We start from the raw sequence: 115,343 nt of genomic DNA, 5'->3' as shown, positions 1-115,343 counted from the left end.
AGGTGAAATACACCCAAATAAGGTGGTTCGATTTAACTCTGTATCAGACCATTAATATCTATTTTTGTTCGCATTGTTTTTACTAATTTTTGCTATTAGTAATCACCTTAGGAACAGGGGAATATAAGGGAGGATAAGTGTATGGAAGTTGGCAAATAAAGAAAACACTATTACCCAGTAGCAGATGGATAATAGTGCTTATAGATCAGTTATTTATTCTTGTTTACTTTGCCACTCTTTGGCTTTGTTAATCAGTGGCACGATACTAGAGCCTTGAATTAAGATTGAAAACAGTACAACACCGTAAGTCATTACTAGGATAATCTCACGAACATCGATATTCTTTTCAGGGATCACCCAAATACCAGCAGGCACAGCCATTGCCATAGCTAGGGCTAAACCACCACGTAACCCACCCCAAGTTAAAATACGCACAGAGTAGGGGTTATAATGACGGAAACGGTTAAAGCCAACATAAGATAAGCGAATACTCAGATAGCGTGCCAACAATACAACCGGAATAGCGATTAACATGATGATCCAGTCTTCTTGATAGAAGCTGAATTGCAGCATGCTTAAACCGATTAACAGGAAGAGTAGACCATTTAAAAATTCATCCACCAGTTCCCAGAAATGATCTAGTTGCGCCTTGCTCTCCTCTGAGAATCCGGTTTTTCTGGTCCAGTTACCAATCATGATACCTGCTACAACCATTGCTAAAGGAGCTGAAACGCCAATTAATTCACCGAATACATAACCAGCTGTTGGTACGCCAATAGTAAATAATAGTTCCATTGCATGGTCGTTGGTTGCACTTATTAAGTAGTGGAACAATAGCCCTAATGCAAAGCCATATACAATACCGCCAATCGCTTCATGCAAGAACAACATAGAGACATTGCCTACCGTCAATGGCTCACCAGAGAAAGCGATATTGAATATAGTGACAAAAATGACCAGACCAAAACCATCATTAAACAGTGACTCGCCCTCTATTTGAGTAGAAATACGTTTAGGAGCATTTAACTTTTTAACAATAGCAAGTACGGCGATGGGATCTGTAGGTGAAATCAGGGCGCCAAACAATAAACAGTATATAAGGTCAAGAGGTAGTCCAATTAACTGGCAAATATAGTAGAGCACAAAACCTACAAAGAAAGTGGAGAATAGTGTAGCGCCTAAAGCGAGCACAGTAATCTCCCATTTTTGATCTTTTAAGCTTTCTAATTTAATGCCTAAACCGCCAGCAAATAATAGAAAACCTAATAAACCATTTAATAGAAAGTGTTCAAAATCTATCTCTGTTAATTGAGTAACGGCAACTTCTCTTAATTGAGTAAAACCATTTTTACCCGCGATGATAATAATCAGAGATAACAACAAGGATCCTGCTGTAATGGCAATGGTACTTTGCCATTTTCCTAACTTACTATTAATTAGAGTGATCAGCATTGCAGCTGCAGCGAGGAAGCATAAAGTGGCGTAAACGGACATAGTGATAACCTGAGGTGTAAAGGAAATGTAAATATAATGCTAATTAGTCGTAAATACTATGGCTTGTTGATTATTACACTGCTTGTTTGACTGTTTTTTAAACAAAAAGAGTGTGAATAATGAATATAAATCATTTCATTATTAATTGTAGATAGAGAGTTAAATGTGATCATGGTCACTAAATATATTGAACTTATCTTGAAACGATCCTACGTGCCGTTTTTTGCTTGTGAGAGATCGACCATTGCCTACGTGCTAGATCCTTACTTTAAATAAAGATTTTTAGGTGTTACATAAATGTAATTTAAGTATAACTTATTGAAAATAAAGTGTTAGTTTTTTTCGTTCAATGAGTTATGTATTTATTTTATTTCGGATTGGTCTTATTCACTCAATGCATCGTACTATTTCTCCCGCAAACAAGGACGTAGACGATTAACAGGATGTTAATCAGCAACGGAAAGCAGGAAACAACAGGATGTTGTTACTTAGGTAAATAAGGATTATTTATCTAGTCAGGATGACCAAAGGACACTTCAGGATGAAGTTAGATAAGCAGGAAGTTTATCGTTAAGGAAAAGCAAGGACGAATTACAGGATGTAAAAGGACACCTTCCAAGGATAGGGAGCAGTTAATAAGCAGGATGTTTATTAAATAAGGATGTGTCACGGAAGAAACCAGCAGGATGTTGGCTTGATAAGCAGGATGTTTATCGTATAAGGATGTAAACAGGGAAGACGCCCAAAGGATTTGGGAAGGGGATGCCTAGTATGGCAATAGTCAAAAGGATGTTTTGCATGGAGCAACTTCTATCACGGACTTGATAGTGAGACTAAATTAGGGCAGCTTCGGCTGCCCTTTCCTGTTTCTGGGCTTAAATATTTTAAATACCTATCATTTCAATAATACCAATTGCTACTTTCAACATTGATTATTGTTCAGTCAAAACGTACCCTAAACTCTTTTTTATAGGTGTATCAATATGGCTACTTTCTATGCAGTCGAAATTCCTTTCAATTATCGTAGCACCTGTTGGTTTTGTGGTGAACCTAGTGATAAGAAAATAAAATTTCCTCAGTATGATTACGAAATCAATATTTTAGATCATTTACCCCTCACTATACCTAGCTGTAAAGAGTGCTCAAGTATTGTTAAGCGCTCAGCGTTTACGTCTATTTATCATTACCGTGATGCGATTAAAAAAGCATTAACCAAAAAGCATCAAAAAGTATTAAGTATCGGATCTCATTGGACTAAAAAAGAGTTAGAAGAGTCTGAGTTAGAGGGAAGTGCTTTTGAAGGATTTAAACGCAGTGCTTGGCCTATGTTCGAAATGATGCAAGGTCGTATCAATTATCAAGGGTGGCCTTTAGTGGTTAACAATCAGTTATTGGTTGTTGATAGTGATAATGATAGTTTTGAGTTTGATGGTGTTATCTATGTCTCATTGGATGATGCTGTTACGCATGCGGTAAAAACCTTTTTCCTAGATGAAGCCTTATTTACTAGGGTGTTGAGTGTGTTAGGTAAAAATAAATTTAGCCAGGCGATACGTTTATGTCGTTTATACCCTAACTTAACAGCAAGCAACCGAGAAGATGTGTTTTTAGAGATTCTAGATAGTATTGGATTGTAATCTCAATTATTCTTATTAAGAGCTCTATTTTTACGAAAAGTCGGATCCGTTATTTAATATACTTGGCATAAGCTGGTTGGTAGATATTAAGGAAATTACATGAGTACAACTAAAGATAAACAAGACCCAACGAAAAAAGAGTCCGAAGAAGAGTTACAGGCTTGGTTAGATGTTGTGCATTTTGGTAGTTGTTGTAGTGACCCTTTACCAAGTAATGAAGAGTCTAAGCAAACTAAGACCTGTTCTACAAATGCTAAGAAAAATGAACAAGATAATGATTAAATTTTATTGTATTAAAAAGCCTAATAATGCGGTGATTATTAGGCTTTAACTGACTTTTTAATCGAATTATTATTTAACTTGCTTATTACGACGAGCCAACCCAAAACCTAACAGACATAAGCCTAATAACGCGGCTCCTGCTGGTGCTGGAACTGATGATAATGCTGTTGAAGAGAACGAAACATATGTCTCTGATCCATTTGCAGTGATTATCCATTCAGCAGCTGTATCATCAAACCCTACTGCACTAATAATACCCGTTCCCATCAATGTTACATCGATGAATGTACCAGCAAGGTCTACAGTATTGAGTAGAACACTTGTAATTTCAAAGGTAAAGTCACCAACTGTCCATAAAACTGTAGGCAAAGCATCAGAAATGTCGAAGTCTGTAAATGCTGCTGTTGTGCCATCTAAACCAGAAAAATCTCCGGTTTGAAGGAACGAATCGTCGCTAACTGTAATCGTATTAAACGTCACGGTTTCAACTGCTAGACCCGAACTGTCTACAGTAACAACACCTCCACCAGTAAAGTTAATTGTACCGTCGATTGATATCGCTGATGCAGTGCTTGTCGCTAATAAAAGTAAAAACAAGCTAGTTATTCGTATTATTATTTTCTTCATGTCTCCCTTCCTTATTTAATGGATTATTCCATGTATAGAAATAAAGCATAATTAGTACCAAAAAGATCAAATTTACTTAAGTTTATTATAATCAATGGTTTGTCGTTGGGTTTATGATCTTTATTTTATTTATATTTTTCATTTTGTAAGGTTTTTCAACATGGCTTATTTTCAGTAAGCCTCATTGAGTATCCAATTTCATCGTTTTGTTATATATAAATAGGGTGTTTATTTGATGTTTAAATGTTTGTTTTTATTAGGTCTAATAGGGATTGTAAAAAGGTGGCTTAGCTACATATTGTTAATTTATAACCAATTGTTTTCATATTGATATAATGTAAACTTTTTCGATATCCCGATAGGGATAAGTGCTTCAGGTTTGTATTGCTATGCTATTGATTTTTTCTGCGGCTAGCACTGTTATTCAGTCAAATAGACCTACGATTGAGTGTGAATATTAAAGGATGTTGATCCCGATTTTATTCAATTGAGTGGGTTTAATTTAACGTACGGAGAATCAGTTAGTTGAATAGGTAACGAGTTGTTCTGTTATACCAATTGTATTAAATAACTGATCTAAATTTTGCGCTGGAAAAATGGCTTAGTTTGAGGCGTAAGTTGATGTAAATGGTTGTTCCCTATACGAAACTTACAACGAAAAAATAAGTTGTTTTAACAAGTAAAATAGATCAGTTACTTACTATGATTGGTATTAATGACAGTACTACGAAGAAATAAGCCATTTTAATAGGTTAATTAGATAAGTTAACTAGTATGCTTGGTATTAGATGCCAACAAAGAGAAGTCTCGGAATAGATAATGCTTAGCAGTCAGTTTAATAAAATAGATAAATATTTAGCACAATTAATGGGGTATTGGCATTACAATGCTTTTTCATTGGATGGTTATCCTGCATTTAATGAGAATAGTGCGTTAATTGAATTTTTAGCATCGATTGATCAAGCAAAGTTATCTCTATATCAAAATAACCCGAGTTTATTACACCCTCTGTTAAAGCAATTTATTCCTGAGTTATTAGATGTGAGTGATCCTTTTTTTGAAGTGAAGGATCTAAGCGATAAGTTAGCAAGTAATATTCCATTTTGGTTTAAAAATGGCATCAAAGGCAGAAAGTTAACACAAATTGAGCAATTTTCTCAGCGTATCAATGATCAACTTCCTATCTTAGAGTGGTGTGCTGGAAAAGGCCATTTAGGACGCCTTATTCACTTTAAAAATAATAACCCTGTGACAGCTGTGGAGTGGAATGATGAGCTTTGTCTGCAGGGGAAAGTACTCGCTGAAAAACATGCCATACCGCAAACATTTTACCAAGCCAATGTATTGTTGAATGAAGCTGATATACATTTAAAACAAGAGCAACATGCGGTTGCTTTACATGCTTGTGGAGATTTGCACAGACACCTCATTAACGCAGCGGGTCAATCTGAAACTGAGAAAGTAACGATTAGTCCCTGCTGTTATCATTTAACTAAAGACCAGTACTACCAGCCACTTTCTAATCATGTTCAACAAACCAGTCAGTTATTGTCAGGACTTACCTTAAGCAAACAGGATTTAAAGCTAGCTGTTTCACAACAGAATACTTTAGGTGATCGTCAAACGGAATTAAATGATCAAGAGGTTTGGTGGCGATTGAGTTTTGATTGTTTACAAAAAGCGATACGTGGTACTAGTACTTATTTAAACGTGCCGAGTTTTCCTAAAACCTTACTTTCAAGTGACTTTAGTGAGTTTGCGCAATGGGTGATTGAGTGTAAAAAGCTATCATTTGAATTGCCAGCTGACCTCAGTGAGTATTTACAGCAAGGTAAAGAGCGCTTTAATCAAGTACGCAGAGCAGAGTTAGTTTCTCAATTTTTTCGTCGACCATTAGAGCTCTGGTTAGTTTATGATAGAGGATTACGTTTGCAAGAATGGGGTTATCAAGTGCAAGTGTCGACGTTTTGTGAATCACAGGTCACACCACGTAACCTGTTAATCCAAGCGAGTCGTTGATGCTATTTCATGGACTTGGTTTTGAGTTGGCTAATGAATAAAACCAATCCGCCACCAATTACTCCCCAAATCACCGAGCTTAATCCCCATAATGCGATTGGAGAAGCTGTGATTAATAGGGTGATCACTGCGGCTTCATTGACATGTTTTGATTCGCTATTAACACTCTGTTGTAAGCTATGTGTGATCGTCCCAAATAAAGCAATACCCGCTAGTGCCAAGATTAAAGAGGAAGGTAAAAGCGCAAACCAAGCCATAATATAAGCGGCTAATAGACCTAGTATTATATAAAAAATACCTGCCCAGATACTTGCCCAATAACGTTTCTTGGGATCTTCATGAACATCCTCAGACATACAAATAGAAGCGCTAATTGCAGCAAGGTTCAGTGCATAACCTCCAAAGGCCGCAGTAAATAAATTAGTGAATCCAGTAATGGATAATACTTTCTTAATCGGTGCGTGGTAGCCAAAACTCTGCAACATGGCGATACCAGGAATATTTTGAGCCGCTGTCGTCACGATAAATAACGGTATGCTAATACCTACTATCACCGACCATGAAAATTCTGGCTGAATAAATTGTAATGTGCTCCATTGCCAATCAATGCTTTTACTTTCAATGAGTTGTAGTTGCCAAGCTAAAGTGGCAGACACTATGATTACAATTAATAATGCCCATTGCGGCGCAAAACGCTTTGCTAATAAATAGCTGATAAACATACTAATGATTAAGATTGGCTGGAGATCCATCTGAGTAAAGACAGAAAAACCAAAGTTTAATAATATGCCAGCTAACATCGCTGATGCTAGTTGTTGAGGTAACCATTTAAACAGTTTATCCAAAGGCATTAATAGCGGGAAAATAAATAACAGAAAAGCACCAACAATAAAACCGCCGGCCGCCTCGTTGAGTGTAAACCCTTGTACGTTTGCCACCATCAATGCAGCACCTGGTGTTGACCAGGCGATGAGAACAGGAATGCGGTAACAGTATGAAAGGGCAATGCTCAATAACCCCATACTAATACCCAATGCTAAAAACCAACTGGCAACCATCTGACTATCACCACCAAGGTTAATCACTAGTTGATAGAGTAGTGCCACTGAACTAGAAAATCCGACAATCACTGCCACTAATCCAGCGCTCATTGCCGCAATAATAAAGTTGACCCGATGCCAAACAGTTTTCATAATACCTTCCGTGCGTTTTAACGTACAATATGCTTAAGCTAACATTGACTGTTATAACGCACAAGGTAAATATGTCAGATTTTATTAATGAAACAGTAGCTACTCAGCTTAAAAAAATCGTACAGGAAAAGGCTGGAGTTTGGATGTTGCGAGTCAGCATTGTGGTGTATCAAAAGCCATGTTAGGGCAGATTGAACGAGGCGAATCTAGCCCAACTATTGCAAAGCTTTGGAAAATAGCGACTGGCTTTAATTTGCCATTGTCTGCTTTTTTAGGTGTGAATAATGAGCAAACTTCTCATATACAGGGCCTTTTAGCGGACAAAAAAGTGAGTATTAATACACTGTTTGAATTTGATAAACACACTGGCATTGAGATGTTTGAGTTGTGTTTTGCCATTGGCCATGAACAATATTCAGAGGCGCATCAAACAGGTGTACTCGAGCATATTGTTGTAACCTGTGGTGAAATGGAATACTTTTGCGGAGATCAGTGGCATAGACTGAATACTGGTGAAAGTGCTAAATTTAATGCTGATCAAGCACATGGATATCGTAATGTAGGTAATGACTTATTGCGCTTCTTCAATATTATCCATTATCCTTAATATGAGTTATTCGAAGGGAAGTATGATGAACATAAGGAAATCACTGTCACTGTTGCTGGTTAGTTTGCTCTTTTATTGTGTATCTTCAGTGGCGGACCAAGCGCAACGTGTGAGTAAAAAAGAAGCAACATTAGCCTTGCAGCTATTACAAAATGAACATATCCAAGTACTCAAAAATATTGTGAAAGCTGCGGGAACACCACACCTGAAAACCTAGTGATTGAAACAAGTAAGATTCAGGATGCACACTATAAGGGTTTATGGGAAGTAGTGGTTAATGGGCAAGCTATTGATTTAGCTTATTATTATCTACCAATCAATGGTCGCTGGAAGAATCTGGCTAGGACGGTAGATATTTACCTTGATGATGTACCTAAATATTTAGATCAAATCTCTTTACAAGAGAAAGTTGAGAATGATAGAGGTTGGTATATCAATGAAAAGCAAAATGTGATTTTGACTAAAGAGGTCAATACAAGACCTATTATTGCTCTGTTAGGCAGAGGCAGTTATCAGAAATTAAGTATATTTTTTCAGACTAAACAAGCACAAGGTTGTGCCGACGGACAAAGTGAACAACCTGAATCAACACCTATGTATGTTAATCAAGAATTGGTGCGCTTTGCGGTGATTTGTAAAGGTGAATTAGTGGTTTTTTATGCAGATACAGAACCGAGTAACGATTTTGTATTGGCACAATTTTTAGCGCAACCTTCTGTTACGTTAAAAGCCTACTCTGGTGGCGAAGACTTCATTTTTAGTACTAAAAATTTCAACGAATTATATGAAAAAGCCACAGGTAAAACTAATTAACATTTTGAAGTAAGGAAGATAATGAGCAACACCACCATTTATTATTTACAGATGCTAGCTGAAACTGAGTTAAAGGCTAAGCCAAGCGTACCTGGTTTAACGATTACCGAAGCAAAAATTAAAGAGTATCGTTTTAACCGTTTCCTCTATTCGTTAATTGGTGAGCAGTGGCAGTGGTTTGATAAATTGAAAGAGTCCGATGAAAGCTGGAAAATCTATGTTGAACGCGATAATTTGCGAACTTGGGTAGCTTATTATGAAGGGGCTATTGCTGGTTACTTTGAGTTAGAGATTGCTGAAGAACAAGCAGTAGAGATTAAGTATTTTGGATTAAGCCCTGCCTTTATTGGTAAAGGTTTTGGTGGTTATTTACTGAGTTATGCCATTCAACAAGCTTGGCAAACTTGTCAAGCTAGGCGTCTTTGGGTTCATACCTGTAGTTTGGATCATCCGAGCGCTTTAGCAAACTATCAAGCGCGTGGTTTTAGCTTATACCATCAAGAAATAGAGTATTAAATTTAAGTAGTAAAAAATATCATTTTTTAAATAACTTATTATGACAAAAGTGCAAAACGGGTGGTAGGATACTGAGATTTTTCAGAGTGAAAAATATGCCAGCTGTATTGTGTTTTTTAATAGCGACTTTTTTATGGGGAAGTTCTTTTATCACCTTAAAAGTGGCTATTGATTTTTACCCGCCTAATTTTGTAATTTTTTTGCGTATGCTGATTACCTTGGTGATTTGCCTCTGTCTTTGGCCTTGGGTAAAACGTTTTAAATATCAACAGGGTGACTGGAAGTGGTTGCTGATCATGTCACTAGCAGAGCCGTGTTTATATTATCTATTTGAAGGACACGCAATGCAGTTTACCTCAGCATCACAGGCTGGGGTCATTGTTTCTTGTTTACCTCTTTTAGTGGCTTTTTTTGCGTACTTTTTACTACAGGAAAAACTCAGTAAAAACATAATAGTGGGGTTTTCCCTGTGTATTACAGGCGGCATTCTACTCAGCGTTGTTTCTCCTCATACTGACCATGCACCTAACCCATTATTAGGAAATAGTTTAGAAGCCTTAGCCATGGTGTGTGCCGCTATCTATGTGGTGGCGATGAAGCATCTGTTAAATCGTTACTCGGCTTTATCACTGATTGCACTACAGGGCTTATCTGGCACACTATTCTTTGCGCCATTTCTTGCGTTTATGGAGTGGCCACAACAACATGACTTTTATGCCTTGATGAACATTGTGTACTTGGGCTCTGCGGTGACATTAGGTGCTTACGGTATGTATAATTATGGCTTGCAACGCTCTTCTGTACTCACTGCCGCTGCTTATTCTAATTTAGTGCCTGTATTTGCCTTGTTATTGTCGGCATTGTTACTGAACGAAGTGTTAACCTTATGGCAATGGTTAAGTATTTTTGTGGTATTTATCGGGATCATGGTCAGTAAGCGCCACGAACAAAGTGCCGTTGAGTCGACATTAAATCAAGCGTAATGTCTGCGAGTTAACCAAGTGAATGCGCTTCAAATATTTGTAATAGATAGCTTTTACCTACATCATGACAGTATTCTCTCGATAAAGGTTAATCAGTAATATGAATTATCTTGCGCATTTACATATTGCCGAGGTTACCAATACCAGCTTTACTGGTAACTTCTTAGGTGACTTTGTTAAAGGCAATCCAGATACACAGTTTCCTGCAACCATTGTTGAAGGGATCCGTTTACATCGCTTTGTGGATAGTTTCACAGATAAACATACACAAGTTCTTGCAGCAAAAAAGCTATTTCCAACGCATCTTCGTCGTTATGCTCCTATTGCGTTAGATATGTTTTGGGACCATTGTTTAGCGGCTAATTGGTCTGATTTTCAAGCGTTAAGTTTACGTGAATTTTGTTGTTTAGCTGAGCGTCAAATTGAGCAGGAAACACTCGCTGAGAATGTGCAATTACCGGAACGGTTTATGCGTATCAATGGCTTAGTATGGCGGGATAAATGGATCGAGTCCTATCAAAAAATCAGTAATATTGAATATGCCTTACAAAGGATGTCATCACATAGCCCAAGAATGGCACCACTTGCGGAAACTGGCGAAGTGTTGGTTGAGCATTATCAGGACTTCGCAGCTATTTTTACTGAACTCTATGCAGATGTGTTAGTAGCTAGTAAACAGTTTGTCAGTGATTAATAAATATAAAAAAGGAGGCATATAGCCTCCTTCAATCACAATATAGCACGGTGAATATTAGTCTTCTTTAGTGAATAAGTGAGCGATGTTTTTAAAGTCACTTTTTCCTTCAGTAATTTCTTCTACTGATAAACCTGATGCTTCATGTGGGAATACTAACCATTCATCTGATTCATGGATGTAGTAATCAGGTACCATATCTACAGCTTTGTTTTTTGGCTTGTAGTATGGTGTCGCAATACGCACGTCACGTGGCATATTTAAACGCATTACTTCAGTTAGCTTTTCAGTTAACGCAACAACACTTCGTCCTGAATCAAATACATCGTCAACAATCAGTAAACCATCGTCTGCATTTGCATTTTCAATGATGTAATGTAAACCATGTACTTTAATGGTTTTGCTTTGTTTACCGATGCCGTAGTAAGAAGAGGTTCGTACTGCGATATGATCTGTTTCTACTTTTTTGTAGTCAAAGAATTCTTGAACTGCAATACCGATTGGTGCACCGCCACGCCAAATACCAACTATAAACTGTGGGCGGAAGCCACTATCGTAAACTTGTGATGCAAGACGAAATGAGTCTTCAAGTAATTGTTGTGCAGTGATAAAGACCTTATCAGACATATCATTTTCCTCTGGAATTAAATTAGTCGCGCAGTTTAAACTAAAAAATAGCATTCTGCACAATTTGTATGCTAAAAAAACAGATAAACAAGCCTTTTATGACGTAAATTATATAATTTTCAGATCTCATTAAGAAATCCCCATCATATTAGGCTACTCGAAAGATCTAAATCTACAGAAATATTGGTTCTATTGTTTGATAAGAGGCAAATTATGTTACGAATTTTAAGATATCCGCCGGTCATCACGCTGTTATATATGTTAATGATGCTGTTAATTAGTTATTTATTGAGTAGTGTGAATGTTCACTTACCTGTTTTGCATTGGTTGGCTTTATTCATTGTCATTATCGCTATGTTGGTGGTTTTATCAGGAGGCTGGGCATTCAAAAAAGCCAATACAACCGTTGACCCAACTACCCCAGAGAAAGCCTCTGTGCTAGTAAATACGGGTATCTATCGTTATTCGCGTAACCCCATGTATTTAGGCTTGCTTGGTTTGTTACTTGCTGAAGCCTGTGTATTAGGGAATTCATTATGCTTATTAGTGATCCCTTTTTATATCTACAGTATGAATAAGCGCTTTATTGAGCCGGAAGAGAAGGCATTAATGCGCATCTTTGGTTCACAGTTTGAAGCCTATAAAAACCAAGTTAGAAGGTGGTTATAAATAAAAGTAAGCTATGCCTTAAGTAATCACTTAAGGTATAGCTTGTTAGTGATTACTCACTTACTTCGTTGTCGCACGTTTTTCCGTCTTGAAGCTGTTGTAAATTATCCAGTGTTGTTTCAGCAATGCTGGTTAATGCTTCTTTAGTTAAGAAAGCTTGATGGCCAGTAAAGATAACGTTATGACAAGCCGATAAGCGTCGGAAGGTATCGTCAGTAATAATTTCACTAGAATGGTCATTAAAAAACAGATGCTCTTCTTCCTCATAAACATCTAAACCTAACCCTCCAATACGCCCTGATTTTAACGCTTCAATGGCATCATGTGCATTCAACAAACCACCGCGACTAGTATTCACAATCACGACGCCTTTTTTCATTAAATCAAAGGTATTTTTATTTAATAGGTGTTTGTTATCGCTAGTTAATGGGCAGTGCAAGCTGATCACATCACTGTTTTTGAATAGGGTTGGGAAATCAACATATTCAGCGCCTAGTGCTTTGGCATGAGCAGAAGGGTAAGGGTCAGCAGCTAGAATTTTACAACCAAAGCCTTTAAAAATAGCCATGGTCGCAATACCAATCTTACCGGTGCCAATAATACCAACAGTTTTACCGTGCAGATTAAACCCAACTAGGCCTTCTAATGAAAAGTTAGCATCACGTGTGCGCTGGTAGGCTTTGTGAGTACGACGGTTTAATGTCATTAATAACGCAATGGTATGCTCTGCCACGGCTTCAGGTGAATAAGCGGGAACACGAACGATGGTTAAACCTAATTTTTTAGCACAATCTAGATCGATATTATTAAAACCAGCACAACGCATCGCGATATATTTGATTCCTAGCTCATGCAGCTGTACTAATACTTGTTCGCTTAAATCATCGTTTACGAAAGCACAAACAGCATCATAGCCCGAAGCTAATGCCGCAGTTTGCTGGTTAAGTTGAGTATCAAAAAAATTAATACTCATGGAAGCTGAAATTAATGGTTCAAAGTGTTGAATATCATAACTACGAGAACTGAACATAGCGACTTTCATAAAAGGTAACTCCATGTTTTAAGATAAAAATACTGTAATTTGAATATTGATTTGGCAAAAATATTGATTGGTTTTTCTGCTTTATCTCGATTGTACACTTTATACGTTATAACTTAACTATAGGGATGACTTTGTTAGCGGATAAATTTGTTTCATAATGAGCTAAATAAGGTGCAATAAATTTAGGACATTGACGGTCAAGTATTTTGGGTAATTAGAACCTTTTGAATCTTATTGAGTCACAGCTATTCTCGCAGTGTTGTATTTATCATATTCATCACTTTATTTTGTATCGGTTTCGGAGTCATCATGTCCAGATTAAGGCAGTTCGGTTTATCATTTTTATTGTTCTTTGGGTTAATCAACAGTGCTTTTGCACAAGCTCCTGAAACAGGTTGGATCACCAATTTTAATCATCTACCGGTAAAAGTGAATTTACAGTTAACCGGCCAAGTTGAAGAAAATGCAGTGAATAGTATTTTAAATGTCAGTTTGGCGTCGGGTTGGAAAACCTATTGGCGCTCACCAGGTGAAGGTGGTGTTGCACCCACATTCGATTGGTCAACACAGTCTGCGAATATTAAGGATGTAGATTGGTCATGGCCAACGCCTAAACGTTATCCTGTGTTAGGGGTTGAAACTGTTGGTTATAAAGATCAAATTCATTTTCCGATGCAAATCACTTTAGATGACCCGAATCAAATGAGTCGTTTAAAAGGTACTTTAACCTTAGCTTCTTGTACAACTATCTGTGTATTAACCGATTATGAGATTAATTTAACCTTTAATCCGCAACAATTAACCATTAACGATGATGTTGCTTTTGCTTACGCTCAGGCTGTGAGTAGTGTGCCCATTTTAGTTGATCAAGCAGCGATTGAAGCGCAAAAAAATAATGCCAATATTACTGAGATAAAGAGTGCATGGGATCAAGCGAATCAACAAGTAGTTGTACAATTATCACATCAACTAGATTGGCAGCAACCAGACCTTTTTATAGATAGTAGTGACTCTGAATTAGAGAATGTCTTTTTCTCAAAACCGGTTCTTGAAGTTGCAGGCAAACAAGTCACGGCTACCTTTGATGCAACCAGCTGGGGAGGTGAAGTCGATTTAAGTAATGCCCTGGTTAATATCACCGTGGTTGATACTGATGTGGCAGTGGAAGTGGCAACTACATTAGGTAGTGACCCTATTTCAAGTGCTGGGCAATCTATTTTTTCAATTTTTCTAATTGCCTTACTGGGTGGTTTAATTCTGAATATTATGCCCTGTGTATTACCCGTTTTAGGGTTGAAATTAAGCTCAGTTTTAGGTGTAGATGGCAGTCAACGCTCGCAAATTCGTAAACAGTTCTTAGCTTCTAGTGTAGGTATTATCAGTTCGTTTTGGTTATTAGCATTATTTCTTTTAATACTAAAATTCTCAGGCGAAGCATTAGGCTGGGGAATTCAGTTCCAGAACCCTTATTTTATTGGCTTTATGGTCGTTGTTACAGCGTTGTTTACCGCCAATATGTTGGGCTTATTTGAAATCCAATTACCTTCTTCGATGCAAACTTGGTTAGCGACTAAAGGTGGACATAGTTATCTTGGCCATTATCTACAAGGTATGTTTGCTACCTTGTTAGCCACACCTTGTAGTGCACCCTTCTTAGGAACTGCTGTCGCTTTTGCTTTAGGTGCATCTCCTTGGCAATTATTTGCTATTTTCACGGCGTTAGGGATAGGCATGGCGCTCCCTTGGTTATTGATCGCTGTGTTCCCAAACATTGCAACATTAATGCCTAAACCAGGTAAATGGATGGGCACAGTCAAACTTATATTTGCGCTGCTTATTCTACTTACTTGTTTATGGCTAATTAGCCTATTAAGTAGTTTTATCGGTGTTACTTATACTGTGATGACTGCTTTGTTAATGGTGTTTATCTTTGCCATTTTAATTTGGAAAAAACACGGGAAACGCGTTTTTCTGATTAGCTTATTAAGTTTGTTCGTGGTGGTTTCCATAGCCTTTTTAGTGAATCATTTAACCGCTAAACATTGGGTTGACCCACTTCACGATGAAACACAGTGGGTGCCTTTGGATACACAAGTAATTCAACAGGAAGTCGCTAAAGGACATGTGGTATTTGTCGATGTGACAGCTAAGTGGTGTGTCACCTGTAAGGCGAATAAAATTGGGGTGTTATTACAAGAACCGGTTTCTAGCGAATTGCAAAAGCAAGATGTGATAGCGATGAGCGGTGATTGGACGGTGCGTGCTGATGATGTGACTGCCTATTTACAATCATTTAATCGTTATGGTGTGCCTTTTAATATTGTTTATGGGCCAGCAGCACCTAATGGTATTGAGTTATCTACTATTTTAAATAGCGATGATGTGATGAAAGCGATCCAACAAGCAAAAGGCCAATAACATGACTGATGAAAATGTTAAAAAGCCTAAAAAAGGCTGGGGTAGTCACCTTAAGTCCGGTGCTATTTATATACTGCTAGCCTTAGCATTAGGTTGGGGTGTTGATTTATGGCGAGCTCAATCAATAGCATCAGGTAAAGCACCTGCATTAGTGGCAACTAGCGTGCAAGGTGAGCAGGTTGATTTGATTGCCATGAGCCAAGAAAAGCCAGTACTAGTCTATTTCTGGGCAACTTGGTGTAGTGTTTGTACGACAGTGTCACCTTCGGTGAACTTTGTTAGCGATGGTATGCAAGTGGTGAGTATTGCTTTGAGTTCAGGAAGTGAAGAGCGTGTACAACAATACCTGAATGCAAAAGATTATGATTTTACGGTACTAAATGATCCTAAAACGGTGATCAGTCGAACTTGGGGCATTAGCTTAACACCCACTTTAATTGTGGTAGATAAAGGTGAAATTACTGCGGTAACCACTGGTTTTACTAGCCCATTTGGCATGTGGGCAAGAATGCTATTAAGTTAAGCGATATCTTTTAAAGTAAGGAAGTTGTTATTAAAAGCACTTCCTTACTTTTTCTTTTTATTGTAATGGTTTAGCAAATACCTGTGTCCAATAATATTGATAGTCTGCATCGCTATTCACTGCGCAAGCTAGACCCATCTCCTGTGCATTTTCACTCATAATATTAATACAATGACCTTCACTTTCCATCCAACCATCTACTGCGTCTTGCACTGACGTTTGACCGGCAGCGATATTCTCAGAAACGTAGCTCCACTCATAACCTTGTGCTGTGACTCTGGTACCAACTGTGCTGTCATCTAAACCGGTATGACTAAAGAAATTATAGTTAGCCATATTTGAAGAATGCTCTTCTGCAGCCAAGGTTAATACTGAACTCCAAGTAACGGCATCTACGGCAGGGTAAGTGGTCGCTCCACAGGTTTGTGACTCGGCTCGTAGTTGATTAATCAGAGTTAACGCTTCAATTAAGTTATCTTCGCAACTCATTGCGCTGTAATCGGTTGAATCTGTGGTTTCGTCAGTACTTGTTTCCGTTGAGTCTGTTTGCACTGTCGTGCTACTTGTATTGCTTGTCGCCTCTGTCTCTACTGTGCCGCTACTATTTGAAGAGCTACTGCCACAAGCCGTTAATGATAAGCCACAGCATAACAATGCTAACCAAGATTTCATGATAATGTCCCTTTTAATATGTTTATGTATATCGCAGCAGTAGACCACAACTGTGAGTTGATAGTTCCATCAAAAAGTGAAATCAAAAGGGGGAAAGAGTTGCGTTGTATGTTAGTAACACACTCATAATAAATACCATGAGTGTGTTACTGGTCAGGTGAGTTAGTCGCTTAACTTAGGTCCTGCTGAAAGTAATATTTTGCCTTCTTCTTTATCCGTGTAACGTGCAAAGTTATCAATAAATAGATGCGCTAATTTTTCAGCTTTATGGCCCCACTCTGCAGTATCTGCATAGGTATCTCGTGGATCTAAGATACTACTGTCTACATTAGGTAGGCTAGTAGGCACTTGTAAATTAAATAAAGGGATAGTCGTCACTTCCGCTTTTTCAATCGACCCATCTAAGATTGCATCAATAATGCCACGTGTATCTTGGATTGAAATACGTTTACCCGAACCATTCCAACCGGTATTTACTAAATAAGCTTCAGCGCCACAAGCTTCCATTCTTTTCACTAACTGTTGTGCGTATTGCGTTGGATGCAGGCTTAAAAAAGCAGCTCCAAAGCAAGCTGAGAATGTAGGTGTTGGTTCAGTAATACCACGCTCAGTACCAGCCAGTTTAGCGGTAAAGCCAGACAGGAAGTGGTATTGTGTTTGTGCTTTGGTTAACTTAGAAACAGGTGGTAATACACCAAATGCATCTGCAGTTAAAAAAATCACTTTTTTAGCGTGGCCACCTTTAGATATCGGTTTAACGATATTTTCAATATGGTCGATCGGGTAAGAAACGCGTCCATTTTCTGTTTTGCTGGCATCGTCATAATCGACTTGGCCTTGATCGTCGATCATGACGTTTTCTAACAAGGCGTTGCGTTTAATCGCACCAAAAATATCTGGCTCCGCCTCTTCGCTCAGACGAATTGTTTTAGCGTAGCAACCCCCTTCAAAGTTGAATACACCTTGGTCGTCCCAGCCATGTTCATCATCACCAATTAATGCGCGTTTTGGATCTGTGGATAAGGTGGTTTTGCCTGTGCCTGATAAACCGAAGAAGATAGCGGTATCTCCTGCCTCCCCGATATTAGCTGAGCAATGCATAGAAGCCATGCCATTTAACGGTAATAGGTAGTTCATCACCGAGAATAAGCCTTTTTTCATCTCTCCACCGTACCAAGTACCACCGATGATTTGTACTTTTTCGGTTAGGTTAAATGCAACAAAGTTTTCAGAGTTAAGCCCTTGTTGTTGCCAATTTGGATTATTCGTTTTAGAGCCATTCATCACTACAAAATCAGGTTCAAAATCTACCAACTCTTCCTCTGTAGGACGAATAAACATGTTTTTTACAAAATGAGCTTGCCATGCAACTTCCATAATAAAGCGAACCTTCAAGCGAGAATTTTCATTCGCACCGCAGTAAGCATCTACTACAAATAGTTTTTTATTAGAGAGTTGCTCTGTGACAATTTGCTTGAGTGCATTCCAAGTACTTTGATCAATAGCTTTATTATCATTCTTACCCTGGTCACTCCACCAAACCGTATCGCGAGTGGTGTCGTCTTTGACAATGTATTTATCTTTAGGTGAACGCCCTGTAAATATGCCCGTATCAACAGCCACAGTTCCATTGCTTGTAATAATGCCTTTTTCATAGCCACTTAAAGACTCCGCAGTTTCTTCCTTAAACAGTGTTTCATAACTCGGGTTGTATAAAATTTCCGAGATATTTGTGATGCCGTATTCTTTCAGTTTTGCAGTCGATAGTGGTGTTTGGGCCATGGTTTTTCCCCTTTATAGCCAATATTAATTTTATGAAAAAAATCTAATGTAACCATTCGGAGAGTAAGGGAATTATGCTGAGATAAGTGGGATCATTGTCTGATTTTTAGGCAAAAAAATGCCACGGAAAAATATCCATGGCAACTTTGTGACATCACACTTTTGTATGATAAATCAATGCTTTTGATTTGTAGAAGTGAAAAGGATTTGTAAATCTTTCTCTTTGAATGAATAGGTTGTTGCACAATACTCACAACGCATATCAATACTGTCTTGTTCTTCTAAAATATCTTTGATCTCTTCTTCATCTAACGAGGCTAATGAAGACAAGCAACGCTCTTTTGAACAACCACACACAAAGTTAATTGGTTGGGTCTCAAATAGGCGAACTTTTTCCTGATGATATAAGCGGAATAATAGATCATCATTTTGCAGTGTGTAGATCTCTTCTGCTTTAATTGTATTGGCTAATGCACATACATGTGCAAAATCTTCTTCATGGGTTTCGCTGTGTGCAGGTAAAGTTTGAATCAATAAACCAGCTGCTTGCACAGGAGTGCTAGCACTATCTGCAAATAGGCTTATTTTAGTCGCAAGCTGTTCAGATTGAACAAAGTAATCTTCTAAACAAGCGGCTAGCGTTGCTTTTTCTAATGCCACAATACCTTGGTAACGTTCGCCATTATCAGGGGTGATGGTGATCATTAGGTTGCCTTTACCAATTAATTCAGAAAAAGATAAACCAGTTGTATCGCCTTGATAACGTGCAGTACCACGGACTTCAAGGTTTTGGTTCGCATTAATAACTGCCATGCTTAATGGACCATCGCCCTGAATTTGAACTGCAATTTTACCTTTAAACTTTAATGTTGCAGTTAGCAGACTGGTTGCGATTAATAACTCTCCAATTGTATTGGCTACTTCTACTGGGTAGTCGTGATTAGTCACACACTCTTCAAAAGCTGCATGTGCCTGTGCGATTTCGCCACGAATCTCGAAGTCATCAAATAGGAAGCGTTGTAGTTGGTCTGTCATAAATTCTCTCAATATTTATAGGTGCAGCATTATTCAAAATTAGCTGTATTGCGTTGTGTTTTTGCCTGTATTAGTTCGCGGCGTTCTTTTTTATTAGGTTTTCGGTCCGGATGTGGTGCATTTTGTAAACTTAATTTGCGTAACATCTGGTGCTGCTCTCGCTTGCCAACACTTTTTTCAGTCTCTTGATAAAGTGTTTGTGCGATCGGCGCGCCTCGTCGCTGCTCTGATAATTGCTCAACGACCACTTCGAATAAAAGTTCACCTTGACGAATCGATAAGATAGCGCCCACTTCAACGTTTTTACTGGCCTTACAGCGTTGCCCATTATAATGGACCTTGCCGCCTTGTACCATATCTCGCGCTAAACTACGGGTTTTATAGAAACGTGCGGCCCATAGCCATTTATCTAGTCTAACAGTCTGTATTGTCATAAATTCTTAACTCAAAAAACGTATTTTAGTATAGTAAAAATGAGTGCATTGCTAAATTACTATTGCTTAGTGAACCATTATTAATATAAGTGTACTCGGTTACTTTTAAAATATTTAGCCTATAAGGTAACTTACCTTGCTGTGCAAAATGGTTAAAAAGTACTAAGTTATTTTAATTACTCACAGGGTATGCTTAATTAATGTGACCAGTGTCACTTAACAAGTGAGGCCAAAACTTGATAATTCAAGGCCAAGCTATGACATAATATTCGTTATAAACTTGTGACATAAAAACTTTTATAAAAGTGTTATCTTATCAACAGCTAAGCTTTTAACTTACAGCCTAAGTCTCATGAATATTGAAATTTTCTGCTAATTGTTATTTTATAAAGCGCTTCATTAGCATTAATATGATATCAATGATGTTTGATACTCAATAATTCAGTAATAGGATGAGAATATAGGCAATGATTTCCATACTACCCCAAATATTATTGGCAGTGATCTGTAGCTCGGTAGCTTACCAGTCTGCATTATTGACCTTATCTATCTATCCAGAGTCAGAAAGTAGCCATAATTGGACGCCAACCACTGAAAGAAAAGTGAATGAGAGTAATAGATTAAGTACCCAAAAATTACAGGAACAAGCTATTTTTGGTCGTTATCAAGGGAAAAGCATCGTTTATCAACAAGAACAGATTGAAGCCCCTAAAACGCGTTTAAAACTTACCTTAGTTGGCATAGTTGCTGCCACCGACCCAAGACTTTCTAGTGTTATCATCGAATATAAGCGTTCTCAAGATAGTTATTTTATTGACTCTGAAATCCCTGGTACAGATGCAGTGGTCACGGAGATCTATCAAGACCGTATTATTATTAATGTGGATGGCGAAGAACAAACTTTGATTCTAGATGGTTTAGAAGAGGAAAACGAACGTTTAGCTAAGCTGGAAAAAGGCGAAGAAGTACGTGCTAAAAGATCCACGAGCAGCAATAAACGTAGTAGCCGCGCTTCAAAAGTAAAAGAGATCCCGTTAGATAGAGATGAGTTAGTCGATGACCCGGTAAGTTGCTTGATTACGTGCGTATTTCGCCAGTAAGAGAAGGTGACCAAATTAAGGGATATCGTGTTAACCCAGGTAAGAATCCGGAGTTATTCGAAGAAGCCGGATTAAAAGCCGGTGATTTAGCGGTTGAATTAAATGGGGTGGATTTAACCGATATCACCCAAGCAGTAGGTTTAATGAAAGAATTTCCAACTATGACTGAGATGAGTTTAACAATTGACCGTGATGGTGAATTGAATGAATTATATTTTAGTATTCCATAATAATAATAAATAAAGTTTTAATCGCTGAACTATTAATTGTCATAATATATTAATAGCGAGATTATAAGCAGAAGTAGCAAGCAATGAGGTTGTAATGATGTTAGGAATAAAGAAAAAGACTGGTTAGCTTTTTGGGGGCTAGTGTTTTTGTTTTGTTTTCACAGTCTGCTGTAGTAGAAGCTGCAGAGTATTCTGCTAGTTTTAAAAATGCTGATTTAAATGAGTTTATTAATATTGTTGGTAAAAACTTAAATAAAACCATCATTTTAGACCCATCAGTACGCGGTAAAATTAATGTACGTAGTTATGACCTACTTAATGAAAGCCAATATTACCAATTCTTCTTAAATGTATTAGAAGTATATGGCTTTGCGATTGTTGAAATGGATAACGGCATCATTAAAGTCATTAAATCCAAAGATGCGAAGGTTGCTGCGATTCCTGTTATCGACGATGACAGTGAGTACAAAGGCGATGAGATGGTTACCCGTGTTGTACCTGTTATCAATGTATCAGTAAGAGAGCTTGCGCCTTTATTACGTCAATTAAATGATAGTGCTGGTGGTGGTAACGTGGTGCATTACGACCCTTCAAACGTTATTATGATCACTGGTCGTGCGGCGGTAGTAAATCGTTTAGTGAAAATTATTCATCGTGTGGATAAAGCCGGTGACCAAGAAGTGGATATTGTTAAGTTGCGATTTGCCAGTGCCCTCGACATGGTTAATATGATCAACTCTATTCAAGAAACCTCAACCAGCTCTAAAAGCAGTTCTACGAGTGTACTTAAACCACGTTTAGTCGCCGATGAAAGAACTAACTCAGTGATTGTGAGTGGTGAGCCAAGTACGCGAAGCCGTGTCATCAAACTGATCAAGTCTTTAGATAGTGAACTGAAAAATAACGGTAACACACGTGTTTTCTACCTTAAATATGCTGATGCAAAAGAAGTCGCTCAGGTATTAACAGGCGTTAGTAAAGGTCTAGAAGACCCTTCTTCGAAGAAATCGAGCAATAGTAGTAACGATTCTAATTTAAATATCCAAGCACATGAACCAACTAACTCGATCATCATTTCCGCACAACCTGCGTTAATGTCGTCATTAACTAGCATTATTCACCAGTTGGATATTCGCCGTGCGCAAGTGTTAGTGGAAGCTATTATTGTAGAAGTGTCTGAAGGTGACGGTGTTCGTTTAAATGTTCAATGGGGTAGTACTTCAGGTTTAGGTACTCAATTTAACGACAACGGTGCATCGTTAACTGATTTAGCGACGGGTGTATATGCCATTGATAATGATGAAGATGACTATGAAGATCTATCAAGTGCGTTATCTTCTATTTCAGGTGGTGTAGCCGGTTATGTTAACAGTGATTGGGCCGTCATTATTCAAGCATTAAGTTCTACCAGTACTTCAAATATCTTGGCAACACCGAGTATTACGACGCTTGATAATCAAGAAGCAAGCTTTATTGTTGGTGACGAAGTACCGGTATTAACAGGCTCTACATCGAGCACTTCTAACGATAATCCATTCCAGACCATTGAACGTAAAGAGGTTGGTATTAAGTTAAAAGTGACACCTCAGATCAATGAAGGTGATTCAGTACAAATGGTTATTGAACAAGAGGTATCAAGTATTCAAGGTCAAACTTCAGTGGATGTGGTGTTTGCTACTCGTTCAGTGAAGACCTCTGTGTTAGCTAAATCAGGTGAAACCATTGTAATTGGTGGTTTAATCGATGAAGAAGTGAATGAGACGGTAGATAAAGTGCCATGGTTAGGTGATATCCCATACCTTGGTGTGTTATTCCGTTCTACTCAAAGTTCTACTGAAAAACGCAACCTAATGGTGTTCTTACGTGCAACGATTATTCGTGACGATGAAACTATGATGCAACTCAGCCAACGTAAGTATGGCTTAATGCGTCAAATACAGCTGAGCCAAGGTGTTGATGGTGTTGCGCTAATGCCTGAAACTGAGGTCCCACTGTTGCCACATTGGGGTGAGTCCGTTGAAATTGATCCAAGAACGTTTTTAAAGTCAGAGCGTGAAAGCAATCACGAGATTGATTTAGAAAAAGCGGATAAAGCGATATGAATAATGTGAGTGATGTCGATAGTGCATTAGATCCGGAGGTTGTAGAGTTTACACCTTCGGGGCAATTGCCTTTTACTTTCTCTAAAAAGCATGAATTGGTGATGTCCCACGACGGTCCGAATAGTACTTTGTGTTTTAAACAACCACCTTCAGTGGAGTTATTAGTCGAGGCAAGACGTGTGATAGGTCATGCTTTTAGTACCCAACAGGTGGACAATGAAACCTTTGATAGGTTAGTTGCGCGTGCTTATCAATCTTCTTCATTGGAAGCGCAGCAACTAATGGAAGATTTGGGGGCTGATGATTTCTTTACCCTAGCTGAAGAATTGCCTGCCGATGATGATTTATTAGAGGCCGAAGATGATGCGCCGATCATTAAGTTGATCAACGCTATGTTAGGAGAAGCGATTAAAGAAGAAGCATCGGATATTCATATTGAAACCTTTGAACAAACCTTGGTTATTCGCTTCCGTATCGATGGTGTTTTACGTGAAATACTAAAACCGCAACGCAAGTTAGCAGCGCTATTAGTCTCTCGTATTAAAGTAATGGCTAAATTGGATATTGCTGAAAAGCGTATTCCGCAGGATGGTCGTATTTCATTACGTATTGGTGGTCGTGCTGTTGATGTACGTGTCTCAACCATGCCTGCGAGCCACGGTGAACGCGTAGTTCTACGTTTATTGGATAAAAATGCCGTTAAGCTGGATTTATCTACACTAGGAATGACGCCTAAAAATCATAAATTACTACAAAATTTAATTCATAAACCACATGGTATTATCTTAGTGACGGGCCCAACGGGTTCAGGTAAAAGTACCACGCTTTATGCAGGTTTATTAGAGATAAACTCGCGCGATAGGAACATTCTTACTGTTGAAGATCCTATTGAGTATGCCATCGATGGCATTGGTCAAACACAAGTTAATACCAAGGTAGATATGACCTTTGCACGTGGTTTACGTGCGATTTTACGTCAAGATCCTGATGTGGTGATGATTGGTGAAATCCGCGACTTAGAAACTGCAGAGATCGCCGTACAAGCTAGTTTAACTGGTCACTTAGTATTATCTACCTTACACACTAATACTGCCGTTGGTGCAGTAACTCGTTTACATGATATGGGTGTAGAGCCTTTCCTTTTATCATCGAGTATTCTAGGTGTGCTTGCGCAACGTTTAGTACGTCGTTTATGTCCACATTGTAAAGTTGCTCATTCTGCTACTGATTCTGAAAAAGTGATTTTAGGGAAAGCGGAAGATGAACAAGCGATTATTTATCGCCCTGACGGCTGTATGCAATGTAATCACACTGGGTATCGTGGACGTACCGGTATTCATGAGCTGTTAGTGGTCAATGAAGTAGTGCGTGAACTTGTCCATACTGGTGCAGGTGAACAGGCTATTGAGCGTGAAATTCGTAAAACCTCAGAAAGCATTCGCGACGATGGTATCCAGAAAGTATTGGCTGGTCTAACAACGTTAGAAGAGATTTTACGTGTAACAAGAGAGGATTAGTGTGGCTACTTTTTCTTATAAAGCGATAGACGCAAAAGGCAAACAGAAAAAAGGCACGCAAGAAGCTGATTCTGCACGTATGCTACGGCAGCAGTTACGTAATGCAGGCATGATGCCGCTAGAAGTGGAGGCGATTGCTGCAAAACGTAAAAAAGCTGGTAAAAGTTTTATTCAAACCAAGATAAAAACCACCGATTTAGCGCTTATTACCCGCCAGCTTTCTACTTTAGTGGCCTCATCGATTCCCATTGAAGAATCGTTACAAGCGGTTGCTGACCAATGCGATAAGCCAAAAATTAAAGATATGATTTCGGCGGTACGTGGTGGTGTTATCGAAGGTTATAGTCTAGCCGATAGTATGCGTAATTACCCGATGATCTTTGATAACCTGTTTTGTGCGATGGTGGCAGCGGGTGAAAAGTCTGGTCATTTAGAAAAAGTATTAGATAGACTCGCAGATTACGAAGAACAGCGCCAAGAGATGAAAAGCAAGATGATGCAGGCGTTGATCTACCCAATCGTATTAACGCTGGTGGCTATTTCAGTGGTGGCGATTCTATTAACTTCAGTGGTGCCACAAGTTGTTGGGCAATTCCAACATATGGGCGCTGACCTACCTGCCTCGACTAAATTTCTCATTGCTACCAGTGATGCACTGAGCGCTTATGGTTTGTATTTTGTTGGCTTGTGTATTATCGCCTTTTTATTATTTAAACATTACTTACGAAAAGCTAAAAATCAGCTACGATTTGATCGTGCTCTGCTTAATTTTCCAGTTGTTGGTAAAGTGGTGAATGAACTTAATACAGCACGTTTTGCCAGAACATTAAGCATTTTAAATAGCAGTTCAGTTCCCTTGCTTGAAGCCATGAGCATTGCTGGTAATGTATTAAGTAATCTACATATACGTTTAAAAGTAGGAGAGGCGGCTGAACGAGTCAGAGAAGGGACAAGTTTAGGGCGAGCATTAGCTAGTACGAAGCTGTTCCCACCTATGATGTTACATATGATTGCCAGTGGTGAGCGTAGCGGCGAGTTAGGTAATATGTTAGAACGTTCAGCAGATAATCAAGATAAACAGTTTTCGGCGCAAGTGACATTAGCATTAGGTTTGTTTGAGCCGGCATTAGTTATTTCCATGGCGGGTGTTGTGTTGTTTATTGTTGCCGCAATTTTACAACCAATATTAGCGCTTAATAATTTGGTCTCAGGATAGCTGAACCATTTCTCAGAAAATAAAAAAGGACAAGAAAGTGAAAAAATCAACTTCAACGCAACAACAAAAAGGTTTTACTTTACTGGAGATCATGGTGGTTATCGTGATCCTAGGTGTATTAGCAGCTATGGTGGTACCTAACCTCATCGGTAACAAAGACAAAGCTGATATCCAAAAGGTGAAATCAGATATCGTTGCTTTAGAGAATTCTCTGGATATGTATAAGTTAGATAACAGCGTTTATCCAACAACAGACCAAGGCTTAGAAGCGTTAGTATCAGAGCCAAGCGTGTCACCAACACCACGTAATTACCGTGAAGATGGTTATATTAAACGTCTTCCACAAGACCCTTGGGGTAATGATTATGTCTTAAATAGCCCAGGTGAAAACGGCAAAATCGACATTCTATCTGTGGGTCTAGATGGTGAAGAGGGTACTGATGATGATATCGGTAACTGGAATTTACTTGATAAATAGTCATTAGGATTAAGTGCGCATGTTGCGACATCGCAATCGAGGTTTCACGCTATTAGAAGTCATGCTGGTACTGTTATTACTCGGTATGGTTTCTGTTAGCGTAGTGATGACTTTACCCAGTAGCGGCAGTACTACTGAAAGCACTGAATGGCATGCCCAACGTTTTAGCACCTTGGTGCAGCTTGCTCAAGATCAGGCTCTTATTTTAAATACAGAGTTTGGTATTCAGTTTAATGAACAGGGTTATACCTTCACATCTTATGATGTAACCACTAAGCAGTGGATACCGATTGTTGATGAGCGTATTAAAGGCGATGTGACATTTCCTGATGATATGCTCGCTGAATTTGATTTATCCGGTAGTGTTTGGGGTGAATTAGAAGCAGTACAAAATAGTGCAACCGATGATTCATTTATTAGTGACTCTGAGCGTGTAAATATTGGTGAGGAAGAGCAGAGCACATTGCAACCTGTGATTTATATTATGGCGAGTGGCGAAGTGACTCCCTTTAGTTATACCTTCTTTAATACTGGTGATACTAGCCATGATGTCACCGTTAAGGTGTCCATGACCGGTGTGATCGATGTGATTAAAGAGTATGACGGTGAATAAAGCTAACGCTAAAAAAGCATTCAACAGCAAGCGGGCATGACCTTATTAGAGGTGATGTTAGCCTTGGTTATTTTAGCGACTGCAGGGTTAGCTGTAATGCAGGCAGCTTCTGAATCCTTACGTAATCAGGACTATTTACAACAAAAAACCTTTGCCACCTGGATTGCTAGTAATCGCCTTGCTGAACTAAAAATAGAGGAAGAGTGGCCTGGTTTAAACTGGGAAGAAGAAGAGGTCGAGTTTGCTGGTGTAACATGGTATTTACGCTACAAAGGTGTGAAAACCAGCAATAATAGTTTTAGAGCATTAGATGTTGAAGTGAGTGATACAAAAGATGGTCAAGCATTGGGGTATATAAGGACTTATGTTGCACAATAAACAAGGTCAGCGTATCTCAAAAAATCAAGGTTTCACCTTAGTTGAAATCCTGGTCGCCATTGCTATTTTTGCCATGCTCAGCTTTGCTGCTTATCAGATATTGCAAGGTGTATTACGTAGCGGTGAAATAAGTCGTGAACATGATCAAAACTTAAAAGAGATCCAACGCGGCATGTTGTTGATAGAGCGGGATTTTGTGCAAATGGTTGCTAGAACATCGCGTACCGAAGGGACTGACGACGAAGATTTACAAGTTTTATATGCTGGAGATGGAATCCTAGATTCTGAATATGAAGGGATTGAGTTTAATCGTTTAGGCTGGTTTAACCCACTTAATTTATTACCTCGATCTCAATGTGTTACGTGTTGGTTATCGTGTTCAAGATGGCCAGTTACAACGTTTATATTATTTACATCCGGATACTATTTCCGGTGAAGAGCCTGAACAACAAGTTATTTTAAATGATGTGGAAGGGTTATCTTTTCGTTTTTGGGATGATACCTGGGTAACAACATGGTCATCCAACTCTGAATTACCAACGGGGATTGAGATCACCATCAACAGTAAACATTATGGCGAGCTAAGACGGGTATTTATCTTAGCGGCTAGTGAGGTCGGAGATTAATGTCAGTGCCGTATAAACAACAGGGCATCGCATTAATCACAGTACTAATGATCTTAGCGATCATGGTGACGGTTGCTTCTACCATGACGGGTAGAATGACCTCTAGTTTATTGCGCACTGAGGAGTTAATTACTCAGACAAAATTTATTGGTACGGGCAAGCTACGGTTGAATTCAGCCGAATGATTTTAGAAGATGATTTTGAAGACAGTGATATTGTGAGCTTAAATCAAACTTGGGCAACGCCAGATTTAGTGTTTCCCGTGGATGAAGGTCAAATCACCGGTAATATGGTGGACTTCAGAAGTTGCTTTAATGTCAATGCATTAGCAACTCAGGAAGACGATGATGAAGATGAAGAACCATTAGCGGTTAGCCAATTAAAACGTTTGTTAGAAGAGTTAGATGTAGAAGAAGGTACCGCAGATACGATTGTTGAATCTGCGCGAGATTGGGTTGATAGCGATGATTCAGCAGATGAATCAGAAGGGGCTGAAGATCGTTATTACGAATCTTTGCAAGTACCACATTTAACCGCAAACAACTTAATGGTCGATATTTCAGAGTTACGTTCTGTGCAAGGTGTCACAGCGGAAATTTACGAAAACATTAAAGATTACTTATGTGCATTACCCACCTCTGAACAGTTGATTAATGTGAATACGGTCAGGCAAGATAAAGCAGCTTTATTATATTCGCTGTTTTCAGAAGATTTAGATTTTAGTGTGGAAGATTTTGAAGAGCTTATTGATGATAGACCTACCAGTGGTTGGGAATCGGTAGAGGAGTTCTTATCTGAAGATTTATTGGATGGAGAGTCAATTTCTGATGAAGAACAAGCGCAATTAAGTGTCACCAGTGATTATTTTCAATTTTATGGTGCAGCAGAATTTGACCAACGTGTAATAGTATTAAAGCTATTATTTAATATAGAGAGTGAAGAAGCCACCGAGATTCGATTCCAATATGCAGGGATAGATGAGTTGGTTGGCGCTGGAGAGGCTCAGTGAGTGAACAATTAATTATTCGCCTAGCAAGTGAAGCACATCAGACAATTCATTGGTTAATATGGTCTGAGAAAGAACAAGAAATTATTGCTTCTGGCGAATTAGATAATGCAGAAGCCTTAACCTTATTAACTGAAAAAGCACAAACACGTAAAGTCATTTGTTTAGCGCCGAGTGTTGATATTACCTTAAAGTCGGTAGCGATTAAGGGCAACTTTACACGTCAACTACAACAAGCCTTACCTTATATGCTTGAGGATGAGTTAGCCAGTGATGTAGATAAATTACATTTTTCTGTGTTGTCTAAAAAAGTCGATCAAATTGAAGTGGCTATCTGTTTTAAATCTAAAGTGCAACTTTGGTTAGATTGGTTAGAGGCCGCTGAAATATTCTGTCAGCGTTTAATTCCTGAAGCGCTAGCATTACCATCCGCAGATGAAACACAATGGCAAGCTTTACAACAAGGCAAGCAATGGTTGATTCGAGAAAGTGCTTTCCGTGCTTGGAGTTGTGAAGATGAAATGCTTGCCGATGTACTTGCCTTACGTTTACAACAAAATACACAACAAGTGATTCAAAGCTATAGCCCTCTGCCTGATATTCCAGTAGGACAATGGGTCGCAGCATCGCCTGTATTGCCTATGCAGCTGTTAAGTGAAGGCGCCATTCATAATCAGTCCAACTTATTAACGGGTGAATTTGCAGTACATAAAGAAAACCACTTACAGCTACATAAATGGAAAGGGGTAGCGGTTGCTGCCGGGATATTATTTGTAGTATTAGTGGTTAATCTATTTGTGAAAATAGAGCAGACTGAACAGCAAACCTTAGTGGTTAAATCACAGGTAGAAGATGTTTACCAAGCTGCTTTCCCTGAACAAGGTCGATTAAGATACAGCCGTATTAAAAAGCGATTAAAAACTCTCTTAGCAAGCACTAATATTGATCAAGAAGAGACAGGCCTATTGATTATTTTAAATGACCTACTGCCTGCTTTAAAAGCGGTACCAAGTATCAATATTTCCAACTTAAAATACACCAGTAGAAATCAAGAGCTGAGCTTAACAATCAGTGCAAATAGTTTCCAAGCCTTTGAGCAATTCGCTGCTAATGTACCATCTCGTTATAATTTTGAGCAGGGAACGTTAGGTAATAATGCAGATCGTATCGCGGGTACAGTGACTGTGAGGGTTAAATAATGTTTGAACAAATTAAAGATTGGTGGGAAAGCATTAGCCAAAGAGAGCAACAACTTACCTTTATTTCTGCGGTTATTCTGTTTATTGCTTTTATCTACTTTATTGTGTGGCAACCCTTAGCGAACAACTTAGCGGCCAGCGAACAACAACTTAAGAACGCACAACAAAGCTTAGAATGGGTGAAAGTGAATGCTAATAAAGTGATCAGTGCTGGTGGAGTTAATCAAGACACAGGTAAAAGACAAACATTGTCACAACTCATCAATAGCAGTGCTAAACGTAACCAAATTAATATAACGCGTATTCAAAGTCGTAACGACACAGTGGATGTCTGGATAAATCAAATTGAATTTAACCAGTTTATTGATTGGATAACTAGCCTACAAAATCAGCATAAAGTGAAAATTAATAGTGCCGATTTAAGCCAAGACAAAGTGCAAGGTTTAGTAAAAATTAACCGTTTAACATTAAGTTATTAATAAAATTAAAGGCAGTCAATGAAAATCAAAATCGCCATTTTAGTCGTCTTAGTTTATCTCGCGACTTTAATTATTAAATTACCTGCTGCTTTAGTAGTGGGTTGGATCCCATTAAATGGCCTTAAGATAAAAAATGTCAGTGGCACGATCTGGCAAGGACAAGCACAAGAAGTAGAAGTAAATCGAAAATTAAGCTTCGATAACGTTAAATGGAACGTTAGTGTAATGGATTTATTAACATTAAATCTAGCTGGTGATGTCTCTTTTTATAACGGCCCTGATGCTATGTCTGGCAAAGGTTTTGTTAGTTATGGTCTATCGGGTACCAAAGCAAGCAATGTCATCTTAGACCTAACTGCAAAAGAGCTGCTGACATTATTGCCGATGCGTTTACCAGTGAAACTTGAAGGTAACTTATCTGCTGTGATTAAAGAAGTTGTGCAAGGTCAGCCTTATTGTCAACAACTGCAAGGTAATGTGTTGTGGCAGAATGCCGTTGTTAATAGCCAGTTAGGCAGAGTAAACCTTGATTCTCCAACAGTTGAGCTAGGTTGTGATGACGGCGATATAACCGCTTTTGTTAATCAACAGTCTGATGAATTAACAACTGCATTAGATATTACCTTAAGCGAGGCAGGTGTTTATAAGCTAAATGGAGAAATTCAGGGAACCGATAAATTAGCGCCTTCGGTAGCTAAGTCTCTTAATTGGATTGGTCCTAAAAATGCCAGTGGTGCAACCACAGTGACTTTTAGTGGCCAACTGTAGTTTGATTTAAGCGTGTTTTTGCAGATAACCTTAGTCGTTGAATAAAAATAACGTGATAGCTGGTATTTAACCATGTATGAATATACACTGTGTATGTTTACAGTTTATTAATGCGTGGAGATCCTAATGAAAGAGCTAACTAAACGCCAAGGCGAAGTTTTAGATGTAATTAAAGATCAAATAGCTAAGACGGGTATGCCACCAACGCGCGTGGAACTGGCAAAGATTCTTGGTTTTAAAAGTGCGAATGCTGCTGAAGAGCATTTAAAAGCACTGGCACGTAAAGGTGCGATTGAAATCTTATCGGGTACTTCTCGTGGTATTCGTGTTGTGACTGAGCACAAAGATAATGAAGTAGTAGTGGAAGGTTTACCATTAATTGGTAAAGTCGCTGCTGGTGAGCCTATATTGGCACAAGAACATGTTGAAACCCATTACGATGTAGATCCTTCATTATTTCACCCAACAGCGGATTTTCTATTACGTGTACAAGGTGAAAGTATGAAAGATATTGGTATTATGGATGGCGATCTATTAGCGGTACATAAAACTCAAAATATCAATAATGGCCAAGTAGTTGTTGCACGCGTTGAAGAAGATGTCACCGTAAAACGTTTTTATCGTGATGGAAAGCAAGTGACCTTAAAAGCAGAAAATAACTTGTTTGACCCGATTAAAGTGGACTTAGAATACCAAGCTTTTGATATTGAAGGTATTGCTGTAGGGGTTATTAGAACTGCAGATTGGATGTAACTATAAAAATCACCTTAAAGTTGGTGGTATAAATTGTTAAAAGAGAGAACAAATGAAACCTTTAATTATTGTATTTACTTGTATCATGATGGGGTTTTGTTTGTTATTCGGAGTGTTACAAGCAAGCGCTTTAAATACAAGTAGTCGCCTACCTTTTGTCACTGACAATAAAGCCTTAGTCTTAAATCAGTCTCACCCTGTTTTACCTGATTTTGCCTTTCAAAAAGCTGGGAAAGTAGCCTTTACAAATGCTTCTTTAAAAGGAAAATGGACGTTGTTTTTTGTTGGTTATACTTTTTGCCCTGATGTTTGCCCAACAACTTTAGCTAACCTAGATCGCGTTTATCCATTGCTACCCAATGATCCAGATAACACTACCCAAGTGGTGTTTGTATCAGTTGATCCCAACCGCGATAAAGCTGAGCAACTAGCCGATTATGTGAATTACTTTAACCCTAATTTTATTGGTGTCACAGGCACACATAAACAGTTATGGCCTTTTGTTACGCAACTTGGATTAATCTACAGTATTGTTGAAGAGAGTGAGCAAGAGCAGTATTACTTAGTTGATCACAGTGCTTCTATTGTGCTGATAAATCCTGAAGGAGAGTTTCACGCTACCTTTAAATCAGTGCGTAATGAGCAGGGGATTAATCAGGTTGATATGGACTTAATGGTGGAAGACATTAAAAAGATTCAAGCGAGTTATCAACAAGGTAAAACAATTTAATAACTGTTTTATAACCAGTAACCAGTAACCAGTAACCAGTAACCATTAACATTCGCTAATGGTTACCTGTCGGGATTTATAGCGATTTTGTCCAAAATAATGCGCTGCCATACTCTGGATCTAATTGGTAATCTGAAAAGCCTAGTGCCTCGTAAGCTTTACAAGCTACTTCATTACCACTTAATACTTCTAAGGTTATTTTACAACACTCACGAAACTTCGCTAACTCTTCAATTCGTTCAAATAAATGTTTGGTTAATCCATTGCCTCTATAATCAGAATGAACCACTACATCATGAATATTAAACAGTGGTTTACAAGCAAAAGTAGAAAAGCCTTCAATAGCTGTTAATAAAGCAGCAGGTGTCTCGCCATCAAAAATCAATACAATAAACACATCTGTACGTTTCATTAAACTAGGCACTAAATTTTGTTTAGCGTAGTCACTAATATCTTTACCGCCACCCATAGGATCACTAGCATAGTGAGACATCAAACTAAGATATGCTTTAGCATGTTGAGGGTTGTTTAAGTCTGCAATAAGCGTTTTAGTTTCTAGCATAGTCATTCCTTTCATATTATTGATTGATGTAGGCAGTCTAACGAAAGCATTAGGTAGATACTAGAATAGTCGATCAATAAAGGGAGGTGATGCGGTGCACATCATACTCATCGCATCGCTTTATACGATTAAAGTTGAAATACTGATGATATGAAATGTTCAGAAACCACAATTAATGATGTTTAAATTTAATTATGATGTTAGACTTCTAGACATCTAAACGTTTATTTGTAGAGGAAACTAATATGCCAATTCGTATTCCAGACGATTTACCTGCATCGAGTATTTTAAAATCTGAGAACATCTTTACGATGTCCGAGACACGCGCAAGTCACCAAAATATCCGTCCGCTACGTGTATTAATTTTGAACTTAATGCCGAAAAAATTGAAACAGAAACACAATTGATGCGTTTGTTGTCTAATACACCTTTGCAAGTTGATATTGAGTTATTGCGTGTAGATGCACGCGCTAGCCGTAATACGCCTCAAAAACATTTAGATAAGTTTTACGGCGACTTTGAGCGCCTTAAAGAACAAAAATGGGATGGTTTTATTATTACTGGCGCACCTCTAGGTACTATCCCCTTTGAAAATGTTTACTACTGGGAAAAGTTTACTGAAATTGTTGAGTGGTCTCGCCACAATGTTACCTCAACATTATTTTTATGTTGGGCGGCACAAGCGGCGTTAAAAATATTTTATGACCTGGATAAAGTGACACGCGATGATAAATTATCAGGCATTTATCCACATAAAACACATCACCATCAACATCCTTTAGTACGTGGTTTTGATGATGAGTTTTGGGCTCCTTTGTCACGTTATGCTGAGTTTGATAGCGCTGAAATTCAAGAAAAAACCGACCTAACGGTTTTTGCAGATGAAAAAGAAGCGGGTGTGTATTTAGCTGCTAGCCCAGATTGTCGTCAAGTGTATATTACGGGTCATCCTGAATATGATGCGAGTACTTTACATAATGAGTACTTGCGAGATTTAGAAGAAGATTTAGAGCCTGAATTGCCGATAAATTATTATCCGCAAGATGATGCAAACCAACCGCCAAGAGCGATTTGGCGTAGTCATGGCAACCTCTTATATAGTAACTGGCTAAACTATTGTGTTTATCAGGTAACGCCATATGACCTAACAGATTTAACGTAGTGATAGGGTTATAAAGCTTACTTAAAAAAATTTTTTAAATTTATTTATTAAAAATACTAGCTAAATTGAAAACCCTTCCTATACTTATTTATGAGTAAGGGAGTTAACAGTTACATTTACTCTTGTGATAACAATCGTTGTTACAAAAACAGGTTCCTAGAGAGAGTTTGTTGTTTGTAATGGACTTTCTAAAGACGTTAATAAAATAAATTTTTATAATTTAATCAAGAGATTATGGAGGTACAGTTATTTTTAATTATTACGCGTACCGGTTTATAAGCAATCAACTATTACTGAGTTGTTAATTTAAGGACTCACTTGCTCAAAGAGCATTCAAGTTGATTTTTATATGATTGATACCGGTTGTACTCATTGACACTGGAGGTTTGATTATTATTAGTTTTTTGGTTTTTTTAAAAGCGAATATCAACACTAGGCGTTTCATTATTTAGCAAACGCATTGCCAACGGGCACCGTTCATATTTGCTTTTAATATAGATTGTGATTGGTAAACTCACAGTCATACACGTTCTTTACTACTTAAAAAAATTATTCAAAAGCGAGCTATCGTAATGGCTCGCTTTTTTTATATTTGCCTTTCCTTATACTAATCATGCTAACTAACTTATCTATTTTACTTGTTAAAATTACATCGAATAACTCAGTTCTTTTCCTGCGTAAAATTTAGAAAACATTATTTAATGTAATTGTTATTACAGCACCATCAAAATGAATATTCTTCACTTTTTATCTGTGTAATTGACCTTTATCAGCAAACAACTATCAAAAAATTCATAATTTATAACAGAATATTTCAAGATAGAAATGCCTTTAAAAGATTATGAGCTCAACTTCTATGCTATTATTTTCACTCATTTTTTATTCAGAATAAAAGAAACAGGGAACTCTATGTCGGTAAGTGATCGTAGTGCGATGATAAAAGCGCAATTAGAAAAACATATTCTTCTGATAGATGGTGGCATGGGCACCATGATCCAGGATCAGAAATTTGAAGAAGCTGATTTTCGCGGCGAACGCTTTAAAGAATGGAGCTGTGACTTAAAAGGTAATAATGATTTATTGGTGATCACACAACCTGAAGTGATTGCTAATATTCATCGTGAGTACTTAGATGCTGGCGCTGATATCCTAGAAACTAATACTTTCAATGCAACGACCATCGCCATGGCAGATTACGATATGCAATCTATCTCTGCTGAAATTAACTATGAAGCTGCGCGTATTGCGCGTCGTGTTGCCGATGAAAAAACCGATGAAACGCCTGACCGTCCACGTTTTGTTGCAGGTGTTTTAGGCCCAACTAACCGTACTTGTTCTATTTCTCCTGATGTGAACGATCCTGCTTTTCGTAACGTTACCTTTGATGAGTTAGTCACAGCTTACATCGAATCTACCAAAGCATTGATTAAAGGCGGAAGTGATTTAATCCTGATTGAAACTATCTTTGATACGTTAAACGCCAAAGCTGCCGTTTTTGCGGTAGAAACCGTATTTGAAGAGCTAGGTTATAAATTGCCAGTGATGATTTCAGGGACTATCACCGATGCATCGGGTCGTACTTTATCGGGCCAAACTACAGAAGCATTTTACAACTCATTACGTCATGCAGAACCATTAACCTTTGGTTTGAACTGTGCTTTAGGTCCTGATGAGTTACGTCAATATGTGCAAGAGATGTCACGTATTTCAGAAACGTATGTGTCTGCTCATCCCAATGCCGGTTTACCTAATGCTTTTGGTGAATATGATTTAGAAGCCGATGAAATGGCGACCTATATAAAAGAGTGGGCTGAAAGTGGTTTCCTTAATTTAGTGGGTGGTTGTTGTGGTACTACGCCTGCACATATTAAAGCGATGGCTGATGCCGTTGCTGGCGTTAAACCACGTGAGTTACCTGAAATAGAAGTAGCCTGTCGTTTAAGTGGTTTAGAAGCATTAACAATACGAGCTGATTCTCTTTTCCAAAACGTTGGTGAACGTACTAACGTAACGGGTTCGGCACGTTTTAAACGTTTAATTAAAGATGAGTTATACGATGAAGCCCTTGAGGTTGCATTGCATCAAGTGGAAGCTGGCGCTGATATTATTGATATCAATATGGATGAAGCGATGCTTGATTCATTATTTGCCATGAAACGTTTCTTAAACCTATGTGCCTCTGAACCTGATATTTCGCGCGTGCCGATTATGGTAGATTCTTCTAAATGGGAAATTTTAGAAGAAGGCCTTAAGTGCGTACAAGGTAAAGGTATTGTTAACTCTATCAGTATGAAAGAGGGGATTGATAATTTTATCCATCAAGCCAAACTAATTCGTCGTTACGGTTTTGCTGTGATTGTCATGGCCTTTGATGAAGTTGGTCAGGCTGATACACGTGAACGTAAATATGAAATATGTGAACGTTCATACGATATTTTGGTTAACCAAGTAGGCTTTCCACCTGAAGATATTATCTTTGACCCTAATATTTTTGCCGTTGCAACTGGTATTGAAGAACATAATAACTATGCCGTTGATTTTATTGACGCGGTAAAAGACATTAAAGATAACCTACCACATGCGATGATTTCTGGTGGTGTTTCTAATGTATCTTTCTCCTTCCGTGGTAATAACCCAGTACGTGAAGCGATCCATGCAGTATTCCTGTATTACTGTTTTCAAAATGGTATGGACATGGGGATTGTTAATGCGGCCCAACTAGCCATTTATGACGATATTCCAAAAGAATTAAAAGATGCAGTGGAAGACGTGGTATTAAATCGTAATCCTAACGCCACTGATGCATTACTGGATATTGCTGAAAAATACCGTGGTGATGGTGCAGTAAAAGTCGATGACGGTAAAGCCCTTGAATGGCGAAACCTGCCAGTGAATGAACGTATTGCCCATGCGTTAGTTAAAGGTATCACTGAGTTTATTGAAGAAGATACCGAATTAGCCCGTCAAGCCGTTGATATGCCTATTGAAGTGATTGAAGGGCCTTTAATGGATGGCATGAATATCGTCGGTGATTTATTCGGCGAAGGTAAAATGTTTTTACCACAAGTGGTTAAATCAGCGCGTGTTATGAAACAAGCGGTTGCTTATTTAAACCCATTTATTGAAGCCACTAAAGCGGTTGGAGCAACCAATGGTAAAGTGGTGATGGCGACTGTAAAAGGTGATGTTCATGATATTGGTAAAAACATTGTAGGGGTTATTTTACAATGTAATAACTATGAGATCGTTGACCTGGGTGTAATGGTACCGACTGAAACTATTATTAAAACCGCGATTGCTGAAAAGGCTGATCTAATTGGTTTGTCTGGTCTTATAACACCGTCTTTAGATGAGATGGTATATGTTGCTAAAGAGATGCAACGTCAAGGCCTTAAATTGCCGTTATTGATTGGTGGTGCAACAACCTCTAAAGCACATACTGCGGTTAAAATAGAACAAAATTACGATGAACCGGTCGTTTATGTCTCTAATGCTTCTCGTGCTGTAGGTGTTTGTCAAAAGCTATTAAGTCCAAAAAATAAACCTGAGTTTGTTGAAAAGTTAAATCAAGATTATCAACGTGTACGAGAACAACATGCGAATAAGCGTCCTCGCAGTGCACCCATTGGATTGGCACAAGCGCGTGCTAATGCAGCTAAACTTGATTGGGTTAATTATCAACCTAAAGTGCCTAATCAGTTAGGCGTGCAAGTGATTAAAAATATGTCGATCAATGTCTTACGCGAATATATTGACTGGACTCCATTCTTTATGACTTGGGGATTAGCAGGTAAATACCCGCGTATATTAAAAGATGAGGTTGTTGGTGAAGAGGCAACACGCTTATTTGCTGATGCATTAAAAATGTTAGATACAGTGGAAGCCGCTGGAGAAATCAGTGCATCAGGTATAGTAGGGATTTTCCTGCGAACAGTGTTGGCGACGATATTGAAATCTACAGTGATGAAACACGTTCAACTGTATTGCAAGTGAGTAATCAATTACGTCAACAAACAGAGAAAAAAGCACCGTTTGTTAACCATTCATTAGCGGATTATGTTGCTCCTAAATCAACGGGTGTGGCTGATTATATTGCAGCCTTTGCGGTAACAGGCGGGATTGGTGAGCGAGAAGTCGCAGATCGTTATAAAGCTGAAAATGATGACTATAATGCCATCTTAGTGCAAGCTGTATGTGATCGTTTAGCAGAAGCTTTTGCTGAGTATCTACACCAAAAAACGCGTAAAGAGTATTGGGGCTTTGCCGCAGATGAAACACTAGATAATGACGATTTAATTCGTGAAAAATATCAAGGTATTCGTCCAGCTCTCGGTTACCCTGCTTGTCCTGAACATAGTGAAAAAGCAGTTATTTGGGATTTGATGAATGTAGAACAAAAGATTGGTATGCAGTTAACATCAAGTTATGCCATGTATCCAGGTGCCGCAGTATCGGGCTGGATTTTCTCTCATCCTGGAAGTCGTTACTTTGCTATTGCTGGTATTCAGCAAGACCAAGTAGAAGATTATGCGCAACGTAAAGGTTGGGATATGCAAACAGCAGAGCGATGGTTAGGACCTAACATCAATTAATAATATGTGATTTAATTCAGAAAAATGGCCTTTGGGTCATTTTTTTGTATTAAAAAATGACTCTAGGAACTAGTCACCTTTCTAAATTTATAATGCTAATTACAACAGTAATATACTTACTTATTGTTGTAATTATGTCTATTTTTTGTCAATTTACTTCACTTTCTATATCACACCAATTAGCTCTGCTTATTGTTGTCTGATGTTGTTAATCAATATATATGAGCGTTTTTGTGTTTAAGTTAAAGATTAACGAATAATCAAATTTACTATTGAAGTATATTTGACTATTGTTATTACTTTAGTGGTGTAAATTTAAAATTTGATTATTGATCCTATTCCTCGGTATGCCGTACATAATCATTAAAGTTTAAAGTGGGAAAATCATAATGGACGAACAAAATAAATCAGTTAATGAAACCGATATTGAGTCAGCTACGGAACAGTCAACTCAAACGGAAGGAAAACTAAACCAATCAGTAGAGGTACTTGATCCACAGTTACCTGAGTTGACAGAAAGTGAACCCTTAGAAGCTGATCTAGAAAATGATGTAACTACTAGTGAAAGTGAAGAGAATATTGAAATTGATATCAATGATCTTGAAACAATACTTGCGCTAGGTGAAGAAGTATTAGATTTAGATGTTGAAACTGCTGCGGGTGAAGAATCTGCTGGCGGTTTTACACTCGTCGATTTTGATCGATACGCCGAAGAGACTATAGCGACGACTGACTTTGAAACTGCAGGTTTTAATGATGATGTAGAGTCGACAATCTTTACCGATGAAAACGCAAATGCGACAGCAATTAACACACCTCCTACTTTAACAGTAACTAGTGTTAATGACTTCACTGAAGATGATGGAAGTGCCGTTACAGGAGCGACCGTTGCTACCTTTGAAACAACTGATGAAGATGGTGACGAGGTAACAGTAGTTTTAAGTGATACTGTTAATTATGAAATTGTGGGTGATACCATTGTATTAACTGAAGCTGGTGCAGCATTAGTTAATAGTGGTGAAGATTTACCTGCATATACTTTAACTCCGACTGATGGTGTAACAGATGGCGAAGCTGTATCTGTTGAGCCAAGTGTAACCGCTGTAAACGATGCTCCTAGTTTAACAATCACAAGTTCAAATGACTTTACCGAAGATGATAGTAGTGTTGTTGAAGGGGCAGTGGTTTCTACATTTGAAACCAGTGATGAAGAAGGCGATACGGTAACAGTGACCTTAAGTGACACTGTTAATTATGAAATTGTTGGTAATACGGTTGTATTGACTGAAGCAGGCGCAGCACTAATTAATAGTGGTGAAGACTTACCCGCTTATACATTAATTCCAAGTGACGGTGTAACAGATGGCGAAGCCGTTAGTGATGACCCTAATGTCACAACTGTTAACGATATTCCTACTCTTACTGTTACAAGCTCAAATGACTTTACCGAAGATGATGGCAGTGCCGTTGAAGGAGCTGTTGTTGCTACGTTCGACACTTTTGATGAAGACGGTGATGATGTCACTGTTACATTAAGCGACACAGTTAATTACGAGATTGTGGATGGCACAGTTGTACTTACAGAAGCGGGTGCCGCACTGGTTAACAGCGGTCAAGAGCTACCTGCCTTCACATTAATTCCAAGTGACGATAGCACAAATGGTGAAGCCGTTTCAGTTGAGCCTAGTGTTACCACGGCAAATGATGCACCAGAGCTAATCATTACTAGTAACAATGACTTTACCGAAGATGATGGCAGTGCCGTTGAAGGTGCTGTGGTTGCTACGTTCGAAACCTCTGATGAAGAAGGTGATGACGTTACTGTTACGTTGAGTGACACAGTCAATTATGAGATTGTGGATGGCACAGTTGTGCTCACAGAAGCGGGCGTAGCACTGGTTAACAGCGGCGAAGATCTCACCTGCTTTTACATTAATTCCAAGTGACGATAGTACAGACGGTGAAGCCGTTTCAGTTGAGCCTGGTGTTACCACGGCAAATGATGCCCCAGAGCTAACCATTACTAGTAACAACGACTTTACTGAAGATGATGGCAGTGCTGCTGAAGGCGCTGTGGTTGCTACGTTCGAAACCTCTGATGAAGAAGGTGATGACGTTACTGTTACGTTAAGTGACACAGTCAATTACGAGATTGTGGATGGTACAGTTGTGCTTACAGAAGCGGGCGCAGCACTGGTTAACAGCGGTCAAGAGCTACCTGCTTTTACATTAATTCCAAGTGACGACAGCACAGATGGTAAAGCCGTTTCAGTTGAGCCTAGTGTTACTACTTCTAATGATGCGCCTGAAATTACTAATCTCGTCATCAATGATTTTGTTGAAGATAATGGCAGTGCCGTTGAAGGCGCTGTGGTTGCTACGTTCGAAACCTCTGATGAAGAAGGTGATGACGTTACTGTTACGTTAAGTGACACAGTCAATTATGAGATTGTGGATGGCACAGTTGTGCTCACAGAAGCGGGCGCAGCACTGGTTAACAGCGGTCAAGAGCTACCTGCCTTCACATTAATTCCAAGTGACGATAGCACAAATGGTGAAGCCGTTTCAGTTGAGCCTAGTGTTACCACTTCTAATGATGCGCCTGAAATTACTAATCTCGTCATCAATGATTTTGTTGAAGATAATGGCAGTGCCGTTGAAGGCGCTGTGGTTGCTACGTTCGAAACCTCTGATGAAGAAGGTGATGACGTTACTGTTACGTTAAGTGACACAGTCAATTACGAGATTGTGGATGGCACGGTTGTGTTAACCCAAGCGGGTGCTGACCTAGTAAATAGCGGTCAAGAGCTACCAGCATTTACACTGATTCCAAATGATGGCACCACCGATGGAGAAACAGTTTCTGTTGACCCAAGTGTTGAGACTGTTAATGATGCCCCAGAAATTATCAACCTAGTGAGCAACGACTTTACCGAAGATGACGGGAGTGCCGTTGAAGGCGCGACTGTTGCTACCTTCGAGACCTTCGATGAAGATGGTGATGAGGTCACCGTGACCTTAAGCGATACGGTGAACTACGCATTGGTTGATGGCTCGGTTGTGTTAACCCAAGCGGGTGCTGACCTAGTGAACAGCGGTCAGGGTTTGCCTGTATTTACCTTGACTCCAAATGATGGCTCCGAGGTCTTAACCAAAGCTGGTGGCGCAGTTAGAGTAGGTCCAAGTGTCACTACAGTAAACGATGCCCCTGAAATCATTAACCTGATAAGCAATGACTTTACCGAAGATGATGGCAGTGCCGTTGAAGGCGCAGAGGTAGCAAGCTTCGACACCTTCGATGAAGATGGTGATGAGGTGACAGTCACCTTAAGCGATACGGTGAACTACGCATTGGTTGATGGCACGGTGGTATTAACCCAAGCCGGTGCTGACCTAGTGAACAGTGGACAAGAGCTACCTGCCTTCACCTTGGTTCCAAACGATGGCTCCACTGATGGCGAAACAGTTTCTGTTGACCCAAGTGTTGAGACTGTTAATGACGCCCCTGAAATCATTAACCTAGTGAGCAACGACTTTACCGAAGATGATGGCAGTGCCGTTGAAGGCGCGACAGTTGCTACCTTCGAGACCTTCGATGAAGATGGCGATGAGGTCACCGTGACCTTAAGCGATACGGTGAACTACGCATTGGTTGATGGCACGGTTGTATTAACCCAAGCCGGTGCAGACCTAGTGAACAGTGGACAAGAGCTACCAGCATTTACATTGGTTCCAAACGATGGCACGGTAGATGGTGAGACGGTGAGCGTTGATCCAAGTGTTGAGACTGTTAACGATGCCCCTGAAATCATTAACCTAGTGAGCAACGACTTTACCGAAGATGACGGCAGTGCCGTTGAAGGCGCGACTGTTGCAACCTTCGAGACCTTCGATGAAGATGGCGATGAGGTGACGGTCACCTTAAGCGATACCGCTAACTATGCATTGGTTGATGGCACGGTTGTGCTCACACAAGCAGGTGCTGACTTGGTCAACAGCGGTCAAGAATTACCTGCATTTACACTTATTCCAAACGATGGCAACACTGATGGTGATACCGTAACGGTTGATCCAAGTGTTGAGACTGTTAACGATGCCCCTGAAATTATTAACCTAGTGAGCAACGACTTTACCGAAGATGACGGGAGTGCCGTTGAAGGTGCGACCGTTGCTACCTTCGAGACCTTCGATGAAGATGGCGATGAGGTCTCGGTGACCTTAAGCGATACGGTGAACTACGCATTGGTTGATGGCACGGTTGTGTTAACCCAAGCCGGTGCAGACCTAGTGAACAGCGGTCAAGAGCTACCAGCATTTACGCTGATTCCGAATGATGGCACCACTGACGGTGACGCGGTGAGCGTTGATCCAAGTGTCACCACAGTAAACGATGCCCCTAAAATTATTAACCTAGTAAGCAACGACTTCACTGAAGATGACGGCAGTGCCGTTGAAGGCGCGACTGTTGCTACCTTCGAGACCTTCGATGAAGATGGTGATGAGGTGACGGTGACCTTAAGCGACACGGTGAACTATGCATTAGTTGATGGCACGGTTGTGTTAACCCAAGCGGGTGCTGACTTGGTGAACAGTGGACAAGAGTTACCTGCCTTCACCTTGGTTCCAAACGATGGCACGGTAAATGGGGAAACAGTTTCTGTTGATCCAAGTGTTGAGACTGTTAATGATGCTCCTGAAATCATTAACCTAGTCAGCAATGACTTTACCGAAGATGACGGCAGTGCCGTTGAAGGCGCGACCGTTGCTACCTTCGCCACCTTCGATGAAGATGGCGATGAGGTGACGGTGACCTTAAGCGACACGGTGAACTATGCATTAGTTGATGGCACGGTTGTGTTAACCCAAGCGGGTGCTGACTTGGTGAACAGTGGACAAGAGTTACCTGCCTTCACCTTGGTTCCAAATGATGGCACGGTAGATGGTGACGCGGTAACGGTTGATCCAAGTGTTGAGACTGTTAACGATGTCCCTGAAATCATTACCCTAGTCAGCAACGACTTTACCGAAGATGATGGCAGTGCCGTTGAAGGCGCGACTGTTGCTACCTTCGAGACCTTCGATGAAGATGGCGATGAGGTGACGGTGACCTTAAGCGACACGGTGAACTATGCATTAGTTGATGGCACGGTGGTGTTAACCCAAGCGGGTGCTGATCTAGTGAACAGTGGTCAAGAGTTACCTGCGTTTACACTGATCCCGAATGATGGTAGCACTGATGGTGAGACGGTGATCGTTGATCCAAGTGTTGAGACTGTTAACGACGCCCCTGAAATTATTAACCTAGTGAGCAACGACTTTATCGAAGATGATGGCAGTGCCGTTGAAGGCGCGACAGTTGCAACCTTCGAAACCTTCGATGAAGATGGCGATGATGTGACGGTGACCTTAAGCGATACCGTGAACTATGCATTAGTTGATGGCACGGTTGTGCTCACACAAGCGGGTGCCGACCTAGTGAACAGCGGTCAAGAGTTACCAGCATTTACATTGATTCCAAACGATGGCTCCACTGATGGTGAGACGGTGATCGTTGATCCAAGTGTCACCACAGCAAACGATGCCCCTGAAATTATTAACCTAGTGAGCAACGACTTTACCGAAGATGACGGCAGTGCCGTTGAAGGCGCGACTGTTGCAACCTTCGACACCTTCGATGAAGATGGCGATGAGGTGACGGCGACCTTAAGCGATACGGTGAACTACGCATTAGTTGATGGCACTGTGGTATTAACCCAAGCCGGTGCAGACTTGGTGAACAGTGGACAAGATCTACCAGCATTTACACTGATCCCAAATGATGGCAACACTGATGGCGATACCGTAACGGTTGATCCAAGTGTTGAGACTGTTAACGACGCCCCTGAAATTATTAACCTAGTCAGCAACGACTTCACCGAAGATGACGGCAGTGCCGTTGAAGGCGCGACTGTTGCTACCTTCGAGACCTTCGATGAAGATGGCGATGAGGTCTCGGTGACCTTAAGCGATACGGTGAACTACGCATTGGTTGATGGCACGGTTGTGTTAACCCAAGCCGGTGCAGACCTAGTGAACAGCGGTCAAGAGCTACCAGCATTTACGCTGATTCCGAATGATGGCACCACTGACGGTGAAGCGGTGAGCGTTGATCCAAGTGTCACCACAGTAAACGATGCCCCTGAAATTATTAACCTAGTAAGCAACGACTTCACTGAAGATGACGGCAGTGCCGTTGAAGGCGCGACTGTTGCTACCTTCGAGACCTTCGATGAAGATGGTGATGAGGTGACGGTGACCTTAAGCGACACGGTGAACTATGCATTAGTTGATGGCACGGTTGTGTTAACCCAAGCGGGTGCTGACTTGGTGAACAGTGGACAAGAGTTACCTGCCTTCACCTTGGTTCCAAACGATGGCACGGTAAATGGGGAAACAGTTTCTGTTGACCCAAGTGTTGAGACTGTTAACGATGCCCCTGAAATTATCAACCTAGTGAGCAACGACTTTACCGAAGATGATGGTAGTGCCGTTGAAGGCGCGACAGTTGCAACCTTCGACACCTTCGATGAAGATGGCGATGAGGTGACGGTCACCTTAAGCGATACGGTGAACTATGCATTAGTTGATGGCACGGTGGTGTTAACCCAAGCCGGTGCTGATCTAGTGAACAGTGGACAAGAGCTACCAGCATTTACATTGGTTCCAAACGATGGCACCACTGACGGTGAGACGGTAAGCGTTGATCCAAGTGTCACTACAGTAAACGATGCCCCTGAAATCATTAACCTAGTCAGCAATGACTTTACCGAAGATGACGGCAGTGCCGTTGAAGGCGCGACTGTTGCTACCTTCGAGACCTTCGATGAAGATGGCGATGAGGTGACGGTCACCTTAAGCGATACGGTGAACTATGCATTAGTTGATGGCACGGTGGTGTTAACCCAAGCCGGTGCTGACCTAGTGAACAGTGGACAAGAGCTACCAGCATTCACCTTGATTCCAAACGATGGCACGGTAGATGGTGACGCGGTAAGTGTTGATCCAAGTGTTGAGACTGTTAACGATACCCCTGAAATCATTAACTTAGTGAGCAACGACTTCACTGAAGATGACGGCAGTGCCGTTGAAGGCGCGACTGTTGCGACCTTCGAGACCTTCGATGAAGATGGCGATGATGTGACGGTGACCTTAAGCGACACGGTGAACTATGCATTAGTTGATGGCACGGTGGTGTTAACCCAAGCCGGTGCTGACCTAGTGAACAGTGGACAAGATCTACCAGCATTTACACTGATTCCGAATGATGGCATCACTGACGGTGACACGGTGAGCGTTGATCCAAGTGTTGAGACTGTTAATGATGCTCCTGAAATCATTAACCTAGTCAGCAACGACTTTACCGAAGATGACGGCAGTGCCGTTGAAGGCGCGACCGTTGCGACCTTCGAGACCTTCGATGAAGATGGCGATGAGGTGACGGTCACCTTAAGCGATACCGTGAACTACGCATTGGTTGATGGCACGGTTGTCCTTACACAAGCCGGTGCTGACCTAGTGAACAGCGGTCAAGAGCTACCAGCATTTACACTGATCCCAAATGATGGCAGCACTGATGGTGATACCGTAACGGTTGATCCAAGTGTCACCACAGCAAACGATGCCCCTGAAATCATTAACCTAGTGAGCAACGACTTTACCGAAGATGACGGTAGTGCCGTTGAAGGCGCGACTGTTGCTACCTTCGAGACCTTCGATGAAGATGGCGATGAGGTCTCGGTGACCTTAAGCGATACGGTGAACTATGCATTGGTTGATGGCACGGTTGTGTTAACCCAAGCCGGTGCTGACCTAGTGAACAGCGGTCAGGAATTACCTGCGTTTACACTGATTCCGAATGATGGCACCACTGACGGTGAGACGGTAAGCGTTGATCCAAGTGTCACCACAGTAAACGACGCCCCAGAAATTATTAACCTAGTGAGCAACGACTTTACCGAAGATGACGGGAGTGCCGTTGAAGGTGCGACCGTTGCTACCTTCGAGACCTTCGATGAAGATGGCGATGAGGTCACGGTGACCTTAAGCGATACGGTGAACTACGCATTAGTTGATGGCACGGTTGTGCTCACACAAGCGGGTGCTGACCTAGTGAACAGCGGTCAAGAATTACCTGCATTTACACTGATTCCAAACGATGGCACCACTGACGGTGAGACGGTAAGCGTTGATCCAAGTGTCACCACAGTAAACGATGCCCCTGAAATCATTAACCTAGTGAGCAACGACTTTACCGAAGATGACGGTAGTGCCGTTGAAGGCGCGACTGTTGCTACCTTCGAGACCTTCGATGAAGATGGCGATGAGGTCACCGTGACTTTAAGCGATACGGTGAACTACGCATTAGTTGATGGCACGGTTGTGCTAACCCAAGCCGGTGCTGACCTAGTGAACAGTGGACAAGAGCTACCAGCATTCACCTTGATTCCAAACGATGGCACGGTAGATGGTGACGCGGTAAGTGTTGATCCAAGTGTTGAGACTGTTAACGATACCCCTGAAATCATTAACTTAGTGAGCAACGACTTCACTGAAGATGACGGCAGTGCCGTTGAAGGCGCGACTGTTGCGACCTTCGAGACCTTCGATGAAGATGGCGATGATGTGACGGTGACCTTAAGCGACACGGTGAACTATGCATTAGTTGATGGCACGGTGGTGTTAACCCAAGCCGGTGCTGACCTAGTGAACAGTGGACAAGATCTACCAGCATTTACACTGATTCCGAATGATGGCATCACTGACGGTGACACGGTGAGCGTTGATCCAAGTGTTGAGACTGTTAATGATGCTCCTGAAATCATTAACCTAGTCAGCAATGACTTTACCGAAGATGACGGCAGTGCCGTTGAAGGCGCGACCGTTGCGACCTTCGAGACCTTCGATGAAGATGGCGATGAGGTGACGGTCACCTTAAGCGATACCGTGAACTACGCATTGGTTGATGGCACGGTTGTCCTTACACAAGCCGGTGCTGACCTAGTGAACAGCGGTCAAGAGCTACCAGCATTTACACTGATCCCAAATGATGGCAGCACTGATGGTGATACCGTAACGGTTGATCCAAGTGTCACCACAGCAAACGATGCCCCTGAAATCATTAACCTAGTGAGCAACGACTTTACCGAAGATGACGGTAGTGCCGTTGAAGGCGCGACTGTTGCTACCTTCGAGACCTTCGATGAAGATGGCGATGAGGTCTCGGTGACCTTAAGCGATACGGTGAACTATGCATTGGTTGATGGCACGGTTGTGTTAACCCAAGCCGGTGCTGACCTAGTGAACAGCGGTCAGGAATTACCTGCGTTTACACTGATTCCGAATGATGGCACCACTGACGGTGAGACGGTAAGCGTTGATCCAAGTGTCACCACAGTAAACGACGCCCCAGAAATTATTAACCTAGTGAGCAACGACTTTACCGAAGATGACGGGAGTGCCGTTGAAGGTGCGACCGTTGCTACCTTCGAGACCTTCGATGAAGATGGCGATGAGGTCACGGTGACCTTAAGCGATACGGTGAACTACGCATTAGTTGATGGCACGGTTGTGCTCACACAAGCGGGTGCTGACCTAGTGAACAGCGGTCAAGAATTACCTGCATTTACACTGATTCCAAACGATGGCACCACTGACGGTGAGACGGTGAGCGTTGATCCAAGTGTCACCACAGTAAACGATGCCCCTGAAATCATTAACCTAGTGAGCAACGACTTTACCGAAGATGATGGCAGTGCCGTTGAAGGCGCGACCGTTGCGACCTTCGAGACCTTCGATGAAGATGGCGATGATGTGACGGTGGCCTTAAGCGATACGGTGAACTACGCATTGGTTGATGGCACGGTTGTCCTTACACAAGCCGGTGCTGACTTGGTCAACAGCGGTCAAGAATTACCAGCATTTACACTTATTCCAAACGATGGCACGGTAAATGGCGAAACAGTTTCTGTTGACCCAAGTGTTGAGACTGTTAATGATGCCCCTGAAATTATCAACCTAGTGAGCAACGACTTTACTGAGGATGATGGCAGTGCCGTTGAAGGCGCGACTGTTGCTACCTTCGATACCTTCGATGAAGATGGCGATGAGGTCACGGTCACCTTAAGCGATACGGTGAACTATGCATTGGTTGATGGCACGGTGGTGTTAACCCAAGCGGGTGCCGACTTAGTGAACAGCGGTCAAGAGTTACCAGCATTTACACTGATTCCAAATGATGGCACGGTAGATGGTGACGCGGTAAGCGTTGATCCAAGTGTTGAGACTGTTAACGATGCCCCTGAAATCATTAATCTAGTGAGCAACGACTTTACCGAAGATGACGGCAGTGCCGTTGAAGGCGCGACCGTTGCGACCTTCGAGACCTTCGATGAAGATGGCGATGATGTGACGGTGGCCTTAAGCGATACGGTGAACTACGCATTGGTTGATGGCACGGTTGTCCTTACACAAGCCGGTGCTGACTTGGTCAACAGCGGTCAAGAATTACCAGCATTTACACTTATTCCAAACGATGGCACGGTAAATGGCGAAACAGTTTCTGTTGACCCAAGTGTTGAGACTGTTAATGATGCCCCTGAAATTATTAACCTAGTGAGCAACGACTTTACTGAGGATGATGGCAGTGCCGTTGAAGGCGCGACTGTTGCTACCTTCGATACCTTCGATGAAGATGGCGATGAGGTCACGGTCACCTTAAGCGATACGGTGAACTATGCATTGGTTGATGGCACGGTGGTGTTAACCCAAGCGGGTGCCGACTTAGTGAACAGCGGTCAAGAGTTACCAGCATTTACACTGATTCCAAATGATGGCACCACTGATGGTGATACCGTAACGGTTGATCCAAGTGTTGAGACTGTTAACGATGCCCCTGAAATCATTAACCTAGTGAGCAACGACTTTACCGAAGATGACGGTAGTGCCGTTGAAGGCGCGACTGTTGCTACCTTCGAGACCTTCGATGAAGATGGCGATGAGGTCACCGTGACTTTAAGCGATACGGTGAACTACGCATTAGTTGATGGCACGGTTGTGCTAACCCAAGCCGGTGCTGACCTAGTGAACAGTGGACAAGAGCTACCAGCATTCACCTTGATTCCAAACGATGGCACGGTAGATGGTGACGCGGTAAGTGTTGATCCAAGTGTTGAGACTGTTAACGATACCCCTGAAATCATTAACTTAGTGAGCAACGACTTCACTGAAGATGACGGCAGTGCCGTTGAAGGCGCGACTGTTGCGACCTTCGAGACCTTCGATGAAGATGGCGATGATGTGACGGTGACCTTAAGCGACACGGTGAACTATGCATTAGTTGATGGCACGGTGGTGTTAACCCAAGCCGGTGCTGACCTAGTGAACAGTGGACAAGATCTACCAGCATTTACACTGATTCCGAATGATGGCATCACTGACGGTGACACGGTGAGCGTTGATCCAAGTGTTGAGACTGTTAATGATGCTCCTGAAATCATTAACCTAGTGAGCAACGACTTTACCGAAGATGATGGTAGTGCCGTTGAAGGCGCGACTGTTGCTACCTTCGAGACCTTCGATGAAGATGGCGATGAGGTGACGGTCACCTTAAGCGATACCGTGAACTATGCATTAGTTGATGGCACGGTTGTCCTTACACAAGCCGGTGCTGACCTAGTGAACAGCGGTCAAGAATTACCTGCATTTACACTTATTCCAAACGATGGCACGGTAAATGGCGAAACAGTTTCTGTTGACCCAAGTGTTGAGACTGTTAATGACGCCCCTGAAATCATTAACTTAGCGAGCAATGACTTTACCGAAGATGATGGTAGTGCCGTTGAAGGCGCGACTGTTGCTACCTTCGAGACCTTCGATGAAGATGGCGATGAGGTCTCGGTGACCTTAAGCGATACGGTGAACTACGCATTGGTTGATGGCACGGTTGTGTTAACCCAAGCGGGTGCCGACTTAGTGAACAGCGGTCAAGAGTTACCAGCATTTACACTGATTCCAAATGATGGCGCCACTGATGGTGATACCGTAACGGTTGATCCAAGTGTTGAGACTGTTAATGACGCCCCTGAAATAATTAACTTAGTGAGCAACGACTTTACCGAAGATGACGGCAGTGCCGTTGAAGGTGCGACCGTTGCTACCTTCGAGACCTTCGATGAAGATGGCGATGATGTGACGGTGACCTTAAGCGATACGGTGAACTATGCATTGGTTGATGGCACGGTGGTGTTAACCCAGTGCCGGTGCTGACTTGGTCAACAGCGGTCAAGAGCTGCCTGCCTTCACCTTGGTTCCAAATGATGGCACCACTGATGGCGAAACAGTTTCTGTTGACCCAAGTGTTGAGACTGTTAACGACGCCCCTGAAATCATTAACCTAGTGAGCAACGACTTTACCGAAGATGATGGCAGTGCCGTTGAAGGCGCGACAGTTGCTACCTTCGAGACCTTCGATGAAGATGGCGATGAGGTCACCGTGACTTTAAGCGATACGGTGAACTACGCATTAGTTGATGGCACGGTTGTGCTAACCCAAGCGGGTGCTGACCTAGTGAACAGTGGACAAGAGCTACCAGCATTCACCTTGACTCCAAACGATGGCACGGTAGATGGTGACGCGGTAAGCGTTGATCCAAGTGTTGAGACTGTTAACGATACCCCTGAAATTATTAACCTAGTCAGCAACGACTTTACTGAAGATGATGGCAGTGCCGCTGAAGGCGCAGAGGTAGCAAGCTTCGATACCTTCGATGAAGATGGCGATGAGGTGACGGTGACCTTAAGCGATACGGTGAACTATGCATTGGTTGATGGCACAGTGGTGTTAACCCAAGCCGGTGCTGACCTAGTCAACAGTGGACAAGAGCTACCAGCATTTACACTGATTCCAAACGATGGCACCACTGATGGTGATACCGTAACGGTTGATCCAAGTGTTGAGACTGTTAACGATGCCCCAGAAATTATTAACCTAGTGAGCAACGACTTCATCGAAGATGATGGCAGTGCGGTGGCAGGCGCTGAAGTCGCGACCTTCGAGACTTTCGATGAAGATGGCGATGATGTGACGGTGACCTTAAGCGATACCGTGAACTACGCATTGGTTGATGGTGCGGTCGTCCTTACACAAGCGGGTGCTGACTTGGTCAACAGCGGTCAAGAGTTACCAGCATTTACATTGATTCCAAACGATGGCTCCACTGATGGTGAAACAGTTTCTGTTGATCCAAGTGTCACCACAGTAAACGATGCCCCTGAAATCATTAACCTAGTGAGCAACGACTTTACCGAAGATGACGGTAGTGCCGTTGAAGGCGCGACTGTTGCTACCTTCGAGACCTTCGATGAAGATGGCGATGAGGTCACCGTGACTTTAAGCGATACGGTGAACTACGCATTAGTTGATGGCACGGTTGTGCTAACCCAAGCCGGTGCTGACCTAGTGAACAGTGGACAAGAGCTACCAGCATTCACCTTGATTCCAAACGATGGCACGGTAGATGGTGACGCGGTAAGTGTTGATCCAAGTGTTGAGACTGTTAACGATACCCCTGAAATCATTAACCTAGTGAGCAACGACTTTACCGAAGATGATGGTAGTGCCGTTGAAGGCGCGACTGTTGCTACCTTCGAGACCTTCGATGAAGATGGTGATGAGGTCACCGTGACCTTAAGCGATACGGTGAACTACGCATTGGTTGATGGCACGGTGGTGTTAACCCAAGTGGGTGCCGAGCTAGTGAACAGTGGACAAGAGCTACCAGCATTTACATTGGTTCCAAACGATGGCACCACTGACGGTGAGACGGTAAGCGTTGATCCAAGTGTCACCACAGTAAACGACGCCCCTGAAATCATTAACCTAGTGAGCAACGACTTTACCGAAGATGACGGTAGTGCCGTTGAAGGCGCGACTGTTGCGACCTTCGAGACCTTCGATGAAGATGGCGATGATGTGACGGTGACCTTAAGCGACACGGTGAACTATGCATTAGTTGATGGCACGGTGGTGTTAACCCAAGCCGGTGCTGACCTAGTGAACAGTGGACAAGATCTACCAGCATTTACACTGATTCCGAATGATGGCATCACTGACGGTGACACGGTGAGCGTTGATCCAAGTGTTGAGACTGTTAATGATGCTCCTGAAATCATTAACCTAGTCAGCAATGACTTTACCGAAGATGACGGCAGTGCCGTTGAAGGCGCGACTGTTGCTACCTTCGAGACCTTCGATGAAGATGGCGATGAGGTGACGGTCACCTTAAGCGATACCGTGAACTATGCATTAGTTGATGGCACGGTTGTCCTTACACAAGCCGGTGCTGACCTAGTGAACAGCGGTCAAGAATTACCTGCATTTACACTTATTCCAAACGATGGCACGGTAAATGGCGAAACAGTTTCTGTTGACCCAAGTGTTGAGACTGTTAATGACGCCCCTGAAATCATTAACTTAGCGAGCAATGACTTTACCGAAGATGATGGTAGTGCCGTTGAAGGCGCGACTGTTGCTACCTTCGAGACCTTCGATGAAGATGGCGATGAGGTCTCGGTGACCTTAAGCGATACGGTGAACTACGCATTGGTTGATGGCACGGTTGTGTTAACCCAAGCGGGTGCCGACTTAGTGAACAGCGGTCAAGAGTTACCAGCATTTACACTGATTCCAAATGATGGCGCCACTGATGGTGATACCGTAACGGTTGATCCAAGTGTTGAGACTGTTAATGACGCCCCTGAAATAATTAACTTAGTGAGCAACGACTTTACCGAAGATGACGGCAGTGCCGTTGAAGGTGCGACCGTTGCTACCTTCGAGACCTTCGATGAAGATGGCGATGATGTGACGGTGACCTTAAGCGATACGGTGAACTATGCATTGGTTGATGGCACGGTGGTGTTAACCCAGGCCGGTGCTGACTTGGTCAACAGCGGTCAAGAGCTGCCTGCCTTCACCTTGGTTCCAAATGATGGCACCACTGATGGCGAAACAGTTTCTGTTGACCCAAGTGTTGAGACTGTTAACGACGCCCCTGAAATCATTAACCTAGTGAGCAACGACTTTACCGAAGATGATGGCAGTGCCGTTGAAGGCGCGACAGTTGCTACCTTCGAGACCTTCGATGAAGATGGCGATGAGGTCACCGTGACTTTAAGCGATACGGTGAACTACGCATTAGTTGATGGCACGGTTGTGCTAACCCAAGCGGGTGCTGACCTAGTGAACAGTGGACAAGAGCTACCAGCATTCACCTTGACTCCAAACGATGGCACGGTAGATGGTGACGCGGTAAGCGTTGATCCAAGTGTTGAGACTGTTAACGATACCCCTGAAATTATTAACCTAGTCAGCAACGACTTTACTGAAGATGATGGCAGTGCCGCTGAAGGCGCAGAGGTAGCAAGCTTCGATACCTTCGATGAAGATGGCGATGAGGTGACGGTGACCTTAAGCGATACCGTGAACTATGCATTAGTTGATGGCACAGTGGTGTTAACCCAAGCCGGTGCTGACCTAGTCAACAGTGGACAAGAGCTACCAGCATTTACACTGATTCCAAACGATGGCACCACTGATGGTGATACCGTAACGGTTGATCCAAGTGTTGAGACTGTTAACGATGCCCCAGAAATTATTAACCTAGTGAGCAACGACTTCATCGAAGATGATGGCAGTGCGGTGGCAGGCGCTGAAGTCGCGACCTTCGAGACTTTCGATGAAGATGGCGATGATGTGACGGTGACCTTAAGCGATACCGTGAACTACGCATTGGTTGATGGTGCGGTCGTCCTTACACAAGCGGGTGCTGACTTGGTCAACAGCGGTCAAGAGTTACCAGCATTTACATTGATTCCAAACGATGGCTCCACTGATGGTGAAACAGTTTCTGTTGATCCAAGTGTCACCACAGTAAACGATGCCCCTGAAATCATTAACCTAGTGAGCAACGACTTTACCGAAGATGACGGTAGTGCCGTTGAAGGCGCGACTGTTGCTACCTTCGAGACCTTCGATGAAGATGGCGATGAGGTCACCGTGACTTTAAGCGATACGGTGAACTACGCATTAGTTGATGGCACGGTTGTGCTAACCCAAGCCGGTGCTGACCTAGTGAACAGTGGACAAGAGCTACCAGCATTCACCTTGATTCCAAACGATGGCACGGTAGATGGTGACGCGGTAAGTGTTGATCCAAGTGTTGAGACTGTTAACGATACCCCTGAAATCATTAACCTAGTGAGCAACGACTTTACCGAAGATGATGGTAGTGCCGTTGAAGGCGCGACTGTTGCTACCTTCGAGACCTTCGATGAAGATGGTGATGAGGTCACCGTGACCTTAAGCGATACGGTGAACTACGCATTGGTTGATGGCACGGTGGTGTTAACCCAAGTGGGTGCCGAGCTAGTGAACAGTGGACAAGAGCTACCAGCATTTACATTGGTTCCAAACGATGGCACCACTGACGGTGAGACGGTAAGCGTTGATCCAAGTGTCACCACAGTAAACGATGCCCCTGAAATCATTAACCTAGTGAGCAACGACTTTACCGAAGATGACGGTAGTGCCGTTGAAGGCGCGACTGTTGCTACCTTCGAGACCTTCGATGAAGATGGCGATGATGTGACGGTGACCTTAAGCGACACGGTGAACTATGCATTAGTTGATGGCACGGTGGTGTTAACCCAAGCCGGTGCTGACCTAGTGAACAGTGGACAAGATCTACCAGCATTTACACTGATTCCGAATGATGGCATCACTGACGGTGACACGGTGAGCGTTGATCCAAGTGTTGAGACTGTTAATGATGCTCCTGAAATCATTAACCTAGTCAGCAATGACTTTACCGAAGATGACGGCAGTGCCGTTGAAGGCGCGACCGTTGCGACCTTCGAGACCTTCGATGAAGATGGCGACGATGTGACGGTCACCTTAAGCGATACCGTGAACTACGCATTGGTTGATGGCACGGTTGTCCTTACACAAGCCGGTGCTGACCTAGTGAACAGCGGTCAAGAATTACCTGCATTTACACTTATTCCAAACGATGGCACGGTAGATGGCGAAACAGTTTCTGTTGACCCAAGTGTTGAGACTGTTAACGACGCCCCTGAAATCATTAACCTAGTGAGCAACGACTTTACCGAAGATGATGGCAGTGCCGTTGAAGGCGCGACCGTTGCTACCTTCGAGACCTTCGATGAAGATGGTGATGATGTGACGGTCACCTTAAGCGATACGGTGAACTATGCATTGGTTGATGGCACGGTGGTGTTAACCCAAGCCGGTGCTGACCTAGTGAACAGCGGACAAGAGTTACCAGCATTTACACTGATTCCGAATGATGGCACCACTGATGGTGACGCGGTGAGCGTTGATCCAAGTGTTGAGACTGTTAATGATGCCCCTGAAATCATTAACTTAGTGAGCAACGACTTTACTGAAGATGACGGCAGTGCCGTTGAAGGCGCGACCGTTGCGACCTTCGAGACCTTCGATGAAGATGGCGACGATGTGACGGTCACCTTAAGCGATACCGTGAACTACGCATTGGTTGATGGCACGGTTGTCCTTACACAAGCCGGTGCTGACCTAGTGAACAGCGGTCAAGAGCTACCAGCATTTACACTGATCCCAAATGATGGCAGCACTGATGGTGATACCGTAACGGTTGATCCAAGTGTTGAGACTGTTAATGATGCCCCTGAAATCATTAACCTAGTCAGCAACGACTTTACTGAAGATGATGGCAGTGCCGCTGAAGGCGCAGAGGTAGCAAGCTTCGATACCTTCGATGAAGATGGCGATGAGGTGACGGTGACCTTAAGCGATACCGTGAACTATGCATTAGTTGATGGCACAGTGGTGTTAACCCAAGCCGGTGCTGACCTAGTGAACAGTGGTCAAGAATTACCTGCATTTACACTTATTCCAAACGATGGCACGGTAGATGGTGATGCGGTGAGCGTTGATCCAAGTGTCACCACAGTAAACGATGCCCCTGAAATCATTAACTTAGTGAGCAACGACTTCACTGAAGATGACGGCAGTGCCGTTGAAGGCGCGACTGTTGCGACCTTCGAGACCTTCGATGAAGATGGCGATGATGTGACGGTGACCTTAAGCGACACGGTGAACTATGCATTAGTTGATGGCACGGTGGTGTTAACCCAAGCCGGTGCTGACCTAGTGAACAGTGGACAAGATCTACCAGCATTTACACTGATTCCGAATGATGGCATCACTGACGGTGACACGGTGAGCGTTGATCCAAGTGTTGAGACTGTTAATGATGCTCCTGAAATCATTAACCTAGTCAGCAATGACTTTACCGAAGATGACGGCAGTGCCGTTGAAGGCGCGACCGTTGCGACCTTCGAGACCTTCGATGAAGATGGCGACGATGTGACGGTCACCTTAAGCGATACCGTGAACTACGCATTGGTTGATGGCACGGTTGTCCTTACACAAGCCGGTGCTGACCTAGTGAACAGCGGTCAAGAGCTACCAGCATTTACACTGATCCCAAATGATGGCAGCACTGATGGTGATACCGTAACGGTTGATCCAAGTGTTGAGACTGTTAATGATGCCCCTGAAATCATTAACCTAGTCAGCAACGACTTTACTGAAGATGATGGCAGTGCCGCTGAAGGCGCAGAGGTAGCAAGCTTCGATACCTTCGATGAAGATGGCGATGATGTGACGGTCACCTTAAGCGATACGGTGAACTATGCATTAGTTGATGGCACTGTGGTATTAACCCAAGCCGGTGCAGACCTAGTGAACAGCGGTCAAGAGTTACCAGCATTTACATTGATTCCAAACGATGGCACCACTGACGGTGAGACGGTGAGCGTTGATCCAAGTGTTGAGACTGTTAACGACGCGCCAGAAATTATTAACCTAGTCAGCAACGACTTTACTGAAGATGATGGAAGTGCCATTGAAGGCGCGACCGTTGCTACCTTCGAGACCTTCGATGAAGATGGCGATGAGGTGACGGTGACCTTAAGCGATACCGCTAACTATGCATTGGTTGATGGCACGGTGGTGTTAACCCAAGTCGGTGCTGACCTAGTGAACAGTGGTCAAGAGTTACCAGCATTTACATTGATTCCAAACGATGGCACCACTGATGGTGATACCGTAACGGTTGATCCAAGTGTGACAATTGTTGATGATCTGACTATTACTAATTCAGATTCAGATGTTACCGATGAAGACACTGCAGTTACTATTGATGTATTAGCTAATGATACAGATGAAGATAGCGCAGTATCAGCTGTTGCTTCAGTGAGTAATGGTGCTAATGGTACGGTTGTACTGAACGGTGATGGTACAGTGACTTACACACCAAATGCTAACTTTAATGGTACAGATAGTTTTACTTACATAAATGAAGAAGGTACAGAGGAAACGGTTAATGTCACTATTAATAAAGTGGATGACCCTACTGAAATAATTGTGGGAGATGCAGATAGTGATACAGGCCAAGTAACTGAAGATGAAGCGGTTAGTGCAGCGCAAACCTTAACTGATTCAGGCACATTAACCTTCTCAGATGTTGATACTGAAGATAGTGAAAACTTTAATCCTACAGTGGCATTTTCTCCAACAAATGAAGGAGATACAGCGCTAGGTGAAATAACCATTGATGCAGAAGGCAATTGGACCTATGAAGTTGATAACAGTGCAGTTCAATATCTTGGTGAGGGGGAGTCTTTAGTAGAAGTGTACACGGTGACATTAAATGGGGCGACACATGATATTACCGTCACAATTAATGGTGCAGATGATGCAACTACTATTGATCCAGTAGGTAGTGAAGCCGCATTTTCTCGAATTTTTGAAGATGACGACGACGCTACGCCTGGTTTCTTAACAACAAAAGGTGCGTTTGACTTTGGAGACCTTGATGATACCGATAGTGCGAATTTTGAACCTGAAATAAACTTTACAAACTCTACTTCAAGTTTAGGTCAATTAGGTAGTGTTTTATTAGAGGATGATGGTAATTGGAGTTATAGCGTTGATAATTCATTGGTTCAACATCTAGATATCAATGAAACGATAACTGAAACATATACAGTCACCTTAAATGGAACAGAAGAAACCATTACTATCGTTATTATCGGAGCTGAAGATGCAACTGAAATCATCGTTGATAGTAGTGTTGGTGATAGCGCAGAAGGTCAAGTAACAGAAGATGAATCGGTTAGTGGAGAGAAAACTCTTACGGATTCAGGCACCTTAACATTTGTTGATGTTGACACTAATGATAGCGAAAGCTTCGAACCAACAGTTGAATTTATCCCCGCTGAAGAAGGTGATGTCGCATTAGGTGAAATGACGATCAACTCAGATGGTGAATGGGCTTATGAAGTTGATAATAGCGCTGTTCAATATTTAGCCGCAGGTGAAATATTAACTGAAGTGTATACCGTTTCGTTAAATGGTGCCGAGCAAGAGATAACGATAACCATTACCGGTACTGATGATATCTCAGTCATTTCAGGGGATGCTACAGGTGAAGTAACCGAAGATGATGCAGATACCTTGACTACATCGGGCAGTTTATCTTTAACGGATACAGATACTTCAGATACAACTACCTTTAGCGAAGGTGTTATTGAAGGAACTTATGGTGATATTGCTATTGATGAAAACGGTAATTGGACTTATACAGCAGATAATAGCCAAGCTGATATCCAAGATTTAGATGAGGGCGAAACATTAACCGATATCCTTACGGTGAAAACCTCGGATGATAATACCAAAGAGATCGAAATTACTATTAATGGTGTAGATTATGCTCCTACGGCTGTTAATGATACTGAGGCTACCTATGCTACAACAATTCGTCTTGATGAACAGCCAGAGTATGGCACCGTACAAGTTTCTGTTGATGGTGTGTGGGTTGATATGGTTGTCGGTGAAGAGTATGACTCTGATTCAGAGGTACAATTTGTACCTGATACAGAAGCTATCCAGTTAAACTCTGTCGATATTGGCGTTGGTTCATTTGGTGATGATGGTAGCTCGAGTTTTGTGGCTAGTGTTAGTGATTGGGGAACGCTTAATGCAGATGGAACAGAAGTCGTTGCTGTTATTAATAATGCGACAATCACAAGTTCTATCAGCACGACAGATGCAAATGACTCAAAAGTCTTAACTGCTTGGAACGGAAATACTCATGTTGGTAACGGTATTGGTAATGGCGATAGCTCCGGGTTAAGTCAAGGAGAAACACTCGTTATAGATGTTGAAGGTGAAAACATTAATGAAGTGACCTTCACGCTCGATGGATTAGGGGTTTTTGATGAATCGAGCAGTAATGCAACGCAAGTTAGTATTACCGCTTATTTTGAAGATGGAACAACTGAAACTCAATCAGCTTACAGAGAAAGTGGTAGTTATGTAGATACCTATTCGTTTACTACAGATACGCCAGTAGATTACTTTGAGTTAACTACATCAGGGTCTAATGGTACTTATGTAGTGCAAAATATGACGTTATCAAGAACAGTAAGTGATGAAGTTACTTTTACCAGAACGCAAGCTGATGGCAGTGAAACAACCGAAGTACTTGGTCTTGACCTTAACTATGATGATGCAGAAACAAATGTAGATGTAACAGAAGATTTACCTGCTGTAGATACCTCTATTACTGAAGGTGCTATTTTTACTGATGAGAATAATGCCATTGCTATTGATGTATTGGCTAATGATAGCGATAGTGATAATGATGACCTGACCATTACCGAAATCCAAAGCCAAAGTGTTAGTGAAGGTGGTGATGCTGTCGATATTACTGTTGACGGACTTGTGGTAGGTAGCGGTGAGCTAATTAATGGTAAAATAGTATTTACACCAAGTGAAGAGTTAGGTGCAACCTTGGACGAAGGAGACTCGCAAACCTTTGACATTGAGTACACTATTAGCGATGGAGATACTACTGATATTGCCACTGCAACGATACGTGTTGATGGAGTTGATAGTATTCTTGTCGGCACCGATGGCGACGATACCTTAGTTGGCGGGGCTGGTGATGATATGTTAACCGGTGGTTTAGGTAATGACATATTAACTGGCGGTGATGGTACAGATACGTTCATTTGGGAGTTTGATAGCAATGCTAATAATGACACAGATAGCATTACAGATTTCCACCTTAATGGTGAAGATGTGCTTGATTCAAGTGAGTTACTTGTTGATGCAACTAGTGATACGCTTGATTCGTACTTAAACTTCTCTGTTGATACGGATGATGAAGGTGTTACCAATACCACCATTGAAGTTGTTAACGATGAAGTCACACAATATATCGTTTTAGATGATGTTGACTTAGTGACTGAGTACGGCAGTGAGGACACAACTATTATCAATGGCTTAATTGAGGATGGTGCACTAATTGTTTCTGATGATTCTGATGTCTATGCAACAAGTTCAACCTCTGCAGATATGGAAGAAACTATTTAGAATAATACTTATATATTATTTAATGTAATGGGTATAACCTCAATAAAACACACTAGCTATCTGTGGTAGCTAGTGTGTTTCTATATTAAAAGGTTAAGAAAGCATTAACCACACTCCAACACCGAGCATCAAACTACCTGAAATACGATTAATTAAACGTACATTGTCTGTGCTGGCTAAAAGGTGTTTTAAGCCTTTTCCTCCTGCGGCATAGAGTGACATACAGATAAATTCGAAAGTAAGAATTATCGCCACAAGAATTAACATTTGTTGTGCTAAAGGTTGTTCATTGTTGATAAAAGGTGGCAACAAAGAGATCATAAAAGCCCAGCCTTTAGGATTGGCAATGGCAGTGATAAAGCCTTGTATAAATAGTGCTTTGTTATTTTGTGTTTGTGCATTATTTTTTTCAATTCCAATGGCCAGCTTACCTTTAGATTGCAACATCATCACACCTAAATAAAGGAGGTAAGTTGCCCCAATAAATTTGAAAATAGTAAATAACCACGGGTAACTATTAATGATAGAAGCAACACCGATAATCGCAGCAGTAGAGACTAACCCAATACCAATAATTTCGCCTAACATCATCCATAAAGTGCGTTTATAACCGATACTCATACCTAAACTTAGTGCTAGGGTCATGCACATACCGGGGTGATTGACACAAAAAAGAAGGTCGGAATAAACACGCCTAAAATAGCTAAACTCATCATTTTTCCGTGACTGTATAGAGAGAGATAATAGGCATAAATGTAACGCGAGAGTGATAGTCGTTTCTTTGCAAAATAACGTTGTTGAACTGATATTTATGCAACTATAATTGCATTAAATGTAAAATAAGGCTTTAAATCATGCATGACTTACCATTAGATGGATATGATGTTCGCATTTTGAATTTTTTGTTAAAAGATAGCCAAATTCCACGTCTAACATTAGCTGAGAAAGTTGGGTTGTCCTCCTCACAATGTTTTCGTCGCTTAAAAAGACTAGAGGAAGTTGGCATTATTGAACGTTATGCAGCGGTATTAAATAAAAAAAGCGGGATTGGGGATCACCGCTTCTATTATGTTGCAATATAGAAAAAGTGAAATGAATGCACGGGAAAAAGCCATTAACTTAATACAAGAAACTCCTGAGATTTATGAGTGCCATTCAATCACTGGTGAATACGACTTTATGTTGCGAGTACATTGTAAAAATATGAATGAGTTTAACATTTTAGTGAATAACACCTTCCAAACGAGTTTTATTTCTGGGTTACATTCTTATATGTTGTTATCGTGTTTTAAACAACAGCAAAGTCTAGTGTTATAGTTCAAAAGTAAGTATCGGCTAATCGCTATTGAATAAATAGATTGTTGTGGATACTCTTTATATAAGCAAATTGAAATTCATACCGATGACTCAAATAAGTTCGGTATAATTAGTACAACTAACAAAGGATTGTTATATGTATTTTAAACGTCGTTTATTGATGATGATAAGTTCTGTGTGTCTGTTTAATATCGAAATATTGGCAGATAGCGCACAATTATTAATGATTAAAGATCAAATTAGCCAGTTAGAGCAGAGAGGTGACGCCGTTCCGGCTGATCTTTATGAGATGGCGAAGCAATTAGAAGTAGCGGAACAAAGTAACAGCGCTAATAATCAACCTACCGACCGCAGTTGTAATCAGAACTTAATTGGTACCGGGAGAATAGCGGCAAAGATAAAATCTATGTATTAAATGCAAATGGGTTAGGTTACTTTATTGAATACTCTGTTTCTGGTGAGTCTTATCAATCTCGAGTTGAATTTAAATGGACATCATCGCAAGACGCGATCACATTCAATTATACCAGTGACCTAATCGCAACTAATCTAGAAACGGGTATGGTTTCACATAAAACTAGATTAGAAAATGGTGCAAAAAGCTGTCGTTTTACAAGCACCGTCTTAGTGATTGATGGTAGCGCTTATTACCCATGATGTGCCCATGATTGGTTAATCACCTAATGCTTCCATTACAAAGTCAATAAAACTACGTACCTTTAATGACATATGCTTTCGGCTTGGATAAACCATATACACGCCGATTGCTGGTTTGGGCCAATCAGCGAAGAGCTCTACCAGCTTTCCGGTTGTTAATTCATCTTTTAAAGTAAAGCGTGGTACACGAAGAATACCTTGATCGGCAACGGCTAAATCTATTTCCAGAGCTGAGTTATTGGTTAGTACATGGGTGTCTAAGTGAACCTGAATTAATTCACCATTATGGTCGTTAAATTGCCATATATTGGGGTGCTTTATATTGTTATAACTAATTATTTTGTGACGATCTAATTGATAGGGGTGTTGTGGTGTACCATGTTTAGCTAAATAACCAGGTGAGGCTAAAACTAATGCTTCAGACTGCGTAATACGACGACTAACAAGCGTAGAATCCTCAAGCTGTGTAGTCGCTCGAATAACAATATCAAAACGGTCTGCAATCAGATCAACTTTTCGATCATTCAAATCAATATCAAGCTGTATCTTCGGATACCTAGCAGTAAAATCACTTAGAATCGGACTCAGTCTAGATAACCCATAGGATATTGGGCAACTGATCCGTAATAAACCTTGTGGCTCTCCTTGCTTACCAATAATGGTATTTTCAATATTCTCTGCATCTTCAATAATTTGTTTTGCCATTTCAAAATATAGCTCACCTTCTGGCGTTAAACTTAAACTACGTGTGGTTCTATGTAATAAGCGCACAGCTAGCCGACTTTCTAGTTTACTGACCTCCTTACTAATATAAGACGTCGAGTGTCCGGTTATTTCAGCCGCATCAGTAAAGCTGCTAGACTGAACGACATGCGCAAAAATAACCATACCATCCAAGAGAGTGCTTTTAGCTTCCATCATAGACCTATTTAGTTGGGTAAGCAGAAATCATGGCTATTCAAAGCCATATGGAAATAATCTATTCACAAAATGCAGGTTAATCAACAAATAGCATTAAGTTAAAGTGTATCTATCAAATCTTATTAAATAAAGGAAAGAGAGCATGAAAGTACTTGCGTTCGCAGCCTCATCTAGTCAAAACTCAATTAATAAACAGCTCGTTAATTACACAGCAAAACAGATTGAAAATGCCCAAGTAGAATTGTTAGATATAAATGATTACGAGATGCCTCTATTTAGTGAAGATAGAGAAAAAGCATTAGGGCAACCAGAGATTGCAAAAGCTTTTTATCAAAAACTGGGTGAAGCCGAGATGATTGTTATCTCTTTTGCTGAACATAATGGATCTTATACTGCAGCTTATAAAAACCTCTTTGATTGGACTTCTCGTATTAATATGAAGGTGTTTCAAAATAAACCAGTGATCATGTTAGCGACATCCCCTGGTCCAGGTGGTGCAGGCAGTGTATTAGCTTCAGCAGTCGGTTCTGCTCATTTCTTTGCTGCTGATGTAAAAGGCTCTGTATCTGTGCCTAATTTTTATGATAATTTTGATGTAGAGAAGGGTGAATTAACGAATCCATCGCTTGTTGAAAAAATACAAAGTGTTATTAATCAATTATAGAAAGTACTTAACCAATAAAAAAGGCTACTATATTTAGTAGCCTTGATGTTTAAAACTTAACTGTTAAACAACCGTCATTTGATTATGAGTAATCAGTTGCGTAAGTTTCTTCGTAAGTGTGTGAGTAGAACTCAAATAAATTACCAAACGGGTCTTCTAAGTAAACCATTTTAGCTGGTTTGCTATCATCTTCTGGATGGTAACGCATGATATCCATACGTACTTTACCGCCATACTCTTCAACACGAGCAATAGCACCTTCAAAATCATCTGTTTGTAGACAGAAGTGGAAAATACCAAGGCGAGAGAAATCAACTTCATGACGCTCTTGACGCTCTTTCATTTCAAATAACTCAACACCAATGCCATCAGTTGTTACTAAGTGTGCGATATTGAAACCTTTAAAACCTTCACCAAATACAGCAACACACATTCTACCGATTGCAGTTTCACGCTCTTCCTGTACTTTAGTGTTGTTCATAACAATGCGAAGACCTAGCGCTTTAGTATAAAACTCAACAGCTTTGTCCATATCGCCAACCATTAAACCTACGTGATTCATTTTCATAACGTTCTCCTACTTTTTATTTGTTACATATATTGTTTAATACATGTTTTGTTTCGATGAGGAGATAGTACGCTGGCTTTTAAATAATTTAAAATTATCGTATTTTATCAATATGATAATATTTTGTTATTTATAGGGTGTGAGAGAGATTATTTATTCTGATTATAAGGTAAGTATCGAATTAATAAGAGTAAAAGCTCCAATCGCCCATGTGAAGTAGCTTAATATTAATAGACATTTACTCAAAGCAATCCAAAAGTGCTTTCCAGAATAGGTTTCACAGGCATTCCAAATGCCAGACATAACAATTAAGTTATAACTCAGGAGCAGGAATAAGAGGAATATTTTAATAAGGGTAATGAAGGGCAAAAGAAAAAAGCTAAATAAGATCACATTAATCACAACAGCATATAACCATACTGTTTTAACTAACCCCAGTTCTCCATGATATAACCTCACTATCAAACTCTTATATTGTGCCGTTAACATCTATTATTCCTTTACTAAGCATTAATATTAATTCATACGTAAAGTTAACTCATTTGTCATGGATTACAGGTTAATATTGTTGAATTCACAACAAATATAGCAAAGTCATTGATAGAAAGTTACTTGCTTGCTTGATCTTGCTGCATTGAGGGAGTTTGAGGCTGAAGCGGATCGTCAACTTCAGTCTCAGTCCGTGGATCCATTTCATAGGCGGTAGGTCCTGCCATATCTGTGACACTTCGGAACTCCTCTTTTTCTTCTAATATAGAAGGGGGAATATGGCTACGACGTCTAAATAAGACAATAACAAAGAAGATGATTAAGCAAATTCCAGTGAAAGCATATAGTCCATTTGCACCCAGTTGACTCATACTTACTGAGGCTAATGGTGCCCCAATCGCAGATGATAAGCCTAGGGTAATTAACATCGCACTACTTATCTCAACAAAATCTTCTGAGGTTGCATTATCGTTAGCATGCGCTAAGCATATTGCATAAAGCGTCATACAAGTTCCTCCCCAGAAAAAGGCTGAAATGAAGGCCGGCCACCCAGCAAAAGAGGGAATAAACTGTGGCAAATAGAAGAAGGTGAGTGAAACTAGCGAACCTATTAACGCTGAGTACATTAAAACACTTCGGCGATCTAGTTTATCGGATATCTTTCCTAAAGGAAGTTGGAAACATGCACCACCTAATACAGTGGAGGATAAAAATAACCCGACTTGAATATTATTGAAATCATTGGTTTTGGCATAAATAGGGGCTAAAGACCAAAAAGCGCCCGTCACCAACCCTGCGACAACTGCGCCAATTAACGCAATATGAGAATGCTCCCAGACTTTATACATATTTAACTTCACTTGTTGCACCATAACTGGTGCAGCATGACGTGTTAATGAAATTGGGATAATGGCAATCGAGATAAGGATAGCCGCTAAGCTAAATAGCATTGCATCTTGAACACTGCCTAGGTTAAATAGTTGTTGTCCACACATCACCATAATTAAATTAAGCGTGGTATATACGGATAGAATGGTTCCTCGGTTTTGTGCGGTTGCATTACCATTTAACCAGCTTTCAATGATCATATACAAACCGGAAATAACTAAACCGATTAAAAAGCGTAGTAACATCCAAGCATAGAATTCAGGCAATAAAGGAAAGATTAGAATAACCACAGTGTAAGATGTGGCAAGGACGGCAAAGCTGCGAATATGTCCCACTCTTTTTAGCATAAAGGGTGTGGTTAAACAGCCTGATACAAAACCTAGGAAATAAGCGGAACCCGTTAAGGCTACTTGGGTATCGGAAAAACCAAATGAATTGGCAGCGATAGGAAGTAAGGTCAGTAACAAACCATGCCCAAGTAACAGTAATGCATTAGACATCAGTAAAGAGGTAACAGGGATCAGGGCATTTATCATAGGACTCCAATAAGCTATGGGAGATAACCTAGTTGCGTTAGTGAGTTTAACTCAATCTATATTTATGTTGTTGGTCGCACGGACTGAATTATTGCTCATATTAATATTTAACTGGTTATTTATAGTCATCACGTTCATTCTTAGAGCTATTTTTCTTGTTAAAAATAGCTTCTTACTTAATGCTTTTTTGTAAAAGAAACTGCTTCTGTTTTTAAACGTAATCTTTAGGCCATCTAATTAATATCATCGTTAGTCTTATTCATGGAAAAGTTGTGCCAATTCTGGAATAAAATTTAATGTATTTAAAATCAATAGCTTGAAGAAATGTAGAAAGCCATTGCTAATTATTTAGCACCAATATAGTGGTTTGTTCATGTTTATATTCTATTTTGCACAATAAAGAGGCATTAATTTGGGGTATTTTCTTCTGTTATTTTAGATTCCCATAAGGTTGATTTGTTACGCCCCAGTGCTTTTGATTTATATAAAGCGACATCTGCTTGATGTATTAATTCAGAAGGCGTTGTTGCATTGTCTTGAATGGTCGCAACCCCAAAGCTACAGGTAATATTTATTTCATTGAATAGTGTACTTTGAATTTTATTACGCATGTTTTCAACTATGCGCATCGCTTGCTCTGGTAAGGTATCCGCTAAAATCAAACAGAACTCTTCTCCACCGTAACGTACAGTTATATCATCTTTACGAATAGTATTTTGTAATAATGCTGCAACCTCACATAACACCTTATCTCCGGCATTATGGCCATAGGTATCATTGACCTTTTTAAAGTGGTCAATATCAACCAGCACAATACAATATTGCTGATCCGGTTGGAATTGCTCAAAGGCTTCATTCATAAATGTGAATAGGGCTCGGCGATTATAGCAATTGGTTAGTGGATCTCTTGTCGCAAGCTGATCTAACTGTTTGTTTAATTTACGAGAGTCATTAAATCGTCGATAAATAAATAAGACTGTGAGCAAACATATAATTAATAAAGCGGTGAGCGTTGCATTAGCATACTTGTTTTTTGATAGCTCTAATTCAGCGATTCTTTTCGCTTGTTCTGAAAGGGCTACTTCGCTGGTTTTTTTGGCTAGTTCTAAAGCATCTCGTTGTGTTTTTTCTTTTAAGGCTGCCAGTTCTCTCTCTTTTTATGCGAATATAACTTAGCTTTAACTAACGTCAGGCTTTCATCATTTTTTTGTTTTTCAATCACTTTAGATAACGCGAGTTCTTTCTCTGCATAAAATAAAGCGGCTTTATAATTATGCTGTGCCTTTTCAGCTTTTTTTAATTCTTGGTAGGCATAAAGCATATGTGATGTTGAATTAATGGAAGTGGAAATGACTAAGGAAGATTTTAGTAGCTCAATGGCTTGTTGTGTATCTTTGTTAATTAATAGTTCAGCTAATGGAATTTTTGCTTTTAACTGATAGAGTTTATCTTTTGCCTTAACCGCTAAGGTTAAAGAACGCTTATAAAAAATAATTGCCGCCTCGTCATCGCCCTGAGCATGATATATGTTAGCAATAATGCGCGCTGTTATTGATTCATATAACTTATCACCTTGCTCTTGATAAATACTATGTGCACGTAGGATTTTTTGTTTTGCTGATTCATATTCTTCTGAGTCAATGTTGATCACTGCTAACTCTCGCAAGGCAGAAGCTAATGTTTTTGTTTCAACTTGGTTTTCTGGGAGGTTAATAGTTAAATTATAAAAAGACTTAGCTTGTTCGTATTCATGTAAACGAGTATAAATTAATCCCATTTGATTGGATGTTTTTGCAAGTCCCTTAGTATGATTTAGTTGCTTATAAACTAAGTGGGATTGGTACATAAAGGACAGGGATTTATCATATACCCCAATAAGTCGATAGATGATCCCTGCACCAGAAAGGGCTTTTGCTAGGCCAATCGGGTCATCGATGCTCTGTTGTGCCTTGATGCTTTTTAGTGAGTAATCAAGGGCGACTTTATAGTTTTTTAGATTTCGTTCCACCTCAGCTAATGCATTCAGGGTGCGAGCCATTGATTTACGGTCTTGTATCTCTGTATAAATGTCTAACGCACTTTTGTATGCAGTACCGATGAGAGTTCGGTCTTTTAATCTTTTATAGGATTCGGCTATTTTAGTGAAAGTTTCTGCACGTTCTTTTTGAATTTTATAATCAGATTCAGTTAAATAATTTAATGCTTCTGAATATTGTTCAATTGAAGCTTCATATTTTTTTAACTTATATTGGCTTCTCCCTTTTATAATCAAGGCCATAGCAATGGGATAAGCGTGACCGTATTGTTTTGCAAGCTTAATGATGTCGTTTATTTTATCTTCTACTAAGTAATGAAGTCCTTCAGTGGAGAAAGTATGAAGGTAGTCAACGGATGCAAGAACTTGTTGTTCCTCGGCATTTATACTTTGATAGATATCTGCTGCTTGTAGAAAATGAAACTTAGATTGTTTAGTGTTCTTGATTCTTCTATTTAAATCTCCAAGTAGATAATGTGCATCAGCGCATAATAAAGCTTCTCCATTAGTATCAGCTTGTTGTAAAGCTTTATTGGCTAACTTAATCCCTTTTTGCTGGTCAATGAGACGATACGTCTCTGCTGTTTTTAATAATTCGATGATCGATGCTTGGTTATATTCTGTAGTAGAAGTTAATTCACTAGGATCATTATTAACAGCGTAAGTTAACGGAGAAATAAAAGGGGATAGGAATAGTAATAAGCCGATTAATTGCTTATTTTTTTATCTAAGCATAACTTGCTCAGTCGGAATTTCATCCCTAATGGGCATACATATTTAGTACGAAACAGATCCATATATTCTAACCTTAATACCGAGCGTTTATTAAAGGTTCGAACAACCTGTTAAAAATCACTTTTTTATTACTAAGAGAGTACTTAATTGATTAACAAACAAAATCCATTTTGTTTGTGGTATTGATTAATATTGGTTTTTATATTTTTAATTAATCGTTTGGGTCCCGATGTCAACTTAACGTCATTATAGGGTCAATCACTTATATTAGCCAGTTAGTGACTTCGGTTGTTAAAGTGAAACCTTTATCGAATGAAATAAATGTTGTGTTGATCAGGTTATTTAGCTCCCTTTTTGATTAAGTAACGATAAGGCAGGCTATCAGTTTGTGCTTCAACTAGCTGATGCTCCATAAAGCGACAAAAACTTGGGATATCACGTGTTGTTGCTGGATCGTCGGCAATAATTTCTAACATATCGCCCGTCTCTAGTTTGCGCACTGTTTTTCTAATAACCATAACAGGCTCAGGACAGCGAAGACCTAAGGCATCAAGTTGTTTAAAGGCATCAAGTTGTTTAATTGTTTTTGTCATTGAGTTACCGATTTTATTCAAAAAGCTAATATTAGCATATTCACTCTCACCGCAAAGATTATTATAAGTTGAGAAACTCGCTTCCCAACTTAATCTCTATATTAAGTAAATATCATGTTTTATTGCGCAACTGTTTTTCTTAATAAAATCTTATTATCTAAATTTAAATTAGTAGACCAAATAAATTGTGCATCTTGATCTGCATTGTCAAAAATATCGGTAAAGTTGGTATATGACTTTTTGTTATCAACACCGACTGTATCATTACTAAAGGTGCTTGCAACTGGCCACTGGCTATCATCGTAACCTTGTTTCTCCCAACCTGTTGGTATCGGCCAATGTACGCCATATAATACTGAAGCATCATTAGTGGCTTTGATAGAGCACTGAGTTGATAAACGCGAAGTCCTGGTTTCGCTTAAACAGCTTAAATTAGAAATAGGAGAGGTGTAATAGTTTTGTGCTTTCCAAGTGCTATCAGTGATAGCGATTGTCTGATTATCTGCATCTTTAAATACAGCAACCACACCACCATCGCCGGGTGTGCAGAAGCGCCTCGATTAGATTCTGTACCTGTGCCTAAATTCTCTTCCCAATCTACTGCTAATATAGCGATATCAAAGGGCTTTTTAACTTTAAATTGAACAATGTTTGAATTAAATTTTGTAAAAGGAACAGGGTCTTTACCCACTGCAATACCATTGATATACATTTCAAAATAGTTATCTGCAAATATGTAAGCGGTAACAACTTCTCCATCGGCATCGATTTCTATTATTTGTTGTTCGCTCAACGCATCTAATGCGGCTTGCCCATTCTTGTATTTTTGTCCGTAGTCGTTATATAAGTCAGGCGCAAAGGGATGGCTGAATTAGTAAAGTTAACCTGTGCAGGTACCACCCAAGCAGTTTCACCATTGATACTTTTAATTGTACCCACTTCAGCAATTCTCCCTCCTTTCGGAAAGAGGTTTTCTGTGGTGGTTTCTGCTATACCGTAGGTCACTGAGCCGGACCCTTTATATTCAGCTGCACTTATTGCGTTAGAGGTGTGTGCTTCACTGTTACCACAGCCTTGTAAAAATAGGGTTAAACCAACTAATGTGGATGTTAAGTAAACGTTCATCATAGTCATTTTCCTCTTGTGCGTAGTGATACAAATTTTAATCCATTTCTTGGTGAAATATTAAAGTGTACTTAGTGAAATGGTTATAACAGCAGGTTAGCACGGTCGAAGGTTAACAATATGTGTCAAATATGAAGTTTTGTAAAAAACCATGGGAAGTGTTTAATCTATTGGGGTAATTAAAAACAAAAAAACCTACCGACATCTATTGATGAAGGTAGGTTTGAAATAGTAAAACTACGCTAAATTAACCTGTGTTACGAAGGCCTGCAGCAATACCGGCAATAGTTACCATTAATGCTTGGTCGATATCTGGGTTAATCGTTTCGTTTTGTTCGCATGAACGTGAACGAGATAATAACTCAGCTTGTAACATGTTTAATGGATCAACATACGGGTTACGTAGTTTGATTGACTCTTTGATCCATGGTTGTTCTTGCATTAACTTGTGGTCAGGAATCGTTTCTAATACTGTTTCACGTGTTAATTTCAGGTTTTCACGTAGACGCTCACCTAAAAGCCATAGTTCTTTTGGCACTAAACGTTCTTCGTAGAATTTTGTTAATTCTTCATCGGCTTTCATGAATACCATCTCGAACATTTCTAAACGTGTATGGAAGAAAGGCCAGTTTACGTACATCTCACGCAATACTTCTTTCTTACCTTCGTCTAACAATGTTTTCAGAGAAGTACCTGCACCTAACCATGCTGGAAGCATTAAGCGGTTTTGGCTCCATGCAAAGATCCATGGAATAGCACGAAGGCTTTCAACACCACCATTCGCTTTACGTTTCGCTGGGCGACTACCTAGGGCTAATTTACCTAACTCTAGCTCAGGCGTAACGCTACGGAAGTAAGGAACAAAGTCAGGCTCTTCACGAACAAAGTGACGATATTCTTCACATGATTGTTCAGCAAATTGCTGCATTACATCACGCCATTCTTGTTTTGGTGCTGGTGGTGGCAGTAAGTTTGCTTCTAAAATCGCTGCAGTGTAGATATCTAAACTATTGATCGCTACTTTTGGTAAACCGAACTTAAAGCGGATCATCTCGCCTTGTTCTGTTACACGTAAACCACCTTTCAATGAACCAGGAGGTTGCGATAATAAGGCTTGTTGCGCTGGAGCACCACCACGACCAATGGTACCGCCACGTCCGTGGAATAGAACTAATTGGATGTCATTATCTTCACTGATTTTGATCAATGCTTCTTGTGATGTGTACTGTGCCCAGTTAGCAGCCATTACACCAGCATCTTTTGCTGAGTCAGAGTAACCAATCATCACATGCTGTTCGCCGCCAATGTAACCACGATACCAATCCACTGCGTATAAGCGTTTCATTACATCTGCTGCATTATTTAAATCGTCTAGTGTTTCAAATAATGGCGCAACTGGAATGCGGAATGGACAGCCCACCTCTTTTAATAGTAGTTGTACGGCTAATACGTCAGACGCTTCACGTGCCATTGAAATAATGTAGATACCTAATGCTTCAGGATCAGTTTGTGCCACGACCCTACATGTATCTAATACTTCTTGTACCTCAGCTGAAGGTTCCCATGCAGTAGGGATAAGCGGACGTTTACTGTTTAACTCTTGTAATAAGAAGGCTTGTTTGTCTTCTTCACTCCAAGCGTTGTAATCGCCAATGCCCAGGTAACGTGTTAGTTCGGATAGTGTATCACCGTGACGTTCGCCATCTTGACGAATATCCAGTTTCACTAAATTAACACCGAAACAGTTTACGCGACGTAGAATGTCTAATAATAAACCGTTCGCAATTGACTTCATGCCCATATTAACGAGTGAGTCATAACACTGTTGTAGTGGTTCTTTCAGTTGTTTAGTGCTGATGATGATATCTTTAGCTGTACTATCATGACCTTGTAATGTGGCACTTAATGCGGTTAATGTTTCTTTTAGCTCATTACGTAGTTTACGTAAGATAACGCGGTAAGGTTCGTCTGCATCTTCACCAACAATCGCACGCAATATTGGGTCACAGTTATCCATAGATAACTCTTTAGTTAGCTGCTGAATATCTTCAAGATACAAGCTTACAGCGACCCAACGGCTAGTGATTAAGACTTCTTTGGTTACTTTCGCGGTGACAAATGGGTTACCGTCACGGTCTCCACCCATCCATGAAGTGAATTTGATTGGCGAAGCATCTAGCGGTAATGAAATACCTAAACCATCTTCTAATGTTTTATCTAATTCTCGTACATATTGTGGAACTGCTTCCCACAGGCTATTTTCGATAACAGCAAAACCCCATTTAGCTTCATCAACCGGAGTAGGGCGGTTTTTACGGATATCGTTAGTGTGCCATGCTTGAGTAATCAGTTGCTCAAGGCGCACTAATAACTGGTCACGTTCTTTATCTGAGATATCTGTAAGCTCTAATAGGCTTAAACATTGGTTAATCGCAGTATGCTTATTGATTAGAGTACGGCGTGTAATTTCTGTTGGGTGCGCGGTTAATACCATATCCATTTTTAATTCAGAAACAGATTTTACGATTTGCTCTTCTGAAACGTCACTGTTTTTTAGTTTAGCAATTAACGTTTGTAACGGATCAGGTGCACACACTTCTGAGTCACAATGGCGAGAGATGCCATGGAATTGCTCTGCGATATTGGCAAGGTTTAAGAAATGAGTGAATGCACGTGCTACAGGTAGTAATTCGTTATCGCTTAAATTAGACAGTACTTCAACTAAGCGTTCGCCATCTTTACCGTTTCCAGCGCGAGATGATTTAGACAGTTGGCGTATAGTTTCAATTTTCTCAAGAAAGGCTTCACCAAGATGGTCACTGATACTCTTACCTAGTAATTGTCCTAATAAACCCACATTACTTCGTAAGTTTGCATATGTTTCTGTCATCGTACTTCCTTATTATTGTAATAAAATTACATTTTTTGTAGTGGAACTAAATAAAATACCATAATGAAGCACCTAGTCAATTAAGGTGCTTTTTCATTGTACTATTTCGATTTATTAAATAAGCATCTTTGTAACTAAATTACAAAATGCTTGTCAATAACTCATTAAACACAATAACGTCGAATGAGTTTTTCTATGACCGCTTGGGTCGGTTTTACAAAAGAAAGGTCTAAATATTCGTTAGGCTGATGTGCCTGAGCTATATGTCCTGGGCCTAATACTATGGTGTCGCAACCTAATGCTTGAATAAATGGTGCTTCAGTACAGTAATTGGCGCTAGTGGCTTTATTGCCTGTGTAAATTTCTGCATCATTGATCAGGTCTGAGTGAATCGGACACTCGTAAGGAGGTATTGGCTCATGTAAGTGGAATACTTCCACACTATCTGGAAAGCGCTTTTCAATTTCAGATAAAGCTTGTTTCACCGTAATGAATAATTCTGTGGTGGTGACCCCTGGAATAGGGCGCATATCGATATGCAACTCACAACAACCGCAAATACGGTTAGGGCTATCGCCTCCGGTAATCGCTCCAAAGTTAAGTGTTGGGTAAGGGACTTCAAAATGTGGGTTGTGATATTTATCTTTAAAAGTTTGTTGTACTTTTTTAAGCTCTGATAAAACTAAGTGCATGACATCGATTGCATTTAATCCTTTGTCAGGATCTGAGCTATGGCCACTTCTACCGGTAATACGAATGCCTTCAGACATATGTCCCTTATGCATAGTAACAGGCACCATACCCGTTGGCTCGCCAATCACTGCATAATCTGGTTTAAAATGCTTCTGCTCTGAGATTTGCTGGGCGCCAGACATAGTCGTTTCTTCGTCGGCCGTGGCAAGGATACGTAACGGCTTAGTGAATTTTTCACGATCCATGGTTTTTAATGCTTCAATCACAAAAGCAAAGAAACCTTTCATATCAATGGTACCTAAACCGTAAAATCGATTATCTTTTTCGGTGACGGTAAATGGATCTGTTTGCCATTTGCCTTCATCGTAAGGAACGGTATCTGTATGGCCGGCTAATAATAGGCCTCCGTCTCCTTGACCTAAGGTTGCAACCAGATTGAATTTGCCTGGGGCCGCAGCGACTTCAGTTATCTCGATAGTAAAACCAAGGTCACCTAGCCATTCTGCTAATTGGTTAATCACAGCAAGGTTACTTTGATCCCATGAACTATCGCTTGAGCTAATGGAAGGTAATTTTATAAGGCCCTTATAAAGGTCTGTAAATGCAGGTAATGACATACTATTCCTTGAAGTTAATCAGCATTATTGTCCAGCTAAATAATGTCACATAATCTATTTTTAGATGTGTGGCTTAAATTCATTCTATGCTCGATTTATAGCGAAATTAAAGCTCTTTTTATTTAGACTAAAAAATATTTTTTTAACACTTGAAAAAATAATGACTTTATCAGTCACTTTTTTTGAATATTTTTTACAATTTAAATCATAGTTATATTGATAACGTTCCATAAAAAACGGTTGAAACGCATAACTAATTTGTTAATTAGAATTTCTCTTTAACATTTAAATTCTTTATTAATCAGTTGTTTATTGTGGTTTTTCTTGCGCTTTAGCTTGTTTGATTTATGGTTTTTTTGAACGAAGTATAAACAACTTACCATTTATAGTATATTTATTCACGTTTATTGAATAAATAGTCACTTTGATTTAAAATATCGCTTTCGGCAATAGGTAGTGATCATTTTAGCGCCGTTCAAATTTATTTCTCATGTATTAAGTCAGTAATGAAATAGGAATTTTCTTTATGTTAAAAGCAATCGTTGTTGGAGCAAGTGGTTATACTGGTGCTGAATTAGCGCAGTTTTTAACGCGTCACCCAAGTATTGAATTATCTGGCCTCTATGTTTCAGAAGGTAGCTTGGATAAAGGCAAAAAAATCTCTGATTTATATGGCAATTTACGCGGTTGTGTCGATCTACCACTGCAACCATTAGGTGTAAGTGGTATCAAAGCGGCTTGTGAAAATATCGATATTGTTATTTTGGCTACTGCACATGAAGTTAGTCACGATTTAGCACCGCTTTTTTTAGCAGAGAATACTGTTGTATTTGATCTGTCAGGTGCTTTCCGAGTGCAATCAACCGGCTTTTACGAAAAATACTATGGTTTCACACATCAATATCCTGAATTATTAGAAAAAGCAGTTTATGGTTTAGCGGAATGGAATGCAGAACAAGTTAAAAGCACCGACTTGATTGCTGTACCAGGTTGTTATACAACCGCATCGTTAACTGCGCTTAAACCTTTGTTTGAAGCAGGTTTAATTAAACAGGGTACGAAACCAACTATTAATGCAACGAGTGGTGTAAGTGGCGCGGGGCGTAAAGCGAGCGTGGTGAGCAGCTTCTGTGAAGTGAGTTTACAGCCATACGGTGTGTTTACTCATCGTCATAAGCCGGAAATCGATCAACACTTGGGCACGAATGTGGTCTTTACTCCACATCTTGGTAGCTTTAAGCGTGGTATTTTAGCAAGCATCAATGTTGTGTTAAGTGAAGGTGTTACTGTTGAGCAAGTGAATCAAGCATATCAAAATGCTTATGCTGATAAACCGATTGTTCGCTTAATGGAAGGGACATTACCTGCACTTAAAAATGTAGTGGGCACGCCATTCTGTGATTTAGGTTGGGCTGTTGATGGTGAGGATCTAGTGGTATTTAGTGCGATTGATAACTTATTGAAAGGCGCTTCTTCACAAGCGATGCAATGTATCAATCTACGTTTTGGTTTTGATATCACCACTTCAATTTTATAAGGCGGTTAGTGATGACACAGCAACAACAAAAACCGTTACTGATTAAGTTGGGTGGAGCAGTATTAGAAAACAACCAAGCGTTAACTAATCTTTTTTCTGCGCTAACGTCTTATTTAGCGACACAACAACGTCCATTGTTATTAGTACATGGTGGCGGAGTTATCGTTGAAGATGTACTCAATAAAATGAACATCAAAAGTGAAAAGAAGAATGGTTTACGTATCACACCCTTTGATCAAATCCCTTATGTGGCAGGTGCATTAGCGGGTACATCCAATAAACTCTTGATGGCCAAAGCATTACAAGCAGGTTTATCTGCTGTAGGTTTGTCGTTAGCAGATGGTTTTAGCTGTTCAGTGAAGCAGATGGATCCAGACCTAGGCGCAGTAGGTATTTGTAGCCCAAATAATCCAGCACTAATTAATAGCTTATTAGCTGGTGATTTTTTACCTGTTATTTCGTCAATTGCAATTGGTGAAGATGGTCACTTATATAATGTCAATGCAGACCAAGCGGCCATTGCTATTTGTGAGCTGGTGGGTGCAGAATTGGTATTTTTATCGGACGTCGATGGTGTATGGGGGCCGATAAACAAGTGATTCCTGAATTGAACACGCAATTGGCAGATAAATTAATTGCTGAAGATGTTATTCAAGATGGTATGGCAGTCAAAGTGAAAGCAGCATTACAAGCTGCTGATGAGTTAGGTTACGTAATGCTAGCAAGTTGGAAGAACCCAGAAAATTTAGTCTCATTGCTTGCAGGTAAAGCAGTGGGTACAAAAGTAATTAAATAAAGTAGAGATTAATCATGGATAATTTATTAACCGGAATGGAAATGACTCAGCAACAGGCTTTAGACCTGATTGCACTGGGTAAAGACTTAAAAGCAAACCCAAGTAAGTATGCACAATCTCTTGCAGGTAAGAGTGTGGTTACTTTATTTGAAAAACAATCACTACGTACACGTGTTACCTTTGATATTGGTGTGAATAAACTAGGCGGTCACGCTGTTTATTTAGATCAAACTAATGGTGCAATGGGTAGCCGCGAAGACGTTAAAGATTTCGCTGCGAATATCTCACGTTGGGCTGACTGCATTGTTGCTCGTGTCTTTGACCATAATACATTAGTAGAAATGGAAGAGTTTGCATCGGTTCCAGTGATTAATTCACTGTGCGATTTATATCACCCATGTCAAGGTATGGCAGACTTTTTAACTATTGCACAAAATTATGATGATTTAACTCAGGTTAAATTAGCGTATATTGGCGATGGTAATAACGTAACTCATTCTTTATTCATTGCGGGTGCTATTTTAGGTGCAACTGTGACTGCTGTATGTCCGCTTGGTCATAGCCCTGATGCACAAATTATGAAAAAAGCTGAAGAGATTGCTAAGCAAACTGGCGCAACGATTTCTGTTACTAATCATATCGATGATATTAAAGGTTACGATGTTGTTTACGGTGATACTTGGTTATCAATGGGTGATGACACACCATTAGAGCAAATTAAAGCTAAATTTATGCCTTACCAAATCAATCAAGCCTTACTTGATCACACTGGTATTAAGCATGTTTTACATTGCCAACCTGCACATCGTGGTTTAGATATCACTTCAGATGTAATGGACGGACCAGCTTCATTGATTTTTGATCAAGCTGAAAATAGAATGCATATTCAAAACGCAATTATGCTTACCCTAATTAATAAACAGAAATAATTGAGAAAGGAAAACAATTAATGAGCCAGGTTAAAAAAGTAGTTCTCGCTTATTCAGGCGGCTTAGATACATCAGCGATCATTCCATGGTTAAAAGAAACGTATGATGATTGTGAAATTGTTGCGTTTTGTGCTGATGTTGGCCAAGGTGAAGAAGAGTTAGTAGGTTTGCATGAGAAAGCGATCGCTTCAGGTGCATCTGAATGTCATATCGTTGATTTAAAAGAAGAGTTTGTTAAAGACTACATCTACCCAACGATCGCATCTGGCGCAGTTTACGAAGGTACTTATTTACTAGGTACATCAATGGCGCGTCCTATCATTGCTAAAGCACAAGTTGAAGTGGCATTAAAAGTAGGTGCTGATGCAGTTTGTCACGGTTGTACTGGTAAAGGTAATGACCAAATTCGTTTCGAAAGCTGTTTTGCTGCTTTAGCGCCTGAACTGCAAGTGATTGCACCATGGCGTGAGTGGGATATGGTTTCTCGTGAAGACCTATTGGATTACCTTGCGGAGCGTAATATCGAAACAACAGCTTCTGCAACTAAAATCTATAGCCGTGATGCTAACGCATGGCACATCTCTCATGAAGGTGGCGAGCTAGAAGACCCATATAATGAGCCAAGTAAAGGTGTTTGGACATTAACGGTTGATCCTCTTGATGCACCAAATGAACCAGAATATGTAACATTAACGGTTGAAAATGCACGTGTAACAGCTGTTGATGGTGTTGAACTATCTCCATATGACGCACTAATGTTACTAAATGAAAAAGCAGCAGCTCATGGTGTTGGTCGTATCGACATTACAGAAAACCGTACCGTTGGTATGAAGTCTCGTGGTTGTTATGAAACACCAGGAGGTACTGTTATGGTGACTGCACTTCGTGGTATCGATGAATTAGTACACGACAAACCATCACGTCGCTGGCGTGACCAAGTGGGCCAAGAGTTTGCTCACTTAGTATATGACGGTCGTTGGTTCACTCCGTTATGTGGCTCTCTATTAGCGGCTTCTGAGTCTTTAGCAAAAGATGCTAACGGTGAAGTAGTGGTTCGTTTATACAAAGGCCAAGCAGTAGCAGTTAAGAAGAAATCTCCAAACAGCTTATACTCTGAAGAGTTTGCTACATTTGGTGACGACAACGTTTATGACCAAAAACATGCTGAAGGTTTCATTCGTTTATATTCACTGTCTAGCCGTATTCGTAAGCTAAACAGTAACAAATAAACAAAATATGTTATAAAATTCCTGCCTCGATTTCGGGCAGGAATTTCTATTTATAAGCGCTTTAAAAAGAGCCTTTATAAATAGCATTGTAATATTACCAATCCCTTAATTAATGGATTTGGTTCACTACCAAGTCAGAATGGAGTAACAAATGGCACTATGGGGCGGACGTTTCAGTCAAGCGGCAGATACAAAGTTTAAATTATTTAATGATTCATTAAAATTCGATTACCGTCTTGCTGAACAAGATATTATAGGTTCTATTGCCTGGTCTAATGCTTTGTTATCAGTTGATGTATTAACTGTTGAAGAGCAAAAAAGCATCGAAGTTAGCTTAAACGAGTTATTGGAATCAGTTCAGGCTAATCCTGAGCAAGTATTACAATCAGATGCAGAAGACATCCACTCTTGGGTTGAAGGTCAATTAATTAATAAAGTAGGCGACCTAGGTAAAAAATTACACACAGGCCGTAGCCGTAATGACCAAGTTGCTACCGATTTAAAACTTTGGTGTAAAAAAACAGCGAAAGAGTTAATTGCACATTTAGAACAACTTGAAGCAAAACTTATCGAACTAGCACGTATCCACCAAGGTGTTATCTTACCGTGGTTATACTCACCTTCAACGTGCACAACCAGTGACATTTTCTCACTGGTGTTTGGCTTACCTAGAAATGTTAGAGCGTGATCATAGCCGTTTAGAAGGTTGTGTTGAGCGTATGGATACATGTCCATTAGGTAGTGGCGCGTTAGCTGGTACTGCTTACGCAATGGATCGTACTGCATTAGCTCATTCTTTAGGTTTTGAAAGAGCAACGCGTAACAGTTTAGATTCAGTATCAGATCGTGACCATGTTGTTGAACTGATGAGTTGTGCAACATTATCTATGGTACATTTATCACGTATGGCTGAAGATTTAATCTTCTATAACAGTGGTGAATCTGCGTTTATTGAAATGTCTGATCTAGTGACTTCTGGTTCATCATTAATGCCACAAAAGAAAAACCCAGATGCAATGGAATTAATCCGTGGTAAATCAGGGCGTGTATTTGGTTCATTAGCAGGTATGTTAATGACATTAAAAGCATTACCTTTGGCTTACAACAAAGATATGCAAGAAGACAAAGAAGGCTTGTTTGACGCTTTAGATACATGGGGTGACTGTTTAGAAATGGCGTCAATGGCGTTAACAGATCTTAAAGTAAATGAAGAACGTACAAAAGAAGCCGCGCAGGGTGGTTACTCTAATGCCACTGAACTTGCCGATTACCTCGTAGCAAAAGGCATTCCTTTCCGTGAAGCACACCATATAGTAGGCGTTGCCGTGGTTGCTGCCATTGAAAAAGGCGTGCCGTTAGAAGATCTAACTGTTGCTGAATTTAAACAATTCTCTGATGTTATTGAAGAAGACGTTTATCCAACATTAACATTAGAAGCAACATTAGCTGCACGTGTCGCGCAAGGTGGTGTTTCTCCGAAACAAATTGAGTTTGCATTAACTGAAGCTGAAAAACGTTTAGCTGAACGTGATAGTTCAAGTGTTGTGATTAGACCTGCATGTTTATCCGATGTTGAACGTATTGAAACCATGGTTAACTTTTGGGCTGAAAAAGGTGAGAACCTACCAAGAGACAATGCAGACCTAGTTCACTCTGTAGATGAATTTGTGGTAACAGAGCTAGACGGCAAAGTAACAGGTTGTGGCTCAGTACATGTATATGACACAGGTCTAGCTGAAATTCGCTCATTAGGTATTGAACCTGGTTATGAAGGGCGCGGTCAAGGTAGTGCAATCGTTAATCTATTAGTTAAACGTTCTGAAAAACTAGAAATTAAACGACTATTTGCACTAACACGCATGCCTGACTTCTACATGAAGCAAGGCTTTAGCCCAGCAAGTAAAAAAACCATGCCTGAAAAAGTCTTAAAAGATTGTGCAATGTTTGTTAGTGAACACGCGAATGATGAAAAAGCATTAGAGTTAAACTACAAAACAAGCATGTTGTTACAAAAAGAGATGAGTAAAAACTAATACCACTATTTTATATAGGCAATAGTTAGTTTACTTATTAAGAAAATGAAAGAGTGCAGCCATTAATGACTGCACTCTTTTTTTATCTGCGGTTTTCTATCCTTGGTTTAATACCACATCAGGAAAGTGCTGACGTAATATTTTATTTTGGAAGGGGTCGTTAAAGCGGCAATTAATGATAATAATGAAACGTTCAAAAGGTTGATTATTATTAAGTGGTTGTACCGATGAGACACTATGAAAGACCTGATTGTCACGTATATGCATAACTTCACCTGGTGCTAACGTTGTGTGTGCGATTTGATGTTGCCCAGCTTTATCTTGATATAAAGTATTAAAACCGCCGGTGACGTTTTCTCTACTTAATACCAATATACTTAAAAACTGGCTACCATCTTGATGTATGCCTTGTCCCTGTAGTGGATCTAAAGCTTGATCGCCTTTTACCCCATTAATTTGCATTAAAATAGGCTCCTTAGGATTGATCCCCCATAACTCAGCCCAAGCTTTTACAAATTTTTGTACATCTTCACGCTGTAAAAAACTTGGTTCAAGTGCAGGGTAATATCGTAATATATCAGCCATCGTATCTGCATCATTGTATTGCCCTCCCTGCGCCATTGGACAATTATCTAAAGTATTCACTTCCCCAGCTTCATCCAAATATAACCATGACATTCTTTTCCAGCGCGCATCTACATAAGTATCTCTAGGTAAACCTTCAAGATAGGTTTGCCATTCAGGTAAGTTGATGTGATTGGTGATATCGGTTTGGCTCCAATCTCCTTGCGCAATATCTTGTTGGGTTTGATAACCCCAATAAGGAGTGAAAGGGATAGAAGCAGGTTTTAATAAAGGACTAATATATTCTAAATGTGTATTTATCATTTGTTATTTCCATTTTATGTAGGAATAAGCGGAATGCTTATTCTCAATAGCAGCGTGTGATTGAATAAAAAACCAACGCTGCGCGTTTTTATTACATAAAATGGTGATAAAAAGAATAATAGAAAAGATTATCATTTAAAAATTTAACACTTAAAAAATAAAGGTTTATATTATTTTTAACTTTATAAAGGATAGAAGGATGAAGATTAGGAAGAGCTAGGGCTGTATAGAGCTAAATAAAAAGCACTTAATGAGGAGAGATTAAGTGCTTATCTTTAGAGAGTCTGGGTTAATGAATAAAGAGGTAATGGAGAATATAAATAGATCAGTCTTTATAGAGTGTTTTCTTCAATATATTCATTTTTCAAATTAACATAATGATTAGCAGAGCGTTTGAGAAAAGCCATTTCTGCATCGGTAAGCTGTCGAGCTGCTTTTGCGGAGACCCTATATAAAGAAAACCAGATTGTAATACCTTATTAGGTGGCACTAATGTACCAGCACCAATAATCACATCATCTTCAATATTGGCATTATCTAAAATAATTGCCCCCATCCCGACTAAAACACGATCGCCAATAGTACAAGCATGTAACATTGCTTTATGCCCAACAGTCACATCTTCACCAATAGTTAAAGAGTAACCATCTACCGATGCTTCACCTTTTCTAGCGACATGTAAGACAGAACCATCTTGAATATTAGTGCGAGCACCTACCGAAATATTGTTTACATCACCTCTTAATACACACATTGGCCAAATACTGACATCGTCAGCGAGCTTCACATCACCAATAATTGAAGAAAAAGGATCAATATAAACATTATTTCCAATAGTAGGATGAATATTCTTGTAAGGGCGTAATGTAGGGAACATAAAATACCTTTTGAGATAAACAGTAAAACCTCACTATACGACACAAAAGTGTGGATAACAAAAGCAAATTTGTGGATAACTTGTGGTCAAAGTAGGTATAAAAATTAATTGAAAATAATCGTAATAAAACGCTTGCCAATGTGATCTTAATCCCTATAATGCGACCCCACAGACACGGGGTGTAGCGCAAACTACTCAACGAGGATGAGAACAAAACAAACGCAGTAAACGCTTCGAAGTTCGCTTCGAAATAAAGTTGAAAATTAACGTTGACATTGTTCGAAAGGCGCGTAATATACGCCGCCTAGCCGAAAGGCACGCTCTTTAACAATTTAATCAAACAATCTGTGTGAGCACTTATTGTTGATGTAATTTCAAATTAGAAATCCTAACTTAGTTAGGTAACATCAATACTTAGTGACACACGAATTAATTCATTAATTCAGAATAACATTGTACTTCGGTACATAGTTTTAGTCAGTAATATTGAGTCGCAACTTAGGTTGCAAATTAAACTTTAAATTGAAGAGTTTGATCATGGCTCAGATTGAACGCTGGCGGCAGGCTTAACACATGCAAGTCGAACGGTAACAGAAAGTAGCTTGCTACTTTGCTGACGAGTGGCGGACGGGTGAGTAATGCTTGGGAATATGCCTTATGGTGGGGGACAACAGTTGGAAACGACTGCTAATACCGCATAATATCTCCGGATCAAAGTGGGGGACCTTCGGGCCTCACGCCATAAGAGTAGCCCAAGTGGGATTAGCTAGTTGGTAAGGTAATGGCTTACCAAGGCGACGATCCCTAGTTGGTCTTAGAGGATGACCAGCCACACTGGAACTGAGACACGGTCCAGACTCCTACGGGAGGCAGCAGTGGGGAATATTGCACAATGGGCGCAAGCCTGATGCAGCCATGCCGCGTGTGTGAAGAAGGCTTTCGGGTTGTAAAGCACTTTCAGCGAGGAGGAAAGGTTGTACTTTAATAGAGTGCAGCTGTGACGTTACTCGCAGAAGAAGCACCGGCTAACTCCGTGCCAGCAGCCGCGGTAATACGGAGGGTGCGAGCGTTAATCGGAATTACTGGGCGTAAAGCGCGCGTAGGCGGTTAATTAAGTCAGATGTGAAATCCCAGGGCTCAACCTTGGAACTGCATTTGAAACTGGTTAACTAGAGTTTTGTAGAGGGTGGTAGAATTTCAGGTGTAGCGGTGAAATGCGTAGAGATCTGAAGGAATACCAGTGGCGAAGGCGGCCACCTGGACAAAGACTGACGCTGAGGCGCGAAGGCGTGGGGAGCAAACGGGATTAGATACCCTGGTAGTCCACGCAGTAAACGATGTCTATTAGAATTTTGTAGCTATATGCTGTGGGATTCAAAGCTAACGCATTAAATAGACCGCCTGGGGAGTACGGCCGCAAGGTTAAAACTCAAATGAATTGACGGGGCCCGCACAAGCGGTGGAGCATGTGGTTTAATTCGATGCAACGCGAAGAACCTTACCATCCCTTGACATCCAGAGAATCTGTTAGAGATAGTAGAGTGCCTTCGGGAACTCTGAGACAGGTGCTGCATGGCTGTCGTCAGCTCGTGTTGTGAAATGTTGGGTTAAGTCCCGCAACGAGCGCAACCCTTATCCTTATTTGCCAGCGGGTTATGCCAGGAACTCTAGGGACACTGCCGGTGATAAACCGGAGGAAGGTGGGGACGACGTCAAGTCATCATGGCCCTTACGGGATGGGCTACACACGTGCTACAATGGCAAATACAAAGGGCAGCTAACCAGCGATGGTATGCGAATCTCCTAAAGTTTGTCGTAGTCCGGATCGGAGTCTGCAACTCGACTCCGTGAAGTTGGAATCGCTAGTAATCGTGGATCAGAATGCCACGGTGAATACGTTCCTGGCCTTGTACACACCGCCCGTCACACCATGGGAGTGGGCTGCACCAGAAGTCATTAGCTTAACCTTCGGGATGGCGATGACCACGGTGTGGTTCATGACTGGGGTGAAGTCGTAACAAGGTAGCCCTAGGGGAACCTGGGGCTGGATCACCTCCTTACGTAAAGAAACACACAACAAGCTTTTTATAAGCCTTTATTCCTACTTGTAGGAATGATGTGAGTGCCCACACAGATTGTTTGATTAGAATGATAAAGCGCAAAGTAGTTTCCGGTCCCCATCGTCTAGAGGCCTAGGACACCGCCCTTTCACGGCGGTAACAGGGGTTCAAATCCCCTTGGGGATACCAACTACTACTTTCAAAGATACTTAATAACTATTTTTACATAGAATAATTATTAAGTGTTTTTAACACTGCTCTTTAACAATTAGGAAAGCTGATAAATGTTCTTATTTGTCGCACAAAAACAATGAGTTACTTGTAACTTGATTGGTGTGATAAATAAAACGAAATGTTTAATTCATTAACGTGAATTAAACGAGTTCTCAATATTAAAACTTCGGTTTTAGTATTGTAATCAAGCAAATAGTTCATTTTTACGAAGTAAATGTGAACACAAATGCACATTACATGCAAATGTAATGAGTACGTATCTACACACTCTTAGAGTGTTAGGTGCACGAAAAACGTAAACGTTTTTCATATGTAAATATGAGAGTCGCAAGCGTCTTGGAAACAACATACACATTTAGACACTGTTTAGGTGTTGTATGGTTAAGTGAATAAGCGTGCACGGTGGATGCCTAGGCAATTAGAGGCGATGAAGGACGTGGTAATCTGCGATAAGTCCAGGGGAGTTGATAACAAGCGTTATATCCTGGAATTTCCGAATGGGGCAACCCGGCACTTAGTGTCATCGTTATGTGAATACATAGCATAGCGAAGCAAACGAGGGGAACTGAAACATCTAAGTACCCTTAGGAAAAGAAATCAACCGAGATTCCGACAGTAGCGGCGAGCGAAATCGGAACAGCCCTTAAGCTGTTTAAAAGTTAGTGGAAGGCTCTGGAAAGTGCCACGGTACAGGGTGATAGTCCCGTACACAAAAACTTCTTTACAGTGAAAACGAGTAAGTCGGGACACGAGAAATCCTGATTGAATATGGGGGGACCATCCTCCAAGGCTAAATACTCCTAATTGACCGATAGTGAACCAGTACCGTGAGGGAAAGGCGAAAAGAACCCCTGTGAGGGGAGTGAAATAGAACCTGAAACCGTGTACGTACAAGCAGTAGGAGCGGATTTATTCCGTGACTGCGTACCTTTTGTATAATGGGTCAACGACTTAATTTCAGTAGCAAGGTTAACCATTTAGGGGAGCCGTAGGGAAACCGAGTCTTAACTGGGCGAATAGTTGCTGGGATTAGACCCGAAACTTGGTGATCTAGCCATGAGCAGGTTGAAGATTGAGTAACATCAATTGGAGGACCGAACCCACTAATGTTGAAAAATTAGGGGATGACTTGTGGCTGGGGGTGAAAGGCCAATCAAACCAAGAGATAGCTGGTTCTCCTCGAAAGCTATTTAGGTAGCGCCTCATGTATCACTGTTGGGGGTAGAGCACTGTTAAGGCTAGGGGGTCATCCCGACTTACCAACCCTTTGCAAACTCCGAATACCAACAAGTGCAATCATGGGAGACACACGGCGGGTGCTAACGTCCGTCGTGGAAAGGGAAACAACCCAGACCGCCAGCTAAGGTCCCAAAGTATATGTTAAGTGGGAAACGATGTGGGAAGGCTTAGACAGCTAGGAAGTTGGCTTAGAAGCAGCCATCTTTTAAAGAAAGCGTAATAGCTCACTAGTCGAGTCGGCCTGCGCGGAAGATTTAACGGGGCTAAACATATCACCGAAGCTGCGGACGCGTATTTATACGCGTGGTAGAGGAGCGTTCTGTAAGCCGTCGAAGGGAAAGGTGTAAACCATCCTGGAGGTATCAGAAGTGCGAATGTTGACATGAGTAACGATAAGGGGGGTGAAAAACCTCCCCGCCGGAAGACCAAGGGTTCCTGTCCAACGTTAATCGGGGCAGGGTGAGTCGACCCCTAAGGCGAGGCCGAAAGGCGTAGTCGATGGGAAACGGGTTAATATTCCCGTACCCTTATATTTTGCGATGGGAGGACGGAGAAGGCTAGGTGGGCCTGGCGATGGTTGTCCAGGTTCAAGCGTGTAGGTAGGTGACTTAGGTAAATCCGGGTTGCTATATACTGAGACGCGATGTCGAGCTACTAAGGTAGTGAAGTCATTGATGCCATACTTCCAGGAAAAGTCTCTAAGCTTCAGAAATATGAGGATCGTACCCCAAACCGACACAGGTGGTCAGGTAGAGAATACCAAGGCGCTTGAGAGAACTCGGGTGAAGGAACTAGGCAAAATGGTACCGTAACTTCGGGAGAAGGTACGCCCTTGACGGTGATGAGACTTGCTCTCTAAGCTGTTGGGGGCCGAAGATACCAGATGGCTGCAACTGTTTATTAAAAACACAGCACTCTGCTAAATCGTAAGATGACGTATAGGGTGTGACGCCTGCCCGGTGCCGGAAGGTTAATTGATGTGGTTAGACTTAGGTCGAAGCTATTGATCGAAGCCCCGGTAAACGGCGGCCGTAACTATAACGGTCCTAAGGTAGCGAAATTCCTTGTCGGGTAAGTTCCGACCTGCACGAATGGCGTAATGATGGCCATGCTGTCTCCACCCGAGACTCAGTGAAGTTGAAATCGCAGTGAAGATGCTGTGTACCCGCGGCTAGACGGAAAGACCCCGTGAACCTTTACTATAGCTTAGCAGTGAACTTAGAGCCTACATGTGTAGGATAGGTGGGAGGCTTTGAAACCGCGTCGCCAGATGCGGTGGAGCCGACCTTGAAATACCACCCTTGTATGTTTTGAGTTCTAACCATGGCCCCTGAATCGGGGTTTGGGACACTGTTTGGTGGGTAGTTTGACTGGGGCGGTCTCCTCCCAAAGAGTAACGGAGGAGTACGAAGGTTGGCTAATCACGGTCGGACATCGTGAGGTTAGTACAATGGTATAAGCCAGCTTAACTGCGAGACAGACACGTCGAGCAGGTACGAAAGTAGGTCATAGTGATCCGGTGGTTCTGAATGGAAGGGCCATCGCTCAACGGATAAAAGGTACTCCGAGGATAACAGGCTGATACCGCCCAAGAGTTCATATCGACGGCGGTGTTTGGCACCTCGATGTCGGCTCATCACATCCTGGGGCTGAAGTCGGTCCCAAGGGTATGGCTGTTCGCCATTTAAAGTGGTACGCGAGCTGGGTTTAGAACGTCGTGAGACAGTTCGGTCCCTATCTGCCGTGGGCGTTTGAGAATTGAGAGGAGCTGCTCCTAGTACGAGAGGACCGGAGTGGACGAACCGCTGGTGTTCGGGTTGTTATGCCAATAGCATTGCCCGGTAGCTACGTTCGGAATCGATAACCGCTGAAAGCATCTAAGCGGGAAGCGAGCCTCAAGATGAGTTCTCACTGGAACTTTAAGTTCCCTAAAGGGCCGTTGGAGACTACAACGTTGATAGGCAAGGTGTGTAAGTGCGGCAACGTATTGAGCTAACTTGTACTAATTACCCGTGAGGCTTAACCATACAACACCTAAGTAGTGTTGTTATGTGACCAAGATTGTCAAAGAAGACGTTAAAATATAAGCGCTTGTGATAGCGTATTTACATAGACTGCTACGATTAGATAGAGCAAAAAACAAGAACATTAGAACATCACTTTCCTAATTACAATTTTATGCTTGGCGGCCATAGCGCTGTGGTACCACCTGATCCCATGCCGAACTCAGAAGTGAAACGCAGCTGCGCCGATGATAGTGTGGGGTCTCCCCATGTGAAAGTAGGTCATCGCCAAGCGCCTCATTTAAAATAGCCCCACTGGTTAGTTCCGGTGGGGCTTTTTTAATTGTGTTGATTTATGCTGACCTACGCAGAAAGTAGGGCGAGTTTACCGAAAGGTAAGGGTCACGAGCAATATTCACCCATCGCCAAGCGCCTAACAACGATAAACCCCAGTCTTCGAAAGAAGGCTGGGGTTTTTTCGTTATTGAGCGCTTAGACGCCGATGACTACTTTTACATGGGATAAACAAAGCAGCGACGCAGTCGCTTTCCTTTAGTGTGACAGTAGGGCGAATATCGCGACAGCGATGGGGCATGAGCAATGTTCACCCATCGCCAAGCGCCTCATTAAACGAACCCTGTTGATTCACGTCGACAGGGTTTTTTTATGTCTGCTGACCTACTTAAACATGGGATAAACAAAAGTAGCGACGCAGTCGCCATCCTGATGTGTGACAGTAGGGCGAATATCGCGACTGCGATGGGTTATGAGCAATATTCACCCATCGCCAAGCGCCTAATATGAACAATCCCTGTTGGCTATGTCAGCAGGGATTTTTCCGTTCTTGGCTGCAGGTTTATGATGAGCTACGTAAAAGTTATACCAATTGTATTAAATAACTGATCTAAATTTTGCGCCGGAAAAATGGCTTAGTTTGAGGCGTAAGTTGATGTAAATGGTTGTTCCCTATACGAAACTTACAACGAAAAATAAGTTGTTTTAACAAGTAAAATAGATCAGTTACTTATTATGATTGGTATTAGGGCGAATGATGCGATAGCATCGGGGCTAAGCTCTGCGTGCCCTGGTAGTACGACAGCACAGGTCACGAGCTTTATGACTACTTTCCATCGCCAAGCACCTAATACGAACAATCGTTGTTGATAATATCGACAGGTTTTTTTATATCTATAATTTAGCATTCTTATTTTTTATATTGATAGTAGAATCTGTTCCATTAATTTAAAACCTGCGGTAGCAGCAGTACAACAAGATCTGGCTTTTCAATTATATTAAGGTGAGTTTTACCGCCTTATACCAATTGTATTAAATAACTGATCTAAATTTTGCGCCGGAAAAATAGCTTAGTTTGAGGCGTAAGTTGATGTAAATGGTTGTTCCCTATACGAAACTTACAACGAAAAAATAAGTTGTTTTAACAAGTAAAATAGATCAGTTACTTACTATGATTGGTATTAAACGATTACATCGCTATCTTGGCTGTATGCTCCCAGAACAGCATTAAAATATACTTAATAAATATATTAAAGAGTCTAAGTAAAGATCACCGTTTAGTTAAACAAGAGAGTTTAAATATGAGTAATGAAACGAGTATTATTAGTAACCTAGAAGAGTTAGAGAAATTCTTGCTTTTAGTTGAGAGTGGTAGTTTAGGTTTATCAAATGTATCTGGTCTAGCGTTAGCTACGAATAATAAAGATGGACGTAGGTTTGTAGCTGTATTAGATGATAAACACCAATTATTATTATCACGTTGGGTAACTGAAGAGGTGTTTCAAACAGGGCAAGATTTGGTTCGTAATGGACCTAGTAAGCACTAATTTTATATTGTTCTATAAAAAAACCGCATTTAAGCGGTTTTTTATTAGTTTGGAATAGTCTGACTATCGAGTGCCAAAGACAACAATTGTTTTGCCATGAGCAGAAATTAATCCTTGCTCTTCTAGCATTTTCAAAATACGACCAACAGTCTCACGTGAACAACCTACAATTTGACCAATCTCTTGACGAGTAATTTTAATCTGCATACCGTCTGGGTGAGTCATCGCATCTGGTTGTTTAGCTAAATCTAGTAATGTATTTGCAATACGACCTGTCACGTCTAAGAATGCTAAGTTACCTACCTTTTGACTAGTCACTTGCAGTCTGTTTGCCATTTGACGAGAAAGGCGCATTAAAATTTCAGGGTTAACTGTAATTAACTGTGTGAATTTTTTGTATGAGATTTCTGCTACTTCACAAGCTGACTTTGCTTTCACCGAAGCACTACGAATTGGGTTTTCTTCTTTATCAAATAAACCTAGCTCACCAATGAAGTCACCTTGGTTTAAGTAAGAGAGGATCATCTCTTTTCCGTCTTCGTCTTTGATAACAACTGCAACAGAACCTTTAACAATAAAATATAAAGTATCAGCTTTTTCACCAGCGTGAATTAACATACTTTTTGCTGGGTATTTATGGGTATGGCAGTGTGATAAAAACCATTCTAACGTTGGATCGGTTTGAGGCTTGGTAATGATCATAAATTTCCCTTTGTCTGTAGTAATAGCTATACCGCTATTCTTGTTATTTTATTCACTAATTCATTTTAGTTGTGTATGAATTGTATCGTTTTTTTCATACTCTGTAATATTTATGAGTATTAGTTGTGTAATAAATTAGATCTTTGTCATAAATAGGTGCATTTTCTTTAATAATATTTAGATTATGGACTAGTAGATACAAAATTAACAATTTATCTGTTTTATTATTAATCAGTTTGGGCCTGTGAAAATGCTTCTTTACTTATTAAGGTAACACTTTCATTAAGTTCAGAATACATAATGTAAATGTCTTCATTTTCAACTTGCTTTAACACTTGTTTTGTCTTTTCTGCTAAAGAAAATTCAACTTCACCGTAATCAGTCCCTTCTCGTAAAATATACTGTTCAATTAAATTATTAAGGGTAGTTTCATCAAGTTGTTGGTGGGGATGCGCATTGTTAAACTCATTTTTTAAATTTAAGAAAGTTGTTTCTCTTACTCATCTACAATATCAGTTTTATCTATTATTGGTAGCATGGAGTAAGAAATCTTTATAGTAATAATAGCTAATTAGTGGTCCATTAAGAGATGAGCTAAGAAAGAGTCTATTTAAACCATATGTTTAATATGGTTGTTATTATATGATGTTACATTCTAGGTAAATAATTGGTTAATGGAGCTTATATGTATTTAAAAATGCTAAGTTTAATCTTAGTGGTTTTTCCGTTAGTAGCCACTGCAGGTGATGTTGATGCAGGTAAACAGAAGTCTGCTATTTGTGCTGCTTGCCATGGCGCAAATGGTATAACTAACGTGCCTGTTTATCCTAATCTAAAGGGGCAAAATGAAGCTTATTTAATATCGGCTTTAAACGCTTACAAAGCAGGGCAACGTGAAGGTGGTTTGTCTGCTGTAATGATTCCTCAAGCAACATCGTTAAGTGATGAAGATATTGAAGATTTAGCTGCTTATTACTCCTCATTGAAATAATGCTTATCGTATAATGAAAAATGGCCTAGTCAGGCCATTTTTATATTTATGAATGATAGAAAATGATCTTCTTTATAAATCATCTGAGTGATTGGCAAGGTATTTAGCAACCCCTTCAGGTGAAGCCTCGATGCCCGCTTTATCTTTTGCCCATTGAGCTGGGCATACTTCTCCGTGCTCTTCATGGAATTGTAACGCATCCACCATGCGTAGCATTTCATCTATATTGCGTCCTAAAGGTAGGTCGTTGACTACTTGGTGACGTACTTTACCCTCGTTATCAATCAGAAAAGATCCACGTAATGCAACGCCTTCGTCTTCCAACTCAACATCATAGGCTTTACAAATTTCATGTTTAATATCTGCTACAAGCGGATATTGCACTGCGCCGATACCGCCATTATTGATAGAAGTGTTACGCCATGCATGATGAGAAAATTGTGAATCAATAGATACACCAATGATTTCAACTCCACGTGCTTGGAAATCTCCAAAGCGTTTATCAAATGCAATCAGTTCAGAAGGGCATACAAAAGTGAAGTCAAGTGGATAAAAGAAAAGCACTATCTTTTTACCGTTAGCAAAATCTTTCAGATTAAAGTTATCTATAATCTCGCCATTACCTAATACTGCTGCAGCAGTAAAATCAGGAGCCTGTTTGCCTACTAATACCATGTGATTTTCCTTTCTTTGAATTCAAGTTGTATATTGAATCAATGCTTATGTTTTATGTAGCCGACTATGATGCGTTAAATTAAGGCTTTATGAAATGCTTTTATGGAGAAGACTCCATTAATGTGACTACTATTATTAATTCAACAATAGTAAATCACTGTTAATGGATATTTGGCGATTTTAGATTGTGTGCTTAGGTTGTTGTCTTACTTTATGCCGTCAGGTTATGGGTTTCTTGAATATTGGCTAAAATCTGGCTTACGTTTTTCATTGAAAGCGTTTCTACCTTCTTGCCCTTCTTCACTCATGTAGAAAAGCATTGTCGCATTGCCCGCTAACTCTTGTAGGCCTGCCTGACCATCACAGTCTGCATTCAAGGCAGCTTTTAGGCAACGTAATGCCATTGGACTATTTTGTAATATTTCACGGCACCATTTCACTGTTTCTTTTTCTAAATCCACAAGAGGAACGACGGTATTGACTAATCCCATGTCAACGGCTTCTTGTGCATCATACATACGGCAGAGGAACCAAATCTCTCGTGCTTTTTTCTGCCCTACAATGCGCGCCATGTAACTTGCACCCCAACCACCATCGAAAGAACCGACTTTTGGACCAGTTTGACCAAATTGAGCGTTATTCGCAGCAATCGTTAAGTCACACATCATGTGTAATACATGCCCTCCACCTACTGCATAACCAGCTACCATGGCGATTACAGGTTTAGGGCAAGTACGAATTTGACGTTGGAAATCTAATACATTGAGGTGATGACCGCCGGTGTCATCTTTATAACCTGAATCTCCACGGACACTTTGATCACCACCTGAGCAGAAAGCTAAATTGCCTTCGCCAGTCAGAATAATCACACCAATCTCAGCGTCATAACGAGCATCGTGCAAGGCTTGCATCATTTCGTTAACGGTTTGTGGCCCAAATGCATTACGTACTTGTGGGCGATTGATGGTGATTTTAGCTATGCCTTCAGCCTTGTGATAATAGATATCTTCAAAAGTTAACGCGCTCGGTTGCCATTGTATTGCGGAATAATGTGTTGATTCAGTCATAGTCACTCCATTATGTATGCCATCAAGGAAATTAAACCGCTAATTGCTCAGTTGTTTAATCGTATTGGCATAGTTTATGGGGTCTTGTTGATGTGTATTATGACCTAGGCCATTAAAACAGCGAATTTTAATATTATTAAGTGTTGGAAATAGGCTGGCGACTTGCGCAAATTTAGTGTCTTTTTCACCATATAGGTAAGTAATAGGTAAATCGGTCTTTTCTAAAAAGTGACTGGCACATTGTTGGTTGGCTAAACTAGTAGATAACAACATATTTGCTAAAAATACACCGTAATTATGGCTACGTTTTTCAATAATAAACTGTTTTTGAATATCATTGAGGTCATCAAAAATCGGTTGAGAGTACCATTGCATCAAACTTTCTTCGATGGCATTGGTTGCAAAGTGTGTGGCCCAATTGAGATCAAATTGCCGACGTTGTATTTTTTCCTGTTCATTATCCAGTCCTAGATGACAAGACTCTAATACTAAGTGCTGTAAACGTTTGTCTTGCTGGGTACGAGCATAATCTAGAGCAATCCGTCCACCTAGGGAATAACCAATTAAGGTAAAAGAGTGAATGTTTAATGTGGCGAGGGTGAATTGTATTAATTGGTGACAGTTTTCGAAGCCATCTTGTAATGAAATGACACAGCCTGCAGAACGGCCATGGCCTGGTAAATCGATAGTGACACAATGATAATCATCTTTGAGTGCTTCTATGGTGCTTTGCCAATCGTTGCGGTTACCTAAAAATCCATGTAAAAAAACTAACGTGGGGTGAGACGTTGAACCTTGCTGTTCACTATATAATGGCATTTTTCACCTGCTCCTTAATAACGTCTAGTTGTGTTGTCGTTAATTTGTTATCAGTACAAACCTCAATCAGGGTAGTGCAATTTGTTGCGTTATTCATTAATGCTGTTTGATAGTGTGCTTTAAATTCAGAAAATGTACTAGGTTTGACATAATTAATGGAAAATTGTTCACAAGTTTGTGCAAAGGTCAGACCATGAGGCTGTTGATAAAACTGCTGTTGCTGTGCTGCAGGAATCGGTAAGAGATTAAAAATCCCACCTCCATCATTATTCAATAATAAAATGATAAAAGGCTTATTGAGTTGTTTGCATAGTGCTAACGAGTTTAAGTCGTATAGAAAAGAGGTATCACCAATGACCAGACTGCTTGCAGTATTTTTCTGCTTTGCAATTCCTACCGCAGTAGCGATTAAACCATCAATGCCACTTGCTCCTCGATTACTATAAATATGGGAAGAGGTATTAGCGAACATATCTGCAATACGAATAGCGAGGCTATTACCAAGTAGTGTTTGCATAGGCATATGATTGAGTAAATAGACTGTACTGTTTATTTCATTAAGCGCTTTAGAGTGAGTGTAAGTGGTTAATGTTTCACTGAGCTTTTTCTGTAAATTAACTATTTTATTGAACCAGCTATGATCGGGGTAGCTTTGTGGAACCACAGAGCAAATGAAAGTGCTAGCGGAAGTCATAAATCGTTGTGTGACTGTATGAGTTGGATCGATGCGTTGTTGATGCTCTGAAATCACCCAAAGTGGTGCGGTATTATTATCAATCAATTGAGTAAGGCGTTTACTAATCAAGTGATCTGAAAATTGGACGATTAGCTCAGACTCTAGTAATAATTCACTAAATTTGGGGTTGTTTAATAGTAGGTCATAGTGCGCAATGTTTTGCGTTGAGTGTTGTAGCTGAGACTGCACATCTGCAAAAAGTGGTAATTGATGCTGAATACAAAATTGTTCAATGGCTAAGGCTTGTTGTTTATCCTGAATTCTTCCTACGACCACCATTATTTTGGAGTAGGGTAACTCGATACAAGCTGGTAAAACGCTAGGTTTACTTTGATGATAACAAGTGAAAGGAGAGATATGTTGAGTCCAAACTTTTAAAGGCGTTAAGTAGTCAGTAAAGTCACTTAGTTTATGCTCTGGATAAAGTGGCTCCCTAAACGCGATATTGAAGTGGATAGGTCCAAGCTTTACCTGTTGTGATGCAATTCCCTGATCTAATGTTGATAACAAAAAATTAGGAGGGATCTCGGTTGTTGGGCTAGGGATCTGCTTAAAGAAAATAGGATAGCTAGAAAAAATATGTTGCTGTTCAATCGCTTGATTAGCAGCGCAGTCAATTAATTCTGTTGGTCTGTCTGCTGAAAGCACAATTAATGGTAAGTGACTTTGTCTAGCTTCTATGACTGCAGGGTACAAGTTTGCAACTGCTGTACCTGAGGTTGTTATTATCACCACAGGCTTAGTGGATGCTTGGCACAAGCCAAGTGCAAAAAAACCTAATCCTCTTTCATCAAAATGCACATGTGCAGTAGCTTTTTTATTATTGGCTACGGCTAACGTTAAAGGTGTTGAGCGGGAGCCTGGTGCAATGCAAAAATCACTAATGTCATGACGGGTCAGTTCTTCTATTAATAAACTTGCCCATAATAGGTTAATATTTGAGTGATAACATGAAAATGGCTTATCGCTATCTGTGTGCATTTATAAGTCTCGCTATTGAGGTTAACTATTTAGAATAGTTAAAATAGTGCCAATTTTATTATCAAGTCTTGCCATTCATCGCTGGCAATTGACCCTGTAACAATCCCCGCGCCTGCAAATAATTTAATGCTATTACTTTTAATTAAAGCACTTCTGATAGCGACACTAAAATCACTGCTATCTTTACTTATATAGCCAACAGCTCCTGCATACCAACCTCGTATATAAGGTTCATTATCATTAATAAATTGCAGAGCAGATAACTTAGGGATTCCTCCTACTGCAGGTGTGGGATGTAAGCTGTGTAGCAGATGATTATCCTTTACTTGTTTAGGCAAAGAAGCTTTTATTGGCACACATAGATGCTGTACATTTTGTAACTGCATCACTTGAATAGGGGAACAGTTTACCTGCGCTTTTAATTGTTTAAGGCTTGCTACAATAAATTCTTGTACGATGTGGTTTTCACGGTCTATTTTTTTGTCATGTAATAAACCTTCTTTTAACCATTGGTCTTCATTAGCCGTCATTCCCCTTGGTGCTGTTCCTGCTAGGGCTTCGGTAGTAACTGACTGGTGGTGACGTGAATATAAACGTTCAGGCGAGCAGCTAATAAAAGATCGTTTTTCTGAAAACTTAAAAACATAGTGAAAGCTATTAATATTAGCCTTTTGCCATAACTCCATCACATCCCAAACGTTAATATTGCTATCAAAACATAATTCAGTTTGTCTTGATAATACGACTTTAGGTAATAATGCTTTGTACTCTATTGCTAACTCAACTAGTTCAGCCCATTGCTGTTGGTTAGGTGTATCTTGTCGACTGAACTTCGAAAGCGATAGTAGTGAATTGGATTGCGGAGCTTGTAAGGAACTTACTGCTTCAATGGTATCGTCGATGGCGTTATTACCGTCAAAGTGAAATATTACTTCCCACTGTTCATTCAGCTTTTGAAAAACCATTAAAGGGCGAATAAAACAAGTACTAGGAAGTCTAGCCATTGTTCACCTTGTTGCTGAAAAGCCAAACCACCTAAATAAAGTTGTTGGTCAGAAGCATTGGGGATATGATTTAACACTTCAATACTGCCCAAGCTAGCTAGTGTGTGAGTGTGTTCTTTATTCTGCCAATAAATAAGAGGGTATAGCATTGGTTTATTACCTGAGGGATTATTTTGTCCTTTCAGCAATGCCAATAATGTAATGGGATCAATTGTAATAGATAAGTTTTGTGATGGGTATTGTCCATGCTCAAAACTAAAGAATTGTAGTTTCTGTATTAATTGTTGTCGAAATTGCTTAAATTTACACATCAGTTCGTTACAACCATCGGTGGTTAATCAACATTTACATAACACTATCTTAACCATTACCTATGCATTGTTATTGATAAATATCATCGTTTAGCACTTTATTTATATAGGATTATTGAGTGAACAAATATCAAGTTTGGCTTCACGCCTGTCGTCTGCGTACACTGCCTTTGGCTGCATCTTCTATCATTGTGGCTGGTGGCTTAGCAAAGTATTACCAGGTTTTTGATATGGGCATTTTTCTATTGTCTTTATTAACTGCTTTGTTGTTACAAATCCTTTCTAATTTAGCTAACGATTATGGGGACGCAGTATCAGGCGCTGATGATCAACGTGTTGGGCCACAACGGATGATGCAAAGTGGACTAATTAGTAAAGTGGCAATGCAAAAAGCCATTATCTTTGTCACCTTTGCTTGTATTCTGTCTGGTTTATCTTTATTGGTACGATCTTTTGGTGACGATCTTCAGCATTGGTTACTATTTATAGGGTTAGGTATTGTAGCGATAGTAGCGGCGATCACTTATACCATGGGTAAGATCCCCTATGGTTATCGCGCCATGGGCGATGTTGCAGTCTTTCTGTTTTTTGGTTTATTAGGCGTATTAGGCAGCTTTTTATTTACAGGCATTAACTTTACCCGTTGAGATTCTTTTACCAGCTTTTAGTATCGGTTTCTTAAGTGCTGCAGTATTGAATATTAATAATATGCGTGACCTAGCAAACGATAAAGCGGCTAATAAAATAACCTTAGTGGTGTTATTTGGACGTCAAAAGGCATTTATTTATCATCTATTACTTATTATTGCTGCGATGGTGTGTAGCGGGCTGTACATTTATAGCTTACCGGGCAGCCAATTCTGGCAATTCCTATTTTTATTAATTGCTAGCCCATTAATCAAAAGTTGTACGCAAATCTATATTGCTCTGAATGACTTTGAAAATGAGAGCGCGATTTTTAATGAGCAATTAAAAAATACAGCTATCAGCACTTTTGTTTTCTCATTGCTCTTTTCTATTGTACTGATCACATGAACTGCTTAATTTTGCGACTAAACACTGTTTTAAATAACAGCGTTTTGGTTTTTTTTCGCGTTTTACAGAAAATATGACAAAATAAAGTCGAAAAAAACAACATATTTCCGCTTTTTTCTAAATACTGTGTTCTGTTTAACTACAAAGATTGTATAATGCCGCGGGAATATAGCCTCCAATTTTTTACATACAGAGTATAAAAAATGACTGATTTAACTAAATACAGAAACATTGGTATTTTCGCGCACGTTGATGCGGGTAAAACCACAACTACAGAACGTATCCTGAAACTTACTGGTCAAATCCACAAAACTGGTGAAGTACATGACGGCGAATCTACAACTGACTTCATGGAACAGGAAGCTGAGCGCGGTATTACTATCCAGTCTGCTGCTGTAACTTGTTTCTGGGACGATCACCGTTTTAACGTTATCGATACTCCTGGACACGTTGACTTCACAGTTGAAGTATACCGTTCTCTTAAAGTACTTGATGGTGGTATCGGTGTATTCTGTGGTTCTGGTGGTGTTGAGCCTCAGTCAGAAACTAACTGGCGTTACGCGAATGACTCTAAAGTTGCTCGTATCATCTTCGTAAACAAATTAGACCGTATGGGTGCTGACTTCTACCGTGTTGTTAAGCAAACTCAAGACGTACTAGGTGCTAACCCACTAGTAATGGTATTACCAATCGGTATCGAAGACGACTTCTCTGGTGTTGTTGATTCTATTAAGCCGTAAAGCATACGTTTGGGATGACTCAGGTCTTCCAGAAAACTACAAAATCGAAGATGTTCCTGCGGACATGGTTGATAAAGTAGAAGAATACCGTGAAATGCTAATTGAAACTGCATTAGAGCAAGATGAAGATCTACTAATGGAGTACTTAGAAGAAGGTACAGAACCTTCAATTGAAGACATTAAACGTTGTATCCGTACTGGTACTCGTACAATGGACTTCTTCCCTACTTACTGTGGTTCTGCATTCAAAAACAAAGGTGTTCAACTTATCCTTGACGCTGTTGTTGATTACTTACCTTGTCCTACAGATGTTGATCCACAACCTCTTACAGACGAAGAAGGTGAACCTACTGGTGCAGTAGCAACAGTTTCTGCTGAAGAAACATTTAAAGCATTAGCATTTAAAATTACAGATGACCGTTTTGGTTCTCTTACTTTCGTACGTATCTACTCAGGTACACTTAAGAAAGGTGACACAATTCTTAACGCTGCTACAGGTAAAACTGAGCGTGTTGGCCGTATGTGTGAAATGCAAGCTGATGACCGTAACGAACTTACTTCTGCACAAGCGGGTGATATCATCGCTATCGTTGGTATGAAGTCTAACGTTCAAACTGGTCACACATTATGTGATCCAAAAGATCCAATCATTCTTGAAGCTATGGTATTCCCAGAACCAGTAATCTCTATCTCTGTAACACCAAAAGATAAAGGTTCTACTGAGAAAATGGGTATCGCTATCGGTAAAATGGTTGCAGAAGATCCAACATTCCGTGTTGAAACAGACCAAGATTCAGGTGAAACAATCCTATCTGGTATGGGTGAACTTCACTTAGATATCAAAGTAGATATCCTAAAACGTACTTACGGTGTTGAGTTAGTTGTAGGTGAACCTCAAGTTGCTTACCGTGAAACAATCACGCAAGCAGTTGAAGATTCTTACACTCACAAGAAACAATCTGGTGGTTCTGGTCAATTCGGTAAAATCGATTACCGTATCAAGCCTGGTGAAGCTGGTACTGGCTTTACGTTCACATCTACAGTTGTTGGTGGTAACGTACCTAAAGAATTCTTCCTGCAATCGAGAAAGGTTTCGAAGGCATGATGGATAACGGTGTACTTGCTGGTTTCCCTGTATTAGACGTTGAAGTTGAACTATTTGATGGTGGTTTCCACGCCGTGGATTCATCTGCAGTAGCATTTGAATTAGCAGCACGTGGTGCATTCCGTCAATCTATCCCTAAAGCGGGTGCTCAACTTCTAGAGCCTGTTATGTCTGTTGACGTATTCACGCCAGACGATCACGTTGGTGACGTTATCGGTGACCTTAGCCGTCGTCGTGGTATGATTGCTGGTCAAGAAGCTGGTGCTTCTGGTGTTCGTATTAAAGCTGACGTACCTCTTTCAGAAATGTTTGGTTACATCGGTTCACTACGTACAATGACTTCAGGTCGTGGTCAGTTCTCTATGGAGTTCAAAAACTACATGCCTTGTCCTTCAGCAGTAGCTGATGCAGTGATCGAAAAAGTTAAAGCTGAAAAAGAAGCTGCTAAGAAATAATCTTTCTTAACAATCTTTGAAAGTTCGAGCCCTAATGACGAAAGTCATTAGGGCTTTTTTTGTGGGTGTTAATAAATTAGCAAAAGCGTTTGAGTGCATTGCCCTTAGTCCAGTATGGAATTCAAAAAGGTTATGCCTTGTCCTTCAGCAGTAGCTGATGCGCTATACCCAAAGCAAGTCGAAAAGTTAAAGCTGAAAAAGAAGCTGCTAAGAAATAATCTTTCTTAACAATCTTTGAAAGTTCGAGCCCTAATGATGAAAGTCATTGGGGCTTTTTTGTGGCTGTTAAGAAATTAGAAAAAGTTAAATTAGCAAAAGCGTTTGGGTGCATCATCTTCAGGTCACTACGTACAATGACTTCAGGTCGTGGTCAGTTCTCTACACCATTCATGAAACATCTTTAAGGGGCGCTGGATTTATCCTGCTTGTTTCGGTCTTTTGATTTTATAAACAGCCACAAACTATAAACAGCTGTTTAATTCCAATACAATTTCTTCTATACTCTTTGCCATCTTGTCGGAGTGCTAATGGGAATATCCCAAAGGCTGAGACCACGTTAAGTGAATACCAATTTTAAAAGGTAATCATGTGGGATCCGTGGAACCTGATTAGGCTAATACCTACGAAGGGAACAAGTAGAAAATATCTGTCTTTGGATATTTTTAGCTTCCCACACCTATTCGACAAGCACTCTTCTCATTTCTATAAGAAAATAGGTAAAGAATGCTATGTCTAAAGATATCAACTCAACATTAAAAACAACAAGTCGTAAAAATTTATCCCGTAAACAATCTCGCCAAGCCGCGCAAGATTATATTCAAAATTTGAACCATCAAGCTTACCCTAATTCAGAAAAATCTTTATTGATGGAGAGATCCATCCGATCAAAGTGGCAATGCGTCAAATCCATCAAACAGATACCTTTGTAGGAGGCACAGAGCAAAATCCAATCTATGAAAAAAATGAGCCTATCCCAGTTTATGATGCTTCAGGCCCCTATACAGACCCGAATACTAAAATAGATGTGCATGCAGGTTTACCCCGTTTGCGAGAGAGTTGGATCACAGCTAGAGGTGATAGTGAAGCATTAGTTGGAGTGAGCTCTGAATTTGCTCAACAAAGACTGTCAGATAATAGCTTAGATGAACTTCGTTTCAGTCACCTACCGCAGCCATTAAAAGCGAAGGCAGGAAAATGCGTGACACAAATGCATTATGCTCGCCAAGGCATTATTACTCCTGAGATGGAATACATTGCGATTCGTGAAAACCAAGGTCGTGATCGCGTTCAATGTGAAGCCTTACACTTTCAACATGCAGGACAAAGTTTTGGTGCTAATTTACAAGATCGTATTACGCCTGAATTTGTACGGAAAGAGGTAGCAGAAGGTCGCGCGATTATCCCTGCTAATATCAACCATCCTGAATTAGAGCCGATGATCATTGGTCGTAACTTCCTAGTGAAAGTAAATTCGAATATTGGTAATTCGTCGGTGAGCTCATCGATTGAAGAAGAGGTTGAAAAGCTAGTGTGGTCGACATTATGGGGCGGCGATACGGTAATGGACTTATCAACGGGACGAAATATCCATGAAACACGAGAGTGGATCTTACGTAATTCACCCGTGCCAATTGGTACGGTTCCAATTTATCAAGCGCTTGAAAAAGTAAATGGTGTAGCAGAGAACCTAACCTGGGAAGTATTTAGAGATACATTGATCGAACAAGCCGAACAAGGCGTAGATTACTTTACTATCCATGCGGGTGTGTTACTGCGTTTTGTACCAATGACTGCTAAACGTGTGACTGGCATTGTGTCCCGTGGTGGCTCTATCATGGCTAAATGGTGTCTATCACATCATCAAGAAAACTTTGCCTATGAACACTTCAGAGAGATATGTGAAATCTGCCAGCAGTATGATGTTTCACTGTCATTAGGTGATGGTTTGCGTCCTGGCTCAGTTGCAGATGCTAATGACCAAGCGCAGTTTTCAGAACTAGAGATATTAGGCGAACTAACTAAAGTCGCTTGGGAATATGACGTACAAGTCATGATTGAAGGCCCAGGCCATATACCGATGCAGATGATCAAAGAAAATATGGATAAACAGCTGGAAGATTGTTTTGAAGCACCATTTTATACATTGGGCCCGTTAACCACCGATATCGCGCCAGGTTATGACCATATCACGTCAGGCATTGGTGCTGCTCAAATCGGTTGGTATGGTTGTGCAATGTTATGTTACGTGACACCTAAAGAGCATTTAGGCTTACCTAATAAAGATGACGTTAAAGTAGGGTTGATCACTTATAAATTGGCAGCCCATGCCGCTGATTTAGCAAAGGGGCATCCTGGTGCACAAATCCGTGATAATGCATTATCAAAGTCTCGTTTTGAATTCCGCTGGGAAGACCAGTTTAACTTAGGTTTAGACCCTGTTACATCACGTGAATATCACGATGAAACGTTACCGCAGGAGTCAGGTAAAGTTGCTCATTTCTGTTCAATGTGTGGCCCTAAATTCTGTTCAATGAAAATCACTCAAGATGTGCGAGACTTTACCAAACAGTTAGAGAGAGGCGAGATATCTATTAAATTACTAGATGAAACGGTCACACTAACAGCACAACAAGGTATGGCGAATAAAGCCAAAGAGTTTAATGATAGCGGGGCTGAAATATATCAACCTCCCGTATTAGAAAAAAGTTTAAAACTTCACAAGTGTAAGGTTAAATATGAATAACATAGTATGGACAATTGCCGGCTCTGACTCGAGCGCTGGCGCAGGTATTCAAGCTGATCTTGCTACCTTTAATGATTTAGGGGCAGACCCTTGCTCAGTGATCACTGCGGTAACAGCACAAAATTCAGTATCAGTTCAGCTGGTTGAAAGCGTCTCTGAAAAAATGTTTACCCAGCAACTGGCTAGCCTCGCAGAAGATATGCCTGCAAAAGTGATTAAAATAGGGTTAATGGCTAGTGTTGAACATGTGAAAATATTGGCACAACAATTGGCTTTATATAAACAAACTTGGCAGAAAGCTCCATTTGTTATTTACGACCCTGTCGCAGTTGCTTCGACTGGTGATGATATGACTGAGGAAGGCATCATAGAGGTCATTAAAGCGGAGTTATTGCCGCAAATTGACCTATTAACGCCTAACGCTAATGAAGTCTTAACATTATCGGGGCACGCCTTAATCTCAGGTGAGTCTTTCAAACCTGCGGTGGATAAACTGATTGATATGGGCTGTGGCAGCGTGTTGATAAAAGGCGGGCATTTTGAGCTGGTGGATAACGTAGCCCTAGATTACTGGAGTGATGGTAAAAGAGAGATTGCTTTAACCAGTCCTCGTTTAGAGAATGTGCATACTCATGGCACAGGTTGTACCCTATCTAGCGCGATAGCAGGGGCAATGGCATTAGATTACTTTATTGAAGATGCATTAGTGATTGCCAAAGCTTACCTGAACCAAGGTTTAAAAGCCTCTAAAGCACTGGGCGCTGGTGAAGGGGCTATTGCACATTGCGGTTGGCCAACGAATCATGATGACTTCCCAGAAATCGTGTTACCCGAATCAAGTATCGGTTATGAATTAGATTTGCCAGGTCGTTTAGAAGCGGGTCCAGGTTTTGAGCCTTAGCGATACTCACCAACTAGGGCTTTACCCAGTTGTTGACTCAGTAGAATGGATTGAACGCTTATTAAAAATGGGTGCAAAAACCTTACAGCTACGCATTAAAGACAAACAAGACGATCAAGTAGAACAACAGATCATCGATGCCATCGCCTTAGGCAAAGCTTACCATGCAAGATTGTTTATCAACGACTATTGGCAATTAGCCGTTAAACATCAAGCCTACGGGGTTCACCTTGGCCAAGAAGATATGGATGTCGCTGATTTAGGCTTAATTACCGATGCTGGTTTGCGACTTGGATTAAGTACCCATGGTTATTACGAACTGTTACGTGCCCAACAGCTTAAACCAAGTTATATCGCATTAGGGCATATCTTCCCAACTCAAACCAAAGAGATGCCATCGGATCCACAAGGATTAACACGTTTAGCAAAATATGCCGCGTTATTATCTAAAACACCTACTGTGGCCATTGGTGGTATCAACTTAGATCGCGCTCCTGCAGTATGGCAATGTGGTGTTGGGAGTATTGCGGTAGTAACAGCAATAACCAAAGCGGATGATCCACAACAAGTGATTAACCAATTTAATCAGGTGATGAATCAAGGAAATACAGATGTTAAGTGATAACGAGTTATTACGTTATAGCCGTCACCTGCTTTTGGAAGAGGTGAGCGAAGCAGGACAACATAAACTCAAAAATGCCAAAGTATTGATTATTGGCATGGGAGGATTGGGGTCTCCTGCTGCCTTATATCTAGCAGCAGCGGGTATTGGGCACTTAGTTTTAAACGACTTTGATGACATTGAAGTGAGCAACTTACAGCGTCAAATAACCTATCAAAACAGTGATATTGGTGAGTCCAAAGTAGAAGTCACGAAACAACGCCTCCAACAACTCAATCCGGATATTAAAGTGCGTAGTATTAATAAGCAGATGCCCGAACAGCAGTTAAGCATGGAACTCACCATGGCTGATCTAGTGTTAGATTGTACTGACAATATGGCAACGAGACAGATGATTAATAAAGCCTGTGTTGACGCCAAAGTGCCATTGATTGTAGGGGCTGCTATTCGTTTAGAAGGGCAGTTGATGTTCTTTGACCATAGCCAAGCCGAGTCTCCTTGTTATCACTGCCTATTCCCTAGTTCAGAAGAGCAAACGCTTAATTGTAGCAACGCTGGGATTATCGGCCCTGTGGTTGGCACTATCGGCACGCTACAAGCGTTAGAAGCGATCAAGTATTTTGTTGGTTTGCCTTCTGGTATTAAAAATAAATTAAAACTGTTTGATGGTAAAACCCTAGATTGGCAAACCTTTGCCATTAATAAAGACACTCAGTGCAGCGTATGTGGGCAGGTATAGATGAAAATACAAGTGAATGAACAAGCATTAACATTGCCAAATTCAATAAATATTGAGCAGTTATTAAGTCATTTAGAAAAGCCGTTAATAGGCAGCGCCGTCGCTGTCAATATGCAGGTGATTAGTCGTTCAGAATGGACGCAATATAATATTAATGAGGGAGATAATATCTCTCTGTTTCAAGCCATTGCAGGTGGGTAACTATGTTATTTGAAGAAATGAAACAACAAGATCAATTGATTATCGGCGATAAATCTTTTACTTCTCGTCTGTTTACCGGAACCGGTAAATTCAATGATCAACAAACCATGGTTGATGCTTTAAAAGCGTCAAAATCAGAACTTGTGACGATGGCATTAAAACGTGTTGATATGGCTGATCGCGATGATGATATCCTCGCACCTTTAATTAAAAATGGCATGAATCTATTGCCTAATACCTCAGGCGCTCGCAACGCAAAAGAAGCCGTTTTTGCGGCGGAATTAGCCCGCGAAGCATTACAAACTAACTGGGTTAAGTTAGAAATCCACCCAGATCCAAAATACCTACTGCCAGATCCCATCGAAACCTTAAAAGCAGCTGAAATGTTAGCCAATAAAGGTTTTATCGTGTTGCCTTACGTTCATGCAGACCCTGTGTTATGTAAACATTTAGAGTCAGCAGGTTGTGCCGCGGTAATGCCACTAGGCGCGCCAATTGGATCTAACAAAGGGATTAAAACCGCAGAGTTCTTAGAGATCATTATTGAGCAAGCGACCATTCCCGTGGTCGTCGATGCAGGGTTAGGCAGTCCTTCACATGCTGCATTAGCAATGGAAATGGGCGCTGATGCGGTGCTAGTGAATACTGCTATTGCCGTTGCAGGTAATCCTGTAGCAATGAGCGAAGCCTTCGCTAAAGCGGTTCAAGCAGGTCGACAAGCCTATTTGGCAGGTTTAGGTGGGCAAAGTACACAAGCCGTTGCATCGAGTCCATTAACTGCATTCTTAGAGGCAAGCCTGTGAATTTCAGTGATAAAATAAAAGAGTATCAATGGGATGATGTTCGTCTCTCTATTTATGGAAAAACTGCACAGGATGTACAGCGTGCTTTATCTAAACCACGTTTAGATTTAGAAGACTTTAAAGCGTTAATTAGTCCAGCAGCTGAACCTTATTTAGAGCAGATGGCGCAAAAATCTCAGCAGTTAACCTTGCAACGTTTTGGTAAAACGCAGCAGTTTTATATCCCGTTATATCTGTCTAATATGTGCAGTAATATTTGTACCTATTGTGGCTTTTCAATGCACAATGCATTACGCCGTAAAACCTTAGACATGGAAGAGATAGAAAGAGAGTGTCTCGCTATTAAAAAAATGGGATTTGACCATATTTTAATTGTGACAGGGGAATCGGAGCGCAAAGTAGGCGTCGCGTATTTCAAACAAGCTTTGCCTATTATTAAGAGACATTTTGCAAACATAACCATTGAAGTACAGCCGCTTGATCAAGATGAATACAGCGAGTTGATTGAGTATGGTGTCAATGCGGTATTGGTCTATCAGGAAACGTACAATCCAGTTACCTACGCCGAGCACCATTTAAAAGGTAAAAAATCGGACTTTATTTATCGTTTAAATACACATGATAGATTGGGTGAAGCGGGCATTCATAAAATGGGCCTAGGCAGTTTAATTGGCTTAGAAGAGTGGCGTACCGATTGTTTTTATGTGGCCGCTCATTTAAATTATCTTGAGAAAAAATATTGGCAAACACGTTATACTATCTCCTTTCCACGTTTACGTCCTTGCGAAGGTGGGATGGAAATCAAGTCAGTCATGGATGATAAACAGCTTGTACAACTAATTTGCGCTTATCGATTGTTTAATCCTGAGGTAGAGTTATCGTTATCCACACGTGAATCTGAGCATTTTAGAAACCATGTGTTACCGTTAGGTATTACTTCGCTCAGTGCAGGGTCAAGCACGCAACCAGGTGGATACGCCGAGCAAGCAGATAAAGCGCTAGAGCAGTTTGAAATTAGCGACGAGCGTTCACCTGAAGTGATGGCTAATTTAGTGAAAGCACAAGGTTATGAAGTCGTCTGGAAAGACTGGGATCATAGCTTAACGGGTAAATAAAACCGATTACATATCAATAAGGTACTTGGTATAACGGCCAATAAATTATAAATGAGAATAAAACATGTCCGATGAACAAGAGATTTACGCGACGTTAATTGAGATCCGTGAAGAGCCGACTGCGCTGTATAAAATATTAAAAATCGCTAATCTAGTATCAGGTGGCGGTGAAGCCAAGCAAGCCATCGCCGAAGGATATGTATCATTAAACGGCGAAATAGAAATGCAAAAGCGTAAAAAGATTTATGCAGGCGACCTAATCTACTTCAACGAGCAATACCTACAAATCGCCCTAGCCGGTGAAACCCAAGATTACGAGTTTGTAGAAGAGGCAGCGCTTCAACACACGGAATACCAAGCCGAACCTGAACCAGCGCAAAGCAATTCAGTGGCATCTAAAGCCAAGAAACCACGTAAACCGATTAGTTTTTAACGAACACTAAGTGTTTTAAAAGAAAATGCCTCTGTTATGAAACGAGTGCTTTATGGTCATGGATGAATAAAATGAGCGAACCAATTTCTCTCTATAGAAAATTTACTGGTACAGCAGGCGTGATGATTATTAGCCGTTGTTTAGCGATGATATTAGGCATTATTTACGCGCGTTATCTTGGTCCTGAGCAGTTTGGTTTATACAGCTTTGCTTTATCTATCATCGCTATGGCTACCTTACCTGCTGTAGCAGGCTTGCCTAATTTGTTAGTGAGGGAAATTGCACATTTTCATTTAGAGGAGGAGTGGGGGTTATTAAAAGGCGTTATTAATTGGTCTCGTCTTTATGTTGTAAGTATTTCTTTGATTGTGATGCTAATAATGAGCGGCGCTTTATACTTTAACTTCTTTGAGTCTTCTGTATCTGACTTACTTTGGGTGGCCATTTTCTTAATTCCAATTAAAGCCCTACTAGCTCAACAAAGCGCAGTTTTTAATGGGCTGAGAAAACCAATCTTTGCGCAATTACCTACCCAAATCTTTGCTCCATTAATGACACTAGTTGTCTTGTCTTGCAGTATTTTTTTATAGTGAACTAACAGTTTATCACTTACTTTATATCTCCCTTTTATCTGCTTTTTCTGCATTTATCATTAGTGCTTTTTTGATTAGAATAAAGCTAGTAGTGACATTAAAGAATGCGACTACCGACTATATAACTACAACATGGCATAAAGCCTTATTACCATTTACGTTGATTGCTTTTATTGGAACGCTTAATACTGAATTAGCGAGTGTATTTTTGGGATTTTGGGGGACATTGAATCAGTTGCTTATTTTAAAGTTGCAATGCAAGGTGTAACGTTAGTATCTTTAGGTTTATCCGCAATAAACATGGTTATTATGCCGAATGTTGCACGTTTATATAAAGAAGGTAATTTAGAAGCAACGCAAATATTGTTAACCAAAAGCGTACGTTTAAGTTGTCTTGTTTCACTGCCTATTATTTTCATATTAGTCTTTTTTGGTGACTTCTTTATTAATATATTATTTGGAAGTGAATACCTTGAAGCTTATCCGATTTTAGTTATTCTTTGTATTGGACAAGCGATGAAGCTTTTAATGGGATCTACTGGTTTAGTTTTAAATATGACTGGTAATGAGAAGTTAGCATTAAAAACAGTCAGTATAACGGTAAGTATTAATGTAATTTTACTTACTATGTTGATTCCTTATTACGGTCTCGTTGGGGCAGCAATTTCAATCTCTTTAAGTCTTTTTATTAATAACTTTTTAATGGGAACCCATGTATGGAGAATAACTACTTTAACAACTTGGTTAAGTTTTAAAGTATAACATAGGTAACAATCAATGACTGAAACTGCTATTTTAGTTCTACTCTACAACAACCAACCAAATGAAAGTAAAACTCTTAATTCTTTACTTAACTCTATTGTCCATTATTCCAATGCGCAATTAGTGATCTGGAATAATGGCCCTAAAAGTTTTGAAGAAACTAAAATGACTCCTTATCGTAATTTAGGCTATGAAGTTTTTTTTGAAGAAACGCTGCATAATGAATCTTTAGCAGTTATTTATAATAGATTTTTATCTTGTTATGATGCAAAAAGGTATATTTTTTAGATGATGATTCAAACTTAACTGCTCCGTATATTTTGGCATCATGTAGGTCCGAAGTAACTACTATTTCTTTACCAATTATCAGCGTTAATAATCAAGTGGTGTACCCTAAAATTCAAAATAAACCATATTATTCGGGTGTAAATATAACTAGAAAAAGTAAAGTGGTATCAATAGGTAGTGGTTTAGTTATTGGCCGAGATGTTGCCGCTTTCGTGAAAAAAATATACGGAGATATTTTTGATGAAAGGTTTTATTTGTATGGGGTAGACACTACATTTTTTCTCAGAGTTTTTAATAGTAACTTGTCAAATAGAATAAATATTATTTCGGGGTTTCAACACTCTCTTTCCCGTTTGCAAAAAGAAAGCAATGAAGTTAAAAAATTTAGATGTATAGAAAGAAGTTATGATAAAGGGTTAACTATAAGGTTTTATAAAAAAATATAATATCTTTCTTTTGTTTAATAAAAGTTTTACTTCAATCCATAAAGCAAATTTTTTTCAATGAAAAAAACAGTTCACTTTTTTTATGTTTGTAAAGCTATGTTATCAGGAAAACATTATAGAGATAGATAGGGAGTTTTGGGAATGCAAATATTTGGTATTTATTTAAATATTAAACTAAAAGGTTTAATGGCTATAACTGGTTTTATTATTATGGGCAGTTAAGCTAGTTCTTATTAAGAAAATAAATAATGTTAAGTTTTTAGTATGAATTAAGAACAATAGCAGGGATAACATTAAAATAACATGAAACCTAACTCAATTAGCCTCGTTTCGATTATTCTGCCCACACATAATAGAGGCGAACTATTCGTTAAAGCTATTAATAGCGTATTAAATCAAACTTATCAAAATATAGAAATTATTATTATTGATGACTTTTCATTGAACCCGCCTAATCTCAAATGCTTTCAAACTTCAATTCCAATTATTTATCATAGAAATAATAAGAATTTAGGAGGTGCTAAGTCTCGAAATATTGGTTTTGACTTATCAAATGGGCAGTATATTTGTTTTTTGGATGATGATGATACTTATATTTCTAATAAAATAGAGGTTTTATTAAATGAGTTAGAAAAGGATTACTCTGTAGGAGCTGTATTTGGAAAAGTGATTAAGAGTAGCCTGCCATCTAGGGAAATGAAAAAAATATTTGAATGGCAATATAATTAAGTCATTAAATGGAATTGGATACTTACATACAAATACTTCTTTAATAAAGCGAGAGGTTTTTGAAAAAATAAAATTTGATGAGAATCTAGAAAAGTTTCAAGATACTCAGCTACATATTGAGTTAATAAATAAATTTGAATGTAAGTATATACCCATACCTGTAGCGTATTGGAATGATGTTCATGAAGGTATTCAAATTACAGATATGACTACAAAGAAGCAATTTATAAAAAGTATCGAGAACTATAAAAAGCTAATCACAAGTTTAACAAATAGCAGAAGTATAAGCTCTAGATATAGGCTTTATATGATGCTTAAACTATTTTATATGAAAATTCTTTTTTGTAAGAAATTTAGACTTTAATCATTTTGAATAAATACTTCATTTTTTAATTACTTTTTCTGGAATATAAATGGCTAATTCTATGGGCAAAGTTCTGATCCTCGAACCTTTTTATACTAACTTTCATTGTGATTTGGCGAAAAGCTTCTCATCAGAAGTTTATAGTTTAGTTTTTAATTTAGGGCATCTTATTTATTTAAAAGGTAGTCAGAAGTTATTGGTTAATAAGATAGTTAATGAGCATCCATACTCTTTATCTGACCTCAATATGGTGAAGAATATAAAAAGCTTATTTACGGAAAAGAAAAGGAAGTTAGAGAAAGTAGAACCCAATGAAGCTGAATTTATTTATATGGCAAAGTACGTTACCTTCTTGCGAGTTTTTTAGCGGAAAAGCAGATTGATCTTGTCATTATGCATAATGATTTACGTTGGCAACACGCTTTAGCTATTCATGTTTGCAAAGAAGTAGGAATGCGATACTTAATTACCGAACGTGGCTTATTTAGACCTCATACTACAACCGTTGATTTTCAAGGAGTTAATGCCTTGAGCAGCATACCCAAAGAAATTCATTTTTATGAGTCGATTACGACTAAACAGCTTCCTTTTAAAGAGCAATTTGTTAGCCACTTTAAGCAGTTTAAAATTAACGTTAAATTTTCATTATTTCTCTGTTTGAATTTTCTAGGTGATATTTTTAAAGTAAATACACCACTCATTAACAAACGTTACAGTTTAGTTTCTTATGCGACTTTATTTTTTAAACAAATAACCTATTTTAAAAATAAATCATCGGTAAAATTGCCACAGCAATATATTTTTATTCCTTTACAAGTTAATACAGATACTCAGGTCTTAGTACATAGCGAATATCAGGATATTCAGTCCTTTATCACTCATATTGAAAAAAACTTCTATGCAGAATCTAGTAATGTGTCGTTAGTATTTAAACCTCACCCTATGGATAAAGGTAAGAAATACGTATTTGACCCGAGAAGCATTGTTGTGGATTGTGAAACGTCACAGCTGATAAAAGGTAGTCAATTTATTATTACTATTAACTCTACTGTCGGCTTTGAGGCCATTCAGCATTATAAGACTGTTATCGTGTTAGGTGAAGCTTTCTATAAAATACCTAGGTTGTGTATTGCATCTACTTTTCAATCATTCCGAGAAGATTTATCTAGGTGCTTGAATCATAAAGCGATAATTAACACTCAATTAGTTGATAAATTTGTTTTTTATCTTAAAAATGAATATCAAGTTAATGGTAATTTATTTAACTATGATGTTGCTATGTTTAAAGATATAAAACAGCGAATTGATAAACAAAAAAACCTTAAATAATCACTTCGCCCCAAACCCCGTTAGCATGGTTTTAAGCGTTTTAAAGAAGATGTTGACGTCAAGCCAGAATGACAGGTGTTTGATGTAGTACAGGTCGTGTGCGAGCTTTTCTCGGGTGGTATCTGTGTCGGCGGTATAACCT

89 protein-coding genes, 1 tRNA gene, 3 rRNA genes, 8 pseudogenes and 1 riboswitch (1 of these 102 cut by a window edge) are annotated in these 115,343 nt (G+C 40.2%); of the genes and pseudogenes, 68 read left to right on the top strand and 33 right to left on the bottom strand.

The genetic code is table 11. The annotated features are described in order from the left end of the window. Positions 1–213: 213 nt before the first annotated feature. Positions 214–1,494: a cation:proton antiporter gene (locus ACLKL2_RS10770; protein WP_113819910.1), complete on the bottom strand. Its 1,281-nt coding sequence runs from the start codon at positions 1,492–1,494 to the stop codon at positions 214–216. 983 nt (positions 1,495–2,477) lie between these two features. On the opposite strand from ACLKL2_RS10770, the gene ACLKL2_RS10765 reads away from it, so the two are divergent. After that, positions 2,478–3,131, top strand: a complete 654-nt coding sequence (locus ACLKL2_RS10765) for a hypothetical protein (protein ID WP_413691625.1) — start codon at positions 2,478–2,480, stop codon at positions 3,129–3,131. A gap of 99 nt (positions 3,132–3,230) precedes the next feature. Beyond that, positions 3,231–3,413, top strand: a complete 183-nt coding sequence (locus tag ACLKL2_RS10760) for a hypothetical protein (RefSeq protein ID WP_413691623.1) — start codon at positions 3,231–3,233, stop codon at positions 3,411–3,413. Between the two features lie 69 nt (positions 3,414–3,482). On the opposite strand, the gene ACLKL2_RS10755 is transcribed toward ACLKL2_RS10760, so the two are convergent. After that, a complete protein-coding gene (locus ACLKL2_RS10755; RefSeq protein WP_113819913.1) occupies positions 3,483–4,040 on the bottom strand; it encodes a hypothetical protein in 558 nt (185 codons plus the stop codon). Between the two features lie 819 nt (positions 4,041–4,859). On the opposite strand from ACLKL2_RS10755, the gene ACLKL2_RS10750 reads away from it, so the two are divergent. Then, positions 4,860–6,059 (top strand): methyltransferase, encoded by a 1,200-nt coding sequence (locus ACLKL2_RS10750; RefSeq protein ID WP_413691622.1) that lies wholly within the window; start codon positions 4,860–4,862, stop codon positions 6,057–6,059. A gap of 2 nt (positions 6,060–6,061) precedes the next feature. Here the strand turns inward: ACLKL2_RS10750 and ACLKL2_RS10745 are convergent, their stop codons facing one another. Continuing rightward, entirely contained in the window at positions 6,062–7,252 is a 1,191-nt protein-coding gene (locus tag ACLKL2_RS10745; RefSeq protein WP_413691621.1) for a benzoate/H(+) symporter BenE family transporter, read from the bottom strand. Positions 7,253–7,391: 139 nt separating this feature from the next. On the opposite strand from ACLKL2_RS10745, the gene ACLKL2_RS10740 reads away from it, so the two are divergent. From ACLKL2_RS10740 to ACLKL2_RS10715, 6 genes are all read left to right on the top strand, one after another. Continuing rightward, on the top strand, positions 7,392–7,859 hold the full coding sequence (locus tag ACLKL2_RS10740) for a helix-turn-helix domain-containing protein (protein ID WP_413691619.1): 468 nt from the start codon (positions 7,392–7,394) through the stop codon (positions 7,857–7,859). Between the two features lie 22 nt (positions 7,860–7,881). Beyond that, a complete protein-coding gene (locus ACLKL2_RS10735) occupies positions 7,882–8,076 on the top strand; it encodes a hypothetical protein (RefSeq protein WP_413691617.1) in 195 nt (64 codons plus the stop codon). Then, positions 8,076–8,672 carry a hypothetical protein gene (locus ACLKL2_RS10730; RefSeq protein WP_413691616.1) on the top strand — a complete coding sequence of 199 codons (597 nt, stop codon included), beginning with the start codon at positions 8,076–8,078 and terminating at the stop codon, positions 8,670–8,672. The genes ACLKL2_RS10735 and ACLKL2_RS10730 overlap by 1 nt, the downstream gene beginning before the upstream one ends. Positions 8,673–8,693: 21 nt before the next feature. Then, positions 8,694–9,188 (top strand): GNAT family N-acetyltransferase, encoded by a 495-nt coding sequence (locus ACLKL2_RS10725; RefSeq protein ID WP_113820453.1) that lies wholly within the window; start codon positions 8,694–8,696, stop codon positions 9,186–9,188. 95 nt (positions 9,189–9,283) lie between these two features. Then, positions 9,284–10,171: a DMT family transporter gene (locus ACLKL2_RS10720; protein ID WP_413691614.1), complete on the top strand. Its 888-nt coding sequence runs from the start codon at positions 9,284–9,286 to the stop codon at positions 10,169–10,171. A 100-nt stretch (positions 10,172–10,271) separates the two neighbouring features. Beyond that, positions 10,272–10,865, top strand: a complete 594-nt coding sequence (locus tag ACLKL2_RS10715) for an ACP phosphodiesterase (RefSeq protein WP_413691612.1) — start codon at positions 10,272–10,274, stop codon at positions 10,863–10,865. A gap of 57 nt (positions 10,866–10,922) precedes the next feature. On the opposite strand, the gene ACLKL2_RS10710 is transcribed toward ACLKL2_RS10715, so the two are convergent. Next, positions 10,923–11,492: a phosphoribosyltransferase gene (locus ACLKL2_RS10710; RefSeq protein ID WP_113820450.1), complete on the bottom strand. Its 570-nt coding sequence runs from the start codon at positions 11,490–11,492 to the stop codon at positions 10,923–10,925. A 213-nt stretch (positions 11,493–11,705) separates the two neighbouring features. On the opposite strand from ACLKL2_RS10710, the gene ACLKL2_RS10705 reads away from it, so the two are divergent. Continuing rightward, the gene (locus ACLKL2_RS10705) at positions 11,706–12,161 is read left to right on the top strand and encodes a methyltransferase family protein (protein ID WP_413691611.1); all 456 of its coding nucleotides are present in this window, start codon (positions 11,706–11,708) and stop codon (positions 12,159–12,161) included. A 52-nt stretch (positions 12,162–12,213) separates the two neighbouring features. Here ACLKL2_RS10705 and ACLKL2_RS10700 read toward each other — a convergent pair whose 3' ends face one another. Then, positions 12,214–13,203: a 2-hydroxyacid dehydrogenase gene (locus ACLKL2_RS10700; RefSeq protein WP_413691609.1), complete on the bottom strand. Its 990-nt coding sequence runs from the start codon at positions 13,201–13,203 to the stop codon at positions 12,214–12,216. A gap of 309 nt (positions 13,204–13,512) precedes the next feature. Here ACLKL2_RS10700 and ACLKL2_RS10695 point away from each other — a divergent pair, with 309 nt between their 5' ends. Both ACLKL2_RS10695 and ACLKL2_RS10690 read left to right on the top strand, forming a co-directional pair. Continuing rightward, the gene (locus tag ACLKL2_RS10695; protein ID WP_413691608.1) at positions 13,513–15,621 is read left to right on the top strand and encodes a protein-disulfide reductase DsbD family protein; all 2,109 of its coding nucleotides are present in this window, start codon (positions 13,513–13,515) and stop codon (positions 15,619–15,621) included. Between the two features lies 1 nt (position 15,622). Next, complete coding sequence (locus ACLKL2_RS10690) at positions 15,623–16,144, top strand: protein disulfide oxidoreductase (protein ID WP_413691606.1); 522 nt, start codon at positions 15,623–15,625, stop codon at positions 16,142–16,144. Positions 16,145–16,201: 57 nt separating this feature from the next. Here ACLKL2_RS10690 and ACLKL2_RS10685 read toward each other — a convergent pair whose 3' ends face one another. The 4 genes from ACLKL2_RS10685 to hslR form a co-directional block, all read right to left on the bottom strand. After that, entirely contained in the window at positions 16,202–16,816 is a 615-nt protein-coding gene (locus tag ACLKL2_RS10685) for a CAP domain-containing protein (RefSeq protein ID WP_413691604.1), read from the bottom strand. Positions 16,817–16,978: 162 nt separating this feature from the next. Further along, positions 16,979–18,598 carry a phosphoenolpyruvate carboxykinase (ATP) gene (gene pckA, locus ACLKL2_RS10680; protein WP_413691603.1) on the bottom strand — a complete coding sequence of 540 codons (1,620 nt, stop codon included), beginning with the start codon at positions 18,596–18,598 and terminating at the stop codon, positions 16,979–16,981. A gap of 174 nt (positions 18,599–18,772) precedes the next feature. After that, positions 18,773–19,633 (bottom strand): Hsp33 family molecular chaperone HslO, encoded by an 861-nt coding sequence (gene hslO, locus ACLKL2_RS10675; protein ID WP_413691602.1) that lies wholly within the window; start codon positions 19,631–19,633, stop codon positions 18,773–18,775. Between the two features lie 29 nt (positions 19,634–19,662). Further along, positions 19,663–20,067, bottom strand: coding sequence for a ribosome-associated heat shock protein Hsp15 (gene hslR / locus ACLKL2_RS10670; protein ID WP_413691600.1), 405 nt, complete (start codon positions 20,065–20,067; stop codon positions 19,663–19,665). Between the two features lie 467 nt (positions 20,068–20,534). Here hslR and ACLKL2_RS10665 point away from each other — a divergent pair, with 467 nt between their 5' ends. The 17 genes from ACLKL2_RS10665 to ACLKL2_RS10585 all read left to right on the top strand — a co-directional run bounded on the left by ACLKL2_RS10665 (position 20,535) and on the right by ACLKL2_RS10585 (position 33,262). Beyond that, positions 20,535–21,167: a type II secretion system protein N gene (locus tag ACLKL2_RS10665; RefSeq protein ID WP_413691599.1), complete on the top strand. Its 633-nt coding sequence runs from the start codon at positions 20,535–20,537 to the stop codon at positions 21,165–21,167. Next, entirely contained in the window at positions 21,149–21,397 is a 249-nt protein-coding gene (locus ACLKL2_RS10660; RefSeq protein WP_413691598.1) for a hypothetical protein, read from the top strand. Before ACLKL2_RS10665 ends, ACLKL2_RS10660 begins: the two co-directional genes overlap by 19 nt. A 131-nt stretch (positions 21,398–21,528) precedes the next feature. Then, the gene (gene gspD / locus ACLKL2_RS10655) at positions 21,529–23,499 is read left to right on the top strand and encodes a type II secretion system secretin GspD (RefSeq protein WP_413691596.1); all 1,971 of its coding nucleotides are present in this window, start codon (positions 21,529–21,531) and stop codon (positions 23,497–23,499) included. After that, a complete protein-coding gene (gene gspE, locus ACLKL2_RS10650; protein WP_413691595.1) occupies positions 23,496–25,016 on the top strand; it encodes a type II secretion system ATPase GspE in 1,521 nt (506 codons plus the stop codon). Before gspD ends, gspE begins: the two co-directional genes overlap by 4 nt. Before the next feature lies 1 nt (position 25,017). Next, the gene (gene gspF, locus ACLKL2_RS10645) at positions 25,018–26,232 is read left to right on the top strand and encodes a type II secretion system inner membrane protein GspF (RefSeq protein ID WP_413691594.1); all 1,215 of its coding nucleotides are present in this window, start codon (positions 25,018–25,020) and stop codon (positions 26,230–26,232) included. Between the two features lie 37 nt (positions 26,233–26,269). Continuing rightward, entirely contained in the window at positions 26,270–26,710 is a 441-nt protein-coding gene (gspG, locus tag ACLKL2_RS10640) for a type II secretion system major pseudopilin GspG (RefSeq protein WP_113820438.1), read from the top strand. Between the two features lie 19 nt (positions 26,711–26,729). Beyond that, positions 26,730–27,323, top strand: coding sequence for a type II secretion system minor pseudopilin GspH (gene gspH, locus ACLKL2_RS10635; RefSeq protein ID WP_413691593.1), 594 nt, complete (start codon positions 26,730–26,732; stop codon positions 27,321–27,323). Between the two features lie 18 nt (positions 27,324–27,341). Next, positions 27,342–27,701 carry a type II secretion system minor pseudopilin GspI gene (gspI, locus tag ACLKL2_RS10630; RefSeq protein ID WP_413694299.1) on the top strand — a complete coding sequence of 120 codons (360 nt, stop codon included), beginning with the start codon at positions 27,342–27,344 and terminating at the stop codon, positions 27,699–27,701. Next, complete coding sequence (gene gspJ, locus ACLKL2_RS10625) at positions 27,688–28,137, top strand: type II secretion system minor pseudopilin GspJ (protein WP_413691592.1); 450 nt, start codon at positions 27,688–27,690, stop codon at positions 28,135–28,137. Before gspI ends, gspJ (ACLKL2_RS10625) begins: the two co-directional genes overlap by 14 nt. After that, on the top strand, positions 28,058–28,327 hold the full coding sequence (gene gspJ, locus ACLKL2_RS10620; protein ID WP_413691591.1) for a type II secretion system minor pseudopilin GspJ: 270 nt from the start codon (positions 28,058–28,060) through the stop codon (positions 28,325–28,327). Before gspJ (ACLKL2_RS10625) ends, gspJ (ACLKL2_RS10620) begins: the two co-directional genes overlap by 80 nt. Continuing rightward, positions 28,327–28,512, top strand: coding sequence for a hypothetical protein (locus ACLKL2_RS10615; RefSeq protein ID WP_413691590.1), 186 nt, complete (start codon positions 28,327–28,329; stop codon positions 28,510–28,512). The genes gspJ (ACLKL2_RS10620) and ACLKL2_RS10615 overlap by 1 nt, the downstream gene beginning before the upstream one ends. Then, positions 28,509–29,336: a type II secretion system minor pseudopilin GspK gene (gene gspK / locus ACLKL2_RS10610; protein WP_413691589.1), complete on the top strand. Its 828-nt coding sequence runs from the start codon at positions 28,509–28,511 to the stop codon at positions 29,334–29,336. The genes ACLKL2_RS10615 and gspK overlap by 4 nt, the downstream gene beginning before the upstream one ends. Further along, a complete protein-coding gene (gene gspL / locus ACLKL2_RS10605; RefSeq protein WP_413691588.1) occupies positions 29,333–30,532 on the top strand; it encodes a type II secretion system protein GspL in 1,200 nt (399 codons plus the stop codon). The genes gspK and gspL overlap by 4 nt, the downstream gene beginning before the upstream one ends. Then, positions 30,532–31,011 carry a type II secretion system protein GspM gene (gene gspM / locus ACLKL2_RS10600; protein WP_113820433.1) on the top strand — a complete coding sequence of 160 codons (480 nt, stop codon included), beginning with the start codon at positions 30,532–30,534 and terminating at the stop codon, positions 31,009–31,011. Before gspL ends, gspM begins: the two co-directional genes overlap by 1 nt. 18 nt (positions 31,012–31,029) lie before the next feature. Then, positions 31,030–31,779, top strand: coding sequence for a type II secretion system protein N (locus ACLKL2_RS10595; RefSeq protein ID WP_113820432.1), 750 nt, complete (start codon positions 31,030–31,032; stop codon positions 31,777–31,779). A 126-nt stretch (positions 31,780–31,905) separates the two neighbouring features. Beyond that, positions 31,906–32,532, top strand: a complete 627-nt coding sequence (gene lexA, locus ACLKL2_RS10590) for a transcriptional repressor LexA (RefSeq protein WP_113820431.1) — start codon at positions 31,906–31,908, stop codon at positions 32,530–32,532. A gap of 52 nt (positions 32,533–32,584) precedes the next feature. After that, positions 32,585–33,262 (top strand): SCO family protein, encoded by a 678-nt coding sequence (locus tag ACLKL2_RS10585; protein ID WP_413691586.1) that lies wholly within the window; start codon positions 32,585–32,587, stop codon positions 33,260–33,262. A 76-nt stretch (positions 33,263–33,338) separates the two neighbouring features. Here the strand turns inward: ACLKL2_RS10585 and ACLKL2_RS10580 are convergent, their stop codons facing one another. Then, a complete protein-coding gene (locus tag ACLKL2_RS10580; protein ID WP_113820429.1) occupies positions 33,339–33,824 on the bottom strand; it encodes a GNAT family N-acetyltransferase in 486 nt (161 codons plus the stop codon). A gap of 245 nt (positions 33,825–34,069) precedes the next feature. On the opposite strand from ACLKL2_RS10580, the pseudogene metA reads away from it, so the two are divergent. The 5 genes and pseudogenes from metA to ACLKL2_RS10555 all read left to right on the top strand — a co-directional run bounded on the left by metA (position 34,070) and on the right by ACLKL2_RS10555 (position 62,118). Then, a pseudogene (gene metA, locus ACLKL2_RS10575) lies at positions 34,070–34,986 on the top strand (homoserine O-succinyltransferase MetA). A gap of 909 nt (positions 34,987–35,895) precedes the next feature. Further along, a pseudogene (gene metH / locus ACLKL2_RS10570) lies at positions 35,896–39,578 on the top strand (methionine synthase). Positions 39,579–39,967: 389 nt separating this feature from the next. Further along, entirely contained in the window at positions 39,968–41,524 is a 1,557-nt protein-coding gene (locus ACLKL2_RS10565; RefSeq protein ID WP_413691585.1) for a hypothetical protein, read from the top strand. 127 nt (positions 41,525–41,651) lie between these two features. Next, positions 41,652–51,881, top strand: coding sequence for a hypothetical protein (locus ACLKL2_RS10560; protein ID WP_413691583.1), 10,230 nt, complete (start codon positions 41,652–41,654; stop codon positions 51,879–51,881). 1 nt (position 51,882) lies between these two features. Beyond that, entirely contained in the window at positions 51,883–62,118 is a 10,236-nt protein-coding gene (locus ACLKL2_RS10555) for a beta strand repeat-containing protein (RefSeq protein ID WP_413691581.1), read from the top strand. 93 nt (positions 62,119–62,211) lie between these two features. Here the strand turns inward: ACLKL2_RS10555 and ACLKL2_RS10550 are convergent. Then, positions 62,212–62,834: pseudogene (locus ACLKL2_RS10550) on the bottom strand (LysE family translocator). Positions 62,835–62,972: 138 nt separating this feature from the next. Between ACLKL2_RS10550 and ACLKL2_RS10545 the strand changes: the two are divergent. The 3 genes from ACLKL2_RS10545 (at position 62,973) to ACLKL2_RS10535 (ending at position 63,850) form a co-directional block, all read left to right on the top strand. Further along, complete coding sequence (locus ACLKL2_RS10545; protein WP_413691580.1) at positions 62,973–63,200, top strand: Lrp/AsnC family transcriptional regulator; 228 nt, start codon at positions 62,973–62,975, stop codon at positions 63,198–63,200. Between the two features lie 10 nt (positions 63,201–63,210). After that, positions 63,211–63,435 carry an Lrp/AsnC ligand binding domain-containing protein gene (locus tag ACLKL2_RS10540; protein WP_413691579.1) on the top strand — a complete coding sequence of 75 codons (225 nt, stop codon included), beginning with the start codon at positions 63,211–63,213 and terminating at the stop codon, positions 63,433–63,435. Positions 63,436–63,571: 136 nt separating this feature from the next. Continuing rightward, entirely contained in the window at positions 63,572–63,850 is a 279-nt protein-coding gene (locus ACLKL2_RS10535) for a hypothetical protein (protein WP_413691578.1), read from the top strand. Between the two features lie 257 nt (positions 63,851–64,107). On the opposite strand, the gene ACLKL2_RS10530 is transcribed toward ACLKL2_RS10535, so the two are convergent. Then, entirely contained in the window at positions 64,108–65,013 is a 906-nt protein-coding gene (locus ACLKL2_RS10530; protein WP_413691577.1) for a LysR family transcriptional regulator, read from the bottom strand. 142 nt (positions 65,014–65,155) lie between these two features. On the opposite strand from ACLKL2_RS10530, the gene ACLKL2_RS10525 reads away from it, so the two are divergent. Continuing rightward, positions 65,156–65,677 (top strand): NADPH-dependent FMN reductase, encoded by a 522-nt coding sequence (locus ACLKL2_RS10525; RefSeq protein ID WP_413691576.1) that lies wholly within the window; start codon positions 65,156–65,158, stop codon positions 65,675–65,677. An 82-nt stretch (positions 65,678–65,759) separates the two neighbouring features. Here the strand turns inward: ACLKL2_RS10525 and ACLKL2_RS10520 are convergent, their stop codons facing one another. The 10 genes from ACLKL2_RS10520 to argE all read right to left on the bottom strand — a co-directional run bounded on the left by ACLKL2_RS10520 (position 65,760) and on the right by argE (position 76,846). After that, positions 65,760–66,245 carry a VOC family protein gene (locus ACLKL2_RS10520; protein ID WP_113819300.1) on the bottom strand — a complete coding sequence of 162 codons (486 nt, stop codon included), beginning with the start codon at positions 66,243–66,245 and terminating at the stop codon, positions 65,760–65,762. 608 nt (positions 66,246–66,853) lie between these two features. Then, positions 66,854–68,158, bottom strand: a complete 1,305-nt coding sequence (locus ACLKL2_RS10515) for an MFS transporter (RefSeq protein ID WP_113819302.1) — start codon at positions 68,156–68,158, stop codon at positions 66,854–66,856. A gap of 407 nt (positions 68,159–68,565) precedes the next feature. After that, the gene (locus ACLKL2_RS10510) at positions 68,566–69,144 is read right to left on the bottom strand and encodes a GGDEF domain-containing protein (protein WP_413691575.1); all 579 of its coding nucleotides are present in this window, start codon (positions 69,142–69,144) and stop codon (positions 68,566–68,568) included. Between the two features lie 146 nt (positions 69,145–69,290). Next, entirely contained in the window at positions 69,291–70,436 is a 1,146-nt protein-coding gene (locus ACLKL2_RS10505; RefSeq protein ID WP_413691574.1) for a tetratricopeptide repeat protein, read from the bottom strand. Positions 70,437–71,266: 830 nt separating this feature from the next. Next, the gene (gene tusA / locus ACLKL2_RS10500; protein WP_413691573.1) at positions 71,267–71,521 is read right to left on the bottom strand and encodes a sulfurtransferase TusA; all 255 of its coding nucleotides are present in this window, start codon (positions 71,519–71,521) and stop codon (positions 71,267–71,269) included. Positions 71,522–71,640: 119 nt separating this feature from the next. Next, the gene (locus tag ACLKL2_RS10495) at positions 71,641–72,048 is read right to left on the bottom strand and encodes a hypothetical protein (protein ID WP_413691572.1); all 408 of its coding nucleotides are present in this window, start codon (positions 72,046–72,048) and stop codon (positions 71,641–71,643) included. Then, positions 71,949–72,314: a hypothetical protein gene (locus tag ACLKL2_RS10490; RefSeq protein WP_413691571.1), complete on the bottom strand. Its 366-nt coding sequence runs from the start codon at positions 72,312–72,314 to the stop codon at positions 71,949–71,951. Before ACLKL2_RS10490 ends, ACLKL2_RS10495 begins: the two co-directional genes overlap by 100 nt. Positions 72,315–72,319: 5 nt before the next feature. After that, the gene (locus tag ACLKL2_RS10485) at positions 72,320–72,649 is read right to left on the bottom strand and encodes a hypothetical protein (protein ID WP_413691570.1); all 330 of its coding nucleotides are present in this window, start codon (positions 72,647–72,649) and stop codon (positions 72,320–72,322) included. Between the two features lie 244 nt (positions 72,650–72,893). Beyond that, the gene (gene ppc / locus ACLKL2_RS10480; RefSeq protein WP_413691569.1) at positions 72,894–75,536 is read right to left on the bottom strand and encodes a phosphoenolpyruvate carboxylase; all 2,643 of its coding nucleotides are present in this window, start codon (positions 75,534–75,536) and stop codon (positions 72,894–72,896) included. Positions 75,537–75,700: 164 nt separating this feature from the next. Then, positions 75,701–76,846, bottom strand: a complete 1,146-nt coding sequence (gene argE, locus ACLKL2_RS10475) for an acetylornithine deacetylase (protein ID WP_413691568.1) — start codon at positions 76,844–76,846, stop codon at positions 75,701–75,703. 526 nt (positions 76,847–77,372) lie between these two features. Here argE and argC point away from each other — a divergent pair. From argC to argH, 6 genes and pseudogenes are all read left to right on the top strand, one after another. Further along, complete coding sequence (gene argC, locus ACLKL2_RS10470) at positions 77,373–78,383, top strand: N-acetyl-gamma-glutamyl-phosphate reductase (protein ID WP_413691567.1); 1,011 nt, start codon at positions 77,373–77,375, stop codon at positions 78,381–78,383. An 11-nt stretch (positions 78,384–78,394) separates the two neighbouring features. Then, positions 78,395–78,982 carry an acetylglutamate kinase gene (argB, locus tag ACLKL2_RS10465; RefSeq protein WP_413691565.1) on the top strand — a complete coding sequence of 196 codons (588 nt, stop codon included), beginning with the start codon at positions 78,395–78,397 and terminating at the stop codon, positions 78,980–78,982. Beyond that, the gene (locus tag ACLKL2_RS10460) at positions 78,961–79,179 is read left to right on the top strand and encodes a hypothetical protein (RefSeq protein WP_413691564.1); all 219 of its coding nucleotides are present in this window, start codon (positions 78,961–78,963) and stop codon (positions 79,177–79,179) included. Before argB ends, ACLKL2_RS10460 begins: the two co-directional genes overlap by 22 nt. Before the next feature lie 14 nt (positions 79,180–79,193). Then, entirely contained in the window at positions 79,194–80,108 is a 915-nt protein-coding gene (locus ACLKL2_RS10455) for an ornithine carbamoyltransferase (protein WP_413691563.1), read from the top strand. A gap of 20 nt (positions 80,109–80,128) precedes the next feature. Continuing rightward, positions 80,129–81,337 carry an argininosuccinate synthase gene (locus tag ACLKL2_RS10450; RefSeq protein WP_113819311.1) on the top strand — a complete coding sequence of 403 codons (1,209 nt, stop codon included), beginning with the start codon at positions 80,129–80,131 and terminating at the stop codon, positions 81,335–81,337. Between the two features lie 151 nt (positions 81,338–81,488). Further along, a pseudogene (gene argH, locus ACLKL2_RS10445) lies at positions 81,489–83,370 on the top strand (argininosuccinate lyase). A gap of 96 nt (positions 83,371–83,466) precedes the next feature. Here argH and ACLKL2_RS10440 read toward each other — a convergent pair. Together ACLKL2_RS10440 and ACLKL2_RS10435 are read right to left on the bottom strand one after the other, a co-directional pair. Next, on the bottom strand, positions 83,467–84,258 hold the full coding sequence (locus tag ACLKL2_RS10440) for a 2OG-Fe dioxygenase family protein (RefSeq protein WP_413691562.1): 792 nt from the start codon (positions 84,256–84,258) through the stop codon (positions 83,467–83,469). A 332-nt stretch (positions 84,259–84,590) separates the two neighbouring features. Further along, positions 84,591–85,135: pseudogene (locus ACLKL2_RS10435) on the bottom strand (gamma carbonic anhydrase family protein). Positions 85,136–85,654: 519 nt separating this feature from the next. On the opposite strand from ACLKL2_RS10435, the gene ACLKL2_RS10430 reads away from it, so the two are divergent. The 5 genes from ACLKL2_RS10430 to ACLKL2_RS10410 all read left to right on the top strand — a co-directional run bounded on the left by ACLKL2_RS10430 (position 85,655) and on the right by ACLKL2_RS10410 (position 92,512). Beyond that, positions 85,655–87,195: ribosomal RNA gene (locus ACLKL2_RS10430) — 16S ribosomal RNA — on the top strand. A gap of 113 nt (positions 87,196–87,308) precedes the next feature. Beyond that, positions 87,309–87,384 (top strand) — tRNA-Glu (locus ACLKL2_RS10425). Between the two features lie 424 nt (positions 87,385–87,808). After that, a 23S ribosomal RNA gene (locus tag ACLKL2_RS10420) occupies positions 87,809–90,695 on the top strand. A gap of 154 nt (positions 90,696–90,849) precedes the next feature. Beyond that, positions 90,850–90,965: ribosomal RNA gene (gene rrf, locus ACLKL2_RS10415) — 5S ribosomal RNA — on the top strand. The 16S, 23S and 5S rRNA genes sit together here with 1 tRNA gene alongside, the layout of an rRNA operon. A 1,301-nt stretch (positions 90,966–92,266) precedes the next feature. Beyond that, complete coding sequence (locus ACLKL2_RS10410; protein ID WP_113819251.1) at positions 92,267–92,512, top strand: hypothetical protein; 246 nt, start codon at positions 92,267–92,269, stop codon at positions 92,510–92,512. Between the two features lie 63 nt (positions 92,513–92,575). Here the strand turns inward: ACLKL2_RS10410 and crp are convergent, their stop codons facing one another. Both crp and ACLKL2_RS10400 read right to left on the bottom strand, forming a co-directional pair. Further along, on the bottom strand, positions 92,576–93,214 hold the full coding sequence (gene crp, locus ACLKL2_RS10405) for a cAMP-activated global transcriptional regulator CRP (protein WP_025565472.1): 639 nt from the start codon (positions 93,212–93,214) through the stop codon (positions 92,576–92,578). A gap of 227 nt (positions 93,215–93,441) precedes the next feature. Further along, positions 93,442–93,663 (bottom strand): annotated as a pseudogene (locus ACLKL2_RS10400) (YheU family protein); the annotation flags it as partial. A 236-nt stretch (positions 93,664–93,899) separates the two neighbouring features. Between ACLKL2_RS10400 and ACLKL2_RS10395 the strand changes: the two are divergent. Continuing rightward, complete coding sequence (locus tag ACLKL2_RS10395) at positions 93,900–94,205, top strand: c-type cytochrome (protein WP_113819253.1); 306 nt, start codon at positions 93,900–93,902, stop codon at positions 94,203–94,205. A 72-nt stretch (positions 94,206–94,277) separates the two neighbouring features. Here the strand turns inward: ACLKL2_RS10395 and ACLKL2_RS10390 are convergent, their stop codons facing one another. The 6 genes from ACLKL2_RS10390 to ACLKL2_RS10365 all read right to left on the bottom strand — a co-directional run bounded on the left by ACLKL2_RS10390 (position 94,278) and on the right by ACLKL2_RS10365 (position 99,798). After that, on the bottom strand, positions 94,278–94,880 hold the full coding sequence (locus ACLKL2_RS10390) for a peroxiredoxin (RefSeq protein WP_413691560.1): 603 nt from the start codon (positions 94,878–94,880) through the stop codon (positions 94,278–94,280). Positions 94,881–95,104: 224 nt separating this feature from the next. Next, positions 95,105–95,947: a 1,4-dihydroxy-2-naphthoyl-CoA synthase gene (gene menB / locus ACLKL2_RS10385; RefSeq protein ID WP_413691559.1), complete on the bottom strand. Its 843-nt coding sequence runs from the start codon at positions 95,945–95,947 to the stop codon at positions 95,105–95,107. 39 nt (positions 95,948–95,986) lie between these two features. Continuing rightward, on the bottom strand, positions 95,987–96,766 hold the full coding sequence (gene menH, locus ACLKL2_RS10380; protein WP_113819256.1) for a 2-succinyl-6-hydroxy-2,4-cyclohexadiene-1-carboxylate synthase: 780 nt from the start codon (positions 96,764–96,766) through the stop codon (positions 95,987–95,989). Next, on the bottom strand, positions 96,753–98,483 hold the full coding sequence (gene menD / locus ACLKL2_RS10375; RefSeq protein ID WP_413691557.1) for a 2-succinyl-5-enolpyruvyl-6-hydroxy-3-cyclohexene-1-carboxylic-acid synthase: 1,731 nt from the start codon (positions 98,481–98,483) through the stop codon (positions 96,753–96,755). The genes menH and menD overlap by 14 nt, the downstream gene beginning before the upstream one ends. Positions 98,484–98,521: 38 nt before the next feature. After that, positions 98,522–99,487: an isochorismate synthase gene (locus ACLKL2_RS10370; protein WP_413691555.1), complete on the bottom strand. Its 966-nt coding sequence runs from the start codon at positions 99,485–99,487 to the stop codon at positions 98,522–98,524. Further along, complete coding sequence (locus ACLKL2_RS10365; protein WP_413691554.1) at positions 99,448–99,798, bottom strand: hypothetical protein; 351 nt, start codon at positions 99,796–99,798, stop codon at positions 99,448–99,450. The genes ACLKL2_RS10370 and ACLKL2_RS10365 overlap by 40 nt, the downstream gene beginning before the upstream one ends. A gap of 119 nt (positions 99,799–99,917) precedes the next feature. On the opposite strand from ACLKL2_RS10365, the gene menA reads away from it, so the two are divergent. The 18 genes and pseudogenes from menA (at position 99,918) to ACLKL2_RS10275 (ending at position 115,201) form a co-directional block, all read left to right on the top strand. Next, complete coding sequence (menA, locus tag ACLKL2_RS10360) at positions 99,918–100,445, top strand: 1,4-dihydroxy-2-naphthoate octaprenyltransferase (RefSeq protein WP_413691553.1); 528 nt, start codon at positions 99,918–99,920, stop codon at positions 100,443–100,445. 46 nt (positions 100,446–100,491) lie between these two features. Continuing rightward, positions 100,492–100,833, top strand: a complete 342-nt coding sequence (locus ACLKL2_RS10355) for a prenyltransferase (protein ID WP_413691552.1) — start codon at positions 100,492–100,494, stop codon at positions 100,831–100,833. 203 nt (positions 100,834–101,036) lie between these two features. Continuing rightward, positions 101,037–103,133: pseudogene (gene fusA, locus ACLKL2_RS10350) on the top strand (elongation factor G). A gap of 507 nt (positions 103,134–103,640) precedes the next feature. Continuing rightward, a riboswitch (TPP riboswitch) is annotated at positions 103,641–103,781 on the top strand. 80 nt (positions 103,782–103,861) lie between these two features. Beyond that, positions 103,862–105,876: pseudogene (gene thiC / locus ACLKL2_RS10345) on the top strand (phosphomethylpyrimidine synthase ThiC). Further along, the gene (gene thiD, locus ACLKL2_RS10340; protein WP_413691550.1) at positions 105,869–106,777 is read left to right on the top strand and encodes a bifunctional hydroxymethylpyrimidine kinase/phosphomethylpyrimidine kinase; all 909 of its coding nucleotides are present in this window, start codon (positions 105,869–105,871) and stop codon (positions 106,775–106,777) included. Before thiC ends, thiD begins: the two are co-directional and overlap by 8 nt. Then, positions 106,767–107,399 (top strand): thiamine phosphate synthase, encoded by a 633-nt coding sequence (gene thiE, locus ACLKL2_RS10335; protein ID WP_413691549.1) that lies wholly within the window; start codon positions 106,767–106,769, stop codon positions 107,397–107,399. The genes thiD and thiE overlap by 11 nt, the downstream gene beginning before the upstream one ends. Further along, complete coding sequence (locus tag ACLKL2_RS10330) at positions 107,389–108,138, top strand: HesA/MoeB/ThiF family protein (protein ID WP_113819265.1); 750 nt, start codon at positions 107,389–107,391, stop codon at positions 108,136–108,138. The genes thiE and ACLKL2_RS10330 overlap by 11 nt, the downstream gene beginning before the upstream one ends. Continuing rightward, positions 108,139–108,339: a sulfur carrier protein ThiS gene (gene thiS, locus ACLKL2_RS10325; protein ID WP_413691548.1), complete on the top strand. Its 201-nt coding sequence runs from the start codon at positions 108,139–108,141 to the stop codon at positions 108,337–108,339. Between the two features lie 2 nt (positions 108,340–108,341). After that, positions 108,342–109,142: a thiazole synthase gene (locus ACLKL2_RS10320; RefSeq protein ID WP_413691546.1), complete on the top strand. Its 801-nt coding sequence runs from the start codon at positions 108,342–108,344 to the stop codon at positions 109,140–109,142. Further along, on the top strand, positions 109,139–110,257 hold the full coding sequence (gene thiH, locus ACLKL2_RS10315) for a 2-iminoacetate synthase ThiH (protein WP_413691545.1): 1,119 nt from the start codon (positions 109,139–109,141) through the stop codon (positions 110,255–110,257). The genes ACLKL2_RS10320 and thiH overlap by 4 nt, the downstream gene beginning before the upstream one ends. A 64-nt stretch (positions 110,258–110,321) precedes the next feature. Next, a complete protein-coding gene (locus ACLKL2_RS10310; protein ID WP_413691543.1) occupies positions 110,322–110,690 on the top strand; it encodes an RNA-binding S4 domain-containing protein in 369 nt (122 codons plus the stop codon). 71 nt (positions 110,691–110,761) lie between these two features. Next, entirely contained in the window at positions 110,762–111,280 is a 519-nt protein-coding gene (locus ACLKL2_RS10305) for an oligosaccharide flippase family protein (protein ID WP_413691542.1), read from the top strand. Positions 111,281–111,499: 219 nt separating this feature from the next. Then, positions 111,500–112,045, top strand: a complete 546-nt coding sequence (locus ACLKL2_RS10300) for a polysaccharide biosynthesis C-terminal domain-containing protein (RefSeq protein ID WP_413691541.1) — start codon at positions 111,500–111,502, stop codon at positions 112,043–112,045. A 15-nt stretch (positions 112,046–112,060) separates the two neighbouring features. Next, positions 112,061–112,333, top strand: a complete 273-nt coding sequence (locus ACLKL2_RS10295) for a hypothetical protein (protein WP_413691540.1) — start codon at positions 112,061–112,063, stop codon at positions 112,331–112,333. A gap of 98 nt (positions 112,334–112,431) precedes the next feature. Then, positions 112,432–112,779, top strand: coding sequence for a hypothetical protein (locus ACLKL2_RS10290; RefSeq protein WP_413691538.1), 348 nt, complete (start codon positions 112,432–112,434; stop codon positions 112,777–112,779). 303 nt (positions 112,780–113,082) lie between these two features. Beyond that, entirely contained in the window at positions 113,083–113,508 is a 426-nt protein-coding gene (locus tag ACLKL2_RS10285) for a glycosyltransferase family 2 protein (protein WP_413691537.1), read from the top strand. A gap of 413 nt (positions 113,509–113,921) precedes the next feature. Beyond that, complete coding sequence (locus tag ACLKL2_RS10280; RefSeq protein ID WP_413691536.1) at positions 113,922–114,239, top strand: hypothetical protein; 318 nt, start codon at positions 113,922–113,924, stop codon at positions 114,237–114,239. Positions 114,240–114,265: 26 nt separating this feature from the next. Next, positions 114,266–115,201, top strand: coding sequence for a hypothetical protein (locus ACLKL2_RS10275; RefSeq protein ID WP_413691535.1), 936 nt, complete (start codon positions 114,266–114,268; stop codon positions 115,199–115,201). Here the strand turns inward: ACLKL2_RS10275 and ACLKL2_RS10270 are convergent, their stop codons facing one another. Next, positions 115,202–115,343 carry the 3' end of a sugar transferase gene (locus tag ACLKL2_RS10270; RefSeq protein ID WP_413691534.1) on the bottom strand. Its footprint extends 1,088 nt past the window's final position, so only the last 142 of its 1,230 coding nucleotides appear in the window; its start codon lies beyond the right edge, outside the window; its stop codon occupies positions 115,202–115,204.

It is taken from the genome of Psychromonas sp. KJ10-2, assembly GCF_047323255.1.
GTDB lineage: Bacteria > Pseudomonadota > Gammaproteobacteria > Enterobacterales > Psychromonadaceae > Psychromonas.
This window is presented reverse-complemented; position numbering and strand designations above follow the sequence as displayed.

Bases quoted from the DNA above. Each gene is read 5' to 3' on its own strand.
- ACLKL2_RS10370 (WP_413691555.1), bottom strand. From the start codon at position 99,487: ATGGCTAGACTTCCTAGTACTTGTTTTATTCGCCCTTTAATGGTTTTT.
- ACLKL2_RS10330 (WP_113819265.1), top strand. From the start codon at position 107,389: ATGTTAAGTGATAACGAGTTATTACGTTATAGCCGTCACCTGCTTTTG.
- gspM (WP_113820433.1), top strand. From the start codon at position 30,532: ATGTTTGAACAAATTAAAGATTGGTGGGAAAGCATTAGCCAAAGAGAG.
- ACLKL2_RS10505 (WP_413691574.1), bottom strand. From the start codon at position 70,436: ATGGCCTTGATTATAAAAGGGAGAAGCCAATATAAGTTAAAAAAATAT.
- ACLKL2_RS10565 (WP_413691585.1), top strand. From the start codon at position 39,968: ATGGACGAACAAAATAAATCAGTTAATGAAACCGATATTGAGTCAGCT.
- gspJ (WP_413691592.1), top strand. From the start codon at position 27,688: ATGTTGCACAATAAACAAGGTCAGCGTATCTCAAAAAATCAAGGTTTC.
- ACLKL2_RS10585 (WP_413691586.1), top strand. From the start codon at position 32,585: ATGAAACCTTTAATTATTGTATTTACTTGTATCATGATGGGGTTTTGT.
- ACLKL2_RS10310 (WP_413691543.1), top strand. From the start codon at position 110,322: ATGTCCGATGAACAAGAGATTTACGCGACGTTAATTGAGATCCGTGAA.
- hslR (WP_413691600.1), bottom strand. From the start codon at position 20,067: ATGACAATACAGACTGTTAGACTAGATAAATGGCTATGGGCCGCACGT.
- ACLKL2_RS10440 (WP_413691562.1), bottom strand. From the start codon at position 84,258: ATGATAAATACACATTTAGAATATATTAGTCCTTTATTAAAACCTGCT.
- lexA (WP_113820431.1), top strand. From the start codon at position 31,906: ATGAAAGAGCTAACTAAACGCCAAGGCGAAGTTTTAGATGTAATTAAA.
- thiS (WP_413691548.1), top strand. From the start codon at position 108,139: ATGAAAATACAAGTGAATGAACAAGCATTAACATTGCCAAATTCAATA.
- ACLKL2_RS10305 (WP_413691542.1), top strand. From the start codon at position 110,762: ATGAGCGAACCAATTTCTCTCTATAGAAAATTTACTGGTACAGCAGGC.
- gspH (WP_413691593.1), top strand. From the start codon at position 26,730: ATGTTGCGACATCGCAATCGAGGTTTCACGCTATTAGAAGTCATGCTG.
- ACLKL2_RS10515 (WP_113819302.1), bottom strand. From the start codon at position 68,158: ATGATAAATGCCCTGATCCCTGTTACCTCTTTACTGATGTCTAATGCA.
- ACLKL2_RS10715 (WP_413691612.1), top strand. From the start codon at position 10,272: ATGAATTATCTTGCGCATTTACATATTGCCGAGGTTACCAATACCAGC.
- ACLKL2_RS10710 (WP_113820450.1), bottom strand. From the start codon at position 11,492: ATGTCTGATAAGGTCTTTATCACTGCACAACAATTACTTGAAGACTCA.
- ACLKL2_RS10690 (WP_413691606.1), top strand. From the start codon at position 15,623: ATGACTGATGAAAATGTTAAAAAGCCTAAAAAAGGCTGGGGTAGTCAC.
- ACLKL2_RS10320 (WP_413691546.1), top strand. From the start codon at position 108,342: ATGTTATTTGAAGAAATGAAACAACAAGATCAATTGATTATCGGCGAT.
- ACLKL2_RS10765 (WP_413691625.1), top strand. From the start codon at position 2,478: ATGGCTACTTTCTATGCAGTCGAAATTCCTTTCAATTATCGTAGCACC.
- menB (WP_413691559.1), bottom strand. From the start codon at position 95,947: ATGACTGAATCAACACATTATTCCGCAATACAATGGCAACCGAGCGCG.
- ACLKL2_RS10390 (WP_413691560.1), bottom strand. From the start codon at position 94,880: ATGGTATTAGTAGGCAAACAGGCTCCTGATTTTACTGCTGCAGCAGTA.
- ACLKL2_RS10540 (WP_413691579.1), top strand. From the start codon at position 63,211: ATGAATGCACGGGAAAAAGCCATTAACTTAATACAAGAAACTCCTGAG.
- ACLKL2_RS10280 (WP_413691536.1), top strand. From the start codon at position 113,922: ATGGCTAATTCTATGGGCAAAGTTCTGATCCTCGAACCTTTTTATACT.
- gspE (WP_413691595.1), top strand. From the start codon at position 23,496: ATGAATAATGTGAGTGATGTCGATAGTGCATTAGATCCGGAGGTTGTA.
- ACLKL2_RS10700 (WP_413691609.1), bottom strand. From the start codon at position 13,203: ATGAAAGTCGCTATGTTCAGTTCTCGTAGTTATGATATTCAACACTTT.
- ACLKL2_RS10455 (WP_413691563.1), top strand. From the start codon at position 79,194: ATGGATAATTTATTAACCGGAATGGAAATGACTCAGCAACAGGCTTTA.
- ppc (WP_413691569.1), bottom strand. From the start codon at position 75,536: ATGACAGAAACATATGCAAACTTACGAAGTAATGTGGGTTTATTAGGA.
- ACLKL2_RS10520 (WP_113819300.1), bottom strand. From the start codon at position 66,245: ATGAAAATGAATCACGTAGGTTTAATGGTTGGCGATATGGACAAAGCT.
- gspK (WP_413691589.1), top strand. From the start codon at position 28,509: ATGATTTTAGAAGATGATTTTGAAGACAGTGATATTGTGAGCTTAAAT.
- ACLKL2_RS10485 (WP_413691570.1), bottom strand. From the start codon at position 72,649: ATGATGAACGTTTACTTAACATCCACATTAGTTGGTTTAACCCTATTT.
- thiD (WP_413691550.1), top strand. From the start codon at position 105,869: ATGAATAACATAGTATGGACAATTGCCGGCTCTGACTCGAGCGCTGGC.
- ACLKL2_RS10705 (WP_413691611.1), top strand. From the start codon at position 11,706: ATGTTACGAATTTTAAGATATCCGCCGGTCATCACGCTGTTATATATG.
- hslO (WP_413691602.1), bottom strand. From the start codon at position 19,633: ATGACAGACCAACTACAACGCTTCCTATTTGATGACTTCGAGATTCGT.
- menD (WP_413691557.1), bottom strand. From the start codon at position 98,483: ATGCACACAGATAGCGATAAGCCATTTTCATGTTATCACTCAAATATT.
- tusA (WP_413691573.1), bottom strand. From the start codon at position 71,521: ATGACAAAAACAATTAAACAACTTGATGCCTTTAAACAACTTGATGCC.
- ACLKL2_RS10275 (WP_413691535.1), top strand. From the start codon at position 114,266: ATGCATAATGATTTACGTTGGCAACACGCTTTAGCTATTCATGTTTGC.
- menH (WP_113819256.1), bottom strand. From the start codon at position 96,766: ATGCCATTATATAGTGAACAGCAAGGTTCAACGTCTCACCCCACGTTA.
- ACLKL2_RS10450 (WP_113819311.1), top strand. From the start codon at position 80,129: ATGAGCCAGGTTAAAAAAGTAGTTCTCGCTTATTCAGGCGGCTTAGAT.
- ACLKL2_RS10760 (WP_413691623.1), top strand. From the start codon at position 3,231: ATGAGTACAACTAAAGATAAACAAGACCCAACGAAAAAAGAGTCCGAA.
- ACLKL2_RS10295 (WP_413691540.1), top strand. From the start codon at position 112,061: ATGACTGAAACTGCTATTTTAGTTCTACTCTACAACAACCAACCAAAT.
- ACLKL2_RS10395 (WP_113819253.1), top strand. From the start codon at position 93,900: ATGTATTTAAAAATGCTAAGTTTAATCTTAGTGGTTTTTCCGTTAGTA.
- pckA (WP_413691603.1), bottom strand. From the start codon at position 18,598: ATGGCCCAAACACCACTATCGACTGCAAAACTGAAAGAATACGGCATC.
- ACLKL2_RS10725 (WP_113820453.1), top strand. From the start codon at position 8,694: ATGAGCAACACCACCATTTATTATTTACAGATGCTAGCTGAAACTGAG.
- ACLKL2_RS10365 (WP_413691554.1), bottom strand. From the start codon at position 99,798: ATGTGTAAATTTAAGCAATTTCGACAACAATTAATACAGAAACTACAA.
- ACLKL2_RS10530 (WP_413691577.1), bottom strand. From the start codon at position 65,013: ATGATGGAAGCTAAAAGCACTCTCTTGGATGGTATGGTTATTTTTGCG.
- ACLKL2_RS10410 (WP_113819251.1), top strand. From the start codon at position 92,267: ATGAGTAATGAAACGAGTATTATTAGTAACCTAGAAGAGTTAGAGAAA.
- ACLKL2_RS10595 (WP_113820432.1), top strand. From the start codon at position 31,030: ATGAAAATCAAAATCGCCATTTTAGTCGTCTTAGTTTATCTCGCGACT.
- ACLKL2_RS10735 (WP_413691617.1), top strand. From the start codon at position 7,882: ATGATGAACATAAGGAAATCACTGTCACTGTTGCTGGTTAGTTTGCTC.
- ACLKL2_RS10695 (WP_413691608.1), top strand. From the start codon at position 13,513: ATGTCCAGATTAAGGCAGTTCGGTTTATCATTTTTATTGTTCTTTGGG.
- ACLKL2_RS10580 (WP_113820429.1), bottom strand. From the start codon at position 33,824: ATGCTAGAAACTAAAACGCTTATTGCAGACTTAAACAACCCTCAACAT.
- ACLKL2_RS10545 (WP_413691580.1), top strand. From the start codon at position 62,973: ATGCATGACTTACCATTAGATGGATATGATGTTCGCATTTTGAATTTT.
- ACLKL2_RS10750 (WP_413691622.1), top strand. From the start codon at position 4,860: ATGCTTAGCAGTCAGTTTAATAAAATAGATAAATATTTAGCACAATTA.
- argE (WP_413691568.1), bottom strand. From the start codon at position 76,846: ATGTCATTACCTGCATTTACAGACCTTTATAAGGGCCTTATAAAATTA.
- ACLKL2_RS10460 (WP_413691564.1), top strand. From the start codon at position 78,961: ATGGGGGCCGATAAACAAGTGATTCCTGAATTGAACACGCAATTGGCA.
- ACLKL2_RS10285 (WP_413691537.1), top strand. From the start codon at position 113,083: ATGAAACCTAACTCAATTAGCCTCGTTTCGATTATTCTGCCCACACAT.
- ACLKL2_RS10755 (WP_113819913.1), bottom strand. From the start codon at position 4,040: ATGAAGAAAATAATAATACGAATAACTAGCTTGTTTTTACTTTTATTA.
- ACLKL2_RS10745 (WP_413691621.1), bottom strand. From the start codon at position 7,252: ATGAAAACTGTTTGGCATCGGGTCAACTTTATTATTGCGGCAATGAGC.
- ACLKL2_RS10665 (WP_413691599.1), top strand. From the start codon at position 20,535: ATGATTTCCATACTACCCCAAATATTATTGGCAGTGATCTGTAGCTCG.
- ACLKL2_RS10685 (WP_413691604.1), bottom strand. From the start codon at position 16,816: ATGAAATCTTGGTTAGCATTGTTATGCTGTGGCTTATCATTAACGGCT.
- ACLKL2_RS10525 (WP_413691576.1), top strand. From the start codon at position 65,156: ATGAAAGTACTTGCGTTCGCAGCCTCATCTAGTCAAAACTCAATTAAT.
- ACLKL2_RS10615 (WP_413691590.1), top strand. From the start codon at position 28,327: ATGTCAGTGCCGTATAAACAACAGGGCATCGCATTAATCACAGTACTA.
- ACLKL2_RS10535 (WP_413691578.1), top strand. From the start codon at position 63,572: ATGTATTTTAAACGTCGTTTATTGATGATGATAAGTTCTGTGTGTCTG.
- argC (WP_413691567.1), top strand. From the start codon at position 77,373: ATGTTAAAAGCAATCGTTGTTGGAGCAAGTGGTTATACTGGTGCTGAA.
- ACLKL2_RS10770 (WP_113819910.1), bottom strand. From the start codon at position 1,494: ATGTCCGTTTACGCCACTTTATGCTTCCTCGCTGCAGCTGCAATGCTG.
- ACLKL2_RS10720 (WP_413691614.1), top strand. From the start codon at position 9,284: ATGCCAGCTGTATTGTGTTTTTTAATAGCGACTTTTTTATGGGGAAGT.
- crp (WP_025565472.1), bottom strand. From the start codon at position 93,214: ATGATCATTACCAAGCCTCAAACCGATCCAACGTTAGAATGGTTTTTA.
- argB (WP_413691565.1), top strand. From the start codon at position 78,395: ATGACACAGCAACAACAAAAACCGTTACTGATTAAGTTGGGTGGAGCA.